Here is a 114,373-nt window from a genome sequence, read left to right as displayed (position 1 = left end):
GAAACGCCGGGTCAGCAGGTTGATTTCCATGGCCGAGGACACCGGCAGAGTCACTTCGAAATTGCCTTGGCCGATATTGTCCGCTGCTTTCGCCAGCGCCTCGATCGGCGCACCGAACCGGCGGGCAATCCCTTGGGCGGTGATGAAGCCGATGATCAACACCGCCAGCCCCACCAGCCCAAGCAGGCCGGAAATCAGCAGCGCTCGGTCACGGGCAGCGTGCTGAACAGCGTTGATGTTATCCAGTGCGTGCTTGTGCTCGGCAATCAGACCGTTGCGCAAGGTGTTGAAGCGCTCGCGCAAGTCGCCACCGCCACTCAGGGCCGCGCCCGGATTGCGGGACACGTCGAACGCCTGAAGGAAGCTCAGATAATCGGCCTTGGCCTGACTGAATCCGTACTGGCGGTCGTCGTCTTTCTGCTCCTGAGCGATACCTTCATCTAGCAGCTCGAAATAATGCTGCTTCGACGCTTCGAAGGCGGCTGGATCGGGCTTCTCGGCGAGCATCATGATCAACTGGTCGCCCAAGGTCTGGCGCAGCTTGAGCCCCAGATCGAGGGTAACGAAGTTGTTGCGGATCAACGCCTCCTGAGTCCCGGCCATTTGCATCACACTGACCAGCCCGAGCAACAGCCCGAGCAAGGCCACCGTGATCAGCGCGGAAATGCTCAGGAACAAGCGAGTCCGCAACTTCATCGCCAGTTTCATTGGCGCACGCTCACAAGTTGTACTGCTTGCGCTTGCGATACAGGGTCGAGGCGTCGATCCCCAGGGTTTTGGCGGCCTGGTCGAGGGTGCCAGCGGTGGCCAGCACCGCGCCGATGTGAGCCTTCTCCAATTCGTCGAGGCTCAGGGCCGCGCCAACTCGCGGGGCATTATTGGCCGGTTGTTCTGCCATGCCGAGGTGATTGATTTCCACGCGTTCCTGCGGGCAAATGATGCTCGCCCGCTCGACCACGTTGCGCAACTCGCGGATGTTGCCGGGCCAGCGATAACCCAGCAGCGCTTCCCGTGCTTCGTCGCTGAAACCACGGGCCGGCCGCGCGTATTCCTTCACGAAGCGAGCAAGGAAACGGTCGGCCAGAGTCAGAATGTCTTCAGCGCGTTCGCGCAGCGGCGGCAGATGCAGAGTGATGACGTTCAGGCGATAGAGAAGGTCTTCGCGGAAACGTCCGTCGCGCACCATGTCTTCAAGATTGAGGTTGGTGGCTGCAAGGATGCGCACATCGGCGCGCCGGGTGACCGGATCCCCTACCCGTTCGTATTCCTTGTCCTGGATAAATCGCAGCAACTTTGGCTGCAACGTCAGCGGAAAATCGCCGATCTCGTCGAGAAACAGTGTGCCGCCATCGGCTTGGTTAACCCGGCCCAGCGTGCTTTCACTGGCACCGGTGAACGCGCCGCGACTGTGTCCGAACAGCTCGCTTTCCATCAGTTCGGCGGTCAGCGACGGACAATTGATGGTGACGCAGGATTTCTTCTCGCGCTTGCTCCAGCCGTGAATCGCACGGGCCAGTTCACCTTTACCCGTGCCGGATTCGCCGAGGATCAGGATATTGGCGTCGGTGCTTGCCACTTGCCGCGCCGTTTCCAGTACGACTTTCATCGCCGGGCTGTGGGAATCGAGACCGTCCTTGGGTTTGCGGATCTCGCCTTCGAGGGCTTCCAGACGGGCCGAGAGCTGGCGGACTTCCAGTTGCTTGGCGGTGGCCAGGCGCAACTGGTCAGGGCTGCACGGTTTGACCAGATAATCGGCAGCGCCCGCCTGAATCGCGTCCACCGCCGTGTCGACGGCGGAATGAGCGGTGACGATCACCACCCGCATCCACGGCGCCTGAATGCGCATCTGCGCCAGTACATCGAGACCGTTATCTTCGCCCAGACGCAAATCAAGGAAGCACAGATCGAACACCTGACGCTGCAGCAGCGCATCGGCCTGGGCCGCGCTGTTGGCGGTCGCGACGGTATAGCCTTCGTCTTCGAGGCAATAACGGAAGGTTCGCAGGATGGCGGATTCATCGTCCACCAGCAGAATGCGGCCTTGGTGCTCAGTGGCTGATTCCATTTTTCCTACGCTCCATAAGTGAATGTCTTGAGTTAGTCCCGGAAAAATCGGGCAAGTTGCATGGTTGATTCTGATCGATTCCAGTCATAGCAGGGTAGCTCTCTCCGGCCCTCAGGGCTAATCCACTGAATTTGTTGAGTTTTTAAACAATCAGCGTTTTTTTGGCATACACCTGCGTACCTTTCTGACATCCGCACCCTGCTCTCAATTCAAAAAGAATGATTTCTCCTACGAAATAATCGTGCATTACGCACGACCCCGCGCGGACCATCGTGCAGGATGCGTCGTCAGGAATTTTCATCTCATCTGTAACTATTTGATTTTATTGGTTTTTTTAAAACAAAAAAGCTGGCATGCAGGCTGCAATACCTCTCTCAGCCCGGGCAGAAATGCACTGCCCCAACCGAATAAGAGTGAGGAACCCAGGATGACTCGCCCACGTGCCGCCCAAATGCGTATCTCGCCACTGCATCTGCAGCAGGCCTTGTTTGGCGCACTTGCGCTGCTGATCACTCTGATCGCCTGCCAGCAATACCTGCGCTGGGAACAGAGTCAGCAGCCTGAGCCCCTGATTTCGATGCAGCACGCGACGCAAACGCACTTTAGCGCCGTCAGCAGCAGCCAAGCCGATAGCGGCGCGATGCGCATGGTGGATGTTGACCAGCCGCAGCCGCTGGGCGACATGCCACGTGAAGAACGCTGGGTTTTCTGATCAACGAATCTGGGCGCCTTCGCGTCGAGACCGGCAACACCCCTAAATAGAAACAAGGAGAATCACCATGTTGAGCTGGGCTATTACATTCCTGATCATTGCCATCATCGCTGCAGTACTGGGCTTCGGTGGTATCGCGGGCACCGCCACGGGTATCGCCAAGATTCTCTTTGTGGTGTTTTTGGTGATGTTCATCGCCTCGTTCTTCTTTGGCCGTCGCGGCCGAGGTTGACCATGAGTGCTTTAAAGACACTGGCAGCCGCCCTGCTCCTGGGCGGTAGTGCCATGGCGATGGCGGCCAATGATGGCCAGGCGCGGGTCAACGAACTGTTGAGCTCAGACCCGCACTACAGGGAAACCTGGGAAGGCGTGGTGAAGAAGGAAGAACGCCTGCCGGAATGGGTGATGAACCTCTCCGGTACGCCGGACCAACAGATGAATGCCGTCACTGAAGATGGCGACAAGTACCTGGTCGGCCCGCTCTGCGAATCGCAGGACAAGTGCCTCAACCACCGCTTGATTGTCGCTTTCAGCTTCGACAAGAAGCATGCTTACGCCATGCTGGTCGATGTGCCCGAAGGACTGCCGGCCGACAAGTCGCCAACGCGACATGCCACCTACCGCTTCCTCGGCAAACCCGATCAGGGCATGCAGGAACTGTTGATGGAAACGTTGAAGAAAGATCCGAACTGGTATTGAACATGAGGGCAGCAACGCGCTGCCTTCCATTGCGCCCGCCCGAGGAAGGCCGGTGCATGACCAGGGGGCCGGGACGTTCTGACTGTTGCAGGGTCGGAGTGACCTACGGGTACAGGGAGTGCCTGCGATGAGGGCCGGGTCAGGGTAAAAGCTGCGACGCAAGTTCGCCAACCCGAGGGGGTTCGACGGACTTGCGCTGAGCTTTCATAGTGACAAAACATTGATCCAGAGCGTTCTGCTCATCTTTTTATCGATCACACTGCGCGCGAAAAGCGTTTCGCGGTGTTTCATCGCGACCGTATATCGAGAAAGAGTCGATTGCGCCAGTCGGACTTTTAGTTTCCAAGCGTAAGCTTTTTCCGAAAATTTTCGTCGAAATCACTCGTTCAAAAAATAACCAACCTACGCTGTAATGGCCGGTTCACGGCACTTATGCCTGCTGAAATGTCGTATTCGAACCGGTTGGGACGCCAGTTTCGTTTAAAAAAGCTCATGCCGATTCGGCATAGGGTAGGCGTTTACGGCATTAGACGGCGCAACCCCGCATCGGAATAGTTGCGCCTTTTTTCGCCTGCCGGAGAGCCGTAAACACGCGGCCCGGGGCACCTTATACGGAGGCAGATGCACCGACTTTTCCGCTAAAGAGCGTTCCAGTTCCTGCATGTGCCTGAGTCAAACGCAAGTAAGGGTAAAGATAATGAAGAAGGCAAAGCTTAGCCTCGCCTGGCAGATCCTCATCGGTCTGGTATTGGGGATTGCAATCGGTGCGTTGCTCAACCATTTCAGTGCCGAGAAGGCCTGGTGGATCAGCAACGTCCTGCAACCGGCAGGCGATATCTTTATCCGTCTGATCAAGATGATCGTGATCCCGATCGTCATCTCTTCCCTGATCGTCGGCATTGCCGGCGTGGGCGACGCCAAGAAGCTCGGGCGCATCGGCCTGAAGACCATCATCTACTTCGAAATCGTCACCACCATCGCCATCGTCGTCGGTCTGCTGTTGGCCAACCTGTTCCATCCAGGTGCCGGCATCGACATGAGCACCCTGGGGACCGTGGATATCTCCAAATACCAGGCGACCGCCGCCGAAGTACAGCATGAACACGCGTTCATCGAGACCATCCTCAACCTGATCCCGTCGAACATCTTCGCGGCCATGGCCCGCGGCGAAATGCTGCCGATCATCTTCTTCTCCGTGCTGTTTGGTCTCGGTCTGTCGAGCCTGCAATCGGACCTGCGCGAGCCGCTGGTGAAGATGTTCCAGGGCGTCTCGGAAAGCATGTTCAAAGTCACCCACATGATCATGAACTACGCCCCGATCGGTGTGTTCGCTCTGATCGCGGTGACCGTGGCCAACTTCGGTTTCGCCTCGCTGCTGCCGCTGGCCAAACTGGTGATCCTGGTTTACGTCGCCATCGCCTTTTTCGCCTTCGTCGTTCTGGGCCTGATCGCCAAGATGTTCGGTTTCTCGGTGATCAAGCTGATGCGCATCTTCAAGGATGAGCTGGTACTGGCTTACTCCACCGCTTCCTCGGAAACCGTGCTGCCACGCGTGATCGAGAAGATGGAAGCCTACGGTGCACCGAAAGCCATCTGCAGCTTCGTGGTACCGACCGGTTACTCGTTCAACCTCGACGGTTCGACCCTGTACCAGTCCATCGCGGCGATCTTCATTGCCCAGCTGTATGGCATCGACCTGTCGATCAGCCAACAATTGCTGCTGGTTCTGACCCTGATGGTCACCTCCAAAGGTATCGCCGGCGTGCCGGGCGTGTCCTTCGTGGTTCTGCTGGCCACTCTGGGCAGCGTCGGTATTCCGCTGGAAGGCCTGGCGTTCATCGCCGGTGTCGACCGTGTGATGGACATGGCGCGTACCGCCCTGAACGTGATCGGCAATGCCCTCGCGGTACTGGTCATCGCGCGTTGGGAAGGCATGTACGACGACGCCAAGGGCGAGCGCTACTGGAACTCGCTGCCGCATTGGCGCAGCAAGGACAAACTGCCGGCCGGCGAAATCTCCAAAAACTGATGCAAAACCCTGTGGGAGCTGGCTTGCCAGCGATGAGGTCGGCACATTCAGAATATCCGCTGAATGACACACCGCCATCGCGGGCAAGTCGAGTCGTCGCACCGCCGCTCCCACAGTGGCTGATGCAAGCCTTACCAACAAACCCCGGAGAAATCCGGGGTTTGTCGTTTCTGGCGACCCCGCTATCATTCGCCGCATCTTCCGGGGGATTTGACTGATGCTTAATGGCCTGTGGCTTGGCTTCTTCATCGTGGCAGCCGTTTCGGCGCTGGGGCAATGGCTGATCGGCGGCAACGCCGGGATCTTCGCGGCGATGGTGGAAAGCATTTTTGCCATGGCCAAGCTGTCGGTCGAGGTCATGGTGCTGCTGTTCGGCACGCTGACCCTGTGGCTGGGCTTTCTGCGCATCGCCGAGAAGGCCGGGATTGTCGAGTGGCTGGCCAAAGCGCTGGGCCCGTTATTCCTGCGACTGATGCCGGAAGTGCCGGCAGGGCATCCGGCCATCGGCCTGATCACCCTGAACTTTGCCGCCAACGGCCTGGGACTGGACAACGCTGCCACGCCGATCGGCCTCAAGGCCATGAAGGCGCTGCAGGAGCTCAACCCCAGCTCGACCATCGCCAGCAACGCGCAGATCCTGTTCCTGGTGCTCAACGCTTCGTCCCTGACTCTGCTGCCGGTGACGATCTTCATGTACCGCGCCCAGCAAGGCGCGCCGGACCCGACACTGGTGTTCCTGCCGATCCTGCTGGCGACCAGTTGCTCGACCATCGTCGGCTTCCTGTCGGTGGCGTTCATGCAGCGCCTGCGGGTCTGGGACCCGGTGGTGCTGGCTTACCTGATTCCAGGTGCGCTGATCCTCGGCGGCTTCATGGCGCTGCTGGCAACGATGTCGGCCACTGCGCTGGCGGGCCTGTCGTCGATCCTTGGCAACCTGACGCTGTTCGGCCTGATCATGCTGTTCCTGGTGATCGGCGCATTGCGCAAGGTGAAGGTCTACGAAGCGTTCGTCGAAGGTGCGAAGGAAGGTTTCGACGTCGCCAAGAACCTGCTGCCGTATCTGGTAGCGATGCTCTGCGCGATCGGCGTATTGCGCGCATCAGGCGCGCTGGATTTCGGCCTTGATGGCATTCGCCATCTGGTGGAGTGGGCAGGCTGGGACACGCGGTTCGTCGATGCGCTGCCGACCGCGATGGTCAAACCGTTCTCCGGCAGCGCCGCCCGGGCGATGCTGATCGAAACGATGAAGACCTCCGGTGTCGACAGCTTCCCGGCGCTGGTGGCGGCGACCATTCAGGGCAGCACCGAGACCACGTTCTATGTGCTGGCGGTGTACTTCGGTGCGGTGGGCATCCAGCGCGCCCGACATGCCGTCGGTTGCGCGCTGTTGGCCGAGCTGGCGGGTGTGCTCGGCGCTATTGGCGTCTGCTACTGGTTCTTCGGCTGATCCTCAAGGCCGGGCGGTCGGCGCGACCTTCTGGCCTTGTTCCACAGCCCATGCCACGACTTTCGCGGTGAGGCGATCACTGGCCTGACCGAATCCGGCCACCACCGCCGGAACCTTCACATCACTCAACGGCTGGCGCTCTTCAAAGCGGCGGCTGGCGAGGATGCGCTGGTCATAACCGCGCACCAGCAACGCATCCACCCGCACCACGACGCTGGCCTGCGTGCCCTGATACTCGGTCTGAAACGCCTGCAGACTGCCGCCCAGTTCCAGGTCCGCCTGGAAGTTGCTGTCATCGGTACTCAACAGCGACACCCGGCCGTCACGCGCAAAACCATCGAGCAGCCGATTGCGTACCAGCACCGGCGCCGGATCGCTCCAGCGCGAGGCTTTATAAGTGCTGATCACATCACCCTGGGGAATCACCGCGATGCCCGGCCGGTTCAGCGCCTCGCTGGCCTGCAATTTGTTCAGCCGCAGCGACCAGTGCTGAGTCGCCGCCGAACTGGCCGAGGCGGGTGCCTGTGCGGCTGGCAAGCGGTAGACGTCCAGCGGTTCGGACTTGGGCAGGATCGAGCACGCGCTGATCAGCGAAAGGCCGGCGGTGAGGAGGGCGAGGCGAGTCAGCTTCATGGCGTGAACTCCTTGTTCTTGTCACTGCCCAGCAGGTAACCGCTGGGGTTGGCCTCCAGACGTTGAGAAATGGCCCGCAGCGAGGACAGGGTTTCACGCAGTTCGCGCACGGCCGGCGCCAGTCCGTTGAGGCCCTGCATGCCGCTGTCGAGGGAATTCTGATTCTTGCTCAGCAAGCCGTTGATGGTGGCGCTACTTTGTTCCAGCGACTTCATCGCCTGCTCGGCGCTGCCCAGAGCCTGTTTGCCCTGATCGTTGAGCAGACCGTTGGCGTTGCGCATCAGCAACGAAGTCTGCTCGAGCATGCTGCCGGCCTGTTTGCCGACGGTCGCCAGTTGCTGCATGGCCTGACGCAGGTCGCCGCGCTGATCGTTGATCGAACCGGTGGTCTGTTCCAGATGGGCCAGAGTCTGGCTCACGCGCTCGATGTTTTCGCTGGAGAACATCTGGTTGGCGTTACTGAGCAGGGTGCTGATCCCGCTCATCAGGTCATTGCTGTCATTGAGCAGCCGCGAGATAGGCGAGGGCGAGGCGACGATGGTCGGCAAATTGCCGTCCTTGCCGCGCAGTTTCGGGCTCTCTGGCGTGCCACCGCTGAGCTGGATGATCGAGGTGCCGGTGATCCCGGCCAGGGCAAGTTTGGCGAGGGTGTCTTCCTTGACCGGCGTGTCGCCCCCGAGGCGAATCCGCGCCAGCACCCGGCGCGGGTCCTGCGGATCAAGCCGCAGGCTGACCACATCGCCAACCTTGATCCCGCTGTACTGCACCGGGCTGCCCCGGGACAGGCCGCTGACCGCCTCGTTGAAGACGATTTCGTAATCCTTGAACTCGGTGTCCACGCTGGACTTGGCCAGCCACAGACCGAAGAGCAGGGCGCCGGCCACCACTATCACGGTGAACAGGCCGATCAACACATGATGGGCTCGGGTTTCCATGTCAGACCTCGTTGAGCAGTTTGGCGGCGTCCAGCGCCGAGCGGCCACGAGGGCCGTGGAAATATTCGTGAATCCACGCGTCATTGGTTTCCGAGACCACATCAATCGGCCCCGCCACCAGCACTTTCTTCTGCGCCAGCACCGCCACCCGATCGGTGATGGTGTAGAGCGTGTCGAGGTCGTGGGTCACCAGAAACACGCTCAGACCCAGGGCATCGCGCAGGGTCAGGATCAATTGGTCGAACTGCGCCGCGCCAATCGGATCGAGGCCGGCGGTGGGCTCGTCGAGAAACAGGATGTCCGGATCCAGCGCCAGCGCCCGGGCCAGCGCCGCCCGCTTGATCATCCCGCCGGACAGCGACGACGGGTATTTGTCCGCCGCCGACAACGGCAGCCCGGCCAGCGCCAGCTTCACTGCCGCCAGATGCTCGGCGTCTTCGCGACTGAGGCCGGCGTGTTCGATCAGGGGCAGGGCGACGTTCTCGGTGACCGTCAGCGACGAAAACAGCGCGCCTTTCTGGAACAACACGCCAAAACGCCGCTCGACCAACGACCGCTCGTGCTCGGAAAGACTCGGCAGGTTCTGACCAAACACTGTCACGTTGCCTTCGCTGGGCCGGCGCAAGCCAACGATGCTGCGCAGCAACACCGATTTACCGCTGCCGGAACCACCGACCACAGCCAGAATCTCGCCTTTGTACAAGTCCAGGTCGAGGTTCTCGTGCACGCTCTGGCTGCCGAAGCGATTGCACAGGCCACGGACTTCGATCACCGCCTCGGACGGCATGCGGGGTAGACGACTCACCAGCCCATCTCCATGAAGAACAGCGCGGCGACCGCATCGAGCACGATCACCACGAAGATCGATTGCACCACGCTGGAGGTGGTGTGGGCGCCGACCGATTCGGCGCTGCCGCTGACTTTGAAGCCTTCCAGACAGCCGATGGCGGCGATCAGGAACGCGAAGATCGGAGCTTTGACCAAGCCCACCAGGAAATGTTGAATCCCTATGTCGCTTTGCAGCAGCGACAGGAACATCGCCGGCGAAATATCCAGCGACACCGCGCAGACCACGGCGCCACCGATGATCCCGCAGATCATCGCGAGGAAGGTCAGCATCGGCAGGGCTACCAATAAGGCCAGCACCCGAGGCACTACCAGCAATTCCATGGGGTCGAGGCCGAGGGTGCGAATCGCGTCGATTTCTTCGTTGGCTTTCATTGAGCCGATCTGCGCGGTAAAGGCACTGGCGGTGCGGCCGGCCATCAGGATCGCCGTGAGCAACACGCCGAATTCGCGCAGGAAGGCGAAACCCACCAGATCCACGGTGAACACACTGGCGCCGAAACTGGCCAACACCGTCGCCCCGAGAAACGCCACTACGGCGCCCACCAGAAAGGTCAGCAACGCCACGATAGGCGCAGCGTCGAGACCGGTCTGTTCGATGTGGGCGATCATCGGTGTGATCCGCCAGCGCTTGGGCCGGAACAGGCTGCGGGCGATGGTTTCGAGGATCAGGCCGACGAAGCCGAGCAGTTGCAGGGTGTCTTGCCAGACCGTGTCGACGGCCCGGCCGATGCGCGTCAGCAATTGCACGCTGACGCTGATTTCCGGTTCCTTGATCGGTACGCAGAAATCGGTCAGCGAGCGATACACGGTTTGCAGCAACGCGCGGTCGGCGACGGAAATCGTGCAATCGGGGTGTTCGGCGGATTTGCCCAGACGCTCGGAGCCGAGCAGTTCCACCAGCAGCGAGGCGCCGGCAGTATCGAGGGCGCCGAGGCCGTTGAGGTCGATGGGGGTGCTGGCGTCGTACTGACCGCGCAGGGTTTCGCTCAGGTGCTTGAGCTCGGCGTAATGGGCAAGCGTCCAGTCCCCGGTGACCCGCAGGCGGGCAGGGGTGATCGAGGTGTCCAGTCGGGCATTACCGGTCATCGAGCTGCTGGTCATAAGCTCCGTGCTTGTTCGGCTAAATTCGCGAACCTACGTAATAGCACGAACCCGATTACTTTTCTTTGATCGGTGTGCTGTCCGTGACTTCGAAACGCAGAACGCCGATCACCTGGCCGTCTTCAGTCAGCACTCGCACCTGCCAGTCACCGACCGGGTTGCCGGGGAAAACCTGCTTGTGGGTCCACGCCCGGTAGCCTTCCTTGCGCCCGCCATGAATATCGAGGGCGATGCGGTCGACCTCTTTGCCGTTGAACTGCCACACATGGTAGATCCGCTCATCGAGCCCGCGCGGCGCGTTGATCGCGGTGTAGGCGTAGAGCCCGCCGCCACGGATCTGCTCGGCGCTGACTTGCTCGAGGCTGGCGCCGGGGGTGCGATCCTGCAACTGGGTGCTGATCGCAACATCAGTCATCCACAGTGTCGCCGGCGGAACCCACGAACGCAGAACCCAGCCTACGCCGCCGATACCGATGGTGATGCTGAGGATCGCCAGCGCGTTGCGCACGGTGCGGATCGGGAAGATCGACGCCAGGCTCGGGAACGACAGCACCACGGCCGTCCCCAGCGCCCATTTGAAGCTCTGCGACGTGGTCAGGTGCATGATCACCGGCAAGGCGGTGAGCAGGGCGGCGAACAGGGTCAGGGTGTGCAGCGCGAGGAACGCCCAACGCCGCGGCGCCAGCCATTTGTAGTAGAGCGGATCGACGATCGAGATCAGCGCGGCGATGCACAGCAGACCGGTGAACACCAGTTGGCCGCTGTTCCAGGTGGTGGTGATGAAGAAGAACGGCAGGACGAAAAACAGGCTTTCCTGATGGATCATCTGCGTCGCGTAACGCAGCAGCGGCTGGGGAATTTCCCGTTTGAAGATCCGTGTGAACAGCTGCGTCAGGCTGTTTTCCAGCATCAGCCAGATCCAGCTCAGCAGCATGATCGTGGTGATCCAGCTTGCCAGCCCCTGTTGCCGGTCGACCAGAATGAAACTGCCGACCCCGGAGATGAAACCACCGAGCGCAATGACCCCGGGGTAGCGCTTCATCAGTTCGAGAATGCGCTGGATCAGGAGGGTCAATTTGAGCATGTGGGCGGTTCACGACAGTCGAGGAAAAAAACCTCGACAGAGTACCGCCCGCCGGGGCCCGTGGCGAGGCTGTCGATCAGTTAACGCCCTCGGGATCACGGCTTGGCCGGGGGGGGACGATGCAGCCGCCAGCCCAGCAGGATCAGCAGCAGAACACCCAGCCCGCCCGCCACCAGCCACAACACCTCGTCATCGCTGAGCAAAGGCTTCTCGATCCGCAGGTATCCCGGTTGCAGCAGCAACTCGCGCATGGCCTTGTTCGCCGCTTCCAGCGTCACGCCTTGCAGCTCCAGCGCAGGGTTGGCGAAACGGCCATCCTCGTAGTCGCCCAGCGCGCTCCAGTAATAGTCGGCCATGGCGCTGTTGCCTTGCACGGCCCAAGCCTGATGGGCGATTGCTGCCTGTTTGATACGGTTGAACGTATCGGCATCGAGACCGTTTTTCAGCAGGTCAGCCTTGAGGCTTTCCAGTACCTGTTCGGCTTCGGCGATGTCACCGCGATCCAGGTCGGCATTCAGGCTCATGAAACCGACGCCGCCGAACACCTCGCGCTCGGCCCACGGCCCATAGGACAAACCATGATCCAGGCGCAGTTGGCGGTACAGCGCCCATTCCAAGTATTCCTTGAGCAGGTCGAAAGTCTGGTCGTACTGATCGTCCAGCACCGGCTCCGGCACCAGCCAGTGCAGCTTGGCGCTGTTGCCGATGAAGCCGCGAGTGATCGTGCGTTCGTGGGCGGCGCTGGCGAGAATGTCCGGCAACGGCCGGTGCTCGCTCGGGTCGACCGCTTCGAGCGCGCCCCACGCTCGCTCCAGATAGGCCGGCAGCAACTTGTCGAGGTCGCCGACGACGATCAGGGTCATGTTGTTCGGTGCGTACCAGGCCTTGCGCACTTTCTCCAGCTGTTCGCGGGTCAGGCCATCGACTTCGGCTCGTTGCGGGCATTTCAGGCCCAGTTCGACCGCCAGTTGATTGCTCGCGGTATGGCCCAGGTCCTGCCGGTCGAGAAACCGTTGCAAGCGGGTGTAATGCCCGCCGTCCTCACGCTCGACCACCCGTTTGGCGGCGTTGATCGCGTTGTCGTCGAAGCGGGTCTGGGTCAGCAGGTCCAGCAGCAGGTCGAGGACCTTACGCTGGTTTTTCGCCGGGGCTTCGATGACGAACGTGGTGTCGGCGTTGCTGGTGAAGGCGTTCCAGTCGCCGCCGAGGGCTTGCATGCGCTCTTCGAGGCCACCTTCGCCAGTCGCGTCGATGCCGCTGAACAATAGGTGTTCGAGCAGGTGCGGCAGCTCTTTTTCATTGCAGTCGAAGTCGTCGAGACCGACGCCCACCACCAGCCGGATCGCCACGTGCCCACGCTCGGTGCCGGGCTTGAGCAGCAATTGCAGGCCGTTGGGCAAGGCATAGCCTTCGACCTGAAAGCGATCCAGGGCGAAGGCGGGCAGGGAACCGAGCAGCAGACAAGCGAACAACAGGCAACGCATAACGAGCTTCCATACAGCTGAATTGGAGATCCGTGTCGTCAGTCCGGCCCTGAGGCCAAACCTTGAGTTACTGACTGACCACAGCCCCAGACGTTCAAGGCGAATGCGTGATGTCCGCCATATCGTCGGTTTCGAGCGCTCCGGTATCGGCGGTTTCCAGCACCACGTAGGCGCTGCTGCAGAACAGCGAGTTCAAGCGTTTCATGTCGGCAATCAACTCCAGGTGCAGCGAACTGGTCTCGATACTTTGCACGATCTTGCGTTGCAAACGGCTGACATGCGCATGGGCCAGACGCCGCTCCTGCGCGCGGAAGCGCCGTTTTTCGCGCAGCAACTGCCGGGCGCTTTCCTTATCGCCGCTGAGGAATACCGACAGCCCCAGCCGCAGATTGGAGATCAATTGCTGGTGCAGGCCCGCCAGTTCTTCCAGCCCGTCCTCGGAAAACGAGCGGCGCTGGGAGGTCTTCTGCTGCTGCACTTTACGCAGCATGCGTTCGATCAGGTCGCTGGCGAGCTTGAGGTTGATTGCCAGTTCGATGATTTCTGCCCAGCGCCGACTGTCCTGCTCGCCGAGATCTTCACGGGGCATTTGCGCCAGATACAGCTTGATCGCGCTGTACAGCGCTTCGACGTCATCGGTCAGCTTGCGCATTTCCATGGTGACCGCGGTTTGTTTGCCGCGCAGTACATCGAGGGTCGCGTCGAGCATGTTGTCGATCAGGTCGCCCATGCGCAGGGTTTCCCGGGCGGCGTTGGCCAGCGCCAGGCTAGGCGTGACCAGTGCTGTCGGGTCGAGATGACGCGGTTTGGCGGTGCCGTTGATCTCCGGCCGCTCCGGCAGCAGCCAGGCACACAGCCGTGCCATTGGCGCGACGGTTGGCACCAGGATCAGGCAGCGCGCGGTGTTGTAGAGCAGGTGGAAGCCGATGACCATTTCCTGCGGACTGAAATCCAGGCCGTCAATCCAGTGCACCAGTGGGTCGAGCACCGGAATGATCAGCAACAGCCCGATCAGCTTGTACAACAGACTACCCAGCGCCACTTGCCGCCCGGCGGCGTTCTGCATGCTGGTGCTCATGAACGCCAGCACGCCGCTGCCGATGTTGGCGCCGATCACCAGACCGATCGCCACCGGCAGGCTGATCACATTGGCGCCGGCCAGCGTCGCGGTCAGCAGCACGGCGGCGAGGCTGGAGTAGGAAATCATCGCGAACAACGCACCGACCAGGGCGTCGAGCAGGAGGTCGCCGGTCAGCGAGGCGAAGATCACCTTCACGCCTTTGGCGTGCGTGATCGGCCCGGCGGCCTCGACGATCAGTTGCAGCGCCAGAATGATCAGCCCCAGCCCGATGGCCACGCGCCCCATCTGCCCGAGCCGCGTCTGTTTGCGCGACAGAAAGAAAATCACCCCGAGGAAAATCAGCAGCGGCGACAGCCACGACAGATCGAACGTCAGCACCCGCGCCATCAGCGCCGTACCGACGTCGGCCCCGAGCATGGTCACCAGGGCCGGGGTCAGCGCCATCAGGCCCTGGCCGACGAAAGACGTCACGAGCATGGCGGTGGCGTTGCTGCTCTGTACCATCGCGGTCACGAGGATGCCGGCGATGAAGGCCAGCCATCGTTTGGACATGTTCTGGCCGATCACATGGCGCAGGTTGGTGCCGTACACCCGCAGGATGCCGGTTCGGACAATGTGCGTGCCCCAGATCAGCAGGGCCACGGCAGAAAGCAGATTGAGCAGGGTGAGCATGCAGACCCCCTGTAGTTGCAGCGCCCCAAAGGGGCAAGTTGACGATACCGCGCGGTTTCTACGTGTTGTTCTTAAGCTGTAGTTGGCTAACGGTCCGGGCGCCAGCATTGCACAGCTAAAGTGCGGATTGAAACAAAAGCGTCATGAAAACAGGTTCATGCAGCCATAAAAAAAGGGCCCGAAGGCCCTTTGATCTTATGCGCAGCGTTCGGGTTACTGACCCGGAATATCCTTGCGCAGTTTCACCGGATCCTGCTGTTTCTTCTTTTTCGCCATCGCGGTGCGCAGCTTGATGTTGATCGCTTCGACTGCCAGCGAGAAGCCCATGGCGAAGTAGACGTAGCCTTTCGGTACGTGCACGTCGAACGATTCGGCGATCAGCACGGTGCCGACCACCAGCAGGAACGACAGCGCGAGCATTTTCAGCGAAGGGTGCTTGTCGATGAATTCGCTGATCTTGCCCGAGGCCAGCATCATCACCAGCACCGCCACGATGATCGCCGCGACCATGACCGGCACATGGGACACCATGCCGACAGCAGTGATCACCGAGTCCAGCGAGAACACGATGTCGATGATCGCGATCTGGATGATGGTGTAGAGGAAGTTACCGCCCTTGCCGCCAGGCGTATCGTCGCTTTCGTCTTCACCTTCCAGCGCGTGGTACATCTCCTGGGAGCTTTTCCACAGCAGGAACAGGCCACCGAAGAACAGAATCAGGTCACGTCCGGAAATGCCCTGGCCGAACACCACGAACAGGTCGGCGGTCAGGCGCATGACCCAGGTGATCGACAGCAACAACAGGATCCGCGTGATCATGGCCAGGCCAAGACCGAAGATCCGCGTGCGCTGTTGCATGTGTTTGGGCATGCGGCTGACCAGGATCGAAATCATGATGATGTTATCGATGCCCAGAACGATTTCCAGGGCGGTCAGGGTAAAGAAGGCAACCCAGATCTCAGGGTTGGTCAGCCATTCCATGTGTATTCCTTTGAGCGTGTGTTAAACCAGGACGCCAGCAAGCAGCTGGCGTTCTGGTGAGTTGATGCCGTTACAAAGTGCTGAACAGCGGGAAAGTCCCCAACAGCAAGGCTGCGACCAGTATGCACAGGCAGACCAGCACTGCCCACTTCAGGGTGAAACGCTGGTGATCGCCGAACTCGATCCCGGCCAGTGCGACCAGCAGATACGTCGACGGCACCAGCGGGCTCAGCAGGTGAACCGGCTGGCCGACAATCGAGGCACGGGCCATTTCCACCGCGGTGATGCCGTAATGGCTGGCCGCTTCGGACAACACCGGCAACACGCCATAGTAGAACGCGTCGTTCGACATGAAGAACGTGAACGGCATGCTCACCAGCGCCGTGATCACCGCCAGGTACGGGCCGAGGAAATCAGGGATCACCGCCAGCAGGCTTTTCGACATGGCATCGACCATGCCGGTGCCCGACAGGATACCGGTGAAGATGCCCGCCGCGAAGATCAGACTGACCACCGACAGCACGCTGCCCGCGTGAGCCGCGACGCGGTCCTTCTGCTGTTGCAGGCAAGGGTAGTTGACGATCATTGCAATACTGAACGCCACCATGAACAGCACCGGCAGCGGCAACAGGCCGGCAATCAGGGTGCACATCAGCGCCAGGGTCAGCAGGCCGTTGAACCAGATCAGCTTCGGACGACGGGCATCCGGGAATTGCGAGACGCTGATTTCACTGTGATCGATTTCGTCGCCAATCAGGTGCAGTTCACCCAGACGCGCACGTTCACGTTTGCCGTAGAAGTAGGCAATGATCAGGATCGCGATCACACCGGCGCCCATGGCCGGGATCATCGGTACGAAGATGTCTGAAGGGTCCACGTGCAGAGCACTGGCGGCACGGGCGGTCGGGCCGCCCCAGGGGGTCATGTTCATCACGCCGCCGGCGAGGATGATCAGACCGGCCATGATCCGCGGGCTCATGCCGATGCGGCTGTAGAGCGGCAGCATGGCGGCCACGCAGATCATGTAAGTGGTCGCGCCGTCACCATCGAGGGAAACGACGAGCGCCAGTACGGCGGTGCCGACCGAAACTTTCAGCGGGTCGCCCTTGACCAGTTTGAGGATCTTGCGCACGGCCGGGTCGAACAGGCCGGAGTCGATCATCAGGGCGAAATACAGAATGGCGAACATCAGCATCACGCCGGTCGGCGCAAGCTTGGTAATACCTTCGAGCATCATCGGGCCGATCTTCGGCGCGAAACCACCGAACAGGGCGAACAGGATCGGGATGATGATCAGAGCGATCAGCGCAGACAGGCGCTTGGTCATGATCAGGAACATGAACGTGATGACCATGGCGAAGCCAAGGAAAGTCAGCATGGGAATACTCCAGGCGTAGCGCGGCTAGGTAAGTGAGCGGATCGGGCGGGATCAGCGCAGAACGGGAAGCACGAGACGTACGGGCGGAGTTGGAGCGAGGAGGCGGGCTACAGAAGACATCAGAATCACCATTGTTGTTGTTAATTGGGCCTGACGTGCGAGCAATCACACGCGTTGGCCAACCGGTCTGTTGCCGGTAGTGGCGGCGATCCTAATCGGGGAACCTTTCAGCTACCTTTCGCCGATGAAAGCTTCGGGCGAATGGCCAACCGGCCGTCGGATGCGGCTAGAGTCAATGAACACGGGAACGGGAGGGCGGGACGATGAGTGAATTGCACAGCGGCGGCTGCCATTGCGGACATATTCGCTATCAGTTAAGCGGAACCTTGCGCGACATTGCCCACTGTCATTGCTCGATTTGCCGAAAGGTCAGCGGTGGCATCGTCACCACCTGGATCACGCTGCCGGCGGCGAACTTTCAGTGGCTGGCCGGGAAACCCTCGCGCTACGACTCCTCGACGAGTTGCGCACGGTTCTTCTGCCCGAACTGCGGCGCGCAACTGGCGCTGGTGACGTTGCTCAGCCCCGAGAGCATCGATCTGACCGTCGCCACCCTGGATCACCCGGAGCAAGCCGCCGCCGAGCGGCACATCTGGACCGACAGCCAGTTGCCGTGGCTGCATCTGGATGAGCATTTACCTGGCGAGCCTGAAGAAACCATCTGATTAAAAAATAGACAGATCCAGCGGCCGCATCGCGCCCATCCAGATCGCGTGCTCGGTGTGGTCGAGCAAGTCATCGCCGGTGTCCGGGTGCAGGAACACCACCAATCCCTTGCGATTGAGCGCCAGCCACGGCAACACGTCGCCGATCAGATCCGGGCCGAAGGCCAGTTGGCAGCTCCAGTCCGGGTGCGGACCCACCGGGCGTTCATGCACGCGGCCCATCTTTAATGGAAACAGCGCTGCCGCCTGCTCACACAGCGCCCGCGCCTGTTCGATCGTGCTGGCGTCGTAATAAATGTGGGCGTGATAACCCTTGATCGTCTGCATCGCAAACCCTCTGAATCGGTTCGAACCCTCGGCGTTGGCCGTATGTCACACGCCATACAAGGGAAAACAAAGGACCTCAGCCATGAAGAATGCCGAAACCCCGGCGGTGAAAGTGGTGCTCTATGGTGCCATGAGTAGCCTGGGCAGTGCGTTGATGGCTGAACTGCTGCGCCGCCAGCACGAAGTCATCGCCATCCTCGACGACCTGACGGCTCTGGCGCCACGCCCGGGCCTGCGCACCAAAAGCGGCGATCTGTTCGATGCCGAGCGGGTCAACCAGAGCGTTGCCGGCAGCTCGGCGGTGATCTGTCTGCTCGATGCGCCGGGCCTGCCGTTCAGCAGCGATCATGTGGAAAAGTCTGTGGTGCTCGGGCCGGTGGAACAGGTGCTGGCGGTGGACGCGTTGATCGACGGCCTGCAAGCGGCGAACGTGTCGCGCTTGTTTGTGGTGGGGGATTTCGCGCTGCTGGACGAGCCGGACCTGGATGATCGCCTGCAACGTCATGCCGCCGAGGAAATCCGTGAAGCCCTGCAAGGCAGTCCGCTGCGCTGGACCCTGGTCAATGCGCCGCGTGGAGTGGCGGGGCTGACCATCGAGCATTTCAGTCAGGTCAGCAGCAGTCTCGAGCCGGGGCTGGCCGAACCGCTGGAGCGCCTGAACCGGGTAGCGGTCGGTATTGTCGATGAGCTGCGGCTGAATCTGCATGTAGGCGAGCACGTGAGTTTTGTCGCGGCGTCAGGCGCCTGATCACACCGCGATCGAAGGCAACTCCATTCCCGTCAGCGACTGCGCGCTGCTGGCCTGCTCGGCCCTCAACCAATCGACAAACTGCTGAATCAACGCCCCACGCCGTTTACGCTGCGGAAGCACCACGTAATAACCGAGGCGGGAGAGGGTGGTCTCGGCAATCGGCCGACACAACAAACCCTGCGCCAGCAAGTTATCCACAAGGTGCCGCCAGCCGATGGCCACACCTTGGCCGCCAATCGCCGCTTGAATCAGCAAGGTGTAGTTGTCGAAACGCAGCTGCCCCGGCGCCGGCGGCGTGTTGATGCCGAGTTCGCGGAACAGCCCGCTCCAGTCGAACCAGTTGCTGCTGTTCTCGCCGCGCAGATGCAGCAGGGGAAACTCAAGCAACGCCTGAGCCGGCAAGGGCAGAGAGCGATCCTTGAGCAATTGCGGGCTGCACACCGGGAACACTTCTTCACTGAACAGCCAATGACTTTCGCCCTGTTTGAAGCGACCGTCGCCGAACAGCACGGCAACGTCGATATCCGGGCGCAGCATGTTGTGATTGCGCTCGCTGGTGACCAAGCTCACGTCCACTTGCGGATTGGCCTCGTGAAAACGATGCAGACGCGGCATCAACCAGTACGCGGCAAAGGCGAAATCGGTGGCGACCTGCAGCACTTCATGCTGCTGTTGTGCGCTGATCGCGCTCAATCCTGCGTCGATATTCTGCAAACCGAGGGTGACTTGCTCGAAAAGGATCGAACCGACCTCGGTCAGCTCGATACCTCGGTAGATCCGGTCGAACAGCCGTGTTCCGAGCTGTTCCTCAAGCCGTTTGATCTGCTGACTGATCGCCGGTTGGGTGGTTCCGAGCTCCACCGCCGCCGCAGTAAAACTGCGATGGCGGGCTGCTGCCTCGAAGGCGCGCAGTAGATCCAGCGACAAATCACCGAGGGCTTCATACATAAGCTGTGCTTATCCTAGTCATTGTCCGGCGCGGGCTTTACCGGATATTGCGGGGAATCCATGCTCGATCGCAGCAATGTCGCATAAATTTTCACTATGGAATGCCGCGATCACATGAAGCGCAAGAACATTCTCTTCATCATGGCCGATCAAATGGCCGCGCCAATGTTGCCGTTCTACGGCCCGTCGCCGATCAAACTGCCAAATCTCAGCCGCCTCGCCGAACAAGGCGTGGTGTTCGAGGCCGCATACTGCAACAGCCCGCTGTGCGCGCCGTCGCGATTTACCCTGGTCAGTGGCCAGTTGCCGAGCAAGATCGGCGCCTACGATAACGCCGCCGATTTCCCCGCCGACATTCCGACTTACGCCCATTACCTGCGACGTCTCGGCTATCGCACCGCGCTGTCGGGCAAGATGCATTTCTGCGGGCCGGATCAACTGCACGGCTACGAAGAACGCCTGACCAGCGACATCTATCCCGCTGACTACGGCTGGGCGGTGAACTGGGATGAGCCTGATGTGCGGCCGAGCTGGTATCACAACATGTCCTCGGTGTTGCAGGCCGGGCCCTGCGTGCGCACCAATCAGCTCGACTTCGACGAAGAGGTGGTGTTCAAGGCTCAGCAGTACCTGTTCGACCATATCCGTGAGGACGGCAACCGGCCGTTCTGCCTGACCGTGTCGATGACTCACCCCCACGACCCATACACGATTCCCAAGGCATTCTGGGATTTGTACGACGATGCAGATATCCCGCTTCCGACGACGCCGGATCCGCATTCACTCGACCCGCATTCCCAGCGGTTGCTCAAGGTCTACGACCTGTGGGACAAGCCGCTGCCTGTGGAAAAGATCCGCGATGCCCGTCGGGCGTATTTCGGTGCATGCAGTTATATCGACGCCAACGTCGGCAAACTTCTGCAAACCCTCGAAGATACCGGGCTGATCGATGACACCATCATCGTGTTCTCCGGCGACCATGGTGACATGCTCGGCGAGCGTGGGCTCTGGTACAAAATGCACTGGTTCGAAATGGCCGCCCGGGTGCCCCTGTTGATAAGTGCGCCCGGTCAGTTCAAATCGGGCCGCGTCAGCGCCGCCGTGTCCACCGCCGACCTGTTGCCGACCTTCGTGGAACTGGCCGGCGGCAGCCTGGAGCCGAACCTGCCGCTGGACGGTCGTTCGCTGGTTTCGCACCTGCAAGGGCAGGGCGGTCATGACGAAGTGTTCGGCGAATACATGGCCGAAGGCACCGTCAGCCCGCTGATGATGATCCGCCGTGGCGCTTTCAAATTTATCTACAGCGAAACCGACCCTTGCCTACTCTTCGATGTGGATAACGATCCACGCGAGCAGGAAGAACTCAGCCAATCACCGCAACATCGCCAGCTTTTCGACGACTTTCTCGCTGAGGCACGTGCCAAGTGGGACATTCCAGCGATCCACCGCGATGTTCTCGAAAGCCAGCGCCGTCGGCGTTTCGTTGCCGAGGCGCTGACGATCGGCAAGCTGAAGAGCTGGGATCACCAGCCGCTGGTGGACGCCAGTCAGCAGTACATGCGCAACCACATCGACCTCGATGATCTGGAGCGCAAGGCCCGTTATCCACAACCCTGCCAAAACCAATAACGTTAAGGGGAAGTCCATGGTCAAGTTATCCACAGTCGTGACGGTCAGTCTGTTGGCACTGGGCAGCGCATCCGCGTTCGCCGAGAGCTGCGACACGGTGAAAATGGCCGATCCCGGCTGGAGCGACATCGCCGCGACCAACGCCATCACCGGGTTTCTGCTGGATGGCATGGGCTACAAGGCCAAGGTCGACACCCTCGCGGTGCCGATCACCTTCGGCGGCCTGAAGGATGGCCAGGTTGACGTGTTCCTCGGCAACTGGATGCCGGCGCAGCAGGGCTTCTACGACAAGTTCGTGGCCACCGGTGATGTCACCCAACTGGCGAAGAACCTTGATGGCACCGAGTTCACCCTGGCCGTGCCGGATTACGTGTGGGATGCGGGTGTGCATAACTTTGCCGACCTGAACAAATTCGCCGACAAGTTCGAGAAGAAGATCTACGGCATCGGCTCCGGCGCGCCGGCGAACATCTCGCTGCAAGAGATCATCAAGAAGAACGACTTCGACCTGGGACAGTGGAAGCTGATCGAGTCCAGCGAACAGGCGATGCTTGCCGAAGTCTCGCGAGCGGTGAAGAAACAGAAATTCGTCACCTTCCTCGGCTGGACCCCGCACCCGATGAACGTGCAGCTGAAAATGCACTACCTCAAGGGTGGCGAGAAGTACTTCGGCGACACGGGCAGCGTCTACACCCTGACCCGCAAGGGCTACGCCCAGGCCTGTCCGAATGTGGGTAAATTGCTGACCAATCTTTCGTTCACTCAGGAGATGGAGAACAGCATCATGGCCGAGGTGGTGAACAAGAAAGTCAGCAATGCGGATGCTGTGAAGGCTTGGATCAAGGCGAATCCGGGGGTTTTGGATAAGTGGCTTGATGGGGTGAAGACGGTGGATGGGAAGGATGCGTTGGCGGCAGTCAAAGCCAAGCTCTGATCGTGAGGTTTTCGAAATCGGTGATCGACTGGAGATTTCCCCCCTCACCCCAGCCCTCCCGAAACGTCGGACCGCCCCCAAGGGGGCGAGGGGGAAAGGGAGCCGATTGGGGGCCATTCAAAACCTGAGTTTGACTCGATATTTCAGGTCGCCGTAAGCCATATATTCACCGCGGTCAGTCCCCTCTCCCTCCGGGCGGTCCGACGTTTCGGGAGGGTTAGGGTGAGGGGCTGTTCCTGACTGACACCCTGATACCCTTCACACACCACCAATCCCAAACCGAGAGGATCCATGGCCCTCCCCAGCCGCCGCTCACTGTTCCCCTTCCTGACCTGGCTGCCCCGGCAAACCCGCGCCAGCGTCGGGCGGGACCTGATCGTCGGCCTCAGCGGCGCGATTCTCGCGTTGCCCCAGTCGATTGCCTACGCGCTCATCGCCGGCCTCCCACCCGAGTACGGCCTCTATGCCGCGATCATCCCGGTACTGATCGCCTGCCTGTGGGGCTCGTCGTGGCATCTGATCTGCGGGCCGACAGCGGCGATTTCCATTGTTCTGTTTGCCAGTGTCAGCCCATTGGCCGTGCCTGCGTCACAGGACTACATAACCCTGATCCTGCTGCTGACGTTTCTCGCCGGGATTTTCCAGTGGTTGCTCGGCCTGTTGCGCTTCGGCGCGCTGGTGAATTTCGTCTCGCACTCGGTGGTGCTGGGTTTCACCCTGGGGGCGGCGGTGGTGATTGCCATCGGTCAGTTGCCGAACCTGTTGGGACTGGATCTGCCGGCCAAGTCAACGGCGCTGGCCAGCCTGATGGACTTGCTGCGTCATCTCGGGGCTGTGGATAAACCGTCGCTGGCCCTCGGTATTGCCACAGTGATAATCGGTGCGTTGCTTAAACAATGGCTGCCACGCTGGCCGACACTGTTGATGACACTGGTGCTCGGCAGCCTGGTGGTGTGGCTATGGCCGGCGATGTTCGGCCACGTTCAGTTGGTCAGCGCGTTTGTCGGGCGCCTGCCGCCATTCAGCGGGCTGCCACTGGATTTGGATCTGGTCCTGCGTCTGCTGCCCAGCGCCGTAGCGGTGGGCATGCTCGGGTTGGTCACCAGCCTGTCTATTGCCCGCTCGATTGCCGCGCGTTCGCAACAATTGCTCGATGCCAATCAGGAAGTCCGCGCGCAGGGGCTTTCCAATATTGTCGGGGCGTTCTTTTCGGGATCGTTGTCCGCCGGCTCGTTCACCCGTTCCGGGCTGAGCTACGAGGCCGGGGCCTGTTCGCCGCTGGCCGGGGTGTTTTCGGCGTTGTGGGTGGCGTTGTTCGCGATCTTCGGTGCCGGGCTGATCGCACACATTCCGATTCCTGCCATGGCTGGCAGCATTCTGTTGATCGCCTGGGGACTGGTGGATCATCGTGGCATTCGTGCGCTGCTGCGGGTCAGCCGGGCGGAGTTTGTGGTGATGGGCCTGACCTGCGTCGCTACCTTGCTGCTGGAATTGCAGACGGCGATTTACGCCGGTGTGCTGGCCTCGCTGTTTTTCTACCTCAAGCGCACCTCGCAACCCCGGGTGCAGCATTGGCGCGATGGCGAAGATGATGTGCTGCGGGTCGGCGGCTCGATTTTTTTCGGCGCCAGCCACTACCTGCAAGTGCGCCTGCAGCGGATGCACGGCGCGCGGGTGGTGATCGAGGCTCAGCAGATTAACTTCATCGACTATTCCGGCGTGGAAATGCTCCATCAAGAAGCCCGGCGTCTGCTGCGCCAGGATCGCAGCCTGACATTGCGTCAGGCGCGACCGCAGGTGGTGGAGGAATTGCGCAAACTCGAAGGGCCGGAGAAATGCCCGATCCGCTTCGAAGATTGAAGAAGAACCCATTGTGGGAGCGAGCTTGCTCGCGATGGCGGTCTGTCTGTCAGATTGATGCTGGATCTGGAGACTTCATCGCGAGCAAGCTCTCTCCCACGGGTATTATTCCGCCAGCTGCCGACGCAATTCAGCCAGAACCGGCGTCGTATCCGGCCGGACGCCGCGCCACAGGAAGAAAGCTTCTGCTGCCTGTTCCGCCAGCATGCCCAACCCGTCCATCACCACGCCCGCGCCATGCTCACTGGCCCAGCGGCAGAACGCGGTCGGCTCCTTGCCGTACATCATGTCGTAGCACAGGGTCTTGCCTGGCTCGATCAGACTCGCGGCAATCGGCGGCACGTCGCCGGTGAGGCTGGCAGAGGTGGCGTTGATGATCACGTCTACCGGCTCGCGCAACCAGTCGAAACCGCTGGCCGACACCGGCCCCAGATCACAGAACAGTTCGGCCAGCAGCTCGGCCTTGTCCACCGTGCGATTGGCGATGATCACCGAGGCCGGCTTTTCCGCCAGCAACGGCTCCAATGCACCGCGCACCGCGCCGCCCGCACCCAACAGCAGAATGCGTTTGCCGGTGAGGCTGAACCCGGCGTTGACCGTCAGGTCCCGCACCAGCCCGGCACCGTCGGTGTTATCGCCGAGCAGGCTGCCGTCGGCGAGTTTGCTCAAGGTATTCACCGCACCCGCGCGCTGGGCACGTGCGGTCAGGCTGTTGGCCAGGCGATAGGCGTCTTCCTTGAACGGCACGGTCACGTTGGCGCCGCGACCTTCCTGGAAAAACGCCGTGGCGCAGCCGGAAAAATCGTCGAGCGGTGCCAGCAGGGTGTTGTAGTCAAGGCTGTGTCCGGTCTGTTCGGCGAACAGTTTGTGAATCATCGGCGACTTGCTGTGACCGATCGGGTTACCGAAAACGACGTAACGATCCATCAGAAATCCTCAGGCCTTGGCCAGCCAGTCGCGATCTTGCAGGAAGTAGTCGGTCAGGCGCGCTTCTTCGCTGCCCGGCTCGGCTTTCCAGTCGTAGGCCCAGCGTACTTGCGGTGGCAGCGACATGAGGATCGACTCGGTACGCCCGCCCGATTGCAGGCCGAACAGGGTGCCACGGTCGTAAACCAGGTTGAACTCGACGTAGCGGCCGCGACGGAATTCCTGGAACTCGCGTTGTTGGGCGGTGAACGCGTCATTCTTGCGGCGTTGCACGATCGGCAGGTAAGCGTCGATGTACGCATCGCCGATGGCGCGCATGAAGGCGAAGCTGGTGTCGAAGTCCCACTCGTTCAGGTCATCGAAGAACAGACCGCCGATGCCCCGAGGTTCATGGCGGTGCTTGATGTGGAAATAGGTGTCGCACCAGGCTTTGTAGCGCGGGTAGACGTCCGGGCCGAACGGCGCGCAGGCCTGCTCGGCAACGCGGTGCCAGTGGATGCAGTCTTCTTCGTTGCCGTAGTACGGCGTCAGGTCGAAACCACCGCCGAACCACCAGACCGGCTCTTCACCTTCCTTCTCGGCGATGAAAAAGCGCACGTTGGCGTGGGACGTCGGCACATGCGGGTTATGCGGGTGGATCACCAGCGACACGCCGAGGGCTTCGAAACCGCGGCCGGCCAGTTCCGGTCGATGGGCGCTGGCCGACGGTGGCAGGCCACTGCCGAAGACGTGGGAAAAGTTGACACCGCCCTTTTCGATCACCGTGCCGTTCTCGATCACCCGGGTGCGACCGCCACCGCCGGCCGGACGGTTCCAGGCGTCTTCGACGAAGCGCGTGCCGCCGTCTTCAGATTCCAGCGCGGCGCAGATGCGGTCTTGCAGGTCGAGCAGATAGGCCTTTACGGCGTCGGTGCGGGTCGTCATGGCATCACCTTGGATCGGGGCGTAACTGCGCGGCGCCCCGCGCAAATGGGCGCGTAGCATACCATCGCAGGTCGACACGCCGCAGTTGACGAAGATCAAGCATGGGAGTTCGATAGGGGCCTTCCAAATCGTCCCAAGGAGTAGGCAGATGGCCAAGCGAATCCAGTTCCGCGCCCATGGCGGCCCCGAAGTGCTTGAGTATGTTGATTATCAACCTGCTGAGCCCGGCCCGCAGCAGGTTCGCGTGAGCAACAAGGCCATCGGCCTGAACTTCATCGACACCTACTACCGCAGCGGTCTCTACGCGCCACCGGCACTGCCGTCGGGCGTGGGCTCGGAAGGCGCGGGCATCGTCGAAGCGGTAGGCAGCGCCGTCACCCGGTTCAAGGTCGGTGACCGCGTGGCTTACGGCAGCGGCCCGTTGGGCGCATACAGCGATGTTCACATTCTTCCCGAGGCCAATCTGGTGAAACTGCCGGACGCCATCAGCTTCGAAACCGCTGCCGGGGTGATGCTCAAGGGCCTGACCGTGCAGTACCTGTTGCGTCAGACCTATGAACTGCAGGGCGGCGAAACCATTCTGTTCCACGCAGCGGCTGGCGGCGTCGGTTTGCTGGCCTGCCAATGGGCCAAGGCCCTGGGCGTGAAGCTGATCGGCACCGTCAGCTCGCAAGCGAAAGCCGATCTGGCCAAGGCCCATGGCGCCTGGGCAACCATCGACTACAGCCACGAAAACGTCGCCCAGCGGGTGCTGGAACTGACCGACGGGAAAAAAGTCCCGGTGGTCTACGACGGCGTCGGCAAGGACACCTGGCCGGCCTCGCTGGACAGCGCAGCGCCACGTGGTCTGGTGGTGAGCTTTGGCAACGCGTCTGGCGCGGTGGACGGGGTAAACCTGGGGATTCTGTCGGCGAAAGGTTCGCTGTACGTGACCCGGCCAACCCTGGCGACCTACGCCAACAATGCCGAGAACCTGCAACGCATGGCGGATGAGCTGTTCGGGATGATCACCAGCGGCAAGCTGAAGGTGGATATCAGCCAGCGTTATCCGCTGGCTGATGCGGCGAAGGCACAGACCGAGTTGTCGGCGCGACGCACCACGGGCTCCACCGTTCTGCTGCCCTGACGACAGACTTCTCCGGCCAATCGTCATGACTTGGCCGGGGTCTGTGGCAACTCTGCAAAAAACGGTGTCTTGCCGGTCAGGGTGGTTTCGAATGCCTGACGGGCAAGACGCTTCACCTCCAGCCCCAACACGCCGGGCAGCCTGAGTAATGCACTTGCCTGCCCTTCGACCTGCAACGCACCTTCGATAAAGGTATGCGTGACGACTGTCAGTCTGTCCTCAGCGATAGCCAGACGTAGACATGCACCACCGGGCTCTCGATCAATCTGCACCTGGACATCTGAAGGGTCCAACTCAGGCAGGAGCTGCCGGAGTGCGTGCAGTACCTGCCGCTGAGTGATGATCGCGCCGCCCAGTTTGATCGATGTTTCGACCCGCCCTTCGAGGGCCAGGACCGGCATGGAACTGCCACACGCACATTTCGTGATCGTGCGCAGGATTCGCCCACGATCCCCGATCCTGTAGCGAAACAGCGGCGCGTGATCGGGTAGCAGGGGCGTCAGCAGGAATTCACCGGTTTGCTCTTCAGCCAAAGCTTGCAGGGTCAAAGGGTCAACCACTTCGAGCAGCATGGCGTCGGCATGCAGATGATAAAAACCGTGCTCAAGGTGTGCACACTGAAAGCCGATGGGGCCCGTTTCTGTCGAGCTGTAGCCTAACGAGCGAATTTTCAGCTTGGGCCAATCCTGGGCCAACTGATCACGCAGCCCCTTCCCACAGGACTCCCCGATGTAGTAAAGCCATTTCAAACTGCCCAACTGCTCTGCGCCGACATTCGCATGATTGAACAACGCTGTGGCAAAGGAGGGAGTGCACATCAGCGCATCGGCCGCGTGTGACTGAATCAACTCGGCTACGCGCTGCACGCCCATCTGTGAGCCGGCAGGCAACAGGCGTGCGCCTACGTGCTGGGCGATGGCTGCCGCGTATTGAAAGGCACCCTGCATTTCCCCGGCCGTCAGGCAGTTGATAACCACGCCGGGGCGCTCGTCCGTCACACCAAACATCCGTGCCCCCAAGGGCACGATTGCGGTGTTGAACGCCCAGGAATGGGTGATCTGTTTGCGATTGCCGGTGCTGCCGCCCGATGTCAGGGTCAGTCCTCCGCCTGACGCTCGGTGTGAAGCTTCGCCGAGGGTGCAAAACAGCACGCCGCCGGATTCGTCTTCCACCGCCAGAACCGGCAGTCGATGCAGATCAGCCAATGTCTGCACCTCCAGGATCCGGGGATACAGCGCACGAAACCATGGCAGTGATCGCGCGTGAGCCAATTTTTGCGCGAGAGCCTCGGCCGATAAATCCATCAGTGGATCATTGCTCATTGCACCGCCCTCCCTGACGAATGCCTAGCTCATCGAATCCGCTACGGACAGCGTTTGCCAGAGATTCCAGCTGGAGCTGACTGTGGCTCGCGCTGATGGCCAGACGCAGAATCGCCTCGCCCTTGGCCACTACCGGGAACAGTGCGGTAGTGACCGCCATGCCCTGCCGGCGCAAATGTCGCGCCAGACAGATCGCGTCTCTCTCGGCCCCGACGCGGACGAAACGAATGGGGGACTCGACCTGATGATTGCCCAGCACCGGCCCCAGCAGACCGTCAATCACGGCAATATTTCGCCACAGGGCGGCCTGCAACTGACCCAGCTCCGGCGACAGGTGGATTTTCCCGGAGGCGACTGCCGCACCTACTCCCCCCATGGAAAGCGGTCCGCCAAACGTATAAGTCGAGGCGTGGCTTCTAATCAACTCGGCATCGCCCGCCGTGCGCACAGTGATCGCTCCACCGGTTGCACCGAATGCCTTGGAAAGAGACGACAGGAGGATCAGCCGACCGCGTAACCGTTCTTCAGCAGCGGCCAATGCATAACCACCCCCTGCCACTCCGTGGATCGAGGTACCGTGGGCGTCATCCGCATAGAGATATCCCTCGAAACGCTCCGCCAGTTGCAGCAGGCGGTTGACCGGATATAAACCGCGCATCGAGCCAATGCTGTCGGTCAGGATAACGGGCGTGTTACCCGCTGCCGCCGCCGTCGAACACGCTTCCTCCACTTGCTCCACATCGCTGCAATCGCAGCGCTGTACCGGGCCGAACTGCCAGAGAATGCCTTGCAGCACCTGCATCGAGGCATGCGCCGCGCGGTCAACAATCCAGCAGGGGCCACGACGCATGGGATAGGAAGGCATCTCACCGGAACCGAACAGCGGCAGGCAGCCGAGATGTGCACTGCCCACCGAGTTGAAGGTGACCGTATGCCCCTGAAATATCTGGTTCAGTTGTTCATCCAGCTCACGCATGGGAGGCATCAGGACTCGGGTTCGCGCGGCAGCGAACTGCACGCCGAAGGCTTCGGCGGCGCTCACGGCACCGTGAATCAAGCGTGGATCACACTCCAGCCCCAGATAAGAGCATGAGAGAAACTCCGTCAGCCGTTCGCCGCTGTCGAGTTCGATCTCCTTGCCTTCACGCTTGACCAGCTTCAGACCGTTCAACCCGGCATCGAATAACTGCTGCTGATCGTCCCGAGATTGCCGGACACGGTTTTTGACCCAATTGACGGTCGATTGAAAGGTGGTCATCGGGATACCTGCATAGCGGCTGTCCGGCGATAGACCTGCACACGCCAGAGCTGGGTTTTTTCTCGTGCGATCTCTGCCTGGTACTGATGGGTGATATCGCAGAAGCCTGCACAATCGGGTTGAACCACATGCAGATGGCCACGCATGACCACCCGCGCGTTTTCCGAGAGCGCCGGGGCAAGGCGCTGCAGAACATGGGGACCGGCCGTTTCGGGCAGGAAGGAAGGCACGTCCGACAGCGAGACGAAATCGATCCCGGTTTGCCCTGCAACGCAGTCGAGGATGTCAGCCTGCACCACACGTAACTCGCACTGTAGAAGCCCCTCACGGGCACGCTGGAAAATCTCCGGGTCGCACTCCAGCGGGAAGCCTTGCGGATAGCGCAGTTCGCCGAAAAACAGCATTTGCAGGAAAAAGCTCTCGCGGACCACCTGAGAGGTGAACAACCTATGGAAAATTTCCAGATAGGCCGAGCGGGAACTGATACCGAGGTTGTTGGGGGGAAACGAGCCTTTGTACAACAGCGAATTGAGTACTGCTGCGTTGCCCAGCAAAGCGATCACGGCCTTCCAGCGCTTGAGCGGAAAACGCTTTCGGTAATATTCCGATTGTTCTTCAAGACAGCCGAACTGAAAAATGCCCCGACCCGCTTTGCCGGTAAACAGCCCGGTGATCTTCGCCAGCCGCTTCAGGGTCTGCTCGAATGCGCCCATGTAAATCGGCGCTTCCCAGTGCCGGGACTGGAACAACCCGGACAACCAGCGACGGTCCTCGGGCGGTAAGATCAATTGCTGAAAAATGGATCGTCGCCGTGCCCTCAGACCTTCCCTCCGATAGCCCATGAAATCCATGAACGACTCGTGATCGGTCTGTTCCAGTAGCGCCAGTCGCAACCGGGTGAACGCCAGTTGCGGCGCACTGATATCGGTACAGGTCATGCGTAACGGGGTGGCGGCCAGCAGCGGCAACAGGCGCCCGCCGCATCCGGCAATTCCCAGCACGTGTCGGGCATGCCTGGGCAGGATCGCATACTCGAGCGAGGTATCCTCATCCCCCAACGTGTAGTTGAGCTGGTTGAAATAGTCAGCCATGTCTACCTCCAGCCACCTGATATGAACATGGGCGTGAGGTCTTCATTGGTTGTCCAGGGCGTGAAGGAAGTCATAGCGGGGTGCCAGCCCTTTTTGCCAGGCTTCATACTGCTCATAAACGGCCTCAAGCATGTTGCCGGTCAGGCGCAGGCTGGTTTCCATGACTGTGGCAATGGCCTCCCAATCGTCCTGACGCTTGCAGGTGCGCTGCAGCATGAGTTTGATTTCGTTGAAGTGCTCGAGATCGATGTCGGAATGTGCAACGAAGAATGTCAGTTGAGAGGATTTCAGCTCCAACGTTTCACTCAGACGGTCAATAAGCGGAGTAATGAACTGGTAGGCATTTTCTGCCCAATAACTATAACCAAGCCGCTGTAATGGATTACCAGTAAAAGAAATCCAGTACAGATAGGCAATCAATACATCAGTCTCTGGAAGTGCAGATGGAATATCAAATACTTCATTTTTCAGACCAAGACTCATGACATCGTGTAATGCCATTTTTTCATGACCAACTTCCTGTGCCGCATGTTCAAAGCAGAATTTTGCGTACACCGGATTATCCGCATGTCGAACGCCCACCAATCCCTGATTACGCGCATTGTGTGCCGTGTAGTGAAAAGTTTCGATCATGTAGATTGCATATAACGCTCTGGAAACACAGCCCTCGCGAATGGCCTTTACCAGCCGCGAGTTCTCCAGAATATCGGCCCATGACTTTTCGATTCGTTCATCGAGCAGGCTTAACTGTTGGTTAAAACTGAGGGGCACATTCATCAACGTGTTTCTCCGATGGGTTGGCGAGTAGGTGAGTGGGTTGTTGAAGCGCGGTGAAAATATGCTGCCATTGAGCTGAAAGCAGCCAGTAATCACCGCGTTTGCGGTGTTCGATGTGTAGAGCATCGGAAGTGATCGGCGTCAGGCCGAAGCGCTGGAAGAATCGCCGTTGCGGTGATCGGCAGAGGGCGGTAACGCCTTCATAACCGTGTTTGATCGCCCATTCGGTGGCGGCCGCCAGCAGGCCGTTGACCGACATCGGGAATTGATTTTGCGAGTGACTGATCAAGCGGCTGAACTCGACATGGCGCGACAGCGCCACGGTAGGAGAAACATGCTGCTGCGCCAGTGATACCCATTCGAACGGAGATGGGGTCACTCTCAATACCGCCATGAGTCTGTCGTGCAGATATAACAAAAAGTGGGTGCTGCGCGAGCTAATAGCCAGGCGTGTCTCAAACGACCTGGCTTTGGGTGTCAACATGTAGTGCTGCAATCGCAGTCTAAAATGACGAGCAACAAACTGTTCAAACTCTTGCGTATCTGATCCAGCTTCAAGAATAACGATACGATAACTTTCATAACGACTTTTCAAGGTCGCCTGTAGTGCCTGCAGACAGTCCGTTAATTGCAAATCCCTGATATCCATTTCTTCCCCGCAGCCGTTAACTTATCGAAGTTTTCTGAGCGCATTGAAATAATGAATGGTTTTAGAAAAATCGCCACTGCGCGACTTCTGAGAATAACGTCGGAAAAATTACAACAAATGAATACTTACCGATTCATCTGACATAGAAAGGAAAAATTCAAACTATAAAAACACGCTGTATTTTCAGTTCCATGAAGGAAAAATCGCAGGCATGCGTAGTACTCCTCGCTATGGAAGCCGAGGAGTACTCACAGAATTAACCAAGGGTGATATCAGGCTGGGCGCACGACATTGCCGGTGGCCAGATCCCGAATCAGACTCGGGTTCTTGCGTCCGCCAAGCGCTCCGCCGAGCACCAGATCGATCTGACCACGGAAATACTGCTCGACCCGCAAGCGACTCTTCGCCGCCGGACGCCCCTGCGGATTGGCCGAGGTCGAAATCAACGGCCCGACCAGCGAGCACAGATCCCGCACCTGCGGATGATCGCTGACTCGCAGCGCCACGGTGTCGTGCACTCCAGTCACCCACTCCGGCAAAAGATTCTGATGCGGCACCAGCCAAGTGTTCGGACCCGGCCAGGTACTGGCCATACGGTCGATCCAGTCCTGGGGGAAATCCTCGAACAGGAAATCGAACTGACGAATGTTGTCGGCGACCAGGATCAGCCCTTTGTCCGCCGAGCGGTTCTTGATCGCCAACAAACGATCCACCGCTTCTTCATTCCACGGATCGCACCCCAGCCCCCAGACGGCTTCGGTTGGATAGGCAATCACCGCCCCGGCGCGAATCTCTCGTGCGGCTTGTTGCACACGCCAACTGTTGACCATGAAAAACTCTCCGAAAACAGGTTTTGCGCAGTTTACCGATCTTCAATGTAAAACCTAGCTTACCCGCGCAAACCAGCGGCCGTTTTCACACACCGCGCGGCCATCCATCTCCAATTCGGTCAACGCCGCCAAGACTTTGGGCAACGCCCAGCCACTGCTGTCGGCCAGGCCCTCGCTGGTGTGGGGCGCGGCATGCAGCAGACTTAGCAGCAGATTGTCCGTGGCCGCTGCGGTCGTGGACACCGGCAAGAGCTGCCAGCCACGCAGGGCCTCGAGGATGTGTTCGATGGTTTCCACCAGCACCGCGCCATCGCGGATCAGTTGATGGCAACCGCGCGCGCCGGGGTGATGGATCGAACCCGGGATCGCATAGACCTCGCGGCCCTGTTCCGCCGCCAGTCGCGCGGTGATCAGCGAACCACTGGCCACACTGGCCTCAACCACCAATACGCCGAGGGACAAACCGCTGATGATCCGGTTGCGCCTGGGGAAGTTGCTCGCGGTCGGCCCGGCGTCCAGTGGAAACTCCGAAATCACCGCACTGCCCGAGGCAATCATCGCGTCCGCCAGCCGCCGATTGCGCTGTGGATAAAATTTTTCCAGGCCGGTGCCCAGCACACCCACGGTTTGCCCGCCGACGTCGAGCGCGGCTTGATGCACCGCGGCATCGATGCCAAGCGCCAGGCCACTGGTGATGACGAAACCGGCTCCGGCCAGACTGCGGGCAAACGCCGTAGCGGTGTCCATGCCCGGACGTGAAGCGCGGCGACTACCGACCATCGCCAGCTGTGGTTTTTCCAGAATAAAAGTGTCACCGGCCACAAACAGCAGCGGTGGTGGATCAGGAATCTGCGCCAGCAATGCCGGGTAATCCGGCTGGTCCCACATCAGCAAATGCTGGCCCGGGCGCTCTAGCCAGGCCAGTGCGCGACTGGCACCGTCGCGCACTTCAGGGCAACGGCGAGCGTCGGCGCTCGCCACCGGCAAGCCCAACGAACGCCAGGCACTGGCCGGCGCACTGATGGCCTTGGAGGCCGAGCCGAATGCTTCGAGCAACCGGGAAAAACGTTTCGGGCCGATTTCCGGCAAACGGTGCAGGCGCAAACGCGCTTCCAGTTCCGCCGGGGAAACCGGTGTACAGACAGGCATCATCATGGATCATCCTTGATCGTTATAAGCCCCGAACCTTTCGGAACAAGCTGTGGATAACTCTGTTGGTAACTTGTGAAGCCAGCTAAGGATTTCGCACCTTGTCCAGCACCGCCAACGAGCGCGATGCGTTCAATACCAAGCCGTAGCTGAGCTTGTCGTAGGTGCGGAACACCATCAGCAATCCGGCGCGTTCATCGGGGATTTTCAACGGCTGGCCGGTGATTCGGTCACGCACGGTTTCCCCGGTTTTCATCACCACCAGCACGTTGCCCTCGGCCAGACCGTCGCGTTTGCCCTTGTTCAGTGTCACCACGTCCATCGCGCCGATCTGCGTAACGCCGCGCGGCACATCGATGATCAGACCGTTGATGTCGGTAGTGGGAGCGCTGGGCATGAAGGTCGAGTTGATCGAGCGTTCCTCGCCGCTGAACAGACGGTCGCCGAGGCGCACTTCCTGGGTCGTGCGTTGCAGGGCCAGGGTCGCGACGTCGCCCTCGGTGGCGACGATTTCACCGCCGCCGATGTCGTCGGCGTTGATCCCCAGGAACTCCTTGCTCTGCGGATCGGTGTAGACCTTGCCTTGGCGGAAGATCCCGTAGACCGGCTGGTTCGGGTCGAAATGCCCGCGGGCGAAGATCCGGTCACCGGTGCCGCTGAGCACGCGCTCGGCATCGCCGGCAACGATGTACGGCGCCTTGTCGAAGTCCTCGACCTTGTCGACGATGCGGTTGCTCAGCAGAAAGCTGTTGATGGATTTCAGCGGAATGCTCGGGATCGCCTCGGCCACCGGGCTGCTGCGGATCCGGGGCGACAGCTTGATGGTGCCGCGCGACACCCCGCGATTGAGGGTCAGGCGGGGCTGGCCGTTGACGTAACTGAGCGTCAGCGTGTCGCCCGGATAGATAAGGTTGGGGTTTTCAATCTGCGGATTGGCCCGCCACAGCTGCGGCCACTGCCAGGGTTCGCGCAAATATTTACCGGAGATGTCCCAGAGCGTATCCCCCGAAACCACCGTGTATTGCTGTGGAAAACCTTCCTTGAGTTGCACTTGCCCGTGCGCTGTACCGACCGAAGCCAGAAACAGCAGGGCGAGTAGTGATTTCCTCATGCGGTGAATCCCTTTATTATGTGCGTTCGCGTGAAACGCCAGAGCCCCCGTGGCTCGCTCCCTGCTCTATGCTGAAATTCAAGGAGCTACGTTTCACAACGGTAGCCTGCATCTTCGGACCCGCCAGGCCATCGACCCGACTTTACCTCACACGTGCAGCAATCAAGCTTATGGCCATTTTGAACATCCTCGAATTTCCGGACCCGCGTCTGCGCACTATCGCCAAACCTGTGGCTGTAGTGGACGACGAAGTGCGTCAACTGGTCGATGACATGTTTGAAACAATGTATGAAGCGCCGGGCATCGGCCTTGCCGCGACCCAGGTCAACGTGCACAAACGTATCGTCGTGATGGACCTTTCCGAAGACCGCACCGAACCCCGGGTGTTCATCAACCCCGAGTTCGAATCGCTGACCGACGAAATGGAGCAGTACCAGGAAGGCTGCCTCTCGGTGCCGGGCTTCTACGAAAACGTCGACCGCCCGCAGAAGGTCAGGATCAAGGCGCTTGATCGTGACGGCAAGCCTTACGAACTGATCGCCGAAGGTCTGCTCGCGGTGTGCATCCAGCACGAATGCGACCACCTCAACGGCAAGTTGTTCGTCGATTACCTGTCCACGCTCAAACGCGACCGGATCAAGAAGAAACTGGAAAAGCAGCACCGCCAGAACGCTTGATGCCCCTCTCCAAAGGCTTGCTGCGGCAAGCCTTTTTCTTTTTATGAGACTCCCCCATGACTGAGCCACTGCGCATCGTTTTTGCTGGCACCCCGGAATTCGCCGCCGAACACCTCAAGGCACTGCTGGACAGCCCTTACGAGATCGTTGCGGTCTACACCCAACCGGATCGCCCGGCCGGTCGTGGGCAAAAACTGATGCCGAGCCCGGTCAAACAGCTCGCTCTGGAAAACAATATCCAGGTGTTGCAGCCGCCGACCCTGCGCAACGCTGACGCCCAGGCCGAGCTCGCTGAGCTGAAGCCTGACTTGATGGTGGTGGTTGCCTACGGCCTGATCCTGCCGCAAGTGGTGCTGGATATTCCGCGTCTGGGCTGCATCAACAGCCACGCCTCCCTGCTGCCACGCTGGCGCGGTGCGGCGCCGATCCAGCGCGCCGTCGAAGCAGGCGACGCCGAAAGCGGCGTAACCGTAATGCGCATGGAAGCGGGCCTCGATACCGGTCCGATGCTGCTCAAGGTCGTGACCCCGATCAGCGCCGACGACACCGGCGGCAGCCTCCACGACCGCCTCGCCGAAATGGGCCCGCCTGCCGTCGTGCAAGCGATTGCCGGCCTGGCCGCTGGCACCCTGGAAGGCGAAGTGCAGAACGACGACCTCGCCACCTACGCGCACAAACTGAACAAGGACGAAGCACGCATCGACTGGAGCCGCCCGGCCGTCGAGCTGGAGCGTCTGGTCCGCGCCTTCAATCCATGGCCGATCACCCACAGCACGCTCAATGGCGAAGCGCTGAAAGTGTTGGCGGCGACGCTGGCCGAAGGCAACGGCGCACCGGGCACCATCCTCGGCGCCAGCAAGGACGGCCTTCTCGTCGCCTGTGGCGAACAGGCGCTGTGCCTGACCCGCCTGCAATTGCCCGGCGGCAAGGCGCTGAACTTCAGCGATTTGTTCAACAGCCGTCGTGAGAAATTCGCCACCGGCATCGTGCTTGGCGCAGCGGTGGACGCGCAATGAACCCGCGTCTGGCCGCCGCCAAGGCACTCGCCGCCGTTCTGAGCGGCAAGGCTTCGCTCAACAGCTCCCTGCCGACGCAGCTGGACAAGGTCGAGGATCGCGATCGCGGCTTCACTCAGGATCTGGCTTTCGGCACCGCCCGCTGGCAGCCACGCTTGTCGGCGCTGGCGGAAAAACTGCTGCAGAAGCCGTTCAAGGCTGCGGACGCCGATGTCGAGGCGCTGTTGCTGGTCGGTCTCTATCAGTTGCTCTACACCCGCGTCCCGCCGCACGCCGCCATCGGCGAAACCGTCGGTTGCGCGGACAAGCTGAAAAAGCCATGGGCCAAGGGTTTGCTCAACGCAGTGCTGCGCAATGCCCAGCGCGAACATGAGGCGATCTTCGCCGAACTGGAACGCGATCCGGTGGTGCGCACCGCCCACCCGCGCTGGCTGCAAAAATCCCTGAAGGCCTTCTGGCCTGAACAGTGGGAAGCCATCTGCGAGGCGAACAACGCGCATCCACCGATGATCCTGCGGGTCAATCGCCTTCATCACAGCCGCGACGCTTACCTCGGTCTGCTGACTGAAGCAGGCATCGCCGCGCAACCGTGCACTTTCAGCCGCGACGGCATTATCCTCGACGCTGCCGCCGATGTGCGCAGCCTGCCGGGTTTCGCTGAAGGCTGGATCAGCGTGCAGGACGAAGCCGCGCAACTGGCTGCCGATTTGCTCGACCTTGCGCCAGGCCAGCGGGTGCTGGACGCCTGCTGCGCGCCGGGTGGCAAGACCTGCCACATCCTTGAAGCCGAACCGGCGCTGGCCGGCGTGGTGGCGGTGGACCTGGAAGCCAAGCGTCTGGTGCGGGTAAAGGAAAACCTCGAACGGCTCGGCCTGAACGCCGAACTGATCGCCGCCGACGGTCGCGACACGGCAACCTGGTGGGACGGCAAACCGTTCCAGCGCATCCTGCTCGACGCACCATGCTCGGCCACCGGGGTGATCCGCCGTCACCCGGACATCAAGCTGACCCGTCAGGCCGACGACATCGCCGCCCTCGCGCAACTGCAAGGCGAGTTGCTCGACGCCATGTGGAAGACCCTCGAAGTGGGCGGCGTCCTGCTCTACGCCACCTGCTCGACCTTGCCGACCGAGAACACCGAAGTCATCGGCGCGTTCCTTGAGCGCACGCCGGGCGCCCGGGAACTGGATCTGGCCACGCAGGCCGGGATCAAGCAGCCGCATGGTCGCCAATTGCTGGCCCAGCAGGGCGGGCATGACGGGTTCTACTACGCCAAGCTGATCAAGATCGCTGCCGCGCGCGGCTAAACGGATTCAATGGAGTGACGGGTTGAAAATCATCATCCTCGGTGCAGGGCAGGTCGGCGGTTCGCTGGCTGAACATCTGGCCAGCGAAGCCAACGACATCACCGTGGTCGACACCGATGGCGACCGTCTGCGCGACCTTGGCGACCGTCTCGATATCCGCACCGTGCAGGGCCGTGGCTCGCTGCCGACCGTGCTACGTCAGGCCGGCGCCGACGACGCCGACATGTTGGTGGCGGTGACCAACAGCGACGAAACCAACATGGTCGCCTGTCAGGTTGCCCACACCCTGTTCCACACCCCGACCAAGATTGCCCGGGTACGCGAAGCGTCGTACCTGACGCGCGAAGAGCAACTGTTCCAGAACGAAGCGATCCCGGTCGACGTGCTGATCAGCCCCGAGCAAGTGGTCACCAACTACATCAAGCGTCTGATCCAGCATCCCGGCGCCTTGCAGGTGATCGACTTCGCCGAGGGGCAGGCGCAACTGGTGGCGGTGCGCGCCTATTACGGCGGGCCGCTGGTGGGTCAGCAACTGCGCCAGTTGCGCGAACACATGCCGAATGTGGAAACCCGAGTGGCGGCAATTTTCCGTCGTGACCGTCCGATTCTTCCCCAGGGCAACACGGTGATCGAGGCCGACGACGAAGTCTTCTTCATCGCCGCCCGTGAGAACATTCGCGCCGTGATGAGCGAAATGCGTCGCCTCGACGAAACCTACAAACGTATCGTCATCGCCGGCGGCGGGCAGATCGGTGAGCGGCTGGCCGAGGCCATCGAAAGCCGTTACCAAGTGAAGATCATCGAGATGAACCCGGCGCGCTGTCGTTATCTGTCCGACACCCTCGACAGCACTGTGGTGCTGCAGGGCAGCGCGTCGGATCGCGACCTGTTGCTGGAAGAGAACATTGCCGACGCGGACATCTTCCTCGCGCTGACCAACGATGACGAAGCCAACATCATGTCGTCGTTGCTGGCCAAGCGCCTGGGCGCGAAGAAGGTGATGACGATCATCAACAACCCGGCCTACGTAGACCTGATCCAGGGCGGCGACATCGACATCGCCATCAGCCCGCAACTGGCGACCATCGGCACCTTGCTGGCCCACGTGCGGCGCGGCGATATCGTCAGCGTGCACTCCTTGCGCCGGGGCGCGGCGGAAGCCATCGAAGCGGTGGCCCATGGTGATTCGAAGTCGAGCAAGGTCATCGGCAAGGCCATCGAAAACATCGCCCTGCCGCCGGGGACCACCATCGGCGCGATCATCCGCGATGAAGAAGTGATCATCGCCCATGACGACACAGTGATTGCCGCAGGCGACCACGTGATTCTGTTCCTTGTGGATAAAAAGCACATTCGCGACGTGGAGAAGCTGTTCCACGTGGGATTGAGCTTCTTCTGACCGACCAAGAGGCGAGACCGATGATCGAATCCCTGGAAAAAATGCTCGCCAAGGGTGTGGATAACTCTTTACTGCGCTTCGGTTTGGGCAAGGGTTATCTGGATCTGGGGGAGAACGCGCGGGCGGCCGAGCATTTCCAGCGTTGTGTCGGCTTCGATCCGAAGTACTCGGCAGCATGGAAACTGTTGGGCAAGGCGCAACTGGCGCTGGGTGATCTGGCGGCTGCGCGGCAGGCGTGGGAACAGGGGCTGGAAGCGGCCCGGGCCCATGGCGACAAGCAGGCGGAGAAGGAAATGACGGTGTTTCTGAAAAAGCTGGATCGGCAGAAGCCGTAACGGCTGTGGATAACCCGTTTGGTCAGGTTATCCACAATTGCACATCGCCGATCAGTACCAGCGCGCCTCACCCGGCGGACGCTTCTTGAAGCGCTTCATGCTCCACATGTACTGGCTCGGATAAGCCGCCACATAACGCTCGACCACCTGACTCATCGCCGCGCAGGACGTTTCGGTGTCGGTGCTGTACATCGCTTCCGGCGCGGCTTCCAGGATCACCTTGTAGCCGGAACCGTCCGGCAAACGCAGCGCATGCAGGAACACCCCGACAGCTTTGCCACCGGCGAGCATGTTCGGCACGAACTTGCTGGTCAGGGCCTGGGTGGCGAAGAACGGCACGAAGATCCCGGCTGATTCTGCTGGTTCCGGGTCCGCAGGAATCCCCACCTGACCGCCCTTGCGCACTTCCTTGATGACACTGAGGATGCCTTCCTTGGTCGACGCCGCCACGCGGTTGCCCAGTTGCACCCGCTGCTTGCGCAGCAATTCATCCACAGCCTTGAGCTTCGGCGGCCGGTAGAAAATGATCGGTTTGCACTGGCTGCAATAGAAGTGGTTGAGCACTTCCCAGTTGCCCAGGTGACTGGTGATGCCGACCACGCCTTTGCCGGACGCCAATGCGTCCTTGAGGATGTCGAGGCCTACGACTTCGCGCACCAGGTCGATGGAACGCTGGGCCGGCCAGATCCAGGCGCAGGCGCTTTCGGTCAGGGACTTGCCGATGTCTTTCAGGCTCTGGCCGACCAGACGCTCACGTTCGGCCGGATCCATCTGTGGAAAACATTTGGCGAGGTTGATCCGCACCACGTCGCGGGAACGGTTGGGGGTTTTCCACATGATCCAGCCGATCGCCGAACCCACGGCCTGCACGGCCCGCCACGGAAGCAGGGCAAACAGCCGCAGAGCGCCAACCAGCATGGCGCCTTTAAACTTTTCCACAGGTCACTCCTGATCTTGTGCTGTGCGCGAGGCGGCCATTCTAACCGGCGTTGACGAGCTGCGCGTAGCGGTCGCAGTCCTGAGTGTGATCCATAACCATGCCCGAGGCCTGCATCAGCGCATAGCAAATGGTCGGACCGACGAAGGTGAAACCGGCCTTTTTCAGGCCTTTGCTCATGGCCACAGCTTGCGGGGTGATGGCCGGGACTTCGCTGCGATCCTTGAAATGATTGATCACCGGTCGGTTATCCACAAACGACCAGAGGAAGGCCACCGGGTCTTCGAGTGCCAGCCAGGCCTGGGCGTTGCGCCGGGCGGCATTGAGCTTGAGGCGGTTGCGGATGATCCCCGGATCGAGCATCAATTCATCGATTTCGGCGTCGCTCATCTGCGCCACGCGCTGTACGTCGAAGCCGAACAATACCTCGCGATACCGCTCGCGTTTGCGCAGCACGGTGATCCACGAAAGCCCGGCCTGGAACCCTTCGAGCAAAAGCAACTCGAACAATCCCTGCGCATCGCGTAGCGGCGTGCCCCACTCCTGATCGTGATAAGCCATGTACAGCGGATCTTCGTTGCACCAAAAGCAGCGTGGCATAAGGCTCCAGGGGGTGGAGGTGCGACTGAATCGGGTATACTCCCGCTCTTTAAATCGCAGCCCAAGAAACAGGTGAATTTCGTGAGCCAGCCTACGCCAGCCGTGCGTACCTTCCAAGACTTGATCCTCGCGCTCCAGCAATACTGGGCCGAGCAAGGTTGTGTGGTACTTCAGCCCTACGATATGGAAGTAGGCGCCGGCACTTTCCACACCGCGACATTCCTGCGTGCCATCGGCCCGGAAACCTGGAACGCCGCTTACGTACAGCCAAGCCGCCGTCCGACTGACGGCCGTTACGGCGAAAACCCGAACCGTCTGCAGCACTACTACCAGTTCCAGGTAGTCCTGAAGCCGAACCCGGACAACTTCCAGGAACTGTACCTGGGCTCCCTCAAGCATGTCGGCCTGGACCCGCTGGTCCACGACATCCGCTTCGTCGAAGACAACTGGGAATCGCCGACCCTCGGCGCCTGGGGTCTGGGCTGGGAAGTCTGGCTGAACGGCATGGAAGTGACCCAGTTCACTTACTTCCAGCAGGCGGGCGGCATTGAGTGCTACCCGGTGACCGGCGAGATCACTTACGGTCTGGAGCGTCTGGCCATGTACCTGCAGGGCGTGGACTCGGTCTACGACCTGGTCTGGGCTGACGGTCCGTTCGGCAAAGTGACCTACGGCGACGTGTTCCACCAGAACGAAGTGGAGCAGTCCACCTACAACTTCGAACACGCCAACGTCGACAAGCTGTTCGAACTGTTCGACTTCTATGAAAGCGAAGCCAAGCGCCTGATCGAACTCGACCAGCCGCTACCGTTGCCAAGCTACGAAATGGTTCTGAAGGCCTCGCACACCTTCAACCTGCTGGATGCACGCCGGGCGATCTCGGTGACCGCGCGTCAGCAATACATTCTGCGCGTTCGCACCCTGGCGCGTTCCGTCGCCCAAGCCTACCTGCTGGCCCGCGCCAAGCTGGGCTTCCCGATGGCAACCCCGGACCTGCGTGACGAAGTACTGGCCAAGCTGGAGGCTGCACAATGAGTGCTCAAGATTTTCTGGTTGAACTGGGCACCGAAGAACTGCCACCCAAAGCCCTGAACACCCTGGCCGAAGCGTTCCTGGCCGGTATCGACAAGGGCCTGCAAGCCGCCGGCCTGAGCTACGAGACCAAAACCGTCTACGCTGCGCCACGTCGTCTGGCTGTGCTGATCACCGCGCTGGCCACCCAGCAACCGGATCGCAGCATCAACCTCGACGGCCCACCACGTCAGGCTGCATTCGATGCCGACGGCAACCCGACTCAAGCGGCACTGGGCTTCGCCAAGAAGTGCGGCGTCGAGCTGAGCGAAATCGACCAGAGCGGTCCGAAACTGCGCTACAGCCAGAACATCGCCGGGAAACCGACCGCCAGCCTGCTGCCGACCATCGTCGAAGATTCGCTGAACGACCTGCCGATCCCGAAACGCATGCGTTGGGGTGCGCGCAAGGAAGAGTTCGTACGTCCGACCCAGTGGCTGGTGATGCTGCTCGGCGACCAGGTCATCGACTGCACGATCCTCGCGCAGAAGGCTGGCCGTGAATCCCGTGGCCACCGTTTCCACCACCCGGAAAACGTGCGCATCGGTTCGCCGTCGAGCTACCTGGCCGACCTGCGTGCCGCTTACGTGCTGGCCGACGCCAACGAGCGTCGCGAAATCATCAGCAAGCGCACCGAAGAGCTGGCAACCCGTCAGGAAGGCACAGCAATCGTGCCGCCGGCGCTGCTCGACGAAGTGACTGCACTGGTCGAGTGGCCGGTGCCGCTGGTGTGCTCGTTCGAGGAGCGTTTCCTCGACGTGCCGCAAGAAGCGCTGATCACCACCATGCAGGACAACCAGAAGTACTTCTGCCTGCTGGATGCCGACGGCAAGCTGCTGCCACGTTTCATCACTGTGGCCAACATCGAATCCAAAGACCCGCAGCAGATCGTTGCCGGTAACGAGAAAGTGGTTCGTCCACGTCTGACCGACGCCGAGTTCTTCTTCAAGCAGGACAAGAAGCAGAAGCTCGAAGCGTTCAACGATCGCCTGCAGAACGTGGTGTTCCAGGAAAAACTCGGCAGCGTCTACGACAAGGCCGAGCGCGTTTCGAAACTGGCCGCGTACATCGCCGCACGCATCGGCGGCAACGCTTCGTGGGCTGCCCGTGCAGGCCTGCTGTCCAAGTGCGACCTGGCCACCGAAATGGTCGGCGAGTTCCCGGAGATGCAAGGTGTCGCCGGCTACTACTACGCCCTCAATGACGGCGAGCCGGAAGACGTCGCTCTGGCGCTGAACGAGCAGTACATGCCACGCGGTGCCGGCGCTGAACTGCCTGCCACCCTGACCGGTGCGGCCGTGGCCATCGCCGACAAGCTCGACACCCTGGTCGGCATCTTCGGCATCGGCATGCTGCCGACCGGCAGCAAAGACCCGTATGCGCTGCGCCGTGCGGCACTGGGCGTGCTGCGGATCCTGATCGAAAAACAACTGGATCTGGACCTGAACGACGCCGTGGCTTTCGCCGTGAATGCGTTCGGTGCCAAGGTCAAGGCTGCCGGCCTGAACGACGCGGTCCTGGAGTTCATCTTCGACCGTCTGCGTGCGCGTTACGAAGACGAAGGCGTGGATGTGGCCACCTACCTGTCGGTACGTGCCCTGAAGCCGGGTTCGGCGCTGGACTTCGACCAGCGTGTGCAAGCGGTTCAGGCCTTCCGCAAACTGCCGGAAGCGGCAGCGCTGGCGGCGGTGAACAAGCGTGTGTCGAACCTGCTGAGCAAAGTGGAAGGCTCCGTGCCGACCGACGTTCAAGCCAAGTACTTCGACAACGCCAACGAGTTCTCGCTGTACTCGGCGATCCAGCAAGCGGACCAGGCTGTACAGCCAATGGCCGCGGCGCGTCAGTACAACGAATCGCTGGCACGCCTGGCCGCTCTGCGCGAGCCGGTGGACGCGTTCTTCGACGCGGTGATGGTCAATGCCGAAGACGCCAATGTGCGGGCCAACCGCTACGCGCTGCTGGCGCGTCTGCGTGGCCTGTTCCTGGGTGTTGCCGACATTTCGCTGCTGGGTTGAGGGATTGCTGTTGAAACTGCTGATTCTCGATCGGGACGGAGTGATCAATTACGACTCCGACGCTTACATCAAGTCGGTGGAGGAGTGGATTCCGCTGCCCGGCTCGATCGAAGCGATTGCGCAGTTGAGCAAAGCCGGCTGGACGGTGGCGGTCGCCACCAACCAGTCGGGCATTGCTCGCGGCTACTACGACCTCGCCACTCTCGATGCCATGCACGCGCGCCTGCGCACGCTGGTGGCGGAGCAGGGCGGTGATGTCGGGTTGATCGTGTATTGCCCGCATGGGCCGGACGAGGGTTGCGATTGCCGCAAGCCGAAACCCGGCATGCTGAAAACCATTGCACAGCATTACAACGTGGCGCTGACGAATGTCTGGTTCGTCGGCGACAGCCTTGGTGACCTGGAGGCCGCCAAAGCCGTCGATTCACAGCCCGTTTTGGTAAAGACCGGGAAAGGCGAAAAGACTCAGGCCAAGACCTTGCCGGTCGGCACCCTGATTTTTGACGATCTGGCGGCGATTGCCGCAGAACTTATCCACAACTAGAGTACTTCTGAAGTTCCTGACCAGGGATTGATCGGGAGTGCGCTTGAACAGTCGGGCATCGCCCGTAACGGTAAACGTCGCCATGTCGATACTGCAGGCCATCAGAATCTTCCTCTTTTACCTGCTGCTGGGCACCACGTCCCTGCTGTGGTGCAGCCTGAGCTTTTTTATCGCGCCCTTTCTGCCGTTCAAGGCGCGCTATCGTTTTATCAACGTGTACTGGTGCCGTTGTGCCTTGTGGTTGACCAAGGTGTTCCTCGGTATCCGTTACGAAATCAAAGGCGCGGAAAACGTGCCTGACCGGCCCTGCGTGATTCAGTCGAACCACCAGAGCACCTGGGAGACGTTCTTTCTCTCCGCTTATTTCTCGCCTTTGAGCCAGGTGCTCAAGCGTGAATTGCTGTACGTGCCGTTCTTCGGCTGGGCCATGGCCATGCTGCGGCCGATCGCGATTGACCGCGACAATCCGAAAGCCGCCCTCAAGCAGGTCGCTGCGAAGGGTGACGAGCTACTCAAGGACAATGTCTGGGTGCTGATCTTCCCTGAAGGCACTCGCGTTCCCCACGGCACCATCGGCAAGTTCTCCCGCAGTGGCAGCGCATTGGCGGTGAATGCGGCGCTTCCAGTGCTGCCGATTGCACACAATGCCGGCAAGTTCTGGCCGAAAACCGGATGGGGCAAGAAGCAGGGCGTGATCACCGTGGTCATCGGCGAGCCGATGTACGCCGAGGGCACTGGCCCACGCGCCATCGCTGATCTGAACGACCGCGTGCAAGCGTGGAACGAGCAGGCGCAACGGGAGATGGGCTCGCTGCCACCGACTCCGCAGGCACCGGTCGCCAACGATCAGGTAGTTGTCTGAGATTTTGTGGATAACCTGTGTACGGTTTGTTGGAAAAGCGCCGAAATCACGAATTAAGTGACTGATTTACTTATATATTTCCGGAGCTGATAAAACACCGTAAAAGGTGCATAAGTTTTTTTCGGAAGTAAGAAAACCGGCTGATATAGCCGGTTTTTTTATGCCTGCTCTTCAGCGATCAGCGGCAGCTCAAGGCGGAATGTGGTGCCCTGATCGAGAACACTGATGCACTCGATCCGCCCACCATGGTGATCCACCACAGCCTTGACCATCGACAGCCCCAATCCCACGCCATCGATCCCTTGAGCCGATGAAAAACGGCGGTACTGGCTGAACAGATCAGGCAGGTCCTCAGCCCCGATACCCTTGCCCTGATCGGTCAGTTCGCAATGCAGCCAGTCATCGTGGCATCGAACGCACAACCTGACCGTAGACCCGGCCGGGCTGTACTTGATCGCGTTTTCCAGCAGATTGAACAGCGCCCGGGTCAGCAGGCCCTGGTCCGCCAGCACCAGACGTTCCTGGGATTGTTCATCCATATCGCTCAGCAGTTCGATACGCTTTTGCTGGGCAATGGGCAGTGCCTGGTCCAGAACGTCCATCACCAGCATCGCAAACAGACTCGGCTGGAACTGATACGCCTCGGATTCGGCCCGGGCCAATAAAACGAAACCATCGGTCAGCTCCAGCGCCCGACGCACCTGGCGTTCAATCTGCTCGAACAGCGGTGAATCCGTTCCAGCCTGATGCCGGTGGACGTCGAGCAGGGCAAGGATCGCTGAATGTGGCGCGCGTAGGTCATGGGACAGAAAGCGCAGCAGCACGCCGCGCTGTTCTTCGGCGGCGCGCTCGGCACTCAGGTCGGTCAGGCTCAACAACCAGCCAATCGGTGTGTCGCCGTCCACCGGCAACAACGCGGCGCGTTCGAGCCGCAGGCTGCGCTCCTTGTGGTCACGAAACTCCAACAGAGGCAGCTCAGATAGCGGCGGGCGCGGCTCTGTGGACAACTCCGGATAACCCAGGCTTGCCAGTTGATCGAGGACGTCTTCGCCCACCAGATTATGATCGAACAGGCTCCGGGCCTTGCGATTGCCTAGCAAGACCTGTCCTCGAGGATCACTGATCAGCGTTGCCACCGGCAGATACTCCAACCCATCGGCGATGAAGCGGCGAGTATCGCGGGTACGGCTCATGGCTTGTTCAAGGGCCATGATCTGCCCCTGCAAACGGTCGGCGCTGGGGAACTGCGCCCGACGCCGTTCGGGAAACACCTTCGGTTCACTGTCCAGCCGCGACAGCTCCCAGCTGAAGTAGGTGAGCACCACACTCAGGCGCCGCCAGTTCCAGATCAGATAGCCGAACAGCATGCCCAGCGCCGCAGGCGTCGGCGACCACCAACGCCGCACTTCAGCCAGGCCGGCACTGGTCAGCAGCACGCTGGCAATCCCGCCGAGCGTCACCCAGATTGCCAGACGCGGTCGCCACAACAGCAACCCCAGCACGCAAGCCACCAGAGCGACCGACACCATCGCGCCGGCGACTGGCGCCGGGTCGTGCAAATTGACTTGAGCACGCCACGACAACAATGCAGTCAGCGGCAACAGCACTAGACTTATCCACACCCACTCGCGCACCAGTTGCCGAAACAGGCGTTGAACCTGACTTTGCACACGGCTTTCGTGGCGGCGTCGGTTAATCATGGAAAACAGGGCAGGGCGGGTTGAATGGTTTCATAGGCGACAGGTCTGAGGACGTAGACCCGAAGAATCATAGCGGCTCGCCCCACGGCGTGCCGCTTACTTTCACTGCTTTGGTCGAACCGCCGGTGTCGACCACCCATTACCCAAGCGACAAGGAATCCCGCGTATGCGCGTTGCGATACTGGACGATGAACCCGCCGAACTGCGCCGGGTCGAGCAGACCCTGCAACAAATGGCCGAGGCCGGCGAACAGCCCTGGTCACTGCACAGTTTCGAACGCGGTGAAGACCTGCTGCGGCAACTGCGCCGGGAAACCTTCGACCTGCTGATCCTCGACTGGCAACTGCCCGACCTCACCGGCCTGGCGCTGCTGCGCTGGACCCGCGAGCACATGGAAGCGCCACCGGCGGCCATCATGCTCACCAGCCGCGATGGTGAGAGCGATATCGTTCAGGCGTTGAATGCGGGAGCCGACGATTACGTCAGCAAGCCCTTTCGTCCCAACGAGTTGAAGGCCCGGGTCACCGCCGTACTGCGCCGGCACAGTCATCAGCGCCCATCAGTAGCCAACGTTCTGCGCTTCAACGATCTGGTGTTCGACGACGCCGAGCTGACCGTCACCCGCGAAGGCAAACCAATCATGATGACCGAGCGCGAATATCGGCTCGCTCACTGCTTATTCAGTAACCTCGGCCGACCACTGTCACGGGACTATCTATACGAAAGATTCTGGCCCCATGAAGAAATGGCCTCGTCGCGACCACTGGATACTCATATCTATCGGCTGCGCAACAAGCTGGGGCTGACGGCGGATCGGGGTTGGCAGTTGCTGACGATTTATGGGTACGGGTATCGGTTGGAGAGTGTGGCGGCGGGTGAGTGAATAGCAGGCAATAAAAAAGGCCAACGCGTATGCGTTGGCCTTTTTGTGGGTGCCGACCGGGATCAGAAATCCAGGTTGGAAACCGCCAGAGCGTTGCTCTCGATGAAGTCACGGCGAGGTTCGACCGCATCACCCATCAGGGTGTTGAAGATCTGGTCTGCGCCAATGGCGTCTTCGATGGTGACTTTCAGCATGCGGCGCACGCTTGGGTCCATGGTGGTTTCCCACAGTTGATCCGGGTTCATTTCACCCAGACCTTTGTATCGCTGAATGGTGTGGCGCTTGGTGCTTTCGGCCATCAGCCAGTCCAGGGCTTCCTTGAACTCGGTGACCGCTTTCTTGCGCTCGCCACGCTGGATGTACGCGCCATCGTCGAGCAGGGTGCTCAGTTGAGCGCCGAGGGTGACGACAGTCTTGTAGTCGTTGCTGCCGAAGAAGTCACGGTTGAAGGTGACGTAGTTCGACAGGCCGTGCGAGATCAGCTCGACCTCTGGCAGCCAAACGCCACGTTCACGGTCTTCACGCAGGCTGGCCTTGTAGACCAGGCCGGACTTCTCGACGGTGCGCAGACGGACTTCGTACTGGGCCAGCCAGTCTTGCATCTTGGCGTGATCGCCGAGCATTTCCAGGCTCACGGCCGGCAGGTAGATGAAGTGCTCGGTCAGCTCCTGCGGATACAGGCGCGACAGACGCTTGAGGGTCTTCATCACCATGCGGAAGTCATTCACCAGACGTTCCAGCGCTTCGCCGGAAATGCCCGGGGCCTCTTCGTTCAGGTGCAGGCTCGCATCTTCCAGGGCCGACTGCGTCATGTACTCTTCCATGGCGTCGTCGTCTTTGATGTATTGCTCTTGCTTGCCTTTCTTGACCTTGTACAGCGGCGGTTGTGCGATGTAGATGTAGCCACGCTCGATCAGCTCTGGCAGCTGACGGAAGAAAAACGTCAGCAGCAGGGTACGGATGTGAGAACCGTCGACGTCAGCATCGGTCATGATGATGATGTTGTGATAGCGCAGTTTGTCGATGTTGTACTCTTCGCGGCCGATACCGCAGCCCAGCGCGGTGATCAGGGTGCCCACTTCCTGGGACGAGATCATCTTGTCGAAACGTGCTTTCTCGACGTTGAGGATCTTGCCCTTTAGCGGCAGGATGGCCTGGGTCTTGCGGTTACGTCCCTGCTTGGCAGAGCCGCCCGCGGAGTCACCTTCCACGAGGTACAGTTCGGAAAGAGCTGGATCTTTTTCCTGGCAGTCAGCCAGTTTGCCCGGCAGGCCGGCGATGTCCAGCGCGCCTTTGCGACGGGTCATCTCACGGGCCTTGCGCGCCGCTTCGCGGGCACGGGCAGCGTCGATCATCTTACCCACGACCAGTTTGGCTTCGTTCGGGTTTTCCAGCAGGAAGTCCGAGAAGTACTTGCCCATTTCCTGTTCGACTGCGGTCTTCACTTCGGAAGAGACCAGCTTGTCTTTGGTCTGGGAGCTGAACTTCGGATCCGGCACTTTCACCGAGATGATCGCGGTCAGGCCTTCACGGGCATCGTCACCGGTGGTCGCGACTTTGTGCTTCTTCGCCAGACCTTCCTGCTCGATGTAGTTGTTCAGGTTACGCGTCAGCGCAGAACGGAAGCCCACCAGGTGGGTGCCGCCGTCGCGCTGCGGGATGTTGTTGGTGAAGCACAACAGGTTCTCGTTGAAGCTGTCGTTCCACTGCAGGGCGATTTCCACGCCGATGCCGTCTTCACGCTGGATGTTGAAGTGGAACACCTGGTTGACCGCAGTCTTGTTGGTGTTCAGATATTCAACGAACGCACGCAGGCCGCCTTCGTACTTGAACAGCTCTTCTTTGCCGCTGCGCTCATCCTTGAGGACGATGCCGACACCGGAGTTGAGGAAGGACAGTTCACGAATGCGCTTGGCCAGGATGTCCCAGCTGAAGTGAATGTTCTTGAAGGTTTCGCTGGAAGCCTTGAAGTGAATCTGGGTACCGGTAGTTTCGCTGTCGCCAACGATCGCCATCGGTGCCTGAGGTACGCCGTGGACGTAGGTCTGTTCCCAGATTTTACCGCTGCGGCGAACGGTCAGGACCAGCTCTTCGGACAGCGCGTTCACAACAGAAACACCTACACCGTGCAGACCGCCGGATACCTTGTAGGAGTTGTCGTCGAACTTACCGCCGGCGTGGAGGACGGTCATGATGACCTCGGCGGCGGAAACGCCTTCCTCTTTGTGCACGTCTACCGGGATGCCACGACCGTTGTCTTTAACGGTGATGGACTCATCCGGGTGGATGATGATGCTGATGTCGTCGCAATGGCCGGCGAGGGCTTCGTCGATCGAGTTGTCGACTACCTCGAACACCATGTGGTGCAGACCGCTGCCATCGTCGGTGTCACCAATGTACATACCGGGACGTTTGCGTACGGCATCCAGGCCTTTCAGCACTTTAATGCTCGTTGAGTCGTACGTATTTTCTTCGCTCAATGCCTTCACTCCCGATGGTCGTGGGTCTGGGTGATACGGCCCTGTTCCACGTGGAACAGAGCGACTGGCGTTTCCGTCTGCCAGCCTTCCCTCAATAATTCGTGATCTACACAGGTGATAAAGACCTGGCAGCGTAAGTCTTCCAGCAAGCGGCACAGCGCGCGACGGTGGCTTTCGTCCAGCTCGGACGGCAAGTCATCCACCAGATAAATACACTGACCGCGTCGGGCCTGGCTCACCAGATGCCCCTGGGCAATGCGCAAGGCACAGACCACCAACTTCTGCTGACCCCGGGACAAGATGTCCGCAGCATTGTGTGCGCCCAATCTAAGACGCAAGTCAGCGCGTTGCGGTCCGGCCTGGGTATGACCCATTTGCTGATCCCGCTGCAGGGATCCGGCAAGCACGGCACTCAATTCCCGGTCCTTGTCCCAGCCTCGGTAATAGCTGAGCGTCAAACCCTCGAGCTCAACCAGTTCGCTCAAGGTTTGTTCAAAGACTGGTTTCAAGGCTTTGATGTAAGCGCGGCGGTATTCATCGATTTCAGCGCTGGCCTGGCACAGTTCCCTGTCCCAAACCGCTTGCGAAACGGCGTCAAGTGTACCATGCCGCAGCCAGGAGTTTCTCTGGCGCAAGGCCTTCTGCAACCGCTGCCAGGTGGCCATGAACCGTGGCTCGACGTGGAACACGCCCCAGTCGAGAAACTGCCGGCGAATCTTCGGCGCACCTTCGAGCAGACGAAAGCTGTCGGGGTTGATCAACTGCAGCGGCAGGATCTCCGCCAATTGCGCGGCACTGCGGGCATTCTGGCCGTCGATGCGAATCTGAAACTCGCCCTGACGGTCGCGAGAGATCCCCAATGCACTGTGACCACCCTCGGCGAGTTCGACCTGACCGAATACGGTGCAGGCAAGTTGCTCATACTGGATGACCGGCAACAGCCGCGTACTACGAAACGAACGGGCAAGCCCCAGCAGGTGAATGGCTTCCAGAACACTGGTTTTGCCGCTGCCGTTGGCGCCGTAAAGAATGTTGATTCGGGGGGAGGGGGAGAAGGTCACCGGGTGCAGATTGCGCACCGCGGTGACCGAGACGCGACTTAGCGACATCCAGAGTCAGCTGATTACAGACGCATCGGCATGACAACGTAAGCCGAATCGTCATTGTCGGACTCTTGCACCAGCGCACTACTGTTGGAGTCGGACAGGATCAAGCGAACCTGCTCGGTGGTCATCACGCCCAGCACGTCCAGCAGATAGCTGACGTTGAAGCCGATTTCCAGGGAGCCCCCGTTGTATTCCACGCCTACTTCTTCTTCCGCTTCTTCCTGTTCCGGGTTGTTCGCCTGGATCTTCAGCTGACCGTTGGCCAGTTGCAGACGGATACCACGGTACTTCTCGTTGGACAGAATCGCGGTACGGCTGAAGGCTTCGCGCAGCGCCTGACGATCACCCAGTACCAGCTTGTCGCCGCCCTTCGGCAGAACGCGCTCGTAGTCAGGGAACTTGCCGTCGACCAGTTTCGAGGTGAAGGTGAATTCGCCGGTGGTCGCGCGGATGTGGTGCTGACCCAGAACGATGCTGACATTGCCGTCCGGCTCGGTCAGCAGACGTGCCAGTTCGAGAATACCTTTGCGTGGCACAATCACCTGGTGGCGATCCTGCTGACCGATGTCGGCCTGCATCGAGCACATTGCCAGACGGTGGCCGTCGGTGGCCACGGCACGGATCACACCGGTCGACACTTCCAGCAACATGCCGTTGAGGTAGTAACGCACGTCCTGCTGGGCCATGGCGAAACTGGTGCGTTCGATCAGGCGACGCAGCTTGCTTTGATCCAGGCTGGTGGTCAGCGAACCCGGGCCTTCTTCCACCGTCGGGAAATCGTTGGCCGGCAGGGTCGACAGGGTGAAGCGGCTACGGCCGGCTTTCACCACCAGCTTCTGCTCGTCGACCTTGATGTCGATCAGCGCATCGTTTGGCAGGCTTTTGCAGATATCCATCAGCTTGCGCGCAGGCACAGTGATGGAACCCGTTTCAGCCGGCTCTTCGAGTTGCACGCGACCGACCAGCTCGACTTCCAGGTCGGTACCGGTCAGCGACAGTTGCTGGCCATCGACGACCAGCAGCACGTTGGACAGTACCGGCAAGGTCTGTCGGCGCTCGACGACGCCTGCGACCAGTTGCAGGGGTTTCAACAGGGCTTCGCGTTGAATGGTGAAATGCATGGTCTAGTCCCTTGCCTTAATAAGCTGCGCTGGTGTTCATCAAGTGGTCAGTGTACGCAGCAGGTTCTTGTAGTCCTCGCGGATGTCCGCGTCGGATTCCTTAAGTTCGTTGATCTTGCGGCAGGCGTGCAACACCGTCGTGTGGTCGCGACCACCAAACACATCGCCGATTTCCGGCAGGCTGTGGTTGGTCAGTTCCTTGGACAGTGCCATGGCGACCTGACGCGGGCGAGCGACCGAGCGCGAACGGCGCTTGGACAGCAAGTCGGAGATCTTGATCTTGTAGTACTCAGCGACGGTGCGCTGAATGTTATCCACAGAGACCAGTTTGTCCTGCAACGCCAGCAGGTCTTTCAGGGACTCGCGAATCAACTCGATGGTGATGTCGCGGCCCATGAAGTGCGAGTGGGCGATCACGCGTTTCAGCGCGCCTTCCAGCTCACGGACGTTGGAGCGAATGCGCTGGGCAATGAAGAACGCCGCATCGTGTGGCAACTCGACTTTGGCCTGGTCGGCCTTCTTCATCAAGATGGCTACACGGGTTTCCAGCTCGGGTGGCTCGACGGCAACGGTCAGGCCCCAGCCGAAGCGGGATTTGAGGCGCTCTTCAAGGCCTTCAATTTCCTTCGGATAGCGGTCACTGGTGAGAATGACCTGCTGGCCACCTTCAAGCAGGGCGTTGAAGGTGTGGAAAAATTCTTCCTGGGAACGTTCCTTGCGGGCAAAGAACTGAATGTCGTCGATCAGCAGGGCGTCCACCGAACGGTAGAAACGCTTGAACTCGTTGATCGCGTTCAGTTGTAGCGCCTTGACCATGTCGGCCACGAAACGCTCGGAATGCAGGTACACAACCTTGGCATTCGGGTTCTTCTTTAACAGGTGGTTACCCACCGCGTGCATCAAGTGCGTCTTACCCAGACCCACGCCACCATAAAGGAAGAGCGGGTTGTAGCCGTGCTTGGGGTTATCCGCCACTTGCCAGGCCGCCGCACGGGCGAGCTGGTTGGACTTACCTTCGACGAAGTTCTCGAAGGTAAAGGTGCGATTCAGGTAGCTGGTGTGCTTGAGCGCGCCTTCGACCTGCACCGTGCGCTGTTCGGCACGCACCGGCGCTTGCTGGGAGGCGGCACCTGCCATCGGGTCGAAGCTGTCACGGGACGGCTCTTCGCTGACTTCCTCGGATTTTTGCGTCGCGCGCTTGGCCGGGGTTGGAGCCGGTGCGGGTGCCGGAGCACTGACGGGCGCGGAACTGGCTTGAGCCAGCGATGCAGCGGCAGCGGCCAGCGGCGCGTTCGGTGCAGCACGCGGCGCAGAACTGCGCTTGCTGCCTATTAATAAGGAGAGCGACGGCGCCAGGCCGTTGCCATGCTCATCCAGCAGTTCAAGGACGCGCCCCAGGTACTTTTCGTTGACCCAGTCCAGAACAAAACGGTTCGGTGCGTAGACACGCAACTCGTCGCCTTCGGCTTCGACCTGTAATGGACGGATCCAGGTGTTGAATTGTTGGGCTGGCAGCTCTTCGCGCAAAAGCTCCACGCACTGCTGCCAAAGTTCCACTGACACGGAAATCCCCTAATTTGAAAGCCGGTGAGGCAAAAACAAGCGGCCATTGTAGCGGCCAGACGTCCACTTATCCACATGCAGGTTGTCCGATGGGCATGATTTATCAATGCCTTAACCGGTGAAAAATCGACCAACGGCATGTGAATAAGCTCTGTGGATAACCCCGTTTGAGCACACTGGACAACTGGGGGTCGAACCCGGTGGATAACCAGCCTGTGGATAAACACCCTTTCCACACACAGGTTATCCGATAGCGCAGCACAGGCTGAACACGGTTTTCCACTGTAGTTGTCATTCTCTGTACAGTGCATAAAACATGGCCTCAAGTGGGTTATCCACAGACAAGGCCGGGCCTAGCTTTTATAAGCTTTACAGAAAAGCTTTAAATACTTCGCTTCTTTATTTTTATATCTAGCTGAGCGGAATTCAGGTCCGACAGCTCCGCAGATCTATTTATAAGGAAACGTTGGTTGGAAATTGACCTGAAGGCTTGCTTTCTCTAGAATCCCCGGTCTCTTAAAACGGGGGCCATTCCGGCCCGTTGTGGACGAACCAGGTAACACGACATGAAACGTACTTTCCAACCAAGCACTATCAAACGCGCTCGTACCCACGGTTTCCGTGCTCGCATGGCTACCAAGAACGGCCGCGCAGTCCTGTCGCGTCGTCGCGCCAAAGGTCGTGCGCGTCTGGCAGTTTGATAATCCGGTACTGGAGGTGAGTCAGGACTTCAGTCGGGAAAAGCGTCTGCTTACTCCCCGGCATTTCAAGGCAGTCTTTGACTCCCCTACCGGCAAGGTTCCGGGGAAAAATCTCCTGCTCCTTGCGCGCAACAACGATCTCGATCACCCCCGTCTCGGGCTGGTTATCGGGAAAAAGAGCGTAAAGCTCTCCGTTGAGCGCAATCGCCTCAAACGTCTGATGCGCGAATCGTTTCGCCTGCACCAGGATTCACTGGTCGGCTGGGACATCGTTATCGTCGCGCGCAAAGGTTTGGGTGACGTAGAAAACCCCGAATTGATTCAGCATTTCGGCAAACTCTGGAAGCGTCTGGCACGCAACAAGCCAGTACCAGCAGTCAAAACCGAAACTGTAGGGGTAGACAGTCCAGATGCGTAAACTGGCACTCGTTCCGATCCAGTTTTATCGCTACGCCATTAGTCCTCTGATGGCCAGTCACTGTCGTTTCTACCCCAGTTGTTCTTGCTACGCGTATGAAGCCATCGAAAATCATGGCCTTCTGCGCGGTGGCTGGCTGACCTTTCGTCGTTTAGGTCGCTGTCATCCGTGGAATCCCGGTGGTTATGACCCGGTTCCACCTATCCCTACCTCCCGTTCTTCTTCGATGGCCGAGTAATCATGGATATCAAACGCACGATCCTGATCGTCGCCCTGGCAATCGTGTCCTACGTCATGGTTCTTAAATGGAACCAGGACTATGGTCAGGCTGCCCTGCCGACTCAGAATGTTGCTTCCAGTACGACTACATCCGGTTTGCCGGACACCGCCACTGGCAATAACGCTGCCGCCAGTGACGATATTCCGCGCGCCGCAAGCGATACCAGCGCACCTGTCGAAACGCCAGTTGCCGCCAGCAAGGATCTGATCAAGATCAAAACCGACGTGCTCGATCTGTCGATCGATCCACAGGGTGGCGATGTTGCTCAACTGACCTTGCCTCTGTATCCACGTCGTCAGGATCGTCCAGACGTTCCGTTCCAGTTGTTCGACAACGGCGGCGAGCGTACTTACCTGGCGCAAAGCGGTCTGATCGGCACCAACGGTCCGGACGCCAGCCCGGCCGGTCGCCCGATCTACTCTTCGGAGAAGAAAACTTATCAACTGGCTGACGGTCAGGACCAATTGGTCGTCGACCTGAAGTTCAGCAAGGACGGCGTCAACTACATCAAGCGTTTCACCTTGAAACGTGGGCTGTATGACGTGACCGTCACCTATCTGATCGACAACCAGAGCGCTCAGCCTTGGTCCGGTTCGATGTTTGCCCAGCTGAAACGCGATGCAAGCGCCGACCCTTCGTCGACCACAGCTACTGGCACCGCGACTTACCTGGGCGCCGCCCTGTGGACAAGTTCCGAGCCGTACAAGAAAGTGTCCATGAAGGACATGGACAAAGGTCAGCTCAAGGAAACTGTCACCGGTGGTTGGGTAGCCTGGCTGCAACACTACTTCGTGACTGCATGGGTTGCTCCGAAGGGCGAAAACAACGTCGTTCAGACCCGTAAGGACAGCAAAGGCAACTACATCATCGGTTACACCGGTCCTTCGTTGACCGCTGCACCGGGTGCGAAAGTCGAGACCAGCGCTGTTCTGTATGCCGGTCCGAAAAGCCAGGCTGTGCTGAAAGAGTTGTCCCCAGGTCTGGAACTGACCGTTGACTACGGCATTCTGTGGTTCATTGCCCAGCCGATCTTCTGGCTGCTGCAACACATCCACGCCATCGTCGGCAACTGGGGCTGGTCGATCATCTTCCTGACCATGCTGATCAAGGGGATTTTCTTCCCTCTGTCGGCCGCCAGCTACAAGTCGATGGCCCGCATGCGCGCCGTGGCTCCGAAACTGGCTGCACTGAAAGAGCAACATGGCGATGACCGGCAGAAAATGTCGCAAGCCATGATGGAGCTGTACAAGAAAGAGAAGATCAATCCGCTGGGTGGCTGCTTGCCGATCCTGGTGCAGATGCCGGTTTTCCTCTCGCTGTACTGGGTTCTGCTGGAAAGCGTTGAAATGCGCCAGGCGCCGTTCATGCTGTGGATTACCGACCTGTCGATCAAGGATCCGTTCTTCATCCTGCCGATCATCATGGGCGCGACCATGTTCATCCAGCAGCGTCTGAACCCGACTCCTCCGGATCCGATGCAGGCCAAGGTCATGAAAATGATGCCAATCATCTTCACGTTCTTCTTCCTGTGGTTCCCGGCTGGTCTGGTGCTGTACTGGGTTGTGAACAACTGCCTGTCGATTGCTCAACAGTGGTACATCACGCGTAAGATCGAAGCGGCGACGAAAAAAGCCGAGGCGTAACTTACTCTGTGGATAACACCACTCAAAACGCCCCCTAGTGGGGCGTTTTGCTATCTGCCACTTTTGTCTGGATACCGGTTTATGAGCGCACCTCGTGAAACCATCGCAGCCGTCGCTACCGCCCAGGGCCGTGGCGGCGTGGGCATCGTTCGAATTTCCGGGCCGTTGGCCAGCGTTGCGGCCAAAGCCATCAGCGGCCGCGAACTGAAACCGCGTTTTGCCCACTACGGCCCGTTCTTCAGTGACGATCAACAGGTGCTGGATGAAGGTCTGGCGCTGTATTTCCCCGGGCCGAACTCGTTCACCGGCGAAGATGTGCTGGAACTGCAAGGCCACGGCGGCCCGATCGTCCTGGACATGTTACTCAAGCGTTGCCTGGAACTGGGCTGCCGTCTGGCCCGTCCCGGTGAGTTCAGCGAAAGAGCATTCCTCAATGACAAACTCGACCTGGCTCAGGCCGAGGCTATTGCCGACCTGATTGAAGCCAGTTCTGCACAGGCTGCGCGCAATGCCTTGCGCTCCTTACAGGGTGCGTTTTCCCAACGTGTGCATAACCTCACTGAACAGCTGATCGGGTTGAGGATTTACGTTGAGGCAGCCATAGACTTCCCGGAAGAAGAAATCGACTTCCTCGCCGATGGCCACGTGCTGAGCATGTTGGACAAGGTTCGTGACGAGTTATCCACCGTATTGCGTGAAGCCGGTCAGGGTGCGCTGTTGCGTGACGGCATGACCGTGGTGATTGCCGGTCGTCCGAATGCCGGCAAATCCAGTCTGCTCAACGCATTGGCCGGTCGAGAAGCCGCGATTGTGACGGAAATCGCCGGCACGACCCGGGATATCCTGCGCGAACATATCCACATTGATGGTATGCCGTTGCATGTCGTGGACACCGCAGGTTTGCGCGACACCGACGATCATGTGGAAAAGATCGGTGTCGAGCGAGCGTTGAAGGCCATTGGCGAGGCCGATCGAGTGTTGTTGGTGGTCGATGCTACGGCTCCGGAAGCTGCCGACCCGTTCGCTTTGTGGCCGGAATTCCTTGAAACCCGACCAGATCCGGCGAAGGTCACCCTGATTCGCAACAAGGCTGATCTCACCGGAGAGAACATTGCGCTGGAAGTCAGTGACGATGGCCACGTGACCATCAGCCTGAGCGCCAAGTCCGCCGGTGACGGTCTGGACCTGCTGCGCGATCACCTGAAGGCCTGCATGGGTTACGAGCAGACCTCGGAAAGCAGCTTCAGCGCACGCCGCCGTCACCTGGAAGCCTTGCGTCATGCCAGTGCGGCCCTTGAACACGGTCGCGCACAGCTGACTCTGGCGGGTGCCGGCGAGCTGTTGGCAGAAGATCTGCGCCAGGCTCAGCATTCCCTCGGGGAAATTACCGGGGCGTTCAGTTCCGATGATCTACTGGGCCGGATCTTTTCCAGCTTCTGTATCGGTAAATAGCCTTTCCGTTGTCCACAGACAGGTCCATTCGCGACCTGTCTGTCTCTCCTCTTTGACTTCCATTCCTCCAGTGCCGGACAGATTTTCTGTTCCTGAGCGGATTTTCCGTGTCCGCAGTTCCTTCATTCGTCCGATTTCTGTGGATTAAGCCCTGTGAATAACTGCCGCTGAGGGCAGTTGATAACAGGGCCTGAAAACTGAACATAACTGCCTCTGTGGATAACCACCTCATTCATCCACAGGCTTACACCGGTTATCCAAGGGCCTCATGGCCACATGGGCACAGGGTTTTGAATCTCTGTACATATTGAATATTAAGGCCTGTAGCAATCTATCCACAGAAATGTTGGCCAGTAAGAATAAGCTTTAAAACAAAGGTTTTATAAATTTCTCTCTTTTTTATTCTTTTAACCGCGAGTTCTCCACAGCTGGTTAATTTTTGTGCAAAGGGTTCTTTAGGAGGGGCGAAGTCCCTATACTTGTCGACCAGGTCCAGAAACCTGATCTCAAACTATTCCTGAATTACCTACTTAAGCAGGCACGAGGTGCGTGGTGGATTTCCCTTCCCGTTTTGAAGTGATCGTCATCGGCGGCGGTCATGCCGGTACCGAGGCAGCACTGGCCTCAGCACGCATGGGTGCAAAAACCCTTCTGCTGACGCATAACGTGGAAACCCTCGGTGCCATGAGTTGCAACCCGGCCATCGGCGGCATCGGCAAAAGCCATCTGGTCAAGGAAATCGACGCCCTCGGCGGCGCGATGGCCATTGCTACCGATCTGGGTGGCATCCAGTTTCGCGTGTTGAACAGCCGCAAAGGCCCGGCCGTACGGGCGACCCGTGCGCAAGCCGACCGGATTCTGTACAAAGCCGCTGTCCGCGAAATTCTGGAAAACCAGCCGAACCTGTGGATATTTCAACAAGCTGCTGACGACCTGATCGTCGAGCAGGAACAAGTACGCGGTGTTATCACGCAAATGGGTCTGCGTTTCTTCGCCGATTCCGTGGTGTTGACCACCGGTACGTTCCTCGGCGGACTTATCCACATCGGTTTGCAGAATTTTTCCGGCGGTCGCGCCGGTGATCCGCCGTCGATCGCCCTGGCGCACCGTCTGCGTGAACTGCCGCTGCGTGTAGGTCGCCTGAAAACCGGTACGCCACCGCGTATCGACGGCAAGTCTGTGGATTTCTCGGTAATGACCGAACAACCGGGTGATACGCCGATCCCGGTGATGTCGTTCATGGGCAACAAGGAACAGCATCCACGGCAAGTCAGTTGCTGGATTACCCACACCAACGCTCGTACCCACGAAATCATCGCCGCGAACCTCGACCGTTCGCCGATGTATTCCGCTGCAGGCGAGATCGAAGGCATCGGCCCGCGTTATTGCCCGTCGATTGAAGACAAGATCCACCGCTTTGCCGACAAGGAAAGCCATCAGGTGTTCATCGAACCGGAAGGTCTGACCACCCATGAGCTGTATCCGAACGGGATATCCACAAGCCTGCCGTTCGACGTGCAATTGCAGATCGTGCAATCGATCCGCGGCATGGAAAACGCACACATCGTGCGTCCGGGTTATGCGATCGAGTACGACTACTTCGATCCGCGCGACCTGAAGTACAGCCTGGAAACCAAAGTCATCGGCGGTCTGTTCTTCGCTGGCCAGATCAACGGCACCACCGGTTACGAAGAAGCCGGCGCCCAGGGTTTGCTGGCTGGCGCGAACGCCGCGCTGCGTGCGAAAGGCAAAGAAGCCTGGTGCCCGCGTCGCGATGAGGCCTACATCGGAGTACTGGTCGATGACCTGATCACCCTCGGTACCCAAGAGCCGTACCGCATGTTCACTTCCCGTGCCGAGTACCGCCTGATCCTGCGTGAGGACAATGCCGACCTGCGTCTGACCGAAAAAGGTCGCGAACTGGGTCTGGTCGATGACGCGCGCTGGGCGGCCTTCTGCAAGAAACGCGAAAGCATCGATCTCGAAGAGCAACGCCTGAAAAGCACCTGGGTTCGCCCGGGCACCCAGCAGGGCGATGCGATCGCCGAAAAATTCGGCACACCGCTGACTCACGAATACAACTTGCTCAACCTCTTGAGCCGTCCGGAAATCGACTACGCTGGTCTGGTCGAAGTGACCGGGCAAGGCGCCGAAGATCCACAGGTTGCCGAACAGGTCGAGATCAAGACCAAATACGCCGGTTACATCGACCGTCAACAGGACGAAATCGCCCGTCTGCGTGCAAGCGAAGACACGAAACTGCCTGTGGATATCGATTACACCAACATTTCCGGTCTCTCCAAGGAGATCCAGAGCAAGCTTGGCGCGACTCGTCCCGAGACGCTGGGCCAGGCTTCGCGGATCCCGGGTGTGACCCCGGCAGCAATTTCGCTGTTGATGATCCATTTGAAAAAACGCGGCGCGGGCCGTCAGTTGGAGCAAAGCGCTTGAGTTCTAAGGTCACTTCGCAACACGCCGAAGAGTTATCCACAGGAGCCCGCGAGCTCGGTGTCAATCTGAGCGAAGCCCAGCACGAATTGCTGCTGGGTTATCTGGCCCTGTTGATCAAATGGAACCAGGCCTACAACCTGACCGCCGTGCGCGATCCGGATGAAATGGTTTCCCGTCACTTGCTCGATAGCCTCAGCGTGATGTCGTTCATCGAAAATGGCCGCTGGCTGGATGTCGGCAGCGGCGGCGGCATGCCGGGGATCCCTTTGGCAATCCTGTATCCGGACTCGCAAGTGACCTGCCTGGACAGCAACGGCAAGAAAACCCGCTTCCTGACCCAGGTCAAACTCGAACTCAAACTGGATAACCTGCAAGTTATCCACAGTCGCGTCGAAGCGTTCCAGCCTGCGCAGCCGTTCAACGGGATTATTTCCCGGGCATTCAGCAGCATGGAGAACTTCACCAACTGGACTCGCCATCTCGGCGACGCCGATACACGCTGGCTGGCAATGAAGGGCGTCCATCCGGCCGATGAGCTGGTAGCATTGCCGGCAGACTTCAAACTCGATAGCGAACACGCCCTGGCCGTACCCGGTTGCCAAGGCCAACGCCATCTGCTGATACTGCGCCGCACGGCATGATTGGGAACACAAGCAAGAATGGCTAAGGTATTCGCGATAGCGAACCAAAAGGGTGGTGTGGGCAAGACCACCACCTGCATCAACCTCGCAGCATCCCTGGTCGCGACCAAGCGCCGGGTGCTGTTGATCGATCTCGATCCACAGGGCAACGCCACCATGGGTAGCGGTGTGGATAAACATGGCCTGGAAAACTCGGTCTACGACCTGCTGATCGGCGAATGCGATCTGGCCCAGGCCATGCACTACTCCGAACACGGCGGTTATCAACTGCTGCCGGCCAACCGCGACCTGACGGCGGCCGAAGTGGTGCTGCTGGAAATGCAGATGAAGGAAAGCCGTCTGCGCAGCGCGCTGGCGCCGATCCGTGAAAACTACGATTACATTCTGATCGACTGCCCGCCGTCGCTGTCGATGCTCACGTTGAACGCACTGGTCGCCGCTGACGGGGTGATTATCCCCATGCAGTGCGAGTACTTTGCGCTCGAAGGTTTGAGCGACCTTGTGGATAACATCAAGCGCATCGCCGAACTGCTGAACCCGAACCTGAAAGTCGAGGGCCTGCTGCGGACCATGTACGACCCGCGCCTGAGCCTGATGAACGATGTATCGGCGCAGCTCAAGGAACACTTTGGTGATCAGCTGTACGACACGGTGATCCCGCGCAACATCCGCCTGGCCGAAGCCCCGAGCTACGGCATGCCGGCGCTGGCTTACGACAAGCAATCGCGTGGCGCGCTGGCCTATCTGGCCCTGGCAGGCGAGATGGTTCGCCGTCAGCGCAAAAATTCACGCATCGCCGCTGCTCAGCCAACTTAAGGAATCCCCATGGCCGTCAAGAAACGAGGTCTCGGACGAGGACTGGATGCACTGCTGAGCGGTCCGACTGTCAGCTCGCTGGAAGAACAAGCGGCGCAGGCAGACAGCCGTGAGTTGCAGCACCTTCCATTGGACCTGCTGCAACGCGGCAAGTATCAGCCACGCCGGGACATGGATCCGCAGGCGCTGGAAGAGCTGGCGCAGTCGATCAAGGCCCAGGGCGTAATGCAGCCGATTGTGGTTCGCCCGATTGGTGGTGGCCGCTTTGAAATCATCGCCGGTGAGCGTCGCTGGCGTGCAAGCCAGCAGGCCGGGCAGGAAACCATCCCGGCCATGGTCCGTGATGTGCCGGATGAAACCGCGATCGCGATTGCGCTGATCGAGAACATCCAGCGCGAAGACCTGAATCCGATCGAAGAGGCGGTGGCCCTGCAGCGTTTGCAGCAGGAATTCCAGCTCACCCAGCAACAGGTGGCCGAGGCTGTGGGTAAGTCCCGCGTCACCGTGGCCAACCTGTTGCGCCTGATTGCGCTGCCGGAAGTCATCAAGACCATGCTGTCCCACGGCGACCTGGAAATGGGCCATGCCCGTGCATTGCTCGGTCTGCCGGACAATCAGCAGGTGGAAGGGGCGCGACATGTTGTCGCACGCGGTCTTACCGTGCGCCAGACTGAAGCACTGGTTCGTCAGTGGTTGAGTGGCAAACCCGAGCCTGTCGAACCCTCCAAACCCGACCCGGATATCGCTCGCCTCGAGCAGCGTCTGGCTGAGCGCCTAGGCTCTGCGGTGCAGATTCGCCACGGGAAGAAGGGAAAGGGTCAGTTGGTGATCGGTTACAACTCCCTCGATGAGCTCCAGGGTGTGCTCGCACACATCCGCTGAAACAATTCCTCTTGTAGCGCGCAGTCGGAAATCACTACCTGACAGTTGAATAGGGGCAGAACCGCCCCTATACTCTGCGCGCATTTTGTCGGCACAAATTATGCCAAGTTATTGAATTTCGGCAGCCGACCATTGGAGAGCAATCGTGATGGAAACCCGCAAGCCAAACCGCCTGCCGTTCCATCGCCTGGCGGTTTTTCCGGTGTTAATGGCTCAATTTGTCGTTTTGCTGATTGCCGCTTTGGCGCTCTGGCAATGGCACGGAGTCGTTGCCGGATACTCGGGACTTTGCGGAGGCCTGATAGCCTTGCTGCCCAATGTTTATTTCGCTCACAAGGCATTTCGGTTTTCCGGCGCCCGAGCAGCCCAGTCCATCGTCCGGTCGTTCTACGCCGGCGAGGCAGGCAAATTGATTTTGACGGCAGTGCTGTTTGCACTGGTGTTTGCAGGTGTGAAGCCATTGGCGCCGATTGCTGTATTCGGTGCCTTCGTGCTGACTCAGTCGGTCAGCTGGTTCGCTCCCCTGCTGATGAGAACAAGACTTTCGAGACCTTAGGGCGTTTGAGGCAACCATGGCAGAAACAACCGCTTCGGGCTATATCCAGCACCACTTGCAGAACCTGACCTTCGGTCAGCTACCCAACGGCGGCTGGGGCTTTGCCCACACCGCAGCAGAAGCCAAGGAAATGGGCTTCTGGGCTTTCCACGTCGATACCCTCGGCTGGTCGGTCGCGCTGGGTCTGATTTTCGTTCTTCTTTTCCGCATGGCGGCCAAGAAGGCGACTTCCGGTCAGCCAGGTGCACTGCAGAACTTCGTTGAAGTGCTGGTCGAATTCGTCGATGGCAGCGTGAAAGACAGCTTCCATGGCCGTAGCCCGGTGATTGCACCGCTGGCACTGACCATCTTCGTCTGGGTGTTCCTGATGAACGCCGTCGACCTGGTACCGGTCGACTGGATTCCTCAGCTGGCCATCCTGATCACCGGCGACCACCACATCCCGTTCCGCGCCGTGTCGACTACCGACCCGAACGCGACCCTGGGCATGGCGTTCTCGGTTTTCGCACTGATCATTTTCTATAGCATCAAGGTCAAGGGCTTCGGCGGCTTCATCGGCGAGCTGACCCTGCACCCGTTCGGTAGCAAGAACATTTTTGTTCAGGCTCTGCTGATCCCGGTGAACTTCCTGTTGGAATTCGTGACCCTGATCGCCAAACCGATCTCTCTGGCTCTGCGTCTGTTCGGCAACATGTATGCCGGCGAGCTGGTGTTCATCCTGATCGCTGTGATGTTCGGCAGCGGCCTGCTCTGGCTGAGCGGCCTGGGCGTTGTCCTGCAGTGGGCGTGGGCTGTGTTCCACATCCTGATCATCACCCTGCAGGCGTTCATCTTCATGATGCTGACCATCGTTTACCTGTCGATGGCGCACGAAGAAAACCATTAAGACCAGTCTCGACTAGTCTGATGTCCTTCCCGGTAAAACGGGAAGGGGCTCCTCACGGGGCACCATGAAACGATTTGTTTTACCGCTTTAATCTAAAAAACCTAAACCATACGACGTAAAAGTCGGGAGGAAAGATGGAAACTGTAGTTGGTCTAACCGCTATCGCTGTTGCACTGTTGATCGGCCTGGGCGCACTGGGTACCGCAATTGGTTTCGGCCTGCTGGGCGGCAAGTTCCTGGAAGGCGCAGCGCGTCAGCCAGAAATGGTTCCAATGCTGCAAGTTAAAATGTTCATCGTTGCCGGTCTGCTCGACGCCGTAACCATGATCGGTGTTGGTATCGCTCTGTTCTTCACCTTTGCGAACCCGTTCGTTGGTCAAATCGCTGGCTAATCATTCGGATTTTCCGAGTGATTTGGTGTGATGGACAACGTAACTGCGAGGTGTTGGCGTGAACATTAATGCGACCCTGATTGGCCAGTCCGTTGCGTTCCTGATTTTTGTACTGTTCTGCATGAAGTATGTATGGCCTCCGGTCATCGCTGCTCTGCACGAACGTCAAAAGAAGATCGCTGATGGTCTGGACGCTGCCAGCCGTGCAGCTCGCGACCTGGAGTTGGCCCAAGAAAAAGCGGGTCAGCAACTGCGCGAAGCGAAAGCTCAGGCAGCTGAAATCATCGAGCAAGCCAAGAAACGCGGTAACCAGATTGTCGAAGAGGCCGTTGAAAAGGCCCGCGTCGACGCTGACCGTGTGAAGGTTCAGGCTCAAGCCGAGATCGAACAGGAACTGAACAGTGTCAAAGACAAGCTGCGCGCCCAAGTGGGCTTGCTGGCTGTCGGCGGCGCCGAGAAGATCCTGGGTGCCACAATCGATCAAAACGCGCACGCAGAGCTGGTTAACCAACTGGCTGCTGAAATCTAAGCGAGGGCGATCATGGCAGAACTGACCACGTTGGCCCGACCTTACGCTAAGGCGGCCTTCGAGCACGCTCAGGCCCACCAGCAACTGGCCAATTGGTCAGCCATGCTCGGCCTGGCTGCAGCGGTGTCGCAAGACGACACCATGCAGCGCGTGCTCAAGGCCCCGCGACTGACGAGCGCAGAAAAGGCCGCCACGTTCATTGACGTGTGCGGCGACAAGTTTGATGCCAAGGCACAGAACTTCATCAATGTCGTTGCCGAAAACGACCGTCTCCCGCTTCTGCCGGAGATTGCCGCTCTTTTCGACCTGTACAAGGCCGAACAAGAGAAATCGGTAGACGTTGAAGTGACCAGTGCTTTTGCATTGAACCAAGAACAGCAAGACAAACTCGCCAAGGTTCTCAGTGCACGACTCAACCGGGAAGTGCGCCTGCAAGTTGCGGAGGATGCTGCCCTTATAGGTGGTGTCGTTATCCGCGCCGGCGACCTGGTTATCGATGGCTCGATTCGCGGCAAAATCGCGAAACTTGCCGAAGCATTGAAATCTTGAGTTTGAAGGGGCAGCAGAGCAATGCAGCAACTCAATCCTTCCGAAATAAGTGAAATTATCAAGGGCCGCATCGACAAGCTCGATGTGACCTCCCAAGCCCGTAACGAAGGCACTGTCGTCAGCGTATCTGACGGTATCGTGCGGATTCACGGTCTGGCCGACGTCATGTACGGCGAGATGATCGAGTTTCCGGGCGGCGTCTACGGTATGGCCCTCAACCTGGAGCAAGACTCCGTAGGTGCTGTTGTATTGGGCTCCTACCAGTCTCTGGCTGAAGGCATGAGCGCCAAGTGCACCGGCCGCATCCTCGAAGTTCCGGTTGGTAAGGAACTGCTGGGTCGCGTTGTCGACGCACTGGGTAACCCGGTTGACGGCAAAGGTCCACTGAACAACACCTTGACCGACGCGGTCGAGAAAGTTGCTCCGGGCGTGATCTGGCGTAAGTCGGTAGACCAGCCTGTACAGACTGGCTACAAGGCTGTCGATGCCATGATCCCTGTCGGCCGTGGCCAGCGTGAGCTGATCATCGGTGACCGTCAGATCGGTAAGACCGCTCTGGCGATCGACGCGATCATCAACCAGAAAGACAGCGGCATTTTCTGCGTCTACGTTGCAATCGGTCAGAAACAATCGACCATCGCCAACGTGGTTCGCAAGCTGGAAGAAAACGGCGCTCTGGCCAACACGATCATCGTGGCTGCCAGTGCTTCGGAATCTCCTGCGCTGCAATTCCTGGCTCCGTACTCCGGTTGCACCATGGGTGAATTCTTCCGCGACCGCGGTGAAGACGCGCTGATCGTTTATGACGATCTGTCCAAGCAAGCAGTGGCTTACCGCCAGATTTCCCTGCTGCTGCGCCGTCCACCAGGCCGTGAAGCTTACCCAGGCGACGTGTTCTATCTCCACTCCCGTCTGCTGGAGCGCGCATCCCGCGTTTCGGAAGAGTACGTAGAGAAGTTCACCAACGGCGCAGTGACCGGCAAAACCGGTTCCCTGACCGCACTGCCGATCATCGAAACCCAGGCTGGCGACGTTTCCGCGTTCGTTCCGACCAACGTGATTTCCATCACCGACGGTCAGATCTTCCTGGAATCGGCCATGTTCAACTCGGGCATCCGCCCTGCAGTGAACGCCGGTGTTTCGGTATCCCGTGTGGGTGGTGCCGCTCAGACCAAGATCATCAAGAAGCTGTCCGGTGGTATCCGTACCGCTCTGGCTCAGTACCGTGAACTGGCGGCATTCGCCCAGTTCGCTTCTGACCTGGACGAAGCGACCCGTAAGCAACTTGAGCATGGTCAGCGCGTTACCGAGCTGATGAAGCAGAAGCAATACGCACCAATGTCGATCGCTGACATGGCGCTGTCGCTGTATGCCGCTGAGCGTGGGTTCCTGACTGACGTTGAAATCGCCAAGATCGGCAGCTTCGAACAAGCGCTGATTGCTTTCTTCAACCGCGATCACGCCGATTTGATGGCGAAGATCAACGTGAAGGGTGACTTCAATGACGAAATCGACGCTGGCATGAAAGCCGGTATCGAGAAGTTCAAGGCCACCCAAACCTGGTAAGCCGCAGCGGGAGCCGCAAGGCTCCCGCTTGCTAACCTGATAGGTGTTACATGGCAGGCGCAAAAGAGATTCGCAGTAAGATTGCGAGCATCAAAAGCACGCAAAAGATTACCAGCGCCATGGAAAAAGTGGCGGTCAGCAAAATGCGCAAGGCACAAATGCGCATGGCTGCTAGCCGTCCTTATGCGGAGCGTATCCGCCAGGTAATTGGGCATCTGGCCAACGCCAACCCGGAATACCGCCACCCGTTCATGATCGACCGCGCCATCAAGCGCGTTGGTTATGTCGTGGTGAGCAGTGACCGTGGTCTGTGCGGCGGCTTGAACACCAACCTGTTCAAGGCCCTGGTCAAGGACATGGCGGTAAACCGCGAAAACGGCGTCGAGATTGATCTGTGTGTCGTTGGTAGCAAGGGTGCGGCCTTTTTCCGTAACTTCGGCGGTAACGTCGTTGCAGCTATCAGCCACCTGGGTGAAGAGCCGTCGATCAATGATCTGATCGGCAGCGTCAAGGTGATGCTGGATGCTTATCTGGACGGCCGTATTGACCGCCTGTCCGTGGTGTCCAACAAGTTCATCAACACCATGACGCAACAGCCTACCGTGGAGCAGTTGATTCCATTGGTGGCAACCCCGGATCAAGACCTCAAGCACCACTGGGACTATCTCTACGAACCGGATGCCAAGGAGCTGCTGGATGGCTTGATGGTCCGTTACGTGGAGTCGCAGGTCTACCAGGCGGTGGTCGAGAACAACGCGGCTGAACAAGCTGCGCGGATGATCGCGATGAAGAACGCTACCGACAACGCCGGTGATTTGATCAGCGATTTGCAGCTGATCTACAACAAGGCGCGTCAGGCTGCGATCACCCAAGAGATCTCGGAAATCGTCGGCGGCGCTGCCGCGGTTTAACGGTTCAAATATTCAGAGGATCCAGCTATGAGTAGCGGACGTATCGTTCAAATCATCGGCGCCGTTATCGACGTGGAATTTCCACGCGACAGCGTACCGAGCATCTACAACGCGCTGAAAGTAGTGAGCGCGGCTGAAACCACTCTGGAAGTTCAGCAACAGCTGGGCGACGGCGTGGTTCGCACCATTGCGATGGGTTCCACCGAGGGCTTGAAGCGCGGTCTGGAAGTTACCGATTCTGGCGCGGCCATCTCCGTACCGGTCGGTAAAGCGACCCTGGGCCGGATCATGGACGTCCTCGGTAACCCGATCGACGAAGCTGGTCCGATCGACACCGACGAGCGTTGGGGCATTCACCGTCCAGCGCCTTCGTTCGCTGAACAGGCAGGCGGCAACGACCTGCTGGAAACCGGCATCAAGGTTATCGACCTGGTTTGCCCGTTTGCAAAAGGCGGTAAAGTCGGTCTGTTCGGTGGTGCCGGTGTAGGCAAAACCGTAAACATGATGGAACTGATCCGTAACATCGCCATCGAGCACAGCGGTTATTCCGTGTTCGCCGGTGTGGGTGAGCGTACTCGTGAGGGTAACGACTTCTACCACGAGATGAAGGACTCCAACGTTCTGGACAAAGTGGCACTGGTTTACGGTCAGATGAACGAGCCGCCGGGAAACCGTCTGCGCGTAGCACTGACCGGCCTGACCATGGCCGAGAAGTTCCGTGACGAAGGTAACGACGTTCTGCTGTTCGTTGACAACATCTATCGTTACACCCTGGCCGGTACTGAAGTATCCGCACTGCTGGGCCGTATGCCTTCGGCAGTAGGTTACCAGCCGACCCTGGCTGAAGAGATGGGCGTTCTGCAAGAACGTATCACTTCGACCAAGGAAGGTTCGATCACCTCGATCCAAGCGGTATACGTACCTGCGGACGACTTGACCGACCCGTCGCCAGCGACCACGTTTGCTCACTTGGACGCCACCGTCGTTCTGTCCCGTGACATCGCTTCCCTGGGTATCTACCCAGCGGTAGACCCACTGGACTCGACTTCGCGTCAGCTGGACCCGAACGTGATCGGCAACGATCACTACGAGACCGCTCGCGGCGTTCAGTACGTGCTGCAGCGTTACAAAGAGCTGAAGGACATCATCGCGATCCTGGGTATGGACGAGCTGTCGGAAGCCGACAAGCAGTTGGTAAACCGTGCTCGTAAGATCCAGCGCTTCTTGTCGCAGCCGTTCTTCGTGGCTGAAGTCTTCACCGGTGCTTCGGGTAAATACGTTTCCCTGAAAGACACCATTGCTGGCTTCAAAGGCATCCTCAACGGTGACTACGACCACCTGCCAGAACAAGCGTTCTACATGGTTGGCGGCATCGAAGAAGCGATCGAGAAAGCCAAGAAACTGTAATCCCGGCGCCCGGCAACGGGCGCTCATTTAGGTTGAGGCAATCAGATGGCTATGACAGTCCATTGCGATATCGTCAGCGCGGAAGGAGAAATCTTTTCCGGCCTGGTCGAGATGGTGATTGCGCACGGTGCTCTGGGTGATCTTGGTATCGCTCTGGGCCACGCGCCGCTGATCACGAATCTCAAGCCGGGTCCGATCCGCCTGATCAAGCAAGGCGGGGAAGCCGAGGTGTTTTACATCTCCGGTGGTTTCCTCGAGGTTCAGCCGAACATGGTCAAGGTGCTTGCCGATACCGTGCAACGTGCCGCCGACCTGGATGAAGCTCAGGCTCAAGCAGCTCTCAAGGCTGCCGAAGCTGCTCTGCATGAGAAGAGCGCAGATTTCGACTACGGAGCTGCGTCCGCACGACTGGCCGAGGCTGCAGCTCAGCTGCGCACCGTCCAGCAGATCCGCAAGAAGTTTGGCGGTTAATCCGTCAGCCACTTGTTGTGCGATTGTTAAAAAAGGGTAGCCTCGGCTACCCTTTTTTCTTTTCCGACTTTCAAAAACCCGGTCGCAGTTGCTGACCACCCAGGATTGGTAGCCAGTCATGTCTCTTGAAATCGTTATCCTCGCGGCCGGTCAAGGCACCCGTATGCGTTCGGCACTGCCGAAAGTGCTGCACCCGATTGCCGGTGACTCGATGCTCGGCCATGTTATCCACAGCGCCCGTCAACTTGATCCACAGCGCATTCACGTCGTCATCGGCCATGGCGCCGATGTGGTGCGCGAGCGGCTGGCCGCCGATGATCTCAATTTTGTCCTGCAGGACAAGCAGTTGGGCACCGGCCATGCGACTGCCCAGGCTGTGCCGTTCATCACCGCCGATACCGTTCTGATTCTCTACGGTGACGTGCCGCTGATCGAAGTCGAAACCCTGCAGCGTCTGCTCAAGCACGTTGTGCCAGGGCAGATGGGGTTGTTGACCGTCGAACTGGACGACCCGACCGGTTATGGCCGCATAGTGCGTGATGCCAGCGGCAAGGTCGCGGCGATTGTCGAGCACAAGGACGCCAGCGAAGCACAACGCGCGATCACCGAAGGCAATACCGGCATTCTCGCGGTGCCTGCCAGCCATCTGGCTGACTGGATGGGGCGTCTGTCGAACAACAACGCCCAAGGCGAGTATTACCTGACCGACGTGATTGAAATGGCAGTCGGTGATGGCCTGGTGGTTGCCACCGAACAACCTCACGACCCGATGGAAGTGCAGGGCGCCAATGATCGTAAACAACTGTCCGAGCTGGAGCGCCACTATCAGTTGCGCGCTGGCCGTCACCTGATGGCTCAGGGCGTAACCCTGCGCGATCCGGCGCGGTTCGATTTGCGTGGTGAAGTAACCGTCGGTCGCGATGTGCTGATCGACATCAACGTCATTCTCGAAGGCAAGGTTGTCATCGAAGACGACGTGGTGATCGGCCCGAACTGCGTGATCAAAGACAGCACCCTGCGCAAAGGCGTGGTGATCAAGGCCAACAGTCATATTGAAGGCGCGGTACTGGGTGAAGGCAGCGATGCCGGCCCGTTTGCACGCCTGCGTCCGGGCACCGTGCTGGAGGCCCGCGCTCATGTGGGTAACTTCGTCGAACTGAAAAACGCCCATATGGGCGAAGGCGCCAAGGCTGGACACCTGACTTATCTGGGCGACGCCGAAATCGGTGCCCGCACCAACATCGGCGCCGGTACCATCACCTGCAACTACGATGGCGCCAACAAGTGGAAAACCGTGTTGGGCGAAGATGTGTTCATCGGCTCCAACAACTCGCTGGTCGCGCCTGTGGATATCTCAGCGGGTGCAACCACCGCAGCCGGTTCGACCATCACCCAGAACGTGGATAACGCTCAGTTGGCGGTGGGCCGTGCGCGGCAGAAGAACATCGATGGCTGGAAGCGGCCGGAGAAGATCAAGAAGAGCTGAGTTATCCACAGCGCTTCAATTCAAAGGATCGCTGCCCACGGGCAGCGATTTTTTTTCATCCCCGTCTTGACGGGTTTGCTGCGATAGGTTTTGATTGCTTTCATTATCTTTCGAATCGAAACTTAGCGCGCTATGTCGAAACGCAATACACCCCAACGTCGCCACAACATTCTGGCCTTGCTCAACGAGCAGGGCGAAGTCAGTGTCGACGAGCTCGCCAAGCGTTTCGAAACCTCGGAAGTTACGATTCGCAAGGATCTGGCCGCGCTGGAAAGCCATGGTCTGTTGCTGCGCCGTTATGGCGGAGCGATCACCATGCCCCAGGAACTGGTGGCCGACGTCAGCCAGAACGTTTCCAAATACAAACAGGCGATTGCCCGCGCTGCGGTAACACGCATTCGCGAGCACGCCCGCATCATCATCGACAGCGGCAGTACCACGGCCGCGATGATTCCCGAGCTCGGCCAGCAGCCGGGTCTGGTGGTGATGACCAACTCCCTGCACGTCGCCAACGCCCTGAGCGAACTCGAACATGAACCTGTCCTGCTGATGACCGGTGGCACCTGGGATCCCCATTCGGAATCCTTTCAGGGCCAGGTCGCCGAGCAGGTACTACGCTCTTACGACTTTGATCAATTGTTCATCGGTGCCGACGGCATCGATCTGGTGCGTGGCACCACCACCTTCAATGAATTGCTCGGCCTGAGCCGGGTGATGGCGGAAGTGGCGCGGGAAGTGATCGTGATGGTCGAGGCCGACAAGATCGGCCGCAAGATTCCAAACCTGGAGCTGCCATGGAGCAGTGTCCATACCCTAATCACCGATGATCGCCTGCCGCAGGAGGCACGGGATCAGATTCAGGCTCGCGGTATCAATTTGATTTGCGCGACGGTCAGTCAGGAGAAATAAGCATGTGTGGAATTGTCGGCGCGGTAGCTGAACGTAATATCACCGCCATCCTGGTCGAGGGCCTCAAGCGTCTCGAATACCGGGGTTATGACAGTGCCGGTGTGGCGGTGTACACCAATGACGGCACGCTGGAACGCACCCGTCGTGTCGGCAAGGTCAGCGAACTGGACACGGCCCTTGCTGAACATCCGCTGATTGGCCGTCTCGGTATCGCCCACACCCGCTGGGCAACCCATGGTGCGCCGAGCGAACGCAATGCGCACCCGCATTTCTCTGGCAACGTCGCGGTGGTGCACAACGGCATCATCGAAAACCATGAGGCGCTGCGTGAGCAACTCAAGGCGCAGGGTTATGTGTTCTCTTCCGACACCGACACCGAAGTCATCGCCCACCTGCTGACCGAAAAACTCAAGGCGCTGCCGGACCTGTCCGACGCCCTGAAGGCAACGGTCAAGGAACTGCATGGCGCCTACGGTCTGGCGGTTATCCACGCGCTGCAACCGGATCGCCTGGTCGCGGCTCGCAGCGGCAGCCCACTGGTGATCGGCCTGGGCCTGGGCGAGAACTTCCTCGCTTCCGACCAATTGGCCCTGCGTCAGGTCACCGACCGTTTCATGTACCTGGAAGAGGGCGATATCGCCGAAATCCAGCGTGACAAGGTGCAGATCTGGGACGTGACCGGCAAAGCCGTCGAGCGCCAGACCGTGCAGTACACCGACGGTGCTGAAGCTGCCGACAAAGGCGAGTTCCGCCACTACATGCTCAAGGAAATCCACGAGCAGCCATCCGTGGTGCAACGCACGCTGGAAGGTCGATTGAGCTCGGACCAAGTGCTGGTACAGGCGTTCGGCCCGCAAGCCGCCGAACTGTTCGCCAAAGTGCGCAATGTACAGATCGTTGCGTGCGGCACCAGTTACCACGCCGGCATGGTTGCCCGTTACTGGCTCGAAGAGCTGGCGGGGATTCCGTGTCAGGTCGAAGTTGCCAGTGAGTTCCGCTACCGCAAGGTGGTGGTGCAGCCGGACACACTGTTCGTCACCATTTCCCAGTCCGGCGAAACCGCCGACACCCTGGCCGCCCTGCGCAACGCCAAGGAATTGGGTTTCCTTGGCAGCCTGGCGATCTGCAACGTCGGCATCAGTTCGCTGGTGCGCGAATCCGACCTGACCCTGCTGACTCAGGCCGGCCGCGAAATCGGCGTGGCCTCGACCAAAGCGTTCACCACACAACTGGTCGGCCTGCTGCTGTTGACCCTGTCCCTGGGCCAGGTCCGCGGCACTCTGGAAAAAGGTGTTGAAGCCCGACTGGTAGAAGAATTGCGTCGCCTGCCAACTCGCTTGGGCGAAGCGCTGGCTATGGACAGCACCGTGGAAAAAATCGCCGAACTGTTCGCCGACAAGAACCACACCCTGTTCCTCGGTCGCGGCGCGCAATACCCGGTAGCGATGGAAGGGGCCCTGAAACTCAAGGAAATCTCGTACATCCACGCCGAAGCCTATCCTGCCGGCGAACTGAAGCATGGTCCTCTGGCGCTTGTGGATAACGACATGCCGGTGGTCACCGTGGCGCCGAACAACGAACTGCTCGAGAAGCTCAAGTCCAATCTGCAGGAAGTCCGCGCCCGTGGCGGCGAACTGATCGTGTTCGCTGACGAGAAGGCCGGGATGACCAACGGCGAAGGCACCCACGTGGTGCAGATGCCGCACATCCACGACATCCTGTCGCCGATCCTCTACACCATTCCGCTGCAACTGCTGTCGTACTACGTCGCTGTGCTCAAAGGCACCGACGTGGATCAGCCGCGCAACCTGGCGAAGTCGGTCACCGTCGAATAAGTTATCCACATGGGTAACCCGCAATAACCGGTCATAGCCTGGAGTCCCCTTGGGGTCTCCAGGCTGTGGCATTTTCCCCACTTTTTGTTACCGAACACCCCAGCGAGGCGCAACGCCACGTTTCTGTAACCGTCTCCCGCCGCTCAAAACAATCCCTGCAAAAAAGCTGAAATACGCTGCAACCCTTGATTTTGGCGCTCTCCAGCCATGTCTGCGGTTCTTGTTGGATAGCTTCTCAGCAAGTTGGCCGTTCAATTGCATATGCTTGTATGTACAAGTAAAGACGTATGCATACGAGTTGAACAAAACTCCGCATCACGTCCACTGATTCGCTTGTCGCGCATTGAAGCGCACAAGCCGCTTGCCCATCGCCAGGGTTGGTTTGAATTGATCGCTGAGGAGTCTTTTTCGTGACTGACAATGCCCATAAACCTACAAAGTATCGTGACGTCGAAATCCGCGCCGCACGCGGTAACAAGCTGACCGCCAAGAGCTGGCTGACTGAAGCGCCGCTGCGCATGCTGATGAACAACCTCGACCCGGAAGTGGCCGAGAACCCGAAAGAGCTGGTGGTCTACGGGGGCATCGGTCGCGCCGCGCGTAACTGGGAATGCTACGACAAGATCGTCGAAAGTCTGACCAACCTGAACGACGACGAGACCCTGCTGGTGCAATCCGGCAAACCGGTCGGCGTGTTCAAGACCCACAGCAATGCCCCGCGCGTGCTGATCGCCAACTCCAACCTGGTGCCGCACTGGGCGACCTGGGAACACTTCAACGAACTCGACGCCAAAGGCCTGGCGATGTACGGCCAGATGACCGCCGGCAGTTGGATCTACATCGGCAGCCAGGGCATCGTCCAGGGCACTTACGAAACCTTCGTCGAGGCCGGTCGCCAACATTACGATTCCAACCTCAAGGGCCGCTGGGTCCTGACCGCCGGCCTGGGCGGCATGGGTGGCGCCCAGCCATTGGCCGCGACCCTGGCCGGTGCCTGCTCGCTGAACATCGAATGCCAGCAGGTCAGCATCGATTTCCGCCTGAAAAGCCATTACGTCGACGAGCAAGCCAAAGACCTCGACGACGCGCTGGCGCGTATCACCAAGTACACCAAGGAAGGCAAGGCGATCTCCATCGCGCTGCTGGGTAACGCTGCGGAAATCCTCCCGGAACTGGTCCGTCGCGGCGTGCGCCCGGACATGGTCACCGACCAGACCAGCGCCCACGACCCGCTCAACGGCTACCTGCCGGCCGGCTGGACCTGGGACGAATACCGCGCCCGCGCCAAGACCGAACCAGCTGCGGTGATCAAGGCCGCCAAGCAATCGATGGCGGTGCACGTCAAGGCGATGCTGATGTCTCCGAACACCTGTCCACCATGTCTCCGGTACATACACTCCCGGAGGGAGAGGGGACTGATTGGGGGATGCTGTAGAGATACGCCGACCTGATTATTCTTCACCGAATCCATAATCGGCTCGGTTTTTCAGGTCGATGTCTGTCGAAAGACAACTCTGTCGACTCCCTCTCCCAGGGGGAGAGGGCTGGGGTGAGGGGGCTTTTCGCGTTTGATCTACGCGGTGTGTTTCAACGCTCTGCGCAAAGCCACCAGCCATTTCACGAAATCCTGCGGATCCAGTCGCTGCGGCACTTTTACGTCCATGTTCTCTTCCTTGTTATGGGGTTCGGCCGGGGGAGTCTGGCCAAAAGCTGTTCGTCCTTGGAGGGCTTCGATGAAAAAAAGATCCGTCCTACAGCGCTGGGGACAATAGCCTTCCTCCTTCTTCCCGGCAAACCCGACGATTAGTTTTTTGCGTGATATCAATATGCTTTAACGGTATTTAAATTCTTCTTTTTATACCTTTAAAGTCGGTGCCTGCCGGGCAGCTATCCGCTGCCCATGGACTGCACCATCGTCGCTTACCGAGCGGCGTCAGGATGTTTCATGAACTTCGATTTCGCATTTATCCTCAGCACCCTGCCGGCGTTTTTAAAAGCCGTGGGCGTGACGCTGCAGGTCGGTTTGATCGCCATCGGCACCTCGCTGCTGGTGGCGTTGCTCAATGCGACGATTCTGGTGTTTCGCACCCCTTACCTGCAGAAGCTGGTCGGGCTGTATGTGGAGCTGGCGCGCAACACGCCACTGCTGATCCAGTTGTTCTTCGTCTACTTCGCCTTGCCGGCACTGGGGGTCAAGGTTTCCGGTTTCACGGCGGCGATCATCACCATGACTTTCCTCGGCGGCGCCTACCTGACAGAAGTGCTGCGCGCCGGCGTCGATGCGGTGCCCCAGGCGCAACTGGAGTCGGGCCGTTCCATTGGCCTGTCCCATGGCCAGTTGCTGCGCTACGTGATCCTGCCGCAAGCCGGGATCCTCAGCCTGCCGTCGCTGTTCGCCAATTTCATTTTCCTGCTCAAGGAGACCACCGTGGTCTCGGCCGTGGCGGTGCCGGAGATTCTCTACACCACCAAGAGCTATATCGCGCTCTACTACAAAACCTACGAAATGCTCGCCGTGCTGACGCTGATCTGCGTGCTGTTGTTCCTGCCGCTGTCGCTGCTGTTGAGCCGTCTGGAAAGGAGGCTCCAGCATGGCCAGTTCGGGTCTTGAACTGCTCTGGGTGTCGTTGCCGCAACTGGCAAAAGGCGCCGGGCAAACCCTGTCGATCTCGTTCCTGAGCATCGCCATCAGCACTGTCGGCGGCGTGCTCTACGGCGTGCTGCGCACGCTCAACGTGACGTGGCTGAACGCGGTGTTGCGGATCTATCTGGAGCTGTTCCGAGCGATTCCGGTGCTGGTCTGGTTGTACCTGCTGTTTTTTGGCCTGCCGATTTTCTTTGGCCTGAGCCTGCCGAGCTTCTGGTGCGCGGTGCTGGTGCTGTCGCTGTGGGGCGCCAGTGAGGTCGGCGAAGTGGCGCGCGGTGCTCTGCATTCGTTGCCGCGCGGGCAGCGTGAGGCGGGGCTGTCGATCGGCCTGAACGCGGCGCAGCTCTACGGCTACGTGCTGTTGCCCCAGGCGCTGAAACGCATGACGCCACCGACCATCAACGTCTACACACGGATCATCAAGACCAGTTCGCTGGCGGTGCTGATCGGCGTGGTGGACGTGATCAAGGTCGGCCAGCAAATCATCGAGCGCACCTACGAATCGGTGCTGATCTACGGCGCGCTGTTCCTGTTTTTCTTTTTCATCTGCTACCCGCTGTCGGCCGCCTCGCGCGTGCTGGAGCGGCGCTGGACGCAAGCATGAGTGCATTGATCGAGTTTCAGGGCTTCAACAAATTCTTCGGCGAACATCAGGTGCTCAAGGGCATCGACCTGCAAGTGAAATCCGGCGAAGTCATCGTCATTCTTGGCCCCAGCGGCTGCGGAAAAAGCACCCTGCTGCGTTGCCTCAATGGTCTGGAAACCGCCCACAGCGGCCACCTGAAATTCGCCGGGCGCGAGCTGCTGGACAAGGCCACCGACTGGCGTGAAGTCCGTCAGCAGATCGGCATGGTGTTCCAGAGTTATCACCTGTTCCCGCACATGAGCGTGCTCGACAACTTGCTGCTCGGCCCACTCAAAGTGCAGAAGCGCGAACGCCGCGAAGCACGGCAACAAGCCGAAGCGCTGCTTGAACGCGTCGGCCTGCTGGACAAGCGCGATGCCTTTCCCCGGCAACTGTCCGGTGGTCAGCAGCAACGCATCGCCATCGTCCGTTCGTTGTGCATGAACCCACGGGTCATGCTCTTCGATGAAGTCACCGCCGCCCTCGACCCGGAGATGGTCAAGGAAGTGCTGGAAGTGATTCAGGGCCTGGCCCGCGAAGGCATGACCCTGTTGATCGTCACTCACGAAATGGCCTTCGCCCGCGCGGTGGCCGATCGCATCGTGTTCATGGATGCCGGGCGCATCCTTGAACAGAACCCGCCCGAGCTTTTCTTTACGAACCCGCAAACCGCACGCGCGCAGCAGTTCCTGGAGAAGTTCTCCTACGTTGAAGCCCTGCCTTCAACGACTTCGCCCAAAACGACTCAAACCAAGGAACTGGAACTGCCATGAAAACTGCCAAAGCCCTATTTGCTTTACCGCTGATCAGCCTCGCGTTGCTGGCCGGCTGCAACAAGACCGAAGAACCGGCCAAGCCGAAAGTCGCCAGCGAAAGCACCGCACCGGCTGGTTATCTGGACAAGATCAAGGCCCGCGACAAACTGATCGTCGGCGTGTTCACCGACAAACCGCCGTTCGGTTTCGTCAATGAAGCCGGTCGCTATGTCGGCTTCGATACCGACATCGGCCGCCAATTCGCCAAGGATCTGCTGGGCGATGAAAACAAGGTCGAATTCGTGGCCGTGGAACCGGCGAGCCGCATTCCGTTTCTGCAAAGCGACAAGGTCGACCTGATCCTCGCCAACATGACCGTGACCCCGGAGCGCAAGGAAGCGGTGGAATTCACCAACCCGAACCTCAAGGTCGCGGTGCAGGCTCTGGTGCCGCAGAGCAGCGAAGTGAAAAAACTGGACGACCTGGCGACCCGCACCACGATCGTTACCACCGGCACCACCGCCGATATCTGGCTGACCAAGAATCACCCGGACTGGAAACTGCTGAAGTTCGAGAAAAACTCCGAGTCGCTGCAAGCCCTGGCCAACGGCCGTGGCGATGCTTACGCCCAGGACAATCTGGTGCTGTTCAGTTGGGCCAAGCAGAACCCGGGCTACCGCGTGCTGGATGAAAAACTCGGCGCCGAAGCCCCGATTGCACCGGCGGTGAAGAAGGGCAATATTGAACTGCGTGACTGGGTGAATACGGAGTTGGCCAAGCTTGGGGAAGAGAAATACCTGCTCAAGCTGTATGACCAATATGTGCGTAAAGAGCTGAGTGATGACACCAAGCCTGAGAGTGTGATTGTTGAGGGTGGGAAGTGGCAGGGCTAATCGTCTGATAGTCCGCAGTGAACCCTCGCCCTCACCCCAGCCCTCCCGAAACGTCGGACCGCCCGGAGGGAGAGGGAGCCGATCGAGGTGTTTTGAGAGTTACATCGACCTGAAATATCGAGTCGATTATGGATTCGGCACAGCTAGATCAGGTCGGTGGAGTTCTGAAGCATCCCCCAATCAGTCCCCTCTCCCTTCGGGAGAGGGCTGGGCGGGCGGCGTTCCGATGAGGGGGCTCTTGGCTGGCACACCTAATCTGGCCAATTCCACGCCGGCTCATCCAGCATCCTCTGCCCGACAACCCCCGTCTGCCCCAGCGTCTTCTCCAGCACGATGCAATTGCATTCCTCATCTTCCTGCAACGCCGAAATCAATCGCCGTGCGTGTGAAACCACCCACACCTGACACTCCTGAGACGCGCGAATGATCAACCGCGCGAGCGCCGGCAACAGGTCCGGGTGCAGACTGGTCTCCGGTTCGTTCAGCACCATCAGCGAAGGCGGGCGTGGCGTCAGCAGCGCCGCGATCAGCAGCAGATAACGCAGCGTGCCGTCTGACAACTCGGCCGCCGATAGCGGTCGCAATAACCCTTCCTGAAAAAACTCGATGGCAAAGCGTCCGCCGTGCAGCGGCGCAATGTTCAGCCTTGCGCCAGGAAAAGCATCGCTGATCGCCGTCTGCAATGCCTCGGGATCGCCAATCTCGATGATGGTGCGCAACGCCGCCGCCAGGTCACGGCCGTCGTGATGCAGCACCGGCGTGCGCGTGCCCAGTTGTGGCTGGCGCACCGGAGCGTCGGCGTCGCTGCGAAAGTGATCGTAGAAGCGCCAGCGGCGGATGAACTCGCGCATCTGGAACACTTCCGGCGAGGTGCGCAGGCTGCCGACCTGATCGAACAGGCTGTCGAAGTTCGGCGTGTGCTGTGCCAGCACGTCCCAACTGCGACCCTCGCGGGTACGGATCATCGGACCGTCGCGATCCACCAGCAGACTGGCCGGACGATAGAGCGGCCCGGCCCAGATGCATTCCTTTTTGATTTCCGGGTCGAGGGAAAAGAACGAGAGGCTCGGCTCGGGTAACCCCAACGCAATCGAATAGCTGAAATCCTCCCCGGCAAACCCCAGCCGTAGTCGTTTCACGCCTTGGCGGACCGTCGACTGAATCGGCACTTCACCGTTGCGCATGCGCCGGCTGATGGTTTCCGGCCCGGCCCAGAATGTCGATTCCAGCCCGCCTTCGCGGGCCAGCGCATTGACCACGCCGCCCTGAGCAGTTTCCGCCAGCAGCCGCAGCGCCCGGTAAAGGTTGGATTTGCCGCTGCCGTTGGGGCCGGTGATGAGGTTCAGCCGACCCAGCGGAATCACCAATTTATTGATCGAGCGGTAATTGGCTACCGCGAGGGTCTTGAGCATGAAAATCCTTCCTGGATGCCCTGAAATCCGGGTCAGGATACCCGTTGCACATAAATGCATATATCGCACGGACGAAGGTTGAACCCTGTTCTAAGCTCACAGTCGTATCGTCACTTGCACGTTCGTACACAGGAAGGAGTCTGCATGGCGAGTCCCGGATTGAAAACAGCGGTCATGTTGAGCCTGCTCGCTTTGCTCGCGGCCTGCAGTGAAAAGAAGCCTCCTCAGGAATACCTGCCGAGGGTCTTTGTGCAGGAAGTGAAACCCGCTGACTTCGCGGCCTCCGTGACCCTTACCGGTGACGTACAGGCACGGGTGCAGACTCAGTTGTCGTTCCGGGTTGGCGGCAAGATCATCCAGCGTATGGTAGATGTCGGTGACCGCGTCTCCGCCAGGCAAGTGCTGGCCAAGCTCGATCCCAAGGATTTGCAGACCAACGTCGACTCCGCGCAAGCCCAGGTGGTGGCCGAACAGGCCCGCGTGAAACAGAGCGCGGCGGCGTTTATGCGTCAGCAAAAACTGTTGCCCAAGGGTTATACCAGCCAAAGCGAATTCGACTCCGCGCAGGCTGCTTTGCACAGTAGCCAAAGTGCTCTCAGCGCGGCGCAGGCGCAATTGGCCAATGCCAAGGATCAACTCAGCTACACCGCACTGATTGCCGATGCCCCGGGCATCATCACCGAGCGCCAGGCCGAAGTTGGCCAAGTGGTTCAGGCGACCGCTCCGATCTTCACGCTGGCCCGGGACGGCGACCGTGACGCAGTGTTCAACGTGTACGAATCGCTGCTGTCCCAGCGGCCCGCGGATCGTTCGATTGTCGTCAGCCTGCTCGACAACCCCGCGATCAAAACCACGGGCACCGTACGTGAAATCACCCCGGCCGTGTCGGCGCAGTCCGGTACGGTGCAGGTCAAAGTCACCCTCGACAGTCTGCCGCAAGGCATGCAGCTTGGCTCAGTGGTCAGCGCCACCGCCAAGGGCAGCGGCAAATCGGCGGTGGAGCTGCCGTGGTCGGCCCTGACCAAAAACATCAGCGAACCTGCGGTGTGGATGGTGGACGATAAGGGCGAGGCGCAACTGCACAACGTCACCGTCGGCCGCTACCTGACCGGGCACGTGATCATCAGCGAAGGACTCAAGGGCGGCGAAAAAGTGATTGTTGCCGGTGGGCAACTGCTGCACCCGGGCATGAAAGTCGAGATCGCCGAGAACACCTACAAGGATCTGCAACCGGGAGCGCAACCATGAAGCCTTTGTGGGTGCTGTCCATCGGGCTGCTGCTAGGTGCCTGTTCAAAAAGCGAGCCACCGCCGGAACCGGTGCGGCCGGTGCTGTCGATCAAGGTCGAAGCGCTGAGCGAGGAAACTCTCGGCCGTTTCGCCGGCAGCATTCAGGCGCGCTACGAGAGCAACACCGGTTTTCGCGTCGGCGGGCGCATCGCCAGCCGTAACGTCGATGTCGGCGCCGAGGTGGAGAAGGGCACCTTGCTCGCCACCCTCGATCCCTCCGACCAGCAGAACCAGTTGCGCTCGGCCCAGGGCGACCTGGCGAAAGTCGAGGCGCAACTGATCAACGCCCAGGCCAACGCCCGGCGTCAGCAGGCGCTGTTTGATCGCGGGGTCGGCGCCCAAGCGCAACTGGACATCGCCACCACCGATCTGAAAACCACCCAGGCGTCTCTCGACCAGGCGCGGGCGGCGGTGAACCAGAGCAAGGATCAGCTCGGCTACACCGAACTGCGTTCCGACCACAAAGCCGTGGTCACTGCATGGAACGCCGAGGCCGGGCAAGTGGTCACGGCCGGCCAGCAAGTGGTGACGCTGGCGCAACCGGACATCAAGGAAGCGGTGATCGATCTGCCGGACACGCTGGTCGACCAGATCCCCAGCGACGTGGTGTTTCTGGTGGCCGGGCAACTCGATCCGAGCATCAACACCACGGCGGTCATCCGTGAAATCGAACCTCAGGCGCAAAGCGCCACCCGTACCCGTCGTGCGCGTTTGACGCTGGCTGCCACGCCACCCGGATTCCGTCTTGGCACGGCAATCAGCGTGACCCTCAGTTCAGCGATCAAGCCGCGCATCGAACTGCCTGCGACAGCCTTGCAGGAGGTCGACGTCAAAACCCGGATCTGGGTGATCGACCCGCAAAGCAAAACCGTTGCCCCGCGTGACGTCAGCGTGACCCGCCGCACCGACAGCACCGTGGTGCTGGCCGGCGGGGTCAAGTCCGGCGAGCGTGTGGTCAGTGCCGGCGTCAACAGTCTCAAGCCCGGACAAGCCGTGAAACTCGACGAGGACAGTCAATGAAAGGGTCTTTCAATCTCTCCGAATGGGCCCTCAAACATCAGTCGTTCGTCTGGTATCTGATGTTCGTCGGTCTGCTGATGGGGGTGTTTTCGTACTTCAATCTGGGGCGTGAGGAAGACCCGTCGTTCACCATCAAGACCATGGTGATTCAGACCAAATGGCCGGGCGCGACCCAGGAGGAAACCCTCAAGCAGGTCACCGACCGCATCGAGAAAAAACTCGAAGAACTCGATTCCCTCGATTACGTGAAAAGCTACACGCGCCCCGGCGAGTCAACGGTCTACGTCTACCTGCGCGACACTACCAGCGCCAAGGACATCCCGGAAATCTGGTACCAGGTGCGCAAGAAGATCAACGACATTCGCGGTCAGTTTCCCCAGGGCATTCAGGGGCCGGGATTCAACGACGAGTTCGGTGATGTGTTCGGCTCGGTCTATGCGTTCACCGCCGACGGCCTGACGATGCGTCAGTTGCGCGATTATGTGGAACAGGCTCGGGCCGAGATCCGCAATGTGCCGGGGCTGGGCAAGATCGAGATGGTCGGTCAGCAGGACGAGGTGATCTATCTGAACTTCTCGACCCGCAAACTGGCGGCGCTGGGTATCGACCAGCGCCAGGTGGTGCAAAGCCTGCAATCGCAGAACGCCGTGACCCCGGCAGGTGTGATCGAGGCCGGACCGGAACGCATTTCGGTGCGCACCTCCGGGCAGTTCGCCTCGGAAAAGGATCTGGCCGAGGTCAATCTCAAACTCAATGATCGCTTCTATCGTCTGGCCGACATCGCCGATATCAGCCGTGGTTATGTCGACCCGGCGTCACCGGAGTTCCGCTTCGACGGCAAACCCGCCATCGGCCTGGCGATTGCCATGCAGAAGGGCGGCAACGTTCAGGCGTTCGGTAAAGCCCTGCACGCGCGCATCGACCAACTCACGGCTGACCTGCCGGTCGGCGTCGGTGTCCATACCGTCTCCGATCAGGCAGTGGTGGTGGAGGAGGCCGTCGGCGGCTTTACCAGTGCGTTGTTTGAAGCGGTGATCATCGTGCTGGTGGTGAGTTTCATCAGCCTCGGCGTGCGCGCCGGGCTGGTGGTGGCGTGTTCGATTCCGCTGGTGCTGGCGATGGTGTTCGTGTTCATGGAATACAGCGGCATTACCATGCAACGGATTTCCCTCGGTGCGCTGATCATTGCCCTCGGCTTGCTGGTGGACGACGCGATGATCACCGTGGAGATGATGGTCACGCGCCTGGAGATGGGCGAGACCAAAGAGCAGGCTGCCACGTTCGCCTACACCTCCACGGCGTTTCCGATGCTCACTGGTACGCTGGTGACCGTGGCCGGTTTTGTGCCGATCGGTCTGAACGCCAGTTCGGCGGGTGAGTACACCTTTACCCTGTTTGCAGTGATCGCGGTGGCAATGCTGGTGTCGTGGATCGTCGCCGTGCTGTTCGCCCCGGTGATCGGCGTGCACATTCTCAGCACCAATGTAAAACCCCACGAAGCCGAGCCAGGGCGTATCGGGCGCGCCTTCAATCATGGTTTGCTGTGGTCGATGCGCAACCGCTGGTGGTGCATCGGCATCACCGTGCTGTGCTTCGTGCTGGCGGTGTTCTGCATGCGCTTCGTGCAGAATCAGTTCTTCCCGTCTTCAGATCGCCCGGAAATCCTGGTCGACCTGAACCTGCCGCAAAACGCCTCGATCGATGAGACTCGCAAGGCCGTCGACAAACTCGAAGCCACGCTCAAGGGCGACGCGGACATCGTGCGCTGGAGCACTTACATCGGTCAGGGTGCGATCCGTTTCTACCTGCCGCTGGATCAGCAACTGCAGAACCCGTACTACGCGCAACTGGTGATCGTCAGCAAAGACTTCAAGGCCCGCGAAGCCTTGAGCCAGCGTCTGCGTGATCGTCTGCGCAAGGACTTCGTCGGCATCGGCAGTTACGTGCAGGCTCTGGAAATGGGGCCGCCGGTCGGTCGGCCGATCCAGTACCGGGTCAGCGGCAAGGACATCGACCAGGTGCGCAAGCACGCCATCGACTTGGCCACCGAACTGGACAAGAGTCCGCACATCGGCGAGATCATTTATGACTGGAACGAGCCAGGCAAAGTCCTGCGTATCGACATCGCCCAAGATAAGGCGCGCCAGCTCGGACTGTCATCGGAGGACGTGGCCAACCTGATGAACAGCATTGTCAGTGGCTCGCCGCTGACCCAGGTCGACGACGATATCTACCTGATCAACGTGGTCGGGCGCGCGGTGGATTCCGAACGCGGTACGCCGGAAACCCTGCAAAACCTGCAGATCGTCACGCCCAACGGCACGTCGATTCCGCTGCTGGCCTTCGCCACGGTGCGTTATGAACTGGAGCAGCCGCTGGTGTGGCGTCGCGACCGTTTGCCGACCATCACCATCAAGGCCTCGGTGCGCGATGAAATCCAGCCGACCGACCTCGTCAAAGTCTTAAAGCCAACGATTGATGACTTCGCCGCCAAACTGCCGGTGGGCTACAAGGTCGCCACCGGCGGTACGGTCGAGGAGAGCGGCAAGGCGCAGGGGCCGATTGCCAAGGTGTTGCCGCTGATGCTGTTCCTGATGGCGACGTTCCTGATGATCCAGCTGCACAGCGTGCAGAAGCTGTTCCTGGTGGCCAGTGTCGCGCCGCTCGGACTGATCGGCGTGGTGCTGGCGCTGGTGCCGACCGGTACGCCGATGGGTTTCGTGGCGATCCTGGGGATTCTGGCGCTGATCGGCATCATCATCCGCAACTCGGTGATCCTCGTGACGCAGATCGAAGAGTACGAGCAAAAAGGCTATGCACCCTGGGATGCGGTGGTGGAAGCGACCGAGCACCGGCGCCGGCCGATCTTGCTCACCGCGGCGGCGGCGAGCATGGGCATGATCCCGATCGCCCGGGAAGTGTTCTGGGGGCCGATGGCCTACGCGATGATCGGCGGGATTGTGGTGGCGACACTGCTGACGCTGCTGTTTCTGCCCGCGCTGTATGTGGCCTGGTACAAGATTCGCGAGCCGAAGAAAAATTAGTTCAAAAGCATCCCTCACCCTGGGGTGAGGGGAATCAGATCTTGCGCCAGACACTCGCCAACCAGGGCTGCTGCTCCCGCGGCAGCCCTGTCGGCCGGTAGTAGTGTTCCAGCTCGACAAAACCGGCAGCGCTCAGCAATCCGCGCCACGCTTCCAGATCGTGATACGAGCCATAACGCGGCCCGTTCCAGCCTTCACGGTTGTCCCCGCGCGGATTGGAACTGAACAACACACCACCCGGTTTCAATGTCCCGTGCAGTTGCTGCAGAACCTGTGGCAACGCCTGCAACGGCACATGAAAAAGCACCGCATTGGCGAAGATGCCGTCAAAGCGTTCTGCCGGCAGATCCAGCTTCAGAAAATCCTGACACCACACCTCGCAGCCACTGTCTTCCCGGGCCATCTGCGCGAATTTTTCTGCACCGTCGAGGCCGACAGCGATGTGATCCAAGCGGGTAAAAGTCTGCAAATCCCGACCCGGGCCGCAGCCGAAGTCGAGGATGGAAAACGGCGCCTCAGCCTGAATGTGTCGCAACAGTGCATCGATATTCTGACTGACATCGTGATCGCGGGTGCCTTCACGAAAGTCCTCGGCCACGGCGTTGTAGTGGGCGAGGGTGGTGGAGGTGATCTGTTCCAGATCGGAGGGGGTCTGCTTCATGGTCGGGCTGCAGTGGCAATCGGGTTTGCCGAATATACGCCATACACGATCAGGCCAACGCACGGGCAGTACCTATGTACCTCCCCGAATCCTCCGAGGGCCGTTGAAATGACGCCTGCGCGATAGATGACTTTCGCGATGCCGGTCCGGGTTTTCCGGGACTGAACTCACTTGGAAAGGAATTCGCATGGCCATCGGACGTAAACCCCGCGCCACTCCACCGCCCCTAGCGCCAGATTTGCCCCCGATTCGCACAAGGCCCGTTGATATACACCGGTTTGACGAGCCTTCGTCAAAGGTTGCACGCACCATGCTTCCCGACATAGATAACAACTCCGGATTACCCGCAGCGCTCGACGACTCCATGCGGGTGACCCCGCTGCAGGTAGCCGAGACCGCATCGATTCGTTCAATGGTGATCTCACTGGATCCTTATCGGTTGCGTTTTCCGGCCGGTTTGCCGGCTGCCGATATCCAGGGCCTGCGGCATTTCAAGGGGCGCCATTTCGTCGACATCGCCCCGGGCGAGATCGTGCAGGTTCGTCAGGATGTGATAACCGGCGAGTACCGGGCGACGTTGACATCCGAACCGTTTGCAATGGGTCCGGCACTTGTTTTTGATCGCCAGTCGATGATCTGGAAGGCCGCTCAGCCTTCGATACTCTCCGATATCGGCAACGTCATGAATCAAGGATCGGGTCGCACGCCTTCAGGCGACCTGAATTCGACAAGTGCGCAAGGAAAACTCTACGAGGGCCGGGACGACATCTTCGAGCGCCGGGCCTCCCGAGACTCAGCCATTGTCGCGCGTGGACTCGGACAGTTTGCCCCGGAGTACGCCGACGTCCTGCATTCGGAATTGAAAGCAGCACAGATGATTTTTGCCGATGCGAACACGGCGTCCGGTAGGAGCTATGTCGAGGCCGACGACGTTCTTCAGGGATATTTCGGTCGGCATCATGCGTTGGTCAAGGATCGGTTTGCCGATTGCCTGTCGCGAGGTGAAGCCCTTTCAAAGGAGTATCAAGGGCCGTGGGGCCTGGACAAGTTTGTCGCCGTGGATTTTGACCAGGGTCGCAGGGCGTGGATGTACTCGCTCGATTTCCATGGCCGGTTCTTCATCAGCCAGAACCATATCCATGAAGGGGATTTTGCTGCCGTACTGGGACACGAAATACTGCACACGATCAGGGTCAACCGATTCCGAAATGTCGGACCGGGCGCACTGGATTTCTTTTACCTGGACGCCCGTATGGCAAACGCTCTGGATCGCCCCGTTCCTGTCTACGACATAGCCGAGCGCGGTGTCAGCGAAGTCATCATGGACGGCGGTCTGACAGTGGCGTATCTCGATGGATTCACTCGCGACCACAGCAGCTTCATTGCAGGCGTCCGGGACGGAGTGGGATTGCTCGAAAAACTGGATGTGCAGAGGGCGGTTGAACTGTTCAATGCCCTCCCCGCCCTAAGGACAAGGATGGCTTCGAACAATGCCGACAGCATCATTTACGCTGCGAAAAGCATGCAGGCACTGCACCTGGCCAGAACGGCCGACAGCCAACTGCTGATCAGCCTGCTGGAGAGTTGATACACAACCCATTTATCGTTTGTTCAACCCCCGGGCCAGCCGATCGCCGCCCAACTGAATCACCGCCACCAGCACCACCAGTAACACGATCACAGTCAGCATGATCTGGCTGTCAAAGCGCTGATAGCCATAGCGATAAGCGATGTCGCCCAAGCCGCCGGCGCCAATCGCTCCGGCCATTGCCGAGGAATTGATCATCGTCACCAGGGTGATGGTGAAACCGCCGACGATGCCTGGCAGCGCCTCAGGCAACAACACGTGCCAGATGATGTGCCAGCGCCGGCAGCCCATGGCCTGCGCGGCTTCGATCAAGCCGTGGTCGACTTCGCGCAGGCTCACCTCGGCGATCCGCGCAAAGAACGGCGTGGCCGCAATGGTCAGCGGCACAACGGCCGCCCACACACCGTACGTGGTGCCGACGATCAGCCGGGTGAACGGAATCAGCGCCACCATCAGGATCAGAAACGGGATCGAGCGAAACAGGTTCACGAACGCACCCAGAGCGCGATTGAGTACCGGCGCTTCGTAGATACCGCCCTTGTCGCTGGTGACCAGAATCACCGCCATGGGAATCCCGGCGAGCAACGCGATCAGCGACGACACGCCGACCATCAGAAACGTGTCGATGAAACCCTGCAGCAAGCGATCAAACCACATAACCCAGTACCTCCGTGCGTTGTGCCCATTGGCTGGCACGCTGGCGCAATTCCTCGGCGTTCAGCTTCGAGCCTGCCACCGCCAGCAACAATTGCCCGAGCGCGTGCCCCTGAATCCGTTCCACACCGCCCTGCAGCAGTTTCACCCGGCCACCGAGCGCGGCGAACAGCGCGGCCAGATCCGGTTCATCCTGCTGGCTGCCAGTGAACTGCAAACGCAGTACCACTGATGCATCGGACGACGACGGTTGCGCCTGCAATCGGCTTTGCAATTCTTCGGGCAAAGCGTATTGCAACGGCGCGAGCAACGTCTGGCTGACTTCGTGCTGCGGGTTGCCGAACACTTCCCAGACCGGGCCCTGCTCGACGATGCGTCCGTGTTCCAGTACGACGACGCGGTCGCAGATTTCCCGGATCACGGCCATCTCGTGAGTGATCAGCACGATGGTCAGGCCCAGGCGTTTGTTGATCTCGCGCAGCAGGCCGAGGATCGACTGGGTGGTTTCCGGGTCCAGCGCCGAAGTGGCTTCGTCACACAGCAGAATGTCCGGGTCGTGCACCAGCGCACGGGCGATGCCGACACGCTGTTTCTGCCCGCCGGACAGCTGCGCCGGATAGGCCTTGTGCTTGGCTTGCAGGCCCACCAGTTCCAACAGTTCGCGAACCTTTGTCTCCCGTTGCTCCTTCGGGACACCGGCGACTTTCAGCGGCAGTTCGACGTTCTGCCACACCGTTTTTGCCGACATCAGATTGAAGTGCTGGAAGATCATGCCGATCCGCCGACGCAGGGCGACGAGGCGATCCTCGTCGTACTCGCCGATGTCCACCTGATCGATCAGCACCCGGCCCGAGGTCGGTTGTTCGAGGCGGTTGATGGTACGGATCAGCGACGACTTGCCGGCGCCGCTGCGGCCGATGATGCCGAACACTTCACCGCGCTGGATTGCCAGGTCGATGCCTTGCAGGGCTGCGACCGGGCCTTGTTTGCCGTCGTAGGTTTTGCCGAGCCCGACGAAACGCACATGGGCGCGGTTCAGTTCGGGATGCAACTCGGTGCGCTGTGCCAGCGCGGGTGGCTCTGGAAGATCCAGTCGCCGTTGAATGGCTGCGGTCATCCTCAGCTTTCCCAACCGGCCTGGTACAGCTTGCCGTGGGCCTTATCCAGCGCGGCGCGTACGGCCGGCGAATGCTGGTAGATGTCGACGAACTTGATCAGGCGCGGGTCGGTTTTGCTCTTCGGCTGGATCACGAACTGGATCACGTATTCCTTGTGGTCGAGGCCGTCGAACAGCAGCGCAGAGCCGGCATCGAACGTCTTCGCCAGACGGATGTAGGCCGGGTAGCCCTGGACCAGATCGGCGTCATCGTAGGCGCGTACCAGTTGCACGGCTTCGACTTGCAGGATCTTGATCTTCTTCGGGTTGGCGACAATATCGTCTTCGGTGGCCTTGTAGCCGACGCCCGGTTTCAGGGTGATCAGGCCGGCCTTGGCCAGCAGTTGCAGGCCGCGACCGCTGTTGATCGGGTCGTTGGCGATAGCGACGCTGGCGCCTTCCGGCAACTCGTCGAAGCTTTTGTATTTCTTCGAGTACAGGCCGACGTTGTTGATGATCCCCGGCGCGAACGGCACCAGGTCGAAACCGGAGGCTGCCTTGGCGTTTTCCAGGAACGGGATGTGCTGGAAGTAGTTCACGTCGATGTCACCGGCCGCGAGGCTGACGTTGGGCGCGATCCAGTCGGTGAACTCCACGAGTTCGACTTTCAGGCCCTGTTTGGAGGCCTCTTCGACGGCGGCTTCCAGCGGAATCGCGAAGGCTGCGGTGGTGCCGATTTTCAACGGCGCGTCGGCGGCGAAAACGGCCGAGCTGAACAGGCCGAAGGCCAGGGCCAGTGCTTTGACTGGGTGGGAAAGAAGTGTCTTGGTCATAGGGTTTTTCCAGTCAGTGCATGAATTGTGTGGTGTCTGGTCGGGCCTCATCGCTGGCAAGCCAGCTCCCACAAGGATGTGTTGAGTTCACGAAACCTGTGGGAGCTGGCTTGCCAGCGATGCTTTTAGCGGCGGAATGAAGAGCCCGTGTGTTGCTCCGGCAGATGCGCTTCGCCGTGAAACAGTTTTTCCCGCAGGCTGCCGGTGTCGTACGCGGTCTTGTACGAGCCGCGTCGTTGCAGTTCCGGAATCACCAGGTCGATGAAATCCACGTAGCTTTCCGGGGTGACGATGCGGGTCAGGTTGAAACCGTCGAGGCCGGTTTCGGCGATCCACGATTCCAGCTCATCCGCCACTTGCTGCGGCGAGCCGACCACGGTGATGTAGCGCCCGCCGAGGGCGTGCTGGTCGAGCAACTTGCGCCGGGTCCAGTCATTGTTCTGCAGGTTTTTGGTGGCGGACTGGATCGCGTTGCTCTTCACGTACTGGATCGGTTCGTCGATTTCGTACTGGGAAAAATCGATCCCGGTGGACGCCGAAAAATGCGCCACGCCCGCCTCGGCGCTGGCATAGCTCAGGTACTCGGCGTGCTTGGCCCACGCCGCTTCCTCGGTCTCGCCGACGATCACGTTGAGGCCCATGAATACTTTGATGTCCTCGGGATTGCGACCCGCTTCGACGGCGCTGGCGCGGACCTTGTCCACTTGGACTTTGGTCGACGGCTTGTTCTGACCACTGATGAATACGCACTCGGCATGCCGCCCGGCGAACAGCAGACCGCGATCCGAACTGCCCGCCTGGAACAGCACCGGCGTGCGCTGCGGCGACGGCTCGCAGAGGTGATAACCCTCGACCTGATAGAACTCGCCCTTGTGCTCGACCTTATGCACTTTGTCTGGCTGCGCGTAGATCCGCTGCTGCGGATCGTTGAGCACTGCACCGTTTTCCCAACTGCCTTCCCAGAGTTTGTAGAGGACTTCGAGGTACTCGTCGGCCTGGTCGTAACGCCGGTCGTGCTCGACCTGCTCGCTCAGGCCCATGGCCTTGGCGGCGCTGTCCAGATAACCGGTGACGATGTTCCAGCCCACCCGTCCACGGCTCAGGTGATCGAGGGTCGACATGCGTCGGGCGAACAGATACGGCGGCTCGTAGGTAAGGTTGGCGGTCAGGCCGAAACCTAGATTTTTGGTCACCGCAGACATGGCCGACACCAGCAGCAGCGGATCGTTGACCGGCAGCTGGATCGACTCTTTCAGGGTGACGTCCACCGAGTTCTGATAGACGTCGTACACGCCGACGATGTCGGCGATGAACAGCCCGTCGAACAGCCCGCGCTCCAGCAGTTGCGCCAGTTCGGTCCAGTATTCGATGGTCTTGTATCGGGTCGAGGTGTCGCGTGGATGCGTCCACAACCCGTGGTTGATGTGGCCGATGCAGTTCATGTTGAACGCATTGAGCAGGATCTTTTTCTTGCTCATCAGATGGTCCCTCGCAGCGGAGGGTTTTCATCGTTGAGGTAGTAATTGCCCACCGCGTGATACTTCCAGCGTACCGGGTCGTGCAGGGTGTGCACCCGGGCGTTGCGCCAGTGACGATCGAGACCGTGTTCGATCAGGGTGGCCTGACTGCCGGCCAGTTCGAACAGGGTGCTGCCGGCGGCCAGGGAAATTTCGGTGCTGATCGCCCGTGCTTCGGCGACAGCAATCGACGCCGCTGCAACCGTCTCGGCGTTGGTCTCGACCTGGGCCGCGTCGAGGAATTCGCCGGCACGTTCGAGCAGTGCTTCGGTGGCGTGCAGGCGAATGCTCAAATGGCCGAAACTCTTGAGGGTCAGCGGGTCTTCGGTGGCTTTGTCATTGCCCGAGTCGATCCACGGCCGGGTCTTGCTGCGCACGAAGTGCAACGCATCTTCGTAAGCGGCGCGGGCGATGCCGGTGTCGATGGCGGCGTGAAGAATCTGCGCCAACGGGCCGACGGTGGTCGGGCGCTCGAAAGCGCTCTGGAACGGAATGACATCTTCGGCGGCGACGTACACGTCTTCGAACACCACTGAACCGCTGCCAGTGGTGCGCTGGCCGAAGCCGCTCCAGTCGTCGATCACGGTCAGGCCTTTACTGTCACGCGGGACGAACGCCAGTTGTTGCACGCCGTTTTCATCGACCACCGAGGTCGGAATGCGCTGGGCGTAAATCGCACCGGTTGAATAGAACTTGCGACCGTTGATGCGATAACCGCTGCCGTCGCGTATGAGGCTGGTGACACGGTCGTGGGCAGTCTTGGTGCCCAGCTCCGCCAAGGCATTGCCGAAGCGCTGGCCGGCGAGGACTTCAGCGTAGAGGCGTTGTTTCTGCTCGTGGCTGCCGTTCACCCGAAGCACTTCGAGGGCATAGAAATGGTTCTGCGGAATCTGCCCGAGCGAGCCATCGGCCCGGGCGATCAGGGCGATGACTTTGGCCAGCGTCACGTTGGAAACGCCGGCGCCGCCATACTCCTTGGGAACGCTGATGCCCCACAGGCCGGAGCGGGAAAACACGTCGAGCTCCGGCAGCGGCAGACGGCGTTCGCGGTCGCGCAGGTTGCTGTCGCGCTGGAAATCTTCGGCCAGGTCGCTGGCGACGATCAGGGCTTGCTCGTCGCTGGTGATGACCGCGACGGGATGGGAAAAGGTCATAGGTTTTTCTCCAGATGTCTGGTCGTCAGATCCAGGAATGGCGAGCCGGAAGTTTTCCGTTTAGGCGATAGGCGCCGACCGCGTGGTACTTCCAACGCACCGGGTCGTGCAGGGTGTGCACCCGGGCGTTGCGCCAGTGACGGTCGAGGTTGAATTCGGCGAGGGTGGCGCGGCTGCCGGCCAGCTCGAAGAGCTTTTCGCTGGCCAGCAGCGAGATTTCGGTGGTCAGCACTTTGGCTTCGGCCACGGCTATCGAAGCTCGGGCGGCCGACTCGGCAGTGAGCGGCGCGGCGTGCACCTGATCCAGCACTTGCCCGGCCTTGCGCAGCAACGCTTCGGCAGCGTGCAGTTCGATTTTCAGTTTGCCGATGTCGGCGATCACGTAGAGGTCGTCGCTGGCCCGTTCGACCTTGGCGTCGATCCACGGCCGGGCGCGCGTCTTGACGAATTCGATGGCGTCATCGATGGCGCCACGGGCGATGCCGGCGTCGATCGCTGCCTGAATCAACTGCGACACCGCGCCCTGGGTGTTGGGCTTTTCGTTGATCTTCCAGTTGTCCACCACAAGACCAGCGTCGACCCGCACGTTGTTCAGCAGGATCGTGCCGCTGGCAGTGGTGCGCTGGCCGAAACCCGACCAGTCGTCGACGATGCGCAGGCCGGGCGTGCCACGACGGACGAAGGCCAGCACTTGCTTGCCGTCATCGTTGAGTGCCTTGACCGCCACCCAATGGGCGAAGAGGGCGCCGGTGGAATAGAACTTCTGGCCGTTGATCACGTAGTCATCGCCATCGGCGGTGATGCGCGCTTTCAATTCCAGGGTGTCTTTGGTGCCGCGCTCAGGCCCGGCGTTACCGATGCGCCAGCCTTCGAGCACGCTTTGCAGCAGCTGCTGTTTCTGCTCTTCGGTGGCGCTGCCGAGGATCAGGTTGATGATGCCGAACTGGTTCTGCGGGATCTGTCCCAGTGCCGGGTCGGCCGCGGAAACGATCGCGAACACCTCGGCCAGGGTGACGAAGGAAACCTGCGGGCCGCCGTACTCGCGCGGGATGGCGATGCTGCCCAAACCGCTGCGGGTGAACTGTTCGATTTCCGACCACGGCAGCTTGCGTTGGCGGTCGCGTTTGGCGGCCTGCACGCGGGCGACTTGCGCCAGCTCATGGGCGGCCTTGATGGCTTGTGCGTCGTTGCGCAGCACTTGCGCGGGCAACAACAACGGGGCGATGTCCAGGTCACTCTGGACGTTTGCATCTGCCAGACTGGACATCAGTGCCGCTCCTTGGCTGCACGCAATGCCCTGGCGATTTGCACTGGGGTGATTGTGTTCCGGACCATGTTACCTACCTCACATCTCATGAAAAACGCCGCGAAAGTGCGGCGAACGAAAGAATGTCCGGTGGTCCGGTTCATATACCCTAAGCGTGTATAAATATTAAATAAACTAACTTTTAGGAATATGCATAGAAGATCAAAAGCTCACTCGGCTTTGCGCTCCGCGGCTATTGGAATCTGCTTCAGCGGCACTTTCAGATAAGGATTCACACAACCGATTTTCAGCGCCTGTGGCGGCGCCCAGCGCGAGTTGTTGCCGACCCGGTCGATGATGCAATAGGTCACATCCAGCCGCAGGTCTTCGCCGGCTTCGACAATGATTGCCGGGGGCACCCAGACCTGAATGCCGTGACCGACACCGGATTGGGTAATACGTGGCAGATCCATGCGCGCGTCGCCCCAGCGCAGGGTGATTTCGTCACCTTCGGCCATGTTCAGGTACGGCTCGATGGTCAGCGGGACGCCGCGCTTGATCTGGTTCGGGTTGACCCCGCGTCGGCGAATGATTTCGGGAAGGCTGACCGGCAGCAGGTACTGGTTTTCCTCTGCGCAGCTTGTCGCGAATTGCCCACCCGGGCAGTCGAGCTTGACCTGGAACCGCGCGCTGGCCGACAGCGCTGGTTTTCTTCCGACCTGCATGACCCGGTAGTGCACACGCGGCGAACCGCTGATGATGAAGCTTTCCGGCACTCGCAAGCTGATCGTGTTTCCGACATCCCCGGCATCCAGTACGCGGGAAGCGACGTAGCAGCCATCCCAGAACAACTCGATCAGGTCGCCGCCGTCCATGTCGTGCCAGGGCGCGATGTCGACCGAGAGGTTGACGGCCGCCATGAGGTTGATACCGGCCCCGTGGGATTTTTCCAGGGTCGGTGGTGCCAGCAGCAGGGTGTTTGAAATGCAGGTCATCGGTTTCTCTCCTTGAAGCCTTGCAGCGAAGTCCGTTTTCGAAAGAACGAATGGCGTGAATTACCCGGCAATAAAACTTCGGAGTTCCGTACAAGTTTGAACGTGTCTTGTTGAACTAGCGTGTGCCGGTTGGCGACTAGATAAGAGTTCGCCGGAAGAGCTGTCAAGCAAGTGGATTAGTTAATCCGTGAATTACGGATTAATCAGAAAAATCCTACATTGTCGCGGCTTTTGGCCTAGGCCTTATAAGGAAGCAGGCCACAGATTGCTGCGGTTTTCAGCGTGTTTCGCTGTGTGTTCTGCCGAAGCGGGAAATCAAGATGCGGCGAATTTTACGCGCAGGGAACGTGTTGCAGAACATATATATGTACTGCATTTTTAAGAAGTTGATTGTTTGTATTTAAAGGACGATTTTTATTTCGAGGAAACACTACTTCCATCCGTGGAAGTGAGTGATAGCACTTGCGAAGTTGTCAGCCGTTGTTGCGGAACTTGCTGAGAAACTGTCGTGTGCGTTCTTCTTTCGGATTGGCAAACAGCGCCTTTGCTTCACCTTGCTCGACGATCACACCCTTGTCGAAAAACACCACGCGGTTGGCCACGTCACGGGCGAACGCCATTTCGTGGGTGACGATAACCATGGTGCGTTTTTCTTCGGCCAGGCCGCGAATGGTCGCCAGTACTTCGCCGACCAGTTCCGGGTCGAGGGCCGATGTAGGCTCGTCGAACAGGATGACTTCCGGCTCCATCGCCAGCGCCCGGGCAATCGCCACGCGCTGTTGCTGGCCACCGGACAGGCGCCGTGGATAGGCGTCTTCCTTGCCCGCCAGGCCTACCTTGGCCATCAGTTTCTTGCCCAGGGCAATGGCAGCGTCACGGGGCATCTTCTTGACCACGATCGGGCCTTCGATGACGTTTTCCAGGGCGGTGCGGTGGGGGAACAGGTTGAAGTTCTGGAACACGAAGCCCACGTGCTGGCGCAGGTTGCGCACCAGGCTTTGCTGCTGGTTCAGCGGGCGGCTGGTATCGATCTCGATATCGCCGACCTTGATCCGGCCGCTGGTAGGTTGTTCGAGGAAGTTCAGGCAGCGCAGGAACGTCGTTTTTCCCGAACCGCTGGGGCCGATGATTGCCACGACCTCGCCTTCTTTCACTTCAAGATCGATGCCGTTGAGCACGACTTGACCCTTGAACTGCTTTGTCAGTTTTTCCACGACAATCATGGGGTCAGGACTCCTGGTCGTGCCGATTGACCCGCTCTTCCAACTTGTTCTGGAAGTGCGACAGCACCGTGGCCAGAATCCAGTAGATCAGCGCGGCGGCAAGATACATGGTGAAGACTTCGAAAGTCCGGGCGGTAATCAGCTGTGCCTGACGGAACAGCTCCGGCACCTGAATGGTGGCGGCCAGTGCGGTGTCCTTGACCAGTGAAATGAAGCTGTTGCCCAGCGGCGGCAAGGCCGTGCGCATCGCTTGCGGCAGGATGGCCCGGCGCAGGGTCTGCGCACGGGTCATGCCGATGCTCGCAGCCGCTTCCCACTGACCGCGCTCGATCGAACCGATTGCGGATCGCAGGATTTCACAGGCGTAAGCGGCCATGTTCAGCGAGAAGCCGATCAGGGCCGCCGGCAGCGGGTCGAGTTCCAGGCCCATTTGCGGCAAGCCGTAATAGATCACGAACAGCTGGACCAGCAACGGCGTGCCGCGAAAGAACGACACGTAGATGCGGGCCAGCCAGCTGACCGATTTGAAACGCGACAGGCGCATCAGCGCCAGGCCAAAGCCCAGCAGCAGACCGAAGAACATGCCGCCGAGGCTGAGGACTACCGTGTAGTACGCGCCCTTGAGCAGAAAGGGCGCGGAGTCCAGTGCGAGTTGGAAAGCTGCTTCCATTATTTAGTGACGTCAGCTTGGAAGTACTTTTCCGAGATCTTGGCCAGGGTCCCGTCGGCACGCAGCTCGTCGAGGGCCTTGTTCACGGCTGCCAGCAGTTCAGGCTCGCCTTTGCGCAGGGCGATACCGGATTCCTGACGGGAGAACGCCTGACCGGCCGCTACGGTTTTCGGGGCTTTCTTGGCGTATTCAAGTGCGGCCAGACGGTCGATCAGGATGGCATCGGTACGGCCGTTGTTCAGGTCGGCGAACTTGGTCGGATCATCGTCGTAGGTGCGCACGTCGGCACCCGGCACGTTGGCGCGAACCCATTGCTCGTAGTTGGTGCCCAGGCCCACACCGACTTTCTTGCCGGACAGGTCAGCGGCGGACTTGATGTTCAGCGCAGCTTCCTTGTCCTTCAGCACGAGTGCCTGAATACCGGAGATGGTGTACGGTTCGGAGAAGTCATACTTCTTCTTGCGCTCGTCGGAGATGGTCACTTGGTTGACCACGACGTCCAGACGCTTGGATTCCAGAGCGGCGAGGATGCCGTCCCACTTGGTTGGCTGAATCTTGGCCTTCACGCCCAGCTTCTTGGCCAGGGCTTCCGACAGTTCGACTTCGAAGCCCGACAGTTTGCCGTCGGCGTCGACGAAGCTGAACGGCGGATAAGTGCCTTCCAGGCCGACGTTGATAACGCCTTTGTCCTTGATCTGTTGCAGTTGCTCACCGGCAACGGCGCTGCTGATCAGACCGGCGCTCAGTGCCAGGCCCAGCGAACCTACCAGCAGATTTCGACGTAGTGCGGAAAGAATCATGACAAGCCCCTGTGTTTTCTTATGGAAGACGCTTAAGGAAAGTTGGCGAATCCGGGAGTTGAACGACAGCGCTATCCTGCCTTAAAGCAGCTTATGCGTCTCTCGCGAAATTCGCCTGTGGCGAGACTATAAGACGGTTTTTTTAGAATGGAAAATAATGAATTTTCTATTTGTTATGCATTTAGTGAATATGCATTCGAGCCGACGCTGAGCGTTCCCACGCAGGGCGCGGGAACGCGCTCAGGCCTACAGAAAATCCTTGTAGGCAAACAGCGCCGGGGCCCCGCCGGTGTGCAGGAAGATAATCGGGCCGTCGTCGAAACGCCCGCGACCGATGCCGTCGAGTAACCCGGCCATGGCCTTGCCGGTGTAGACCGGATCCAGCAGCACGGCCTCCTGGCTCGCCAGCAGTTTCACCGCTGACAGTGTCCCGGCATTTGGCTCGCCATAGCGCGGGCCGAAGTACTCGTCCCACAGCTCGACCTTGAAACTCTCCGGCAGCGCCACGCCCAGCAGATCGGCAGTACGCTCGGCCAGACCTTGCACCTTCGGGCGCTGATCTTCTTCGCTGCGCGAGACGGTCACGCCGATCACCGGCAGTTGCGGCAGCGCTTCGCTCAAGGCCAGTGCCAGGCCGCTGTGCGTGCCGGCGCTGCCCGAGGCCAGAACTACAGCGGAAAATTGCAGGCCGGTGTCCTTGATCTGTTCTGCCAGCTCCAGGCCGGCGCGCACGTAACCCAGCGCGCCGAGGGCGTTGGAACCACCGATCGGCACCAGATAAGGCTTCTTGCCGTTGCTGCGCAGGCGCACGGCGAGGGCGGCCAGTTGTTCGTCGGCGTTGTCGAGGTTGTCGACCAGTTCGACCTTGGTGTCGAACAGATCCAGCAGCAGGCGGTTGCCGTTGCCGGTGTAGTTGCTGTCGTCGGTACCCAGTGGGTTTTCCAGCAAGGCTACGCAGCCCAGACCCAGTTTGGCGGCCAGCGCGGCGGTCTGGCGAACGTGGTTCGATTGCAGTGCACCGGCGGTGATCAGCGTGTCCGCGCCTTGGGCGAGGGCATCCGCGGCGAGGTATTCGAGCTTGCGCAGCTTGTTGCCGCCCATGGCCAGCGGCGTCAGGTCATCGCGCTTGATGTAGAGGTCGCGGCCGAGCCAGGTGGACAGGCGCTCGAGCTTTTCCAGTGGGGTCGGTTGGCCGAGCAGGTCGAGGCGGTTAAAGCGGTCCAGCTGTTGTTTGATCATGGGTCCGTACTGATGCAAGGAGATGTCAGGACTATAGGCACGCCGATTTACCGGGGCAACCGTCAATCGCTTATAGCCAAATGTGCTTAGGCCAGCACTATCGGTTCTTAATTCGCATCCGGGGCGTTGCCGTAAAGTAATGGCCGTTGACGCGGCCAGACAGTCCGGCCGCCCGTGAGGAGTCTTTACCGTGAGCGAGCGTTCCAGCCATTGGCAATTGCAGACCATCGTCAGCCAGCTGCGTACCGCGCGGGATCAGTGGCGTACGCAAAATGGCCGCGCCACCGGCGAGCAGGGCGGGCGCGAGCTGCCGTCCCGTGATGCGATGGCGCAGATTCTCGAAGCCTTGTGCGGTGCGTTGTTCCCGATGCGTCTGGGGCCGGTGGATCTGCGTGAGGAGAGCGAGGATTTTTACGTCGGCCACACCCTCGACGTTGCGTTGAATGCGTTGCTGGCACAGGCGCGACTCGAACTGCGTTACGTCGCGCGCCACAGCGCCCGGGCCGACACTGAAGTCGAAGCGCAGGCGATCAGGATCATTCAGGATTTTGCTCTGGCGCTACCAGGCCTGCGTAGCCTGCTCGACACCGATGTGCTGGCGGCGTATCACGGCGATCCGGCGGCGCGCAGCGTCGATGAAGTGCTGCTGTGCTATCCGGGGATTCTGGCGGTGATTCACCATCGACTGGCGCACCATTTGTATCGCGCGGGTTTGCCGCTGCTGGCGCGGATCAGTTCGGAAATCGCCCACTCGGCGACCGGTATCGATATTCACCCGGGCGCGCAGATCGGCCGCAGTTTCTTCATCGACCACGGGACCGGTGTAGTGATCGGCGAGACCGCGATCATTGGTGAGCGTGTGAGGATTTATCAGGCGGTGACCCTCGGCGCCAAACGCTTCCCGGCGGACGAGGACGGCCAGTTGCAGAAAGGCCATCCGCGGCATCCGATTGTCGAGGACGACGTGGTGATTTACGCCGGCGCGACCATTCTCGGGCGGATCACCATCGGCCAGGGTTCGACTATCGGCGGCAACGTGTGGCTGACCCGCAGCGTACCGGCCGGGTGCAACCTGACCCAGGCCAATCTGCAGCATGATGACGGGACGCAGAAGTAATTTTCCTGTCCGTTCGTTCCTGCTCAAGGTGGGAACGAACGCCTTCGTCACAGCGTCATACCCCTCCTTGAGCTAGCGTACGAAAGCGACCGCTGAGCCCTGCGATTAGTCCTTAGTGTGCTATCCATGTTTAACTTGAACGTTCATTCAAGTTAAACCGGTAGCTCGCTGCCCGCTCACAACAGGAGGCTTGCCTTTGCTGAGTCCGATCATTTCAGCCATTTTTCAACCCCTTGAGGTGCACCGTTCATGAGTGCATCGTCCACCCCCGCCAGCGGTCTGGTGCGCATGAATCCGCCGGTGTTCTGGTTCGCCGCGTCGGTGATTCTGCTGTTTGGCCTGGTTGTCATTGCGATGCCGGAACAGGCCGGTGCCTGGCTTCTTGAGGCGCAAAACTGGGCGGCCAACACGGTCGGCTGGTACTACATGCTCGCGATGACCCTGTATCTGGTCTTCGTGGTGGTCACCGCGTTATCGGGCTACGGCAAGATCAAACTCGGTGCCGACCACGACGAACCCGAATTCAGTTACCTGTCCTGGGCCGGTATGCTGTTCGCCGCCGGGATCAGCATCACGCTGTTTTTCTTCTGTGTGTCCGAACCGCTGACCCACATGCTCCAGCCGCCGCAAGGCGAGGCCGGTACGGCGGATGCGGCGCGCCAGGCGATGCAGATTCTGTTTCTGCACTGGGGCCTGCACGGTTGGGGCGTGTTCGCCTTCGTCGGCATGGCGCTGGCGTATTTCGCCTACCGACATAACCTGCCGCTGGCCCTGCGCTCTGCGCTTTACCCGCTGATCGGCAAGCGCATCAACGGCCCCATCGGCTACGCGGTGGATGGCTTCGGCATCATCGCCACGGTGTTCGGCCTCGGTGCGGACATGGGCTTCGGCGTGTTGCATCTCAACTCGGGCCTGGATTACCTGTTCGGCATCGCCCACACCCAGTGGATTCAGGTCGGCCTGATCACGCTGATGATGGGCGCGGCGATCATCGTCGCCGTTTCCGGTGTAGATAAGGGCGTGCGAGTCATGTCCGACATCAACATGCTGCTGGCCTGTGCGCTGCTGCTGTTCGTGTTGTTCGCCGGCCCCACCCAGCATTTGCTCAACACCCTGATTCAGAACCTTGGCGACTACCTCGGCGCGTTGCCGATGAAGAGTTTCGACCTTTACGCCTACGACAAACCGAGCGACTGGCTCGGTGGCTGGACAGTGTTCTACTGGGCCTGGTGGATCGCGTGGTCGCCGTTCGTGGGCCTGTTCATCGCACGGATTTCCCGTGGCCGGACCATCCGCGAATTCGTCTTCGGCGTGCTGCTGATCCCGCTCGGTTTCACCCTGGCGTGGATGTCGATCTTCGGCAACAGCGCCATCGATCAGGTGCTCAACCACGGCATGTCGGCACTGGGTATGTCCGCCCTCGACAACCCGTCGATGACCCTCTACCTGCTGCTGGAAACCTACCCGTGGAGCAAAACCGTCATTGCGGTGACGGTGTTCATCAGCTTCGTGTTCTTCGTCACCTCCGCCGATTCCGGCACCGTGGTGCTCTCGACCCTGTCGGCCAAGGGCGGCAATCCGGATGAAGACGGGCCGAAATGGCTGCGGGTGTTCTGGGGCGCGATGACTGCACTGGTCACCAGTGCGCTGCTGTTCTCCGGCAGCATCGATGCGTTGAAGTCAGCGGTGGTGCTGACTTCGCTACCGTTCTCGCTGATTCTGTTGCTGATGATGTGGGGGCTGCACAAGGCGTTTTACCTGGAGTCGCAGAAGCAGATCGCGCAACTGCATTCGCTGGCGCCGGTGTCCGGTTCACGACGTGGCAAGGGTGGCTGGCGACAGCGCCTGAGTCAGGCTGTGCACTTCCCGTCGCGTGACGAGGTTTACCGTTTCATGGATTCCACGGTGAAACCGGCCATTGAAGAAGTGACGGCGGTGTTCGTCGAGAAGGGGCTAAATGTCGTTACGCAACCCGACCCGGCTCATGACAGCGTCAGCCTGGAAATCGGTCACGGCGAGCTGCACCCGTTCATCTACCAGGTGCAGATGCGCGGCTACTTCACGCCTTCGTTTGCTCGTGGCGGAATGGGCTCCAAGCAGCTCAACAATCGCCGCTACTACCGCGCCGAAGTGCACTTGAGCGAGGGCAGTCAGGACTACGATCTGGTCGGTTACACGAAAGAGCAGATCATCAACGACATCCTCGACCAGTACGAACGGCACATGCAGTTCCTGCATCTGGTGCGTTGATCGGCGCAGGGCGCCGGGACGGATTCAGGTCTCGGCGCTCAGCACCATGAACAACACCATTGCAGCGATCGGCACCCCGAACACGGCGCTGCCAATCGCAATCTCCGACCCCAACGGCTGCCCCGCGTGCACCACGCCGACCGCACCATTGATCACCGTCAACGCCAGCCACAACGCCGCGAAGCCGTAGGCCATGGTCTGGCGACTGAAGCCGATGCGCTCGCCGATGTAGAACATCAGCGCCAGCAGGATCAGGCCGAAGAAGATGATGATTGCGGTGTGCATGGATGTGCCTGCGGCATAGTCGGTGTTTGGTCGGGCGCCTTCGCGGGCAAGTCGAATCGTCGCACCGCCGCTCCCACAGGGTTCTGCGTCGTCCAAAGATTTTGTACGCAACACAGAACCTGTGGGAGCGGGCTTGCCCGCGAAGGGGGCACCTCGGTTTCATTTAGAGCATAGCCAATCCAGCCCACGCCATATTCGTCAGGTGCTTTCCCGCTCGATGACTTGGCATTGCAGCAGATTAAGTCGCTGCACCTCATCGCTCGGCAGCACGCCCAGGCTTTCCAGCACCCGCGTCGCCGCCAGTACGCCGATCTCCAGCGCTGGCGGTTTGATCGTGCTCAGGCTCGGCAGCAGCATCTCGGCGAACGGGTAGTCGCCGAAGCCGAGGACGGCGCAGTCTTCGGGGATCTTGAGGCCGGCCCGTTGTCCGGCGAGCAGGCCGCCGGCGGCGAGGTTGTCGTTGGCGAAGATGATTGCGTCCGGGCGCGGTGAGGCGTTCATCAGCGCTTCCATCGCTTGTTTGCCGGCCTCGAACGGGGCGCGATCGGCATCTGGTGCGAATACCCACGGTTCCAGGCCCAACTCACGCACGGTCGCTGCGTAACCGTCGCGGCGCTCCAGCGCACTGAAGTCGCCGGGTGCGCTGTTTTGCACGAAAGCGATGCGTCGATAGCCTTTGCCGTGCAGATAACGAGCGGCGCTGACACCCACTTCAAAGTGCGAAAATCCGATCTGCATCGGCTCACGATCCGGCTGGTAATCCCAGGTTTCGATCACCGGGATATCCGCCTCGGCGAGCATCTTTTCCGTGCCCGGACTGTGGAAGTGACTGGTCACCACCAGCGCCGCTGGCGACCAGCCGAGGAAGGCCCGCACCGCGTTTTCTTCCTGTTCGGCGCTGAAGTAACTCGAGGCCAGCAGCAACTGATAACCGTGGCGGCTGAGGGTGTCGCTAAAGCCTTGAATGGTGTTGGCGAAGATCGGCCCGGAGATGTTCGGGATCACCATGCCGACTATTTTGCCCCGCGCCGAGGCAAGCCCGCCGGCCACCAGATTCGGCACATAACCCAGCTCGGCGACCACCGCTGCGATCCGTTCGCGGCGTTCGGGCGAGACCTGTTCCGGCTGGTTGAAATAGCGCGACACGGTGATCGCCGAAACACCGGCCTGGCGCGCCACCGCGTTGAGGGTCACGCGACCGGCGCCACGGCGTTTGCGGGGCTTTTCTTCGCTCAAGGCTCGATCCTTCTTAAAAACCAAAACGCATATAAAAGTAATTTTTCAGTATTGGACGGTCTATGTCCGGCTTGCCAATACTGGCGATGTTAGCGCTAACAAGGCGCGTTGTCTGCTACTCGCTCGAGCGAATGCCCAAGACACCGAGACAGTCGCTGTCGTCGCAGAACGGCAGCGGTTCAGGGCAACTTTTCGAGCGGGCACAGCATGCACAACATTCCTGGGGCGACACATAAACTGGCGCAATCGATCCGCGCTGCGGGCTGGCTACTGACCGGGCTGGCCGCGCTGCCGCTGCCCGCCGCGTTCGCCGCCGACAGCACCGATCAGGAGCCGACACTCAAGTCCGTCACGGTCACCGCCACCCGCCGCGAAGAGTCGCTGCAAAAGGTCCCGGTGGCGGTATCGGTGATCGACGGCGAGCAACTGGAGCGCGACAACCGCAACAGCGTGGCGAGCATCGTTCAGCAAGTGCCTTCGCTGAATTTCCGCACCGGCGCCTCGAACAAGGACACCTCGTTGTTCGTGCGCGGCGTGGGGACGATTTCCACCTCGCCGGGCGTCGAGCCGACCGTGGCCACGGTGATTGATGGCGTGGTTTATGCGCGCCCCGGCCAATCCACTCTGGATCTGCTGGACCTGGAGCGCGTCGAAGTCTTGCGCGGCCCGCAAGGCACGCTGTTCGGCAAGAACGCCTCGGCCGGCGTGCTGAACATCACCAGCAAGGCGCCGACCGCCGAGACCCACGGCTACATCGATCAGTCGTATTACAGCGGCAACGAAAGCCGCACCCGTTTCGGCATCGGCGGCAGCCTGATTCCGGACACGCTCAAGGGTTCGATCAGCACTCTTTTCGGCACTTACGACGGCAACGTCGATAACAAGCACAACGGTCAGGAGGTCAACGGCTACAACCATCGCGGCGTGCGCGGCAAACTGGAATTCACCCCGAACGACGACGTCACCTTCACCCTGATCGCCGACTACATGCAGTCCCACGATGACGGCCCGAACGGCGTCGTGACCAAGGCACTGACCCCGGCCTTCGCCAATGCGTTGAGCCCGGTCGGCGCGACCAGCCACAACCGCGACATCAACACCGACACCCGCACCCACGTCGAGGACACTAACAAGGGCCTGTCCGGCCAGCTCGACTGGCAACTGGGCGACTACACCCTGACCTCGATCACCGCGTGGCGCGGCTGGGACAATACCCAGTATCAAGACGGCGACCGCCTCGGCACGGTGACGGCCGCGTTCCCCGGCACGGCGGACAAGGGCGATCTGGCCTTCGACCAGTACTCGCAGGAGTTGCGGCTGGCCTCGCCGAAAGGCGAGTTCCTCGAATACGTCGGCGGCCTGTTCTACATGCACGGCAAGGATGACGAGACTTATCAGCGCACGCTGACCACCACCACCAGCGTCAATCGGGGCATCGCTGACTACAGCACCACCAGCGACAGCTACGCGGTGTTTGGCGAAAGCACGCTGAATTTCACCTCGGATTTTCGTGGCATCGCCGGCCTGCGCTACACCCACGACGATCTGGAATACGATCACCGTCGTGTCTCCACGTCAGCCACCACGGTCAGCGGCATTCAACCGGCGACCAGCAGCTCTGGCTCGGTGGACGAGGACGGCTGGTCCGGTCGGCTCGGTTTGCAGTACGACCTGAGCGATACCGTCACCACTTATCTGACCTACTCGCGCGGCTACAAAGGCCCGGCCTACAACGTGTTCTTCAACATGCAGCCGCGCGATACCGAAGCACTGAAACCGGAAACCTCCAACACCTGGGAGGCGGGGGTCAAGGCTTCATCCTGGAACAATCGCCTGACCACCAACCTCGCGGTTTTCCACAGCGACTACGACAACTATCAGGCGAACTTTTTCGACACCGTCGCCGGCCAAGTGGTAACGCGCCTGATCAACGCCGGCAGCGTCAGCACCGAAGGCGTGGAACTTGATTACGCCTTGCAGGCAACCCAGCAACTGAAGTTCTCCGGCGCGCTGGCCTACACCCGCGCCCGCATCGACCAGTTCTCCTGCCCGGCGGGTGCGGCGGCGTCGTGCAACGTCAATGGCAAGCCGCTGCCGTTCAGCCCGGACTGGAAAAGCTACGTGCGTGCCGACTACACCATCCCGCTGGAAAACGGACTGGATATCGAGCTCGGCACCGACTACAGCTGGCAGAGTGAAGTGCAGTACGACATCAGCCAGAACGCCGACACCAAGCAGGGCGCCTACGGCCTCTGGAACGCCAGCGTCGCCCTGGCCGATTACACCAACGGCTGGCGCGTGGCGTTGCTGGGCAAGAACCTCACCGACAAGTCGTATTCGCCATTGCTCGCCAGCGGTGGCAACTACATCTACCGCGCTGTGCCTCGCGACGACGAGCGCTACTTCGGCGTGCAACTGCGCAAGGATTTCTGAGATGAGCAGACAGCTGAAACTCGGCGCGTTCCTCATGGCCACCGGGCACCACGTCGCCGCGTGGCGGCATCCCGACGTACCGGCCAACGCCGGACTGGATTTCGCCCATTACAAACGTCTGGCGCAGATTGCCGAGGCAGCGAAGTTCGACACGTTGTTCGTTGCCGACAGCGTCGCCGCGCCAACCCATGACATTGCCAGCCGCATGGCCCGTTCGGATCACTTCGAGCCGCTGACGTTGCTCTCGGCGTTAAGCGCAGTGACCGAACGCATCGGCCTGATCGCCACCGCCACCACCAGCTACAACGAGCCGTATCACGTGGCGCGTAAATTCGCGTCCCTCGATCATCTGTCGGGCGGGCGAGCGGGGTGGAATCTGGTGACCTCGGACAACGCCGCCGAAGCGCAAAATTTCGGCCGCGACGAACACATCGGCCATGCCGAACGCTACAGCCGCGCCCGGGAATTTCATCAGGTGGTGACCGGGCTCTGGGACAGTTGGCAGGACGATGCCTTCCTCCGCGACAAGACCAGCGGCGCCTATTACGACCCGGAAAAACTGCATGTGCTGGATCACGTCGGCGAGCACTTTCGGGTTAAAGGCCCGTTGAACGTCGCTCGTTCGCCGCAGGGTCAGCCGGTGATCGTGCAGGCCGGCTCGTCGGAGACCGGGCGTGAACTGGCGGCGCAGACGGCCGAAGTGGTGTTCACCGCACAAACCTCACTGGCTAGCGCCCAGGCGTTTTACGCCGACCTCAAGGGCCGCTTGCCGAAGTACGGACGCAGCGCCGATTCGCTGAAAATCATGCCCGGCGTGTTTGTCGTGGTCGGACGGACGGAAGCCGAAGCGCAGGAAAAATGTGAAACGTTTCAGCAATTGGTCGAACCCGAGGTTGGCGTCGCCCTGCTTGGGCGTATGCTGGGCAACTTCGATCTGTCGAAGTACCCGCTGGACGGGCCGCTGCCGGAATTGCCGCTGACTGAAAGCGGCCAGCAGAGCCGGCAGAAACTGTTGACCGAACTAGCCGGCCGCGAGCACCTGACCCTCGCTGAACTGGGCCGCCGGATCGCCGGCGGTCGCGGGCATTACAGCGTTGTCGGCACACCGGCACAGATCGCCGACCGCTTGCAGGAATGGTTCGAACAGGGCGCTGCGGACGGTTTCAATGTGCTGGTGCCGCACCTGCCTGGCGGGCTCGAAGACTTCGCCAATGGCGTGGTGCCGGAACTGCAACGGCGCGGGCTGTTCAGAACCGAATACGAGGGTCGGACCTTGCGCCAGAACCTTGGCCTCGCCCGGCCCGGCAATAGATTTGCGTAGCAATCGACACCCGATTCAAGACCGACAAGAGAGGATTCGATGACTTACACCGCTGCCAAGAACCGCTACAACTCCATCCCCTACCGCCGCGTCGGACGCAGCGGTCTGGTGCTGCCGGCGCTGTCCCTGGGCCTGTGGCACAACTTCGGCGACAGTACGCCGATCGACACCCAGCGCGCCTTGCTGCGCACCGCGTTCGATCTGGGGATCAACCACTTCGACCTGGCCAACAACTACGGCCCGCCCTACGGCAGCGCCGAGACCAACTTCGGCCGCTTGCTGCGCGAAGACTTCAAGCAGTATCGCGATGAACTGATCATCTCCAGCAAGGCCGGCTGGGACATGTGGCCCGGCCCTTACGGCCAGGGCGGCGGTTCGCGCAAATACGTGCTGGCCAGCCTCGACCAGAGTCTGCAACGCCTGGGCCTGGACTATGTGGATATCTTCTATTCGCACCGCTTCGACCCGGACACCCCGCTGGAAGAAACCGCCAGCGCCCTCGCCACTGCGGTGCAGCAGGGCAAGGCGCTGTACATCGGTATCTCGTCGTACTCCGGCGTGAAAACCCGCGAAATCGCCGCATTGCTAAAAGAGTGGAAAGTGCCGCTGTTGATTCACCAACCGGCCTACAACCTGCTGAATCGTTGGGTGGAAAAGGACCTGCTCGACACCACCGACGAACTCGGCACCGGCGTGATTGCATTCACCCCGCTGGCGCAAGGTCTGCTGACCGACAAATACCTCAACGGCGTACCGGCGGATGCGCGGGTCAATCGTCCGGGCGGTGGCTCGTTGCTGTCTTCGCACTTGTCCGAGGCGAATATCGCTCATGTACGCGCGTTGAACGAGATCGCCAAGCGTCGTGGTCAGAGCCTGGCGCAACTGGCATTGGCGTGGACGCTGCGTGATCCGCGAGTGACTTCGGCGCTGATCGGTGCGAGCCGGCCTGAGCAGATTGTCGAGAACGTTGGGGCGTTGAAGAATCTGAGTTTCAGTGCGGAGGAGCTGGCGGAGATTGACCGGTTTGCTCAGGAGGGCGGGATTAATCTTTGGGAGAAGCCTTCGACGGCTGAGTGATTGAAATTGGGGTGGGTCAGTTAGATTCACCCCCTCACCCCAGCCCTCTCCCCCAAGGGGGCGAGGGGGAAAGGGAGCATATCTCCATACTTTTCAAACCCGAGTTCGACTCGGTATTTCAGGTCGGTGAAGCTCTGATGAGCAACGGGATCAGTCCCCTCTCCCTCCGGGAGAGGGTTAGGGTGAGGGGGGGGTGATTTTGCTCTGGCGTTAAGGGCTCAACGAAAAAACGGTACATCCCCCAACACCGTAGCCCGCTGCATCACCCGCCGCGCCGGGCGGTAATCATCCACCGCATAATGCTGCGTCACGCGGTTATCCCAGAACGCAATGTCATCCTTCTGCCAGCGCCAGCGAATGGTGAATTCCGGCCGCGTCGCGTGAGCGAACAAGAACTTCAGCACCGCTTCACTCTCGGTTTCCGACAGCTCATTGATCTTCGACGTAAACCCCTCGTTGACGAACAACGAACGTCGCCCGCTCACCGGGTGCGTACGAATCACCGGGTGTGACAGCGGTGGATTCTTGCGCCGCGCCTCTTCCCACTGCGCCAGTGCTTCCGGCGTGTTGCCGTAACGTTCCAGCGGAAACGAACGGGTGAAGTCGTGAGTCGCGGTCAGCCCTTCGAGCAGCGCTTTCATCGGCGCCGACAGCGCTTCATACGCAGCAATCCCACTGGCCCACAACGTGTCGCCACCGAACTCCGGCAACAGTTTGGCGCTGAGCACCGCGCCCATGGCCGGGGTCGGCAGGAAGGTCACGTCGGTGTGCCAGATCGCGTTGTCGCGCACGTCGGTGACGGCGGTGTCGAGGATCAGCACTTCCGGTTGTTCTGGCACGTTCGGGTAGATCGGGTGAATGTGCAGGTCGCCGAAATAGTGAGCGAAGCGCGCCTGTTGCGACGGCTCGATCGGCTGATTGCGGAAGAACAGCACTTGGTACTTGAGCAGCGCCTGCTCGATGGCATCGCGTTGTTCCTGGTTCAGCGGCTGGCTGATGTCGACGCCGCTGATCTGTGCGCCGAGGGCCGAGCTTAACGGGGTGATGTTCAGGCTGCTCATGGTGGTTCTCGTCAATTCCGGGCCCCGAAAATGTCGGGGTAGTCAGTGCTGAAAAATCAGTGGGCCTGGCCGTGCCACGGCACCAGTTTGCGTTGCAGGGCGCGCAGGCCCATTTCCATGGCGAAGGCGATCAGGGCGATGACCAGAATCCCCAGCACCACTACATCGGTGACCAGGAATTGCGCAGCCGACTGCACCATGAAGCCGAGGCCGCTGGTGGCCGCGATCAATTCGGCAGCGACCAGAGTCGACCAGCCGACACCCAGGCCAATGCGCACACCGGTCAGAATGTCCGGCAGGGCACTCGGCAAAATCACGTGGCGAATCAGTTGTGCGCGAGTCGCCCCCAACGATTGCGCAGCGCGCAGTTTGGCCGGGTCGACGGTGCGCACGCCGGTCGCGGTGGCAATGGCGATCGGGGCGAAAATCGCCAGGTAGATCAGCAGCACTTTCGACAGCTCGCCGATACCGCACCAGATCACGATCAGCGGCAGATAAGCGAGCGGCGGAATAGGGCGGTAGAACTCGATCAGCGGATCCAGCACACCTCGGGCGATGCGGTTGGCGCCGATGGCGATGCCTACCGGCACGGCGGTCAGAATCGCAAAACCGAGGCCCAGACCGATGCGGCTCAGGCTCGCCCCCAGGTGCTGCCACAACGTCGAGTCCATGTAGCCCGTGGTCGCCAGCAACCAGCCTTTTTGCAGCACGGCGGACGGTGGCGGCAGGAACAGCGGTTCGATCAGGCCGGTGGCCGTGACGGCCCACCAGATCACCAGCAACGCGAACAGGGTCAGCAGGCTGATCCAGCGCGTGCTGAGGCCGCGGCGAACGGGAATCACCACCGACGTTGCGGCGGGTTTCACTGCGGTAGCGGAAACGTCGTAACTGCTCATGCGCGCTCCTGCCGCTGAACGGCGCTGCGTTGCGAGAACACTTTGGCGAGCACGTGTTCGCGGGTTTCGATGAAGCGCGGGTCGGACTTGATCGCCCGCGCTGATTCGCCAGCGGCGTAGCGCTGGCCGAAGTCGAGATGCAGGCGCTCGACAATCTGACCCGGATTCGGCGCGAGCAAAATCAGGTCAGTGGCGAGAAACACCGCTTCTTCAATATCGTGGGTAATCAGAAACACCGGTTTGGCGGTGCGTTGCCAGACTTGCAGCAACAGCTCCTGCATCTGTTCGCGGGTAAAGGCGTCGAGGGCACCGAAGGGCTCGTCCATCAGCAGTACACGCGGGTCGGCCGCGAGTGCGCGGGCCAGGCCAACACGCTGTTTCTGGCCGCCGGAGAGTTGCCAGATGCGGCGCTTTTCAAAACCGGAAAGGTCGACCAGCGCGAGCATTTCCCGGGCGCGCTGTTCGCGTTTGTCCTTGGGCACACCGGCCAGTTCAAGGCCGAAGGCGACGTTGGCCAGCACGTCCTGCCAGGGCAACAGAGCGTCGTCCTGGAACACCACGCCACGCTCGGCGCTCGGGCCTTTGACCGGAACGCCATCGAGGGTGATGCGCCCGGCGCTCGGTTCGACGAAGCCGGCAATCAGGTTCAACAGCGAAGTCTTGCCACTGCCGGACGGGCCGAGGGCCACCAGCAACTGCTGAGGCCCCAGAGTCAGAGAGATATCCGCCAGCACCGGTTCCGGGCTGCCGGGATACTGTGCGCTGATGCGCTCCAGCTGTAGCAAGGCCATCGCAATTAGCTCCCGATCAGTTGGTGATGTACTTGGGGGTGACGTACGGCGCGTAGTCCGGCAGTACCGCTTCGACCTTGCCTTGTTCCTTGAGGAACGCAGCGGTGTCGGTGATGGCCTTGGTGGTCGGCGCGCCGAGGTCACTGACCTGATCCGCCGCCAGCGGGTAGACGTTGCCTTGCAGCAGCAATGGAATGTCGCTGGCCTTGGCGCCGGACAGTTTCACGAGTTTGTCGACATTGCTCTGATTGGCGATCCAGGCTTTCGGATCCTTGCGGTAGTCGGCGTAGGCGTCGAGGGTGACCTTGGCGAATGCGGTAACGATTTCCGGGTGCTTCTCGGCGAAGTCTTTGCGCACGATCCAGGCGTCGAAAGTCGGCGCGCCGAACTTGGCCAGTTCGCCGGAGGTGATCAGCACTTTGCCGTTTTCCTTGGCCACACCCAGCGCCGGATCCCAAACGTAAGTGGCGTCGATGTCACCGCGTTTCCAAGCGGCAATGATCGCTGGCGGGGCGAGGTTGAGAACGGTGACTTTCGAAGGATCGATGTTCCAGTGCTTCAGCGCGGCGAGCAGGCTGTAGTGACCGGTGGACACGAACGGCACGGCGATTTTCTTGCCGACCAGATCCTGCGGCGTCTTGATGCCGGAGCCGTCGCGGG

Annotated in this window: 105 protein-coding genes (2 of these 105 only partly in view); 56 read left to right on the top strand and 49 right to left on the bottom strand. The window is 60.1% G+C overall.

All coding sequences use genetic code 11. From position 1 onward, the window contains the following. Positions 1–708: the 5' portion of a KinB sensor domain-containing domain gene (locus JJN09_RS26210; RefSeq protein ID WP_249484370.1), read on the bottom strand. Its footprint begins 1,083 nt before the window's first position; 708 of the gene's 1,791 nt are visible here — the first part of the coding sequence; the start codon lies at positions 706–708; the stop codon falls past the left edge of the window. A 10-nt stretch (positions 709–718) separates the two neighbouring features. Next, on the bottom strand, positions 719–2,065 hold the full coding sequence (gene algB / locus JJN09_RS26205) for a sigma-54-dependent response regulator transcription factor AlgB (RefSeq protein WP_249484369.1): 1,347 nt from the start codon (positions 2,063–2,065) through the stop codon (positions 719–721). A 427-nt stretch (positions 2,066–2,492) separates the two neighbouring features. On the opposite strand from algB, the gene JJN09_RS26200 reads away from it, so the two are divergent. The 5 genes from JJN09_RS26200 (at position 2,493) to JJN09_RS26180 (ending at position 6,952) form a co-directional block, all read left to right on the top strand. After that, positions 2,493–2,777, top strand: a complete 285-nt coding sequence (locus JJN09_RS26200) for a hypothetical protein (protein WP_249484368.1) — start codon at positions 2,493–2,495, stop codon at positions 2,775–2,777. Positions 2,778–2,844: 67 nt separating this feature from the next. Then, on the top strand, positions 2,845–3,009 hold the full coding sequence (locus JJN09_RS26195) for a DUF1328 domain-containing protein (protein WP_003177151.1): 165 nt from the start codon (positions 2,845–2,847) through the stop codon (positions 3,007–3,009). 2 nt (positions 3,010–3,011) lie between these two features. Further along, positions 3,012–3,476, top strand: coding sequence for an inhibitor of vertebrate lysozyme family protein (locus tag JJN09_RS26190; protein ID WP_249484367.1), 465 nt, complete (start codon positions 3,012–3,014; stop codon positions 3,474–3,476). A 697-nt stretch (positions 3,477–4,173) separates the two neighbouring features. Further along, complete coding sequence (gltP, locus tag JJN09_RS26185) at positions 4,174–5,505, top strand: glutamate/aspartate:proton symporter GltP (protein WP_249484366.1); 1,332 nt, start codon at positions 4,174–4,176, stop codon at positions 5,503–5,505. Between the two features lie 217 nt (positions 5,506–5,722). Next, positions 5,723–6,952, top strand: a complete 1,230-nt coding sequence (locus tag JJN09_RS26180; protein WP_007954056.1) for a nucleoside recognition domain-containing protein — start codon at positions 5,723–5,725, stop codon at positions 6,950–6,952. 3 nt (positions 6,953–6,955) lie between these two features. Here JJN09_RS26180 and JJN09_RS26175 read toward each other — a convergent pair whose 3' ends face one another. The 9 genes from JJN09_RS26175 to JJN09_RS26135 form a co-directional block, all read right to left on the bottom strand. After that, the gene (locus tag JJN09_RS26175; protein WP_249484365.1) at positions 6,956–7,585 is read right to left on the bottom strand and encodes an ABC-type transport auxiliary lipoprotein family protein; all 630 of its coding nucleotides are present in this window, start codon (positions 7,583–7,585) and stop codon (positions 6,956–6,958) included. Beyond that, positions 7,582–8,520, bottom strand: a complete 939-nt coding sequence (locus JJN09_RS26170; RefSeq protein ID WP_249484364.1) for an MlaD family protein — start codon at positions 8,518–8,520, stop codon at positions 7,582–7,584. The genes JJN09_RS26175 and JJN09_RS26170 overlap by 4 nt, the downstream gene beginning before the upstream one ends. Before the next feature lies 1 nt (position 8,521). Then, positions 8,522–9,307, bottom strand: coding sequence for an ABC transporter ATP-binding protein (locus JJN09_RS26165; protein ID WP_249490856.1), 786 nt, complete (start codon positions 9,305–9,307; stop codon positions 8,522–8,524). A gap of 14 nt (positions 9,308–9,321) precedes the next feature. Continuing rightward, a complete protein-coding gene (locus JJN09_RS26160; RefSeq protein WP_249484363.1) occupies positions 9,322–10,470 on the bottom strand; it encodes an ABC transporter permease in 1,149 nt (382 codons plus the stop codon). Between the two features lie 55 nt (positions 10,471–10,525). Further along, a complete protein-coding gene (locus JJN09_RS26155; RefSeq protein WP_249484362.1) occupies positions 10,526–11,554 on the bottom strand; it encodes a DUF5924 family protein in 1,029 nt (342 codons plus the stop codon). A gap of 95 nt (positions 11,555–11,649) precedes the next feature. Beyond that, positions 11,650–13,038, bottom strand: a complete 1,389-nt coding sequence (locus JJN09_RS26150; protein WP_249484361.1) for a pitrilysin family protein — start codon at positions 13,036–13,038, stop codon at positions 11,650–11,652. Between the two features lie 94 nt (positions 13,039–13,132). Next, positions 13,133–14,791: a Na/Pi cotransporter family protein gene (locus JJN09_RS26145; protein WP_249484360.1), complete on the bottom strand. Its 1,659-nt coding sequence runs from the start codon at positions 14,789–14,791 to the stop codon at positions 13,133–13,135. 213 nt (positions 14,792–15,004) lie between these two features. Further along, positions 15,005–15,772, bottom strand: coding sequence for a TerC family protein (locus JJN09_RS26140; protein WP_249484359.1), 768 nt, complete (start codon positions 15,770–15,772; stop codon positions 15,005–15,007). 70 nt (positions 15,773–15,842) lie between these two features. Next, complete coding sequence (locus JJN09_RS26135) at positions 15,843–17,150, bottom strand: CitMHS family transporter (protein ID WP_169428236.1); 1,308 nt, start codon at positions 17,148–17,150, stop codon at positions 15,843–15,845. Positions 17,151–17,473: 323 nt separating this feature from the next. Here JJN09_RS26135 and JJN09_RS26130 point away from each other — a divergent pair, with 323 nt between their 5' ends. Further along, a complete protein-coding gene (locus tag JJN09_RS26130) occupies positions 17,474–17,875 on the top strand; it encodes a GFA family protein (protein WP_249484358.1) in 402 nt (133 codons plus the stop codon). On the opposite strand, the gene JJN09_RS26125 is transcribed toward JJN09_RS26130, so the two are convergent. Beyond that, positions 17,876–18,202 (bottom strand): DOPA 4,5-dioxygenase family protein, encoded by a 327-nt coding sequence (locus JJN09_RS26125; protein ID WP_249484357.1) that lies wholly within the window; start codon positions 18,200–18,202, stop codon positions 17,876–17,878. Between the two features lie 82 nt (positions 18,203–18,284). Between JJN09_RS26125 and JJN09_RS26120 the strand changes: the two genes are divergently transcribed. Beyond that, positions 18,285–18,950, top strand: a complete 666-nt coding sequence (locus JJN09_RS26120; RefSeq protein WP_249484356.1) for an NAD(P)-dependent oxidoreductase — start codon at positions 18,285–18,287, stop codon at positions 18,948–18,950. On the opposite strand, the gene JJN09_RS26115 is transcribed toward JJN09_RS26120, so the two are convergent. Continuing rightward, positions 18,951–19,901 (bottom strand): LysR family transcriptional regulator, encoded by a 951-nt coding sequence (locus JJN09_RS26115; RefSeq protein ID WP_249484355.1) that lies wholly within the window; start codon positions 19,899–19,901, stop codon positions 18,951–18,953. A gap of 114 nt (positions 19,902–20,015) precedes the next feature. Between JJN09_RS26115 and betC the strand changes: the two genes are divergently transcribed. The 3 genes from betC (at position 20,016) to JJN09_RS26100 (ending at position 24,324) form a co-directional block, all read left to right on the top strand. Continuing rightward, positions 20,016–21,530, top strand: a complete 1,515-nt coding sequence (gene betC / locus JJN09_RS26110; protein WP_249484354.1) for a choline-sulfatase — start codon at positions 20,016–20,018, stop codon at positions 21,528–21,530. 16 nt (positions 21,531–21,546) lie between these two features. Continuing rightward, entirely contained in the window at positions 21,547–22,464 is a 918-nt protein-coding gene (choX, locus tag JJN09_RS26105) for a choline ABC transporter substrate-binding protein (protein ID WP_249484353.1), read from the top strand. Between the two features lie 291 nt (positions 22,465–22,755). Next, complete coding sequence (locus JJN09_RS26100) at positions 22,756–24,324, top strand: SulP family inorganic anion transporter (protein ID WP_249484352.1); 1,569 nt, start codon at positions 22,756–22,758, stop codon at positions 24,322–24,324. Positions 24,325–24,429: 105 nt separating this feature from the next. Here the strand turns inward: JJN09_RS26100 and aroE are convergent, their stop codons facing one another. Both aroE and hemF read right to left on the bottom strand, forming a co-directional pair. Next, positions 24,430–25,251, bottom strand: a complete 822-nt coding sequence (aroE, locus tag JJN09_RS26095) for a shikimate dehydrogenase (RefSeq protein WP_249484351.1) — start codon at positions 25,249–25,251, stop codon at positions 24,430–24,432. Positions 25,252–25,260: 9 nt separating this feature from the next. After that, entirely contained in the window at positions 25,261–26,175 is a 915-nt protein-coding gene (gene hemF, locus JJN09_RS26090; RefSeq protein ID WP_249484350.1) for an oxygen-dependent coproporphyrinogen oxidase, read from the bottom strand. Between the two features lie 148 nt (positions 26,176–26,323). On the opposite strand from hemF, the gene JJN09_RS26085 reads away from it, so the two are divergent. Further along, positions 26,324–27,301 carry an NADPH:quinone reductase gene (locus JJN09_RS26085; protein ID WP_249484349.1) on the top strand — a complete coding sequence of 326 codons (978 nt, stop codon included), beginning with the start codon at positions 26,324–26,326 and terminating at the stop codon, positions 27,299–27,301. A 23-nt stretch (positions 27,302–27,324) separates the two neighbouring features. On the opposite strand, the gene JJN09_RS26080 is transcribed toward JJN09_RS26085, so the two are convergent. The 8 genes from JJN09_RS26080 to JJN09_RS26045 all read right to left on the bottom strand — a co-directional run bounded on the left by JJN09_RS26080 (position 27,325) and on the right by JJN09_RS26045 (position 35,488). After that, positions 27,325–28,623 (bottom strand): phenylacetate--CoA ligase family protein, encoded by a 1,299-nt coding sequence (locus tag JJN09_RS26080; RefSeq protein WP_249484348.1) that lies wholly within the window; start codon positions 28,621–28,623, stop codon positions 27,325–27,327. Beyond that, positions 28,613–29,881, bottom strand: a complete 1,269-nt coding sequence (locus JJN09_RS26075) for an aminotransferase class I/II-fold pyridoxal phosphate-dependent enzyme (protein WP_249484347.1) — start codon at positions 29,879–29,881, stop codon at positions 28,613–28,615. Before JJN09_RS26075 ends, JJN09_RS26080 begins: the two co-directional genes overlap by 11 nt. Next, complete coding sequence (locus tag JJN09_RS26070) at positions 29,878–30,972, bottom strand: DUF3419 family protein (protein WP_249484346.1); 1,095 nt, start codon at positions 30,970–30,972, stop codon at positions 29,878–29,880. The genes JJN09_RS26075 and JJN09_RS26070 overlap by 4 nt, the downstream gene beginning before the upstream one ends. A 42-nt stretch (positions 30,973–31,014) precedes the next feature. Then, positions 31,015–31,749, bottom strand: a complete 735-nt coding sequence (locus JJN09_RS26065) for an iron-containing redox enzyme family protein (protein ID WP_249484345.1) — start codon at positions 31,747–31,749, stop codon at positions 31,015–31,017. Then, a complete protein-coding gene (locus JJN09_RS26060) occupies positions 31,727–32,398 on the bottom strand; it encodes a hypothetical protein (RefSeq protein ID WP_249484344.1) in 672 nt (223 codons plus the stop codon). The genes JJN09_RS26065 and JJN09_RS26060 overlap by 23 nt, the downstream gene beginning before the upstream one ends. A 272-nt stretch (positions 32,399–32,670) precedes the next feature. Next, positions 32,671–33,228 (bottom strand): L-threonylcarbamoyladenylate synthase, encoded by a 558-nt coding sequence (locus JJN09_RS26055; RefSeq protein WP_249484343.1) that lies wholly within the window; start codon positions 33,226–33,228, stop codon positions 32,671–32,673. 54 nt (positions 33,229–33,282) lie between these two features. Beyond that, the gene (gene dprA / locus JJN09_RS26050; RefSeq protein ID WP_249484342.1) at positions 33,283–34,383 is read right to left on the bottom strand and encodes a DNA-processing protein DprA; all 1,101 of its coding nucleotides are present in this window, start codon (positions 34,381–34,383) and stop codon (positions 33,283–33,285) included. 79 nt (positions 34,384–34,462) lie between these two features. Next, positions 34,463–35,488 carry a LysM peptidoglycan-binding domain-containing protein gene (locus JJN09_RS26045; RefSeq protein WP_249484341.1) on the bottom strand — a complete coding sequence of 342 codons (1,026 nt, stop codon included), beginning with the start codon at positions 35,486–35,488 and terminating at the stop codon, positions 34,463–34,465. A 170-nt stretch (positions 35,489–35,658) separates the two neighbouring features. Here JJN09_RS26045 and def point away from each other — a divergent pair, with 170 nt between their 5' ends. Genes def through JJN09_RS26020 form a run of 5 tightly spaced genes read left to right on the top strand, consistent with a single transcriptional unit; the run spans position 35,659 to position 40,222 of the window. Next, entirely contained in the window at positions 35,659–36,165 is a 507-nt protein-coding gene (gene def, locus JJN09_RS26040) for a peptide deformylase (protein ID WP_085696605.1), read from the top strand. A 56-nt stretch (positions 36,166–36,221) separates the two neighbouring features. Beyond that, on the top strand, positions 36,222–37,181 hold the full coding sequence (gene fmt / locus JJN09_RS26035) for a methionyl-tRNA formyltransferase (RefSeq protein WP_249484340.1): 960 nt from the start codon (positions 36,222–36,224) through the stop codon (positions 37,179–37,181). Beyond that, positions 37,178–38,488 (top strand): 16S rRNA (cytosine(967)-C(5))-methyltransferase RsmB, encoded by a 1,311-nt coding sequence (gene rsmB / locus JJN09_RS26030; protein WP_249484339.1) that lies wholly within the window; start codon positions 37,178–37,180, stop codon positions 38,486–38,488. Before fmt ends, rsmB begins: the two co-directional genes overlap by 4 nt. Before the next feature lie 22 nt (positions 38,489–38,510). Next, positions 38,511–39,887, top strand: coding sequence for a Trk system potassium transporter TrkA (gene trkA / locus JJN09_RS26025; RefSeq protein WP_249484338.1), 1,377 nt, complete (start codon positions 38,511–38,513; stop codon positions 39,885–39,887). A 20-nt stretch (positions 39,888–39,907) separates the two neighbouring features. Next, complete coding sequence (locus JJN09_RS26020) at positions 39,908–40,222, top strand: tetratricopeptide repeat protein (RefSeq protein WP_249484337.1); 315 nt, start codon at positions 39,908–39,910, stop codon at positions 40,220–40,222. Positions 40,223–40,273: 51 nt separating this feature from the next. Here JJN09_RS26020 and JJN09_RS26015 read toward each other — a convergent pair whose 3' ends face one another. Together JJN09_RS26015 and tag are read right to left on the bottom strand one after the other, a co-directional pair. Beyond that, entirely contained in the window at positions 40,274–41,161 is an 888-nt protein-coding gene (locus JJN09_RS26015) for a lysophospholipid acyltransferase (RefSeq protein ID WP_249484336.1), read from the bottom strand. 40 nt (positions 41,162–41,201) lie between these two features. Further along, positions 41,202–41,759 carry a DNA-3-methyladenine glycosylase I gene (gene tag / locus JJN09_RS26010; RefSeq protein ID WP_007954111.1) on the bottom strand — a complete coding sequence of 186 codons (558 nt, stop codon included), beginning with the start codon at positions 41,757–41,759 and terminating at the stop codon, positions 41,202–41,204. A gap of 81 nt (positions 41,760–41,840) precedes the next feature. Between tag and glyQ the strand changes: the two genes are divergently transcribed. The 4 genes from glyQ (at position 41,841) to JJN09_RS25990 (ending at position 46,251) form a co-directional block, all read left to right on the top strand. Then, positions 41,841–42,794 (top strand): glycine--tRNA ligase subunit alpha, encoded by a 954-nt coding sequence (gene glyQ / locus JJN09_RS26005; protein WP_003187265.1) that lies wholly within the window; start codon positions 41,841–41,843, stop codon positions 42,792–42,794. Further along, entirely contained in the window at positions 42,791–44,845 is a 2,055-nt protein-coding gene (gene glyS, locus JJN09_RS26000) for a glycine--tRNA ligase subunit beta (protein WP_249484335.1), read from the top strand. The genes glyQ and glyS overlap by 4 nt, the downstream gene beginning before the upstream one ends. 4 nt (positions 44,846–44,849) lie before the next feature. Continuing rightward, positions 44,850–45,389, top strand: coding sequence for a D-glycero-beta-D-manno-heptose 1,7-bisphosphate 7-phosphatase (gene gmhB / locus JJN09_RS25995; RefSeq protein WP_249484334.1), 540 nt, complete (start codon positions 44,850–44,852; stop codon positions 45,387–45,389). An 82-nt stretch (positions 45,390–45,471) separates the two neighbouring features. Then, the gene (locus JJN09_RS25990) at positions 45,472–46,251 is read left to right on the top strand and encodes a 1-acyl-sn-glycerol-3-phosphate acyltransferase (protein ID WP_249484333.1); all 780 of its coding nucleotides are present in this window, start codon (positions 45,472–45,474) and stop codon (positions 46,249–46,251) included. 158 nt (positions 46,252–46,409) lie between these two features. Here the strand turns inward: JJN09_RS25990 and JJN09_RS25985 are convergent, their stop codons facing one another. Then, positions 46,410–47,951, bottom strand: a complete 1,542-nt coding sequence (locus tag JJN09_RS25985; RefSeq protein WP_249484332.1) for a HAMP domain-containing sensor histidine kinase — start codon at positions 47,949–47,951, stop codon at positions 46,410–46,412. 166 nt (positions 47,952–48,117) lie between these two features. On the opposite strand from JJN09_RS25985, the gene JJN09_RS25980 reads away from it, so the two are divergent. Further along, entirely contained in the window at positions 48,118–48,834 is a 717-nt protein-coding gene (locus JJN09_RS25980; protein WP_192559383.1) for a response regulator transcription factor, read from the top strand. A gap of 62 nt (positions 48,835–48,896) precedes the next feature. Here the strand turns inward: JJN09_RS25980 and gyrB are convergent, their stop codons facing one another. From gyrB to dnaA, 4 genes are read right to left on the bottom strand one after another with little or no spacing between them, the layout of a single operon-like run. Further along, positions 48,897–51,314, bottom strand: a complete 2,418-nt coding sequence (gyrB, locus tag JJN09_RS25975; protein ID WP_103484001.1) for a DNA topoisomerase (ATP-hydrolyzing) subunit B — start codon at positions 51,312–51,314, stop codon at positions 48,897–48,899. A gap of 5 nt (positions 51,315–51,319) precedes the next feature. Beyond that, positions 51,320–52,423 carry a DNA replication/repair protein RecF gene (gene recF / locus JJN09_RS25970; RefSeq protein ID WP_007911886.1) on the bottom strand — a complete coding sequence of 368 codons (1,104 nt, stop codon included), beginning with the start codon at positions 52,421–52,423 and terminating at the stop codon, positions 51,320–51,322. Positions 52,424–52,437: 14 nt separating this feature from the next. Continuing rightward, positions 52,438–53,541, bottom strand: coding sequence for a DNA polymerase III subunit beta (gene dnaN, locus JJN09_RS25965; protein ID WP_096822384.1), 1,104 nt, complete (start codon positions 53,539–53,541; stop codon positions 52,438–52,440). A 39-nt stretch (positions 53,542–53,580) separates the two neighbouring features. Further along, on the bottom strand, positions 53,581–55,104 hold the full coding sequence (gene dnaA / locus JJN09_RS25960) for a chromosomal replication initiator protein DnaA (RefSeq protein WP_249484331.1): 1,524 nt from the start codon (positions 55,102–55,104) through the stop codon (positions 53,581–53,583). A gap of 566 nt (positions 55,105–55,670) precedes the next feature. Here dnaA and rpmH point away from each other — a divergent pair. The 26 genes from rpmH to JJN09_RS25830 all read left to right on the top strand — a co-directional run bounded on the left by rpmH (position 55,671) and on the right by JJN09_RS25830 (position 80,805). Then, on the top strand, positions 55,671–55,805 hold the full coding sequence (rpmH, locus tag JJN09_RS25955; protein ID WP_003213577.1) for a 50S ribosomal protein L34: 135 nt from the start codon (positions 55,671–55,673) through the stop codon (positions 55,803–55,805). Between the two features lie 16 nt (positions 55,806–55,821). Next, entirely contained in the window at positions 55,822–56,223 is a 402-nt protein-coding gene (gene rnpA, locus JJN09_RS25950) for a ribonuclease P protein component (protein ID WP_011336726.1), read from the top strand. Continuing rightward, on the top strand, positions 56,216–56,461 hold the full coding sequence (gene yidD / locus JJN09_RS25945; RefSeq protein ID WP_010465488.1) for a membrane protein insertion efficiency factor YidD: 246 nt from the start codon (positions 56,216–56,218) through the stop codon (positions 56,459–56,461). The genes rnpA and yidD overlap by 8 nt, the downstream gene beginning before the upstream one ends. 2 nt (positions 56,462–56,463) lie before the next feature. Further along, on the top strand, positions 56,464–58,146 hold the full coding sequence (gene yidC / locus JJN09_RS25940) for a membrane protein insertase YidC (RefSeq protein WP_249484330.1): 1,683 nt from the start codon (positions 56,464–56,466) through the stop codon (positions 58,144–58,146). An 81-nt stretch (positions 58,147–58,227) separates the two neighbouring features. After that, the gene (gene mnmE / locus JJN09_RS25935; RefSeq protein WP_249484329.1) at positions 58,228–59,598 is read left to right on the top strand and encodes a tRNA uridine-5-carboxymethylaminomethyl(34) synthesis GTPase MnmE; all 1,371 of its coding nucleotides are present in this window, start codon (positions 58,228–58,230) and stop codon (positions 59,596–59,598) included. A gap of 552 nt (positions 59,599–60,150) precedes the next feature. Further along, positions 60,151–62,049 (top strand): tRNA uridine-5-carboxymethylaminomethyl(34) synthesis enzyme MnmG, encoded by a 1,899-nt coding sequence (gene mnmG, locus JJN09_RS25930; RefSeq protein WP_249484328.1) that lies wholly within the window; start codon positions 60,151–60,153, stop codon positions 62,047–62,049. Then, the gene (rsmG, locus tag JJN09_RS25925; protein WP_249484327.1) at positions 62,046–62,690 is read left to right on the top strand and encodes a 16S rRNA (guanine(527)-N(7))-methyltransferase RsmG; all 645 of its coding nucleotides are present in this window, start codon (positions 62,046–62,048) and stop codon (positions 62,688–62,690) included. The genes mnmG and rsmG overlap by 4 nt, the downstream gene beginning before the upstream one ends. A gap of 18 nt (positions 62,691–62,708) precedes the next feature. Beyond that, positions 62,709–63,506, top strand: a complete 798-nt coding sequence (locus JJN09_RS25920; protein WP_007954142.1) for a ParA family protein — start codon at positions 62,709–62,711, stop codon at positions 63,504–63,506. 9 nt (positions 63,507–63,515) lie between these two features. Beyond that, positions 63,516–64,388 carry a ParB/RepB/Spo0J family partition protein gene (locus tag JJN09_RS25915; protein ID WP_064600630.1) on the top strand — a complete coding sequence of 291 codons (873 nt, stop codon included), beginning with the start codon at positions 63,516–63,518 and terminating at the stop codon, positions 64,386–64,388. A 148-nt stretch (positions 64,389–64,536) separates the two neighbouring features. After that, positions 64,537–64,944: a F0F1 ATP synthase subunit I gene (locus JJN09_RS25910; protein ID WP_186531261.1), complete on the top strand. Its 408-nt coding sequence runs from the start codon at positions 64,537–64,539 to the stop codon at positions 64,942–64,944. Positions 64,945–64,960: 16 nt separating this feature from the next. After that, positions 64,961–65,830: a F0F1 ATP synthase subunit A gene (atpB, locus tag JJN09_RS25905; RefSeq protein ID WP_093429553.1), complete on the top strand. Its 870-nt coding sequence runs from the start codon at positions 64,961–64,963 to the stop codon at positions 65,828–65,830. Positions 65,831–65,964: 134 nt separating this feature from the next. Then, complete coding sequence (gene atpE / locus JJN09_RS25900) at positions 65,965–66,222, top strand: F0F1 ATP synthase subunit C (RefSeq protein WP_003097235.1); 258 nt, start codon at positions 65,965–65,967, stop codon at positions 66,220–66,222. Positions 66,223–66,280: 58 nt separating this feature from the next. Then, positions 66,281–66,751, top strand: coding sequence for a F0F1 ATP synthase subunit B (locus JJN09_RS25895; RefSeq protein WP_003229781.1), 471 nt, complete (start codon positions 66,281–66,283; stop codon positions 66,749–66,751). A gap of 12 nt (positions 66,752–66,763) precedes the next feature. Further along, a complete protein-coding gene (locus tag JJN09_RS25890; protein WP_007911956.1) occupies positions 66,764–67,300 on the top strand; it encodes a F0F1 ATP synthase subunit delta in 537 nt (178 codons plus the stop codon). Between the two features lie 21 nt (positions 67,301–67,321). Then, positions 67,322–68,866 (top strand): F0F1 ATP synthase subunit alpha, encoded by a 1,545-nt coding sequence (gene atpA, locus JJN09_RS25885; RefSeq protein ID WP_096822378.1) that lies wholly within the window; start codon positions 67,322–67,324, stop codon positions 68,864–68,866. A gap of 50 nt (positions 68,867–68,916) precedes the next feature. Further along, complete coding sequence (gene atpG / locus JJN09_RS25880) at positions 68,917–69,777, top strand: F0F1 ATP synthase subunit gamma (protein WP_008084419.1); 861 nt, start codon at positions 68,917–68,919, stop codon at positions 69,775–69,777. 27 nt (positions 69,778–69,804) lie between these two features. Further along, on the top strand, positions 69,805–71,184 hold the full coding sequence (gene atpD, locus JJN09_RS25875) for a F0F1 ATP synthase subunit beta (RefSeq protein ID WP_249484326.1): 1,380 nt from the start codon (positions 69,805–69,807) through the stop codon (positions 71,182–71,184). A 45-nt stretch (positions 71,185–71,229) separates the two neighbouring features. Continuing rightward, positions 71,230–71,655 (top strand): F0F1 ATP synthase subunit epsilon, encoded by a 426-nt coding sequence (locus JJN09_RS25870; protein ID WP_007954164.1) that lies wholly within the window; start codon positions 71,230–71,232, stop codon positions 71,653–71,655. Positions 71,656–71,773: 118 nt separating this feature from the next. Next, positions 71,774–73,141, top strand: coding sequence for a bifunctional UDP-N-acetylglucosamine diphosphorylase/glucosamine-1-phosphate N-acetyltransferase GlmU (gene glmU / locus JJN09_RS25865; protein ID WP_249484325.1), 1,368 nt, complete (start codon positions 71,774–71,776; stop codon positions 73,139–73,141). Positions 73,142–73,273: 132 nt separating this feature from the next. Next, positions 73,274–74,050 carry a DeoR/GlpR family DNA-binding transcription regulator gene (locus JJN09_RS25860; RefSeq protein ID WP_085713102.1) on the top strand — a complete coding sequence of 259 codons (777 nt, stop codon included), beginning with the start codon at positions 73,274–73,276 and terminating at the stop codon, positions 74,048–74,050. Between the two features lie 2 nt (positions 74,051–74,052). After that, entirely contained in the window at positions 74,053–75,885 is a 1,833-nt protein-coding gene (glmS, locus tag JJN09_RS25855) for a glutamine--fructose-6-phosphate transaminase (isomerizing) (protein WP_249484324.1), read from the top strand. A gap of 410 nt (positions 75,886–76,295) precedes the next feature. Continuing rightward, positions 76,296–77,336 carry a urocanate hydratase gene (gene hutU, locus JJN09_RS25850; RefSeq protein ID WP_302851922.1) on the top strand — a complete coding sequence of 347 codons (1,041 nt, stop codon included), beginning with the start codon at positions 76,296–76,298 and terminating at the stop codon, positions 77,334–77,336. Positions 77,337–77,830: 494 nt separating this feature from the next. Further along, positions 77,831–78,496 carry an amino acid ABC transporter permease gene (locus tag JJN09_RS25845; protein WP_249484323.1) on the top strand — a complete coding sequence of 222 codons (666 nt, stop codon included), beginning with the start codon at positions 77,831–77,833 and terminating at the stop codon, positions 78,494–78,496. Next, on the top strand, positions 78,477–79,136 hold the full coding sequence (locus JJN09_RS25840) for an amino acid ABC transporter permease (RefSeq protein WP_096821877.1): 660 nt from the start codon (positions 78,477–78,479) through the stop codon (positions 79,134–79,136). The genes JJN09_RS25845 and JJN09_RS25840 overlap by 20 nt, the downstream gene beginning before the upstream one ends. Further along, the gene (locus tag JJN09_RS25835; protein ID WP_249484322.1) at positions 79,133–79,930 is read left to right on the top strand and encodes an amino acid ABC transporter ATP-binding protein; all 798 of its coding nucleotides are present in this window, start codon (positions 79,133–79,135) and stop codon (positions 79,928–79,930) included. Before JJN09_RS25840 ends, JJN09_RS25835 begins: the two co-directional genes overlap by 4 nt. Beyond that, positions 79,927–80,805 (top strand): transporter substrate-binding domain-containing protein, encoded by an 879-nt coding sequence (locus JJN09_RS25830; protein WP_249484321.1) that lies wholly within the window; start codon positions 79,927–79,929, stop codon positions 80,803–80,805. Before JJN09_RS25835 ends, JJN09_RS25830 begins: the two co-directional genes overlap by 4 nt. 251 nt (positions 80,806–81,056) lie before the next feature. On the opposite strand, the gene JJN09_RS25825 is transcribed toward JJN09_RS25830, so the two are convergent. Further along, on the bottom strand, positions 81,057–82,217 hold the full coding sequence (locus JJN09_RS25825; protein ID WP_249484320.1) for an AAA family ATPase: 1,161 nt from the start codon (positions 82,215–82,217) through the stop codon (positions 81,057–81,059). Between the two features lie 144 nt (positions 82,218–82,361). Between JJN09_RS25825 and JJN09_RS25820 the strand changes: the two genes are divergently transcribed. Genes JJN09_RS25820 through JJN09_RS25810 form a run of 3 tightly spaced genes read left to right on the top strand, consistent with a single transcriptional unit; the run spans position 82,362 to position 87,570 of the window. Further along, complete coding sequence (locus tag JJN09_RS25820) at positions 82,362–83,465, top strand: efflux RND transporter periplasmic adaptor subunit (RefSeq protein ID WP_249484319.1); 1,104 nt, start codon at positions 82,362–82,364, stop codon at positions 83,463–83,465. Then, positions 83,462–84,526 (top strand): efflux RND transporter periplasmic adaptor subunit, encoded by a 1,065-nt coding sequence (locus tag JJN09_RS25815; RefSeq protein ID WP_249484318.1) that lies wholly within the window; start codon positions 83,462–83,464, stop codon positions 84,524–84,526. Before JJN09_RS25820 ends, JJN09_RS25815 begins: the two co-directional genes overlap by 4 nt. Then, complete coding sequence (locus JJN09_RS25810; protein WP_249484317.1) at positions 84,523–87,570, top strand: efflux RND transporter permease subunit; 3,048 nt, start codon at positions 84,523–84,525, stop codon at positions 87,568–87,570. The genes JJN09_RS25815 and JJN09_RS25810 overlap by 4 nt, the downstream gene beginning before the upstream one ends. A 34-nt stretch (positions 87,571–87,604) precedes the next feature. On the opposite strand, the gene JJN09_RS25805 is transcribed toward JJN09_RS25810, so the two are convergent. After that, entirely contained in the window at positions 87,605–88,231 is a 627-nt protein-coding gene (locus JJN09_RS25805; RefSeq protein WP_249484316.1) for a bifunctional 2-polyprenyl-6-hydroxyphenol methylase/3-demethylubiquinol 3-O-methyltransferase UbiG, read from the bottom strand. Positions 88,232–88,541: 310 nt separating this feature from the next. On the opposite strand from JJN09_RS25805, the gene JJN09_RS25800 reads away from it, so the two are divergent. Continuing rightward, entirely contained in the window at positions 88,542–89,819 is a 1,278-nt protein-coding gene (locus JJN09_RS25800; protein WP_249484315.1) for a hypothetical protein, read from the top strand. A 12-nt stretch (positions 89,820–89,831) separates the two neighbouring features. Here JJN09_RS25800 and JJN09_RS25795 read toward each other — a convergent pair whose 3' ends face one another. From JJN09_RS25795 to JJN09_RS25745, 11 genes are all read right to left on the bottom strand, one after another. Next, the gene (locus JJN09_RS25795) at positions 89,832–90,476 is read right to left on the bottom strand and encodes a methionine ABC transporter permease (RefSeq protein ID WP_249484314.1); all 645 of its coding nucleotides are present in this window, start codon (positions 90,474–90,476) and stop codon (positions 89,832–89,834) included. Beyond that, positions 90,466–91,590, bottom strand: a complete 1,125-nt coding sequence (locus JJN09_RS25790) for a methionine ABC transporter ATP-binding protein (RefSeq protein ID WP_249484313.1) — start codon at positions 91,588–91,590, stop codon at positions 90,466–90,468. Before JJN09_RS25790 ends, JJN09_RS25795 begins: the two co-directional genes overlap by 11 nt. Positions 91,591–91,592: 2 nt before the next feature. Continuing rightward, positions 91,593–92,402 (bottom strand): MetQ/NlpA family ABC transporter substrate-binding protein, encoded by an 810-nt coding sequence (locus JJN09_RS25785; protein ID WP_249484312.1) that lies wholly within the window; start codon positions 92,400–92,402, stop codon positions 91,593–91,595. Positions 92,403–92,527: 125 nt separating this feature from the next. Continuing rightward, positions 92,528–93,880 (bottom strand): LLM class flavin-dependent oxidoreductase, encoded by a 1,353-nt coding sequence (locus JJN09_RS25780; RefSeq protein WP_249484311.1) that lies wholly within the window; start codon positions 93,878–93,880, stop codon positions 92,528–92,530. Continuing rightward, on the bottom strand, positions 93,880–95,073 hold the full coding sequence (locus tag JJN09_RS25775) for an SfnB family sulfur acquisition oxidoreductase (protein ID WP_249484310.1): 1,194 nt from the start codon (positions 95,071–95,073) through the stop codon (positions 93,880–93,882). Before JJN09_RS25775 ends, JJN09_RS25780 begins: the two co-directional genes overlap by 1 nt. A 25-nt stretch (positions 95,074–95,098) precedes the next feature. After that, on the bottom strand, positions 95,099–96,340 hold the full coding sequence (locus JJN09_RS25770; protein WP_249484309.1) for an SfnB family sulfur acquisition oxidoreductase: 1,242 nt from the start codon (positions 96,338–96,340) through the stop codon (positions 95,099–95,101). A gap of 209 nt (positions 96,341–96,549) precedes the next feature. After that, complete coding sequence (locus tag JJN09_RS25765) at positions 96,550–97,314, bottom strand: hypothetical protein (RefSeq protein ID WP_249484308.1); 765 nt, start codon at positions 97,312–97,314, stop codon at positions 96,550–96,552. A 473-nt stretch (positions 97,315–97,787) separates the two neighbouring features. Then, positions 97,788–98,537: an L-cystine ABC transporter ATP-binding protein TcyN gene (tcyN, locus tag JJN09_RS25760; protein WP_249484307.1), complete on the bottom strand. Its 750-nt coding sequence runs from the start codon at positions 98,535–98,537 to the stop codon at positions 97,788–97,790. Positions 98,538–98,541: 4 nt separating this feature from the next. Continuing rightward, complete coding sequence (gene tcyL, locus JJN09_RS25755; protein ID WP_085733348.1) at positions 98,542–99,207, bottom strand: cystine ABC transporter permease; 666 nt, start codon at positions 99,205–99,207, stop codon at positions 98,542–98,544. Further along, complete coding sequence (gene tcyJ, locus JJN09_RS25750) at positions 99,207–100,007, bottom strand: cystine ABC transporter substrate-binding protein (protein WP_096821892.1); 801 nt, start codon at positions 100,005–100,007, stop codon at positions 99,207–99,209. Before tcyJ ends, tcyL begins: the two co-directional genes overlap by 1 nt. 246 nt (positions 100,008–100,253) lie before the next feature. Continuing rightward, the gene (locus tag JJN09_RS25745) at positions 100,254–101,246 is read right to left on the bottom strand and encodes a D-cysteine desulfhydrase (RefSeq protein WP_249484306.1); all 993 of its coding nucleotides are present in this window, start codon (positions 101,244–101,246) and stop codon (positions 100,254–100,256) included. A 190-nt stretch (positions 101,247–101,436) separates the two neighbouring features. On the opposite strand from JJN09_RS25745, the gene epsC reads away from it, so the two are divergent. Both epsC and betT read left to right on the top strand, forming a co-directional pair. After that, positions 101,437–102,363 carry a serine O-acetyltransferase EpsC gene (gene epsC / locus JJN09_RS25740; protein WP_249484305.1) on the top strand — a complete coding sequence of 309 codons (927 nt, stop codon included), beginning with the start codon at positions 101,437–101,439 and terminating at the stop codon, positions 102,361–102,363. A 288-nt stretch (positions 102,364–102,651) separates the two neighbouring features. Then, positions 102,652–104,613 (top strand): choline transporter BetT, encoded by a 1,962-nt coding sequence (betT, locus tag JJN09_RS25735; RefSeq protein WP_249490855.1) that lies wholly within the window; start codon positions 102,652–102,654, stop codon positions 104,611–104,613. Positions 104,614–104,637: 24 nt separating this feature from the next. Here betT and JJN09_RS25730 read toward each other — a convergent pair whose 3' ends face one another. Together JJN09_RS25730 and JJN09_RS25725 are read right to left on the bottom strand one after the other, a co-directional pair. After that, on the bottom strand, positions 104,638–104,898 hold the full coding sequence (locus JJN09_RS25730; RefSeq protein ID WP_249484304.1) for a hypothetical protein: 261 nt from the start codon (positions 104,896–104,898) through the stop codon (positions 104,638–104,640). Between the two features lie 198 nt (positions 104,899–105,096). After that, entirely contained in the window at positions 105,097–106,134 is a 1,038-nt protein-coding gene (locus JJN09_RS25725) for a LacI family DNA-binding transcriptional regulator (RefSeq protein ID WP_249484303.1), read from the bottom strand. Positions 106,135–106,341: 207 nt separating this feature from the next. On the opposite strand from JJN09_RS25725, the gene JJN09_RS25720 reads away from it, so the two are divergent. The 3 genes from JJN09_RS25720 to mgrA are packed head-to-tail and all read left to right on the top strand — an operon-like array spanning position 106,342 to position 110,965. Then, positions 106,342–108,567: a TonB-dependent receptor gene (locus JJN09_RS25720; RefSeq protein WP_249484302.1), complete on the top strand. Its 2,226-nt coding sequence runs from the start codon at positions 106,342–106,344 to the stop codon at positions 108,565–108,567. 1 nt (position 108,568) lies between these two features. Beyond that, entirely contained in the window at positions 108,569–109,888 is a 1,320-nt protein-coding gene (locus JJN09_RS25715) for an LLM class flavin-dependent oxidoreductase (RefSeq protein WP_249484301.1), read from the top strand. A gap of 39 nt (positions 109,889–109,927) precedes the next feature. After that, on the top strand, positions 109,928–110,965 hold the full coding sequence (mgrA, locus tag JJN09_RS25710) for an L-glyceraldehyde 3-phosphate reductase (RefSeq protein WP_249484300.1): 1,038 nt from the start codon (positions 109,928–109,930) through the stop codon (positions 110,963–110,965). 218 nt (positions 110,966–111,183) lie between these two features. Here mgrA and tauD read toward each other — a convergent pair whose 3' ends face one another. The 4 genes in view from tauD to tauA are tightly spaced (at most 56 nt apart) and all read right to left on the bottom strand, a layout consistent with a single transcriptional unit that may run on beyond the window. Beyond that, positions 111,184–112,026 (bottom strand): taurine dioxygenase, encoded by an 843-nt coding sequence (gene tauD / locus JJN09_RS25705; RefSeq protein ID WP_249484299.1) that lies wholly within the window; start codon positions 112,024–112,026, stop codon positions 111,184–111,186. A 56-nt stretch (positions 112,027–112,082) separates the two neighbouring features. Next, a complete protein-coding gene (gene tauC / locus JJN09_RS25700) occupies positions 112,083–112,922 on the bottom strand; it encodes a taurine ABC transporter permease TauC (RefSeq protein ID WP_249484298.1) in 840 nt (279 codons plus the stop codon). Further along, positions 112,919–113,713, bottom strand: coding sequence for a taurine ABC transporter ATP-binding subunit (tauB, locus tag JJN09_RS25695; RefSeq protein ID WP_249484297.1), 795 nt, complete (start codon positions 113,711–113,713; stop codon positions 112,919–112,921). Before tauB ends, tauC begins: the two co-directional genes overlap by 4 nt. Before the next feature lie 16 nt (positions 113,714–113,729). Further along, positions 113,730–114,373, bottom strand: partial view of a taurine ABC transporter substrate-binding protein gene (gene tauA / locus JJN09_RS25690; protein WP_102620596.1) — the 3' portion only. The gene runs 334 nt beyond the window's last position; only the last 644 of its 978 coding nucleotides appear in the window; the start codon falls outside the window, past its right edge; its stop codon occupies positions 113,730–113,732.

The sequence above is a fragment of the Pseudomonas sp. HS6 genome (assembly GCF_023375815.1).
Taxonomy (GTDB): domain Bacteria; phylum Pseudomonadota; class Gammaproteobacteria; order Pseudomonadales; family Pseudomonadaceae; genus Aquipseudomonas.
The sequence above is the reverse complement of the archived record's forward strand: the minus strand, read 5'-3'. Positions and strand labels throughout refer to the sequence as shown.

Excerpts from the sequence above, each read along its gene's own strand:
- JJN09_RS25845 (WP_249484323.1), top strand. The coding sequence starts at position 77,831 with ATGAACTTCGATTTCGCATTTATCCTCAGCACCCTGCCGGCGTTTTTA.
- JJN09_RS25780 (WP_249484311.1), bottom strand. The coding sequence starts at position 93,880 with ATGAGCAAGAAAAAGATCCTGCTCAATGCGTTCAACATGAACTGCATC.
- betC (WP_249484354.1), top strand. The coding sequence starts at position 20,016 with ATGAAGCGCAAGAACATTCTCTTCATCATGGCCGATCAAATGGCCGCG.
- JJN09_RS25820 (WP_249484319.1), top strand. The coding sequence starts at position 82,362 with ATGGCGAGTCCCGGATTGAAAACAGCGGTCATGTTGAGCCTGCTCGCT.
- tcyN (WP_249484307.1), bottom strand. The coding sequence starts at position 98,537 with ATGATTGTCGTGGAAAAACTGACAAAGCAGTTCAAGGGTCAAGTCGTG.
- JJN09_RS25985 (WP_249484332.1), bottom strand. The coding sequence starts at position 47,951 with ATGATTAACCGACGCCGCCACGAAAGCCGTGTGCAAAGTCAGGTTCAA.
- def (WP_085696605.1), top strand. The coding sequence starts at position 35,659 with ATGGCCATTTTGAACATCCTCGAATTTCCGGACCCGCGTCTGCGCACT.
- tauD (WP_249484299.1), bottom strand. The coding sequence starts at position 112,026 with ATGAGCAGCCTGAACATCACCCCGTTAAGCTCGGCCCTCGGCGCACAG.
- JJN09_RS26180 (WP_007954056.1), top strand. The coding sequence starts at position 5,723 with ATGCTTAATGGCCTGTGGCTTGGCTTCTTCATCGTGGCAGCCGTTTCG.
- JJN09_RS25770 (WP_249484309.1), bottom strand. The coding sequence starts at position 96,340 with ATGTCCAGTCTGGCAGATGCAAACGTCCAGAGTGACCTGGACATCGCC.
- tauC (WP_249484298.1), bottom strand. The coding sequence starts at position 112,922 with ATGAGCAGTTACGACGTTTCCGCTACCGCAGTGAAACCCGCCGCAACG.
- JJN09_RS26080 (WP_249484348.1), bottom strand. The coding sequence starts at position 28,623 with ATGAGCAATGATCCACTGATGGATTTATCGGCCGAGGCTCTCGCGCAA.
- JJN09_RS25920 (WP_007954142.1), top strand. The coding sequence starts at position 62,709 with ATGGCTAAGGTATTCGCGATAGCGAACCAAAAGGGTGGTGTGGGCAAG.
- rsmB (WP_249484339.1), top strand. The coding sequence starts at position 37,178 with ATGAACCCGCGTCTGGCCGCCGCCAAGGCACTCGCCGCCGTTCTGAGC.
- JJN09_RS26165 (WP_249490856.1), bottom strand. The coding sequence starts at position 9,307 with ATGCCGTCCGAGGCGGTGATCGAAGTCCGTGGCCTGTGCAATCGCTTC.
- aroE (WP_249484351.1), bottom strand. The coding sequence starts at position 25,251 with ATGGATCGTTACGTCGTTTTCGGTAACCCGATCGGTCACAGCAAGTCG.
- dprA (WP_249484342.1), bottom strand. The coding sequence starts at position 34,383 with ATGATGATGCCTGTCTGTACACCGGTTTCCCCGGCGGAACTGGAAGCG.
- JJN09_RS25745 (WP_249484306.1), bottom strand. The coding sequence starts at position 101,246 with ATGATCAAACAACAGCTGGACCGCTTTAACCGCCTCGACCTGCTCGGC.
- JJN09_RS25785 (WP_249484312.1), bottom strand. The coding sequence starts at position 92,402 with ATGACCAAGACACTTCTTTCCCACCCAGTCAAAGCACTGGCCCTGGCC.
- hemF (WP_249484350.1), bottom strand. The coding sequence starts at position 26,175 with ATGACGACCCGCACCGACGCCGTAAAGGCCTATCTGCTCGACCTGCAA.
- JJN09_RS26100 (WP_249484352.1), top strand. The coding sequence starts at position 22,756 with ATGGCCCTCCCCAGCCGCCGCTCACTGTTCCCCTTCCTGACCTGGCTG.
- JJN09_RS26130 (WP_249484358.1), top strand. The coding sequence starts at position 17,474 with ATGAGTGAATTGCACAGCGGCGGCTGCCATTGCGGACATATTCGCTAT.
- JJN09_RS26190 (WP_249484367.1), top strand. The coding sequence starts at position 3,012 with ATGAGTGCTTTAAAGACACTGGCAGCCGCCCTGCTCCTGGGCGGTAGT.
- yidC (WP_249484330.1), top strand. The coding sequence starts at position 56,464 with ATGGATATCAAACGCACGATCCTGATCGTCGCCCTGGCAATCGTGTCC.
- JJN09_RS25860 (WP_085713102.1), top strand. The coding sequence starts at position 73,274 with ATGTCGAAACGCAATACACCCCAACGTCGCCACAACATTCTGGCCTTG.
- JJN09_RS26125 (WP_249484357.1), bottom strand. The coding sequence starts at position 18,202 with ATGCAGACGATCAAGGGTTATCACGCCCACATTTATTACGACGCCAGC.
- JJN09_RS25800 (WP_249484315.1), top strand. The coding sequence starts at position 88,542 with ATGCTTCCCGACATAGATAACAACTCCGGATTACCCGCAGCGCTCGAC.
- glyS (WP_249484335.1), top strand. The coding sequence starts at position 42,791 with ATGAGTGCTCAAGATTTTCTGGTTGAACTGGGCACCGAAGAACTGCCA.
- JJN09_RS26020 (WP_249484337.1), top strand. The coding sequence starts at position 39,908 with ATGATCGAATCCCTGGAAAAAATGCTCGCCAAGGGTGTGGATAACTCT.
- JJN09_RS26145 (WP_249484360.1), bottom strand. The coding sequence starts at position 14,791 with ATGCTCACCCTGCTCAATCTGCTTTCTGCCGTGGCCCTGCTGATCTGG.
- algB (WP_249484369.1), bottom strand. The coding sequence starts at position 2,065 with ATGGAATCAGCCACTGAGCACCAAGGCCGCATTCTGCTGGTGGACGAT.
- JJN09_RS26160 (WP_249484363.1), bottom strand. The coding sequence starts at position 10,470 with ATGACCAGCAGCTCGATGACCGGTAATGCCCGACTGGACACCTCGATC.
- JJN09_RS26060 (WP_249484344.1), bottom strand. The coding sequence starts at position 32,398 with ATGGATATCAGGGATTTGCAATTAACGGACTGTCTGCAGGCACTACAG.
- JJN09_RS25790 (WP_249484313.1), bottom strand. The coding sequence starts at position 91,590 with ATGACCGCAGCCATTCAACGGCGACTGGATCTTCCAGAGCCACCCGCG.
- JJN09_RS26120 (WP_249484356.1), top strand. The coding sequence starts at position 18,285 with ATGAAGAATGCCGAAACCCCGGCGGTGAAAGTGGTGCTCTATGGTGCC.
- tcyJ (WP_096821892.1), bottom strand. The coding sequence starts at position 100,007 with ATGATTCTTTCCGCACTACGTCGAAATCTGCTGGTAGGTTCGCTGGGC.
- betT (WP_249490855.1), top strand. The coding sequence starts at position 102,652 with ATGAATCCGCCGGTGTTCTGGTTCGCCGCGTCGGTGATTCTGCTGTTT.
- JJN09_RS26140 (WP_249484359.1), bottom strand. The coding sequence starts at position 15,772 with ATGGAATGGCTGACCAACCCTGAGATCTGGGTTGCCTTCTTTACCCTG.
- JJN09_RS26065 (WP_249484345.1), bottom strand. The coding sequence starts at position 31,749 with ATGAATGTGCCCCTCAGTTTTAACCAACAGTTAAGCCTGCTCGATGAA.
- JJN09_RS26115 (WP_249484355.1), bottom strand. The coding sequence starts at position 19,901 with ATGTATGAAGCCCTCGGTGATTTGTCGCTGGATCTACTGCGCGCCTTC.
- JJN09_RS26070 (WP_249484346.1), bottom strand. The coding sequence starts at position 30,972 with ATGGCTGACTATTTCAACCAGCTCAACTACACGTTGGGGGATGAGGAT.
- rpmH (WP_003213577.1), top strand. The coding sequence starts at position 55,671 with ATGAAACGTACTTTCCAACCAAGCACTATCAAACGCGCTCGTACCCAC.
- mnmE (WP_249484329.1), top strand. The coding sequence starts at position 58,228 with ATGAGCGCACCTCGTGAAACCATCGCAGCCGTCGCTACCGCCCAGGGC.
- JJN09_RS25840 (WP_096821877.1), top strand. The coding sequence starts at position 78,477 with ATGGCCAGTTCGGGTCTTGAACTGCTCTGGGTGTCGTTGCCGCAACTG.
- atpG (WP_008084419.1), top strand. The coding sequence starts at position 68,917 with ATGGCAGGCGCAAAAGAGATTCGCAGTAAGATTGCGAGCATCAAAAGC.
- tag (WP_007954111.1), bottom strand. The coding sequence starts at position 41,759 with ATGCCACGCTGCTTTTGGTGCAACGAAGATCCGCTGTACATGGCTTAT.
- atpE (WP_003097235.1), top strand. The coding sequence starts at position 65,965 with ATGGAAACTGTAGTTGGTCTAACCGCTATCGCTGTTGCACTGTTGATC.
- tcyL (WP_085733348.1), bottom strand. The coding sequence starts at position 99,207 with ATGGAAGCAGCTTTCCAACTCGCACTGGACTCCGCGCCCTTTCTGCTC.
- JJN09_RS25830 (WP_249484321.1), top strand. The coding sequence starts at position 79,927 with ATGAAAACTGCCAAAGCCCTATTTGCTTTACCGCTGATCAGCCTCGCG.
- JJN09_RS25915 (WP_064600630.1), top strand. The coding sequence starts at position 63,516 with ATGGCCGTCAAGAAACGAGGTCTCGGACGAGGACTGGATGCACTGCTG.
- atpA (WP_096822378.1), top strand. The coding sequence starts at position 67,322 with ATGCAGCAACTCAATCCTTCCGAAATAAGTGAAATTATCAAGGGCCGC.
- JJN09_RS25720 (WP_249484302.1), top strand. The coding sequence starts at position 106,342 with ATGCACAACATTCCTGGGGCGACACATAAACTGGCGCAATCGATCCGC.
- JJN09_RS25775 (WP_249484310.1), bottom strand. The coding sequence starts at position 95,073 with ATGACCTTTTCCCATCCCGTCGCGGTCATCACCAGCGACGAGCAAGCC.
- gltP (WP_249484366.1), top strand. The coding sequence starts at position 4,174 with ATGAAGAAGGCAAAGCTTAGCCTCGCCTGGCAGATCCTCATCGGTCTG.
- JJN09_RS26135 (WP_169428236.1), bottom strand. The coding sequence starts at position 17,150 with ATGCTGACTTTCCTTGGCTTCGCCATGGTCATCACGTTCATGTTCCTG.
- JJN09_RS25805 (WP_249484316.1), bottom strand. The coding sequence starts at position 88,231 with ATGAAGCAGACCCCCTCCGATCTGGAACAGATCACCTCCACCACCCTC.
- JJN09_RS26200 (WP_249484368.1), top strand. The coding sequence starts at position 2,493 with ATGACTCGCCCACGTGCCGCCCAAATGCGTATCTCGCCACTGCATCTG.
- atpB (WP_093429553.1), top strand. The coding sequence starts at position 64,961 with ATGGCAGAAACAACCGCTTCGGGCTATATCCAGCACCACTTGCAGAAC.
- mgrA (WP_249484300.1), top strand. The coding sequence starts at position 109,928 with ATGACTTACACCGCTGCCAAGAACCGCTACAACTCCATCCCCTACCGC.
- fmt (WP_249484340.1), top strand. The coding sequence starts at position 36,222 with ATGACTGAGCCACTGCGCATCGTTTTTGCTGGCACCCCGGAATTCGCC.
- JJN09_RS25715 (WP_249484301.1), top strand. The coding sequence starts at position 108,569 with ATGAGCAGACAGCTGAAACTCGGCGCGTTCCTCATGGCCACCGGGCAC.
- JJN09_RS25990 (WP_249484333.1), top strand. The coding sequence starts at position 45,472 with ATGTCGATACTGCAGGCCATCAGAATCTTCCTCTTTTACCTGCTGCTG.
- JJN09_RS26170 (WP_249484364.1), bottom strand. The coding sequence starts at position 8,520 with ATGGAAACCCGAGCCCATCATGTGTTGATCGGCCTGTTCACCGTGATA.
- JJN09_RS26075 (WP_249484347.1), bottom strand. The coding sequence starts at position 29,881 with ATGACCACCTTTCAATCGACCGTCAATTGGGTCAAAAACCGTGTCCGG.
- JJN09_RS25910 (WP_186531261.1), top strand. The coding sequence starts at position 64,537 with ATGGAAACCCGCAAGCCAAACCGCCTGCCGTTCCATCGCCTGGCGGTT.
- choX (WP_249484353.1), top strand. The coding sequence starts at position 21,547 with ATGGTCAAGTTATCCACAGTCGTGACGGTCAGTCTGTTGGCACTGGGC.
- JJN09_RS26175 (WP_249484365.1), bottom strand. The coding sequence starts at position 7,585 with ATGAAGCTGACTCGCCTCGCCCTCCTCACCGCCGGCCTTTCGCTGATC.
- tauB (WP_249484297.1), bottom strand. The coding sequence starts at position 113,713 with ATGGCCTTGCTACAGCTGGAGCGCATCAGCGCACAGTATCCCGGCAGC.
- JJN09_RS26150 (WP_249484361.1), bottom strand. The coding sequence starts at position 13,038 with ATGCGTTGCCTGTTGTTCGCTTGTCTGCTGCTCGGTTCCCTGCCCGCC.
- JJN09_RS25765 (WP_249484308.1), bottom strand. The coding sequence starts at position 97,314 with ATGACCTGCATTTCAAACACCCTGCTGCTGGCACCACCGACCCTGGAA.
- JJN09_RS25825 (WP_249484320.1), bottom strand. The coding sequence starts at position 82,217 with ATGCTCAAGACCCTCGCGGTAGCCAATTACCGCTCGATCAATAAATTG.
- JJN09_RS25795 (WP_249484314.1), bottom strand. The coding sequence starts at position 90,476 with ATGTGGTTTGATCGCTTGCTGCAGGGTTTCATCGACACGTTTCTGATG.
- glmU (WP_249484325.1), top strand. The coding sequence starts at position 71,774 with ATGTCTCTTGAAATCGTTATCCTCGCGGCCGGTCAAGGCACCCGTATG.
- JJN09_RS26195 (WP_003177151.1), top strand. The coding sequence starts at position 2,845 with ATGTTGAGCTGGGCTATTACATTCCTGATCATTGCCATCATCGCTGCA.
- JJN09_RS25870 (WP_007954164.1), top strand. The coding sequence starts at position 71,230 with ATGGCTATGACAGTCCATTGCGATATCGTCAGCGCGGAAGGAGAAATC.
- dnaN (WP_096822384.1), bottom strand. The coding sequence starts at position 53,541 with ATGCATTTCACCATTCAACGCGAAGCCCTGTTGAAACCCCTGCAACTG.
- JJN09_RS25890 (WP_007911956.1), top strand. The coding sequence starts at position 66,764 with ATGGCAGAACTGACCACGTTGGCCCGACCTTACGCTAAGGCGGCCTTC.
- JJN09_RS25730 (WP_249484304.1), bottom strand. The coding sequence starts at position 104,898 with ATGCACACCGCAATCATCATCTTCTTCGGCCTGATCCTGCTGGCGCTG.
- JJN09_RS25980 (WP_192559383.1), top strand. The coding sequence starts at position 48,118 with ATGCGCGTTGCGATACTGGACGATGAACCCGCCGAACTGCGCCGGGTC.
- recF (WP_007911886.1), bottom strand. The coding sequence starts at position 52,423 with ATGTCGCTAAGTCGCGTCTCGGTCACCGCGGTGCGCAATCTGCACCCG.
- JJN09_RS25815 (WP_249484318.1), top strand. The coding sequence starts at position 83,462 with ATGAAGCCTTTGTGGGTGCTGTCCATCGGGCTGCTGCTAGGTGCCTGT.
- JJN09_RS25810 (WP_249484317.1), top strand. The coding sequence starts at position 84,523 with ATGAAAGGGTCTTTCAATCTCTCCGAATGGGCCCTCAAACATCAGTCG.
- atpD (WP_249484326.1), top strand. The coding sequence starts at position 69,805 with ATGAGTAGCGGACGTATCGTTCAAATCATCGGCGCCGTTATCGACGTG.
- JJN09_RS26155 (WP_249484362.1), bottom strand. The coding sequence starts at position 11,554 with ATGCTCAAATTGACCCTCCTGATCCAGCGCATTCTCGAACTGATGAAG.
- JJN09_RS26085 (WP_249484349.1), top strand. The coding sequence starts at position 26,324 with ATGGCCAAGCGAATCCAGTTCCGCGCCCATGGCGGCCCCGAAGTGCTT.
- yidD (WP_010465488.1), top strand. The coding sequence starts at position 56,216 with ATGCGTAAACTGGCACTCGTTCCGATCCAGTTTTATCGCTACGCCATT.
- JJN09_RS26055 (WP_249484343.1), bottom strand. The coding sequence starts at position 33,228 with ATGGTCAACAGTTGGCGTGTGCAACAAGCCGCACGAGAGATTCGCGCC.
- JJN09_RS26045 (WP_249484341.1), bottom strand. The coding sequence starts at position 35,488 with ATGAGGAAATCACTACTCGCCCTGCTGTTTCTGGCTTCGGTCGGTACA.
- JJN09_RS25835 (WP_249484322.1), top strand. The coding sequence starts at position 79,133 with ATGAGTGCATTGATCGAGTTTCAGGGCTTCAACAAATTCTTCGGCGAA.
- glmS (WP_249484324.1), top strand. The coding sequence starts at position 74,053 with ATGTGTGGAATTGTCGGCGCGGTAGCTGAACGTAATATCACCGCCATC.